The organism is Novosphingobium sp. SG919 (genome assembly GCF_012932495.1).
Classification (GTDB): domain Bacteria; phylum Pseudomonadota; class Alphaproteobacteria; order Sphingomonadales; family Sphingomonadaceae; genus Novosphingobium; species Novosphingobium rhizosphaerae.
On sequence record NZ_JABCNG010000003.1, the window covers coordinates 1 to 115,343 of the forward strand.

The 115,343-nt window shown below is 65.9% G+C and carries 99 protein-coding genes, 1 tRNA gene and 1 pseudogene (1 of these 101 running past the window's edge); 54 read left to right on the forward strand and 47 right to left on the reverse strand.

Translation table 11 applies throughout. The features are described 5' to 3' along the window. Positions 1-1,326: pseudogene (locus tag FHT19_RS13030) on the forward strand (Ti-type conjugative transfer relaxase TraA); the annotation flags it as partial. 154 nt (positions 1,327-1,480) lie between these two features. Beyond that, entirely contained in the window at positions 1,481-2,047 is a 567-nt protein-coding gene (locus FHT19_RS13035; protein ID WP_169475514.1) for a hypothetical protein, read from the forward strand. 121 nt (positions 2,048-2,168) lie between these two features. On the opposite strand, the gene FHT19_RS13040 is transcribed toward FHT19_RS13035, so the two are convergent. Next, entirely contained in the window at positions 2,169-3,890 is a 1,722-nt protein-coding gene (locus FHT19_RS13040; protein ID WP_169475515.1) for a RelA/SpoT domain-containing protein, read from the reverse strand. 201 nt (positions 3,891-4,091) lie between these two features. Here FHT19_RS13040 and FHT19_RS13045 point away from each other — a divergent pair, with 201 nt between their 5' ends. Beyond that, positions 4,092-8,471 (forward strand): hypothetical protein, encoded by a 4,380-nt coding sequence (locus tag FHT19_RS13045; protein ID WP_169475516.1) that lies wholly within the window; start codon positions 4,092-4,094, stop codon positions 8,469-8,471. Positions 8,472-9,511: 1,040 nt separating this feature from the next. Continuing rightward, the gene (locus tag FHT19_RS13050; protein ID WP_169475517.1) at positions 9,512-11,587 is read left to right on the forward strand and encodes a TonB-dependent receptor; all 2,076 of its coding nucleotides are present in this window, start codon (positions 9,512-9,514) and stop codon (positions 11,585-11,587) included. A 204-nt stretch (positions 11,588-11,791) separates the two neighbouring features. Here the strand turns inward: FHT19_RS13050 and rtcA are convergent, their stop codons facing one another. From rtcA to FHT19_RS13065, 3 genes are read right to left on the reverse strand one after another with little or no spacing between them, the layout of a single operon-like run. Further along, positions 11,792-12,808 carry an RNA 3'-terminal phosphate cyclase gene (gene rtcA / locus FHT19_RS13055; protein ID WP_169475518.1) on the reverse strand — a complete coding sequence of 339 codons (1,017 nt, stop codon included), beginning with the start codon at positions 12,806-12,808 and terminating at the stop codon, positions 11,792-11,794. Positions 12,809-12,810: 2 nt separating this feature from the next. Beyond that, on the reverse strand, positions 12,811-13,413 hold the full coding sequence (locus FHT19_RS13060; protein ID WP_169475519.1) for a hypothetical protein: 603 nt from the start codon (positions 13,411-13,413) through the stop codon (positions 12,811-12,813). Then, entirely contained in the window at positions 13,413-14,639 is a 1,227-nt protein-coding gene (locus FHT19_RS13065; protein ID WP_169475520.1) for an RtcB family protein, read from the reverse strand. The genes FHT19_RS13060 and FHT19_RS13065 overlap by 1 nt, the downstream gene beginning before the upstream one ends. Positions 14,640-14,970: 331 nt before the next feature. Here FHT19_RS13065 and rtcR point away from each other — a divergent pair, with 331 nt between their 5' ends. Continuing rightward, complete coding sequence (rtcR, locus tag FHT19_RS13070) at positions 14,971-16,563, forward strand: RNA repair transcriptional activator RtcR (protein WP_169475521.1); 1,593 nt, start codon at positions 14,971-14,973, stop codon at positions 16,561-16,563. 5 nt (positions 16,564-16,568) lie between these two features. On the opposite strand, the gene FHT19_RS13075 is transcribed toward rtcR, so the two are convergent. The 4 genes from FHT19_RS13075 to FHT19_RS13090 all read right to left on the reverse strand — a co-directional run bounded on the left by FHT19_RS13075 (position 16,569) and on the right by FHT19_RS13090 (position 19,560). Beyond that, the gene (locus tag FHT19_RS13075) at positions 16,569-17,246 is read right to left on the reverse strand and encodes a phytanoyl-CoA dioxygenase family protein (RefSeq protein WP_169475522.1); all 678 of its coding nucleotides are present in this window, start codon (positions 17,244-17,246) and stop codon (positions 16,569-16,571) included. After that, complete coding sequence (locus tag FHT19_RS13080) at positions 17,243-17,761, reverse strand: HD domain-containing protein (protein ID WP_169475523.1); 519 nt, start codon at positions 17,759-17,761, stop codon at positions 17,243-17,245. Before FHT19_RS13080 ends, FHT19_RS13075 begins: the two co-directional genes overlap by 4 nt. Positions 17,762-17,839: 78 nt before the next feature. Continuing rightward, on the reverse strand, positions 17,840-18,463 hold the full coding sequence (gene prfH / locus FHT19_RS13085) for a peptide chain release factor H (RefSeq protein WP_169475524.1): 624 nt from the start codon (positions 18,461-18,463) through the stop codon (positions 17,840-17,842). Continuing rightward, positions 18,460-19,560: an RNA ligase RtcB family protein gene (locus FHT19_RS13090; RefSeq protein WP_169475525.1), complete on the reverse strand. Its 1,101-nt coding sequence runs from the start codon at positions 19,558-19,560 to the stop codon at positions 18,460-18,462. The genes prfH and FHT19_RS13090 overlap by 4 nt, the downstream gene beginning before the upstream one ends. A 315-nt stretch (positions 19,561-19,875) precedes the next feature. Here FHT19_RS13090 and FHT19_RS13095 point away from each other — a divergent pair, with 315 nt between their 5' ends. After that, entirely contained in the window at positions 19,876-20,211 is a 336-nt protein-coding gene (locus tag FHT19_RS13095; protein ID WP_169475526.1) for a low molecular weight protein tyrosine phosphatase family protein, read from the forward strand. A 147-nt stretch (positions 20,212-20,358) separates the two neighbouring features. Here the strand turns inward: FHT19_RS13095 and speD are convergent, their stop codons facing one another. From speD to FHT19_RS13135, 8 genes are read right to left on the reverse strand one after another with little or no spacing between them, the layout of a single operon-like run. After that, positions 20,359-20,715 carry an adenosylmethionine decarboxylase gene (speD, locus tag FHT19_RS13100; RefSeq protein ID WP_169475527.1) on the reverse strand — a complete coding sequence of 119 codons (357 nt, stop codon included), beginning with the start codon at positions 20,713-20,715 and terminating at the stop codon, positions 20,359-20,361. Position 20,716: 1 nt separating this feature from the next. Next, the gene (locus tag FHT19_RS13105; RefSeq protein WP_169475528.1) at positions 20,717-22,327 is read right to left on the reverse strand and encodes an NAD(P)/FAD-dependent oxidoreductase; all 1,611 of its coding nucleotides are present in this window, start codon (positions 22,325-22,327) and stop codon (positions 20,717-20,719) included. Further along, positions 22,320-23,870 (reverse strand): polyamine aminopropyltransferase, encoded by a 1,551-nt coding sequence (locus FHT19_RS13110; protein ID WP_169475529.1) that lies wholly within the window; start codon positions 23,868-23,870, stop codon positions 22,320-22,322. The genes FHT19_RS13105 and FHT19_RS13110 overlap by 8 nt, the downstream gene beginning before the upstream one ends. Next, positions 23,863-24,072 carry a DUF350 domain-containing protein gene (locus FHT19_RS13115; protein ID WP_022676066.1) on the reverse strand — a complete coding sequence of 70 codons (210 nt, stop codon included), beginning with the start codon at positions 24,070-24,072 and terminating at the stop codon, positions 23,863-23,865. Before FHT19_RS13115 ends, FHT19_RS13110 begins: the two co-directional genes overlap by 8 nt. A 29-nt stretch (positions 24,073-24,101) precedes the next feature. Further along, entirely contained in the window at positions 24,102-24,245 is a 144-nt protein-coding gene (locus FHT19_RS13120; RefSeq protein WP_169475530.1) for a hypothetical protein, read from the reverse strand. A gap of 1 nt (position 24,246) precedes the next feature. Next, on the reverse strand, positions 24,247-25,506 hold the full coding sequence (locus FHT19_RS13125; RefSeq protein WP_169475531.1) for a DUF4178 domain-containing protein: 1,260 nt from the start codon (positions 25,504-25,506) through the stop codon (positions 24,247-24,249). Next, a complete protein-coding gene (locus FHT19_RS13130; protein ID WP_169475532.1) occupies positions 25,503-26,171 on the reverse strand; it encodes a DUF4178 domain-containing protein in 669 nt (222 codons plus the stop codon). Before FHT19_RS13130 ends, FHT19_RS13125 begins: the two co-directional genes overlap by 4 nt. 20 nt (positions 26,172-26,191) lie before the next feature. Beyond that, entirely contained in the window at positions 26,192-27,178 is a 987-nt protein-coding gene (locus FHT19_RS13135) for an SPFH domain-containing protein (RefSeq protein WP_168555985.1), read from the reverse strand. Positions 27,179-27,548: 370 nt separating this feature from the next. Between FHT19_RS13135 and FHT19_RS13140 the strand changes: the two genes are divergently transcribed. Next, positions 27,549-27,836, forward strand: a complete 288-nt coding sequence (locus FHT19_RS13140; protein ID WP_169475533.1) for a hypothetical protein — start codon at positions 27,549-27,551, stop codon at positions 27,834-27,836. A 207-nt stretch (positions 27,837-28,043) separates the two neighbouring features. On the opposite strand, the gene FHT19_RS13145 is transcribed toward FHT19_RS13140, so the two are convergent. Together FHT19_RS13145 and FHT19_RS13150 are read right to left on the reverse strand one after the other, a co-directional pair. Beyond that, positions 28,044-28,130, reverse strand: a tRNA-Leu gene (locus FHT19_RS13145). A gap of 127 nt (positions 28,131-28,257) precedes the next feature. Then, positions 28,258-29,088, reverse strand: a complete 831-nt coding sequence (locus FHT19_RS13150) for an MJ0042-type zinc finger domain-containing protein (RefSeq protein ID WP_169475534.1) — start codon at positions 29,086-29,088, stop codon at positions 28,258-28,260. 210 nt (positions 29,089-29,298) lie between these two features. Between FHT19_RS13150 and ftsE the strand changes: the two genes are divergently transcribed. The 6 genes from ftsE to thiD are packed head-to-tail and all read left to right on the forward strand — an operon-like array spanning position 29,299 to position 34,345. Further along, on the forward strand, positions 29,299-30,078 hold the full coding sequence (gene ftsE / locus FHT19_RS13155) for a cell division ATP-binding protein FtsE (RefSeq protein WP_168555983.1): 780 nt from the start codon (positions 29,299-29,301) through the stop codon (positions 30,076-30,078). Then, the gene (locus FHT19_RS13160; protein WP_169475535.1) at positions 30,075-31,004 is read left to right on the forward strand and encodes a cell division protein; all 930 of its coding nucleotides are present in this window, start codon (positions 30,075-30,077) and stop codon (positions 31,002-31,004) included. The genes ftsE and FHT19_RS13160 overlap by 4 nt, the downstream gene beginning before the upstream one ends. Before the next feature lie 46 nt (positions 31,005-31,050). Further along, positions 31,051-31,602 (forward strand): YdcF family protein, encoded by a 552-nt coding sequence (locus tag FHT19_RS13165; RefSeq protein WP_168555981.1) that lies wholly within the window; start codon positions 31,051-31,053, stop codon positions 31,600-31,602. Between the two features lie 7 nt (positions 31,603-31,609). Next, positions 31,610-32,314 carry a lysophospholipid acyltransferase family protein gene (locus FHT19_RS13170; RefSeq protein ID WP_248290457.1) on the forward strand — a complete coding sequence of 235 codons (705 nt, stop codon included), beginning with the start codon at positions 31,610-31,612 and terminating at the stop codon, positions 32,312-32,314. Further along, complete coding sequence (locus FHT19_RS13175) at positions 32,311-33,582, forward strand: divalent metal cation transporter (RefSeq protein ID WP_169475537.1); 1,272 nt, start codon at positions 32,311-32,313, stop codon at positions 33,580-33,582. The genes FHT19_RS13170 and FHT19_RS13175 overlap by 4 nt, the downstream gene beginning before the upstream one ends. Positions 33,583-33,592: 10 nt before the next feature. After that, positions 33,593-34,345 carry a bifunctional hydroxymethylpyrimidine kinase/phosphomethylpyrimidine kinase gene (thiD, locus tag FHT19_RS13180; protein WP_169475538.1) on the forward strand — a complete coding sequence of 251 codons (753 nt, stop codon included), beginning with the start codon at positions 33,593-33,595 and terminating at the stop codon, positions 34,343-34,345. 124 nt (positions 34,346-34,469) lie between these two features. Here thiD and FHT19_RS13185 read toward each other — a convergent pair whose 3' ends face one another. The 8 genes from FHT19_RS13185 to FHT19_RS13220 form a co-directional block, all read right to left on the reverse strand. After that, positions 34,470-35,357 carry an LOG family protein gene (locus tag FHT19_RS13185; protein ID WP_168555977.1) on the reverse strand — a complete coding sequence of 296 codons (888 nt, stop codon included), beginning with the start codon at positions 35,355-35,357 and terminating at the stop codon, positions 34,470-34,472. A gap of 108 nt (positions 35,358-35,465) precedes the next feature. Further along, positions 35,466-36,521: a glycosyl hydrolase family 8 gene (locus FHT19_RS13190; RefSeq protein WP_169475539.1), complete on the reverse strand. Its 1,056-nt coding sequence runs from the start codon at positions 36,519-36,521 to the stop codon at positions 35,466-35,468. Beyond that, positions 36,511-36,978 carry a hypothetical protein gene (locus FHT19_RS13195; protein WP_168555975.1) on the reverse strand — a complete coding sequence of 156 codons (468 nt, stop codon included), beginning with the start codon at positions 36,976-36,978 and terminating at the stop codon, positions 36,511-36,513. The genes FHT19_RS13190 and FHT19_RS13195 overlap by 11 nt, the downstream gene beginning before the upstream one ends. Continuing rightward, positions 36,975-40,601 (reverse strand): cellulose biosynthesis protein BcsC, encoded by a 3,627-nt coding sequence (locus tag FHT19_RS13200; protein ID WP_246866076.1) that lies wholly within the window; start codon positions 40,599-40,601, stop codon positions 36,975-36,977. The genes FHT19_RS13195 and FHT19_RS13200 overlap by 4 nt, the downstream gene beginning before the upstream one ends. 1 nt (position 40,602) lies before the next feature. Further along, the gene (gene bcsA, locus FHT19_RS13205; RefSeq protein ID WP_169475540.1) at positions 40,603-45,066 is read right to left on the reverse strand and encodes a UDP-forming cellulose synthase catalytic subunit; all 4,464 of its coding nucleotides are present in this window, start codon (positions 45,064-45,066) and stop codon (positions 40,603-40,605) included. Next, entirely contained in the window at positions 45,063-45,833 is a 771-nt protein-coding gene (locus FHT19_RS13210) for a cellulose synthase operon protein YhjQ/BcsQ (protein ID WP_168555972.1), read from the reverse strand. Before FHT19_RS13210 ends, bcsA begins: the two co-directional genes overlap by 4 nt. Further along, complete coding sequence (locus tag FHT19_RS13215; RefSeq protein WP_169475541.1) at positions 45,833-46,201, reverse strand: hypothetical protein; 369 nt, start codon at positions 46,199-46,201, stop codon at positions 45,833-45,835. The genes FHT19_RS13210 and FHT19_RS13215 overlap by 1 nt, the downstream gene beginning before the upstream one ends. A gap of 207 nt (positions 46,202-46,408) precedes the next feature. Then, positions 46,409-47,818 (reverse strand): helix-turn-helix transcriptional regulator, encoded by a 1,410-nt coding sequence (locus FHT19_RS13220; protein ID WP_169475542.1) that lies wholly within the window; start codon positions 47,816-47,818, stop codon positions 46,409-46,411. 136 nt (positions 47,819-47,954) lie between these two features. Here FHT19_RS13220 and FHT19_RS13225 point away from each other — a divergent pair, with 136 nt between their 5' ends. The 6 genes from FHT19_RS13225 (at position 47,955) to FHT19_RS13250 (ending at position 55,863) form a co-directional block, all read left to right on the forward strand. Beyond that, a complete protein-coding gene (locus FHT19_RS13225; RefSeq protein ID WP_169475543.1) occupies positions 47,955-49,481 on the forward strand; it encodes an acyl-CoA carboxylase subunit beta in 1,527 nt (508 codons plus the stop codon). A gap of 17 nt (positions 49,482-49,498) precedes the next feature. Further along, a complete protein-coding gene (gene mce / locus FHT19_RS13230) occupies positions 49,499-49,936 on the forward strand; it encodes a methylmalonyl-CoA epimerase (protein ID WP_169475544.1) in 438 nt (145 codons plus the stop codon). After that, the gene (scpA, locus tag FHT19_RS13235) at positions 49,923-52,061 is read left to right on the forward strand and encodes a methylmalonyl-CoA mutase (protein WP_169475545.1); all 2,139 of its coding nucleotides are present in this window, start codon (positions 49,923-49,925) and stop codon (positions 52,059-52,061) included. Before mce ends, scpA begins: the two co-directional genes overlap by 14 nt. A 17-nt stretch (positions 52,062-52,078) precedes the next feature. Continuing rightward, entirely contained in the window at positions 52,079-54,100 is a 2,022-nt protein-coding gene (locus tag FHT19_RS13240) for an acetyl/propionyl/methylcrotonyl-CoA carboxylase subunit alpha (protein WP_169475546.1), read from the forward strand. An 84-nt stretch (positions 54,101-54,184) separates the two neighbouring features. Continuing rightward, positions 54,185-54,931, forward strand: coding sequence for an electron transfer flavoprotein subunit beta/FixA family protein (locus FHT19_RS13245; protein WP_169475794.1), 747 nt, complete (start codon positions 54,185-54,187; stop codon positions 54,929-54,931). Further along, entirely contained in the window at positions 54,931-55,863 is a 933-nt protein-coding gene (locus FHT19_RS13250) for an FAD-binding protein (RefSeq protein WP_169475547.1), read from the forward strand. Before FHT19_RS13245 ends, FHT19_RS13250 begins: the two co-directional genes overlap by 1 nt. A 146-nt stretch (positions 55,864-56,009) precedes the next feature. Here the strand turns inward: FHT19_RS13250 and FHT19_RS13255 are convergent, their stop codons facing one another. Next, a complete protein-coding gene (locus FHT19_RS13255; protein ID WP_211184925.1) occupies positions 56,010-56,474 on the reverse strand; it encodes a GNAT family N-acetyltransferase in 465 nt (154 codons plus the stop codon). A gap of 48 nt (positions 56,475-56,522) precedes the next feature. Here FHT19_RS13255 and FHT19_RS13260 point away from each other — a divergent pair, with 48 nt between their 5' ends. Then, entirely contained in the window at positions 56,523-57,464 is a 942-nt protein-coding gene (locus tag FHT19_RS13260; protein ID WP_168555964.1) for an isoaspartyl peptidase/L-asparaginase, read from the forward strand. On the opposite strand, the gene FHT19_RS13265 is transcribed toward FHT19_RS13260, so the two are convergent. Together FHT19_RS13265 and FHT19_RS24625 are read right to left on the reverse strand one after the other, a co-directional pair. Beyond that, positions 57,461-58,786 carry an Nramp family divalent metal transporter gene (locus tag FHT19_RS13265; RefSeq protein ID WP_169475549.1) on the reverse strand — a complete coding sequence of 442 codons (1,326 nt, stop codon included), beginning with the start codon at positions 58,784-58,786 and terminating at the stop codon, positions 57,461-57,463. The genes FHT19_RS13260 and FHT19_RS13265 overlap by 4 nt on opposite strands. Before the next feature lie 68 nt (positions 58,787-58,854). Further along, positions 58,855-59,814 carry a cytochrome c family protein gene (locus FHT19_RS24625; protein WP_168555962.1) on the reverse strand — a complete coding sequence of 320 codons (960 nt, stop codon included), beginning with the start codon at positions 59,812-59,814 and terminating at the stop codon, positions 58,855-58,857. Positions 59,815-60,028: 214 nt separating this feature from the next. Between FHT19_RS24625 and FHT19_RS13275 the strand changes: the two genes are divergently transcribed. The 7 genes from FHT19_RS13275 to FHT19_RS13305 all read left to right on the forward strand — a co-directional run bounded on the left by FHT19_RS13275 (position 60,029) and on the right by FHT19_RS13305 (position 67,389). Further along, positions 60,029-60,922: a prephenate dehydratase gene (locus FHT19_RS13275; RefSeq protein ID WP_169475550.1), complete on the forward strand. Its 894-nt coding sequence runs from the start codon at positions 60,029-60,031 to the stop codon at positions 60,920-60,922. A 70-nt stretch (positions 60,923-60,992) separates the two neighbouring features. Then, positions 60,993-61,724 (forward strand): hypothetical protein, encoded by a 732-nt coding sequence (locus FHT19_RS13280; protein WP_248290458.1) that lies wholly within the window; start codon positions 60,993-60,995, stop codon positions 61,722-61,724. Beyond that, a complete protein-coding gene (locus tag FHT19_RS13285) occupies positions 61,721-63,070 on the forward strand; it encodes a DUF4350 domain-containing protein (protein ID WP_169475551.1) in 1,350 nt (449 codons plus the stop codon). Before FHT19_RS13280 ends, FHT19_RS13285 begins: the two co-directional genes overlap by 4 nt. Next, positions 63,067-64,053 (forward strand): MoxR family ATPase, encoded by a 987-nt coding sequence (locus tag FHT19_RS13290; RefSeq protein WP_168555959.1) that lies wholly within the window; start codon positions 63,067-63,069, stop codon positions 64,051-64,053. The genes FHT19_RS13285 and FHT19_RS13290 overlap by 4 nt, the downstream gene beginning before the upstream one ends. 20 nt (positions 64,054-64,073) lie before the next feature. Beyond that, positions 64,074-65,429 (forward strand): DUF58 domain-containing protein, encoded by a 1,356-nt coding sequence (locus tag FHT19_RS13295; protein WP_169475552.1) that lies wholly within the window; start codon positions 64,074-64,076, stop codon positions 65,427-65,429. Beyond that, positions 65,426-66,469, forward strand: coding sequence for a stage II sporulation protein M (locus FHT19_RS13300; RefSeq protein ID WP_168555958.1), 1,044 nt, complete (start codon positions 65,426-65,428; stop codon positions 66,467-66,469). The genes FHT19_RS13295 and FHT19_RS13300 overlap by 4 nt, the downstream gene beginning before the upstream one ends. Further along, positions 66,469-67,389: an RDD family protein gene (locus FHT19_RS13305; protein ID WP_169475553.1), complete on the forward strand. Its 921-nt coding sequence runs from the start codon at positions 66,469-66,471 to the stop codon at positions 67,387-67,389. Before FHT19_RS13300 ends, FHT19_RS13305 begins: the two co-directional genes overlap by 1 nt. Before the next feature lie 165 nt (positions 67,390-67,554). On the opposite strand, the gene FHT19_RS13310 is transcribed toward FHT19_RS13305, so the two are convergent. Continuing rightward, positions 67,555-68,754 carry an LL-diaminopimelate aminotransferase gene (locus FHT19_RS13310; protein WP_168556112.1) on the reverse strand — a complete coding sequence of 400 codons (1,200 nt, stop codon included), beginning with the start codon at positions 68,752-68,754 and terminating at the stop codon, positions 67,555-67,557. A gap of 211 nt (positions 68,755-68,965) precedes the next feature. Between FHT19_RS13310 and phaC the strand changes: the two genes are divergently transcribed. The 3 genes from phaC to clpS all read left to right on the forward strand — a co-directional run bounded on the left by phaC (position 68,966) and on the right by clpS (position 72,814). After that, on the forward strand, positions 68,966-70,864 hold the full coding sequence (phaC, locus tag FHT19_RS13315) for a class I poly(R)-hydroxyalkanoic acid synthase (protein ID WP_248290459.1): 1,899 nt from the start codon (positions 68,966-68,968) through the stop codon (positions 70,862-70,864). Positions 70,865-71,081: 217 nt separating this feature from the next. Beyond that, positions 71,082-72,086, forward strand: a complete 1,005-nt coding sequence (gene phaP, locus FHT19_RS13320; protein WP_169475555.1) for a phasin family protein — start codon at positions 71,082-71,084, stop codon at positions 72,084-72,086. Between the two features lie 401 nt (positions 72,087-72,487). After that, a complete protein-coding gene (clpS, locus tag FHT19_RS13325) occupies positions 72,488-72,814 on the forward strand; it encodes an ATP-dependent Clp protease adapter ClpS (protein WP_168555954.1) in 327 nt (108 codons plus the stop codon). Positions 72,815-72,890: 76 nt separating this feature from the next. Here clpS and FHT19_RS13330 read toward each other — a convergent pair whose 3' ends face one another. Then, positions 72,891-73,331 carry a hypothetical protein gene (locus FHT19_RS13330; protein ID WP_168555953.1) on the reverse strand — a complete coding sequence of 147 codons (441 nt, stop codon included), beginning with the start codon at positions 73,329-73,331 and terminating at the stop codon, positions 72,891-72,893. A 455-nt stretch (positions 73,332-73,786) separates the two neighbouring features. On the opposite strand from FHT19_RS13330, the gene lptF reads away from it, so the two are divergent. Together lptF and lptG are read left to right on the forward strand one after the other, a co-directional pair. Continuing rightward, a complete protein-coding gene (gene lptF / locus FHT19_RS13335; protein WP_169475556.1) occupies positions 73,787-75,028 on the forward strand; it encodes an LPS export ABC transporter permease LptF in 1,242 nt (413 codons plus the stop codon). Then, positions 75,018-76,118, forward strand: a complete 1,101-nt coding sequence (gene lptG, locus FHT19_RS13340; protein WP_168555951.1) for an LPS export ABC transporter permease LptG — start codon at positions 75,018-75,020, stop codon at positions 76,116-76,118. The genes lptF and lptG overlap by 11 nt, the downstream gene beginning before the upstream one ends. A gap of 53 nt (positions 76,119-76,171) precedes the next feature. On the opposite strand, the gene FHT19_RS13345 is transcribed toward lptG, so the two are convergent. Next, positions 76,172-77,296, reverse strand: coding sequence for a fatty acid desaturase (locus FHT19_RS13345; protein ID WP_169475557.1), 1,125 nt, complete (start codon positions 77,294-77,296; stop codon positions 76,172-76,174). Between the two features lie 158 nt (positions 77,297-77,454). Here FHT19_RS13345 and FHT19_RS13350 point away from each other — a divergent pair, with 158 nt between their 5' ends. Both FHT19_RS13350 and FHT19_RS13355 read left to right on the forward strand, forming a co-directional pair. Next, on the forward strand, positions 77,455-78,612 hold the full coding sequence (locus FHT19_RS13350) for a GNAT family N-acetyltransferase (RefSeq protein WP_168556111.1): 1,158 nt from the start codon (positions 77,455-77,457) through the stop codon (positions 78,610-78,612). A 179-nt stretch (positions 78,613-78,791) separates the two neighbouring features. Further along, positions 78,792-79,238 carry a response regulator gene (locus FHT19_RS13355; protein ID WP_168555949.1) on the forward strand — a complete coding sequence of 149 codons (447 nt, stop codon included), beginning with the start codon at positions 78,792-78,794 and terminating at the stop codon, positions 79,236-79,238. Between the two features lie 247 nt (positions 79,239-79,485). Here the strand turns inward: FHT19_RS13355 and FHT19_RS13360 are convergent, their stop codons facing one another. Further along, a complete protein-coding gene (locus tag FHT19_RS13360; RefSeq protein WP_168555948.1) occupies positions 79,486-80,286 on the reverse strand; it encodes a Crp/Fnr family transcriptional regulator in 801 nt (266 codons plus the stop codon). Between the two features lie 166 nt (positions 80,287-80,452). Here FHT19_RS13360 and FHT19_RS13365 point away from each other — a divergent pair, with 166 nt between their 5' ends. Both FHT19_RS13365 and FHT19_RS13370 read left to right on the forward strand, forming a co-directional pair. Beyond that, a complete protein-coding gene (locus FHT19_RS13365) occupies positions 80,453-80,803 on the forward strand; it encodes a response regulator (RefSeq protein ID WP_169475558.1) in 351 nt (116 codons plus the stop codon). A 90-nt stretch (positions 80,804-80,893) separates the two neighbouring features. Further along, positions 80,894-81,694: a response regulator gene (locus FHT19_RS13370; RefSeq protein WP_169475559.1), complete on the forward strand. Its 801-nt coding sequence runs from the start codon at positions 80,894-80,896 to the stop codon at positions 81,692-81,694. 113 nt (positions 81,695-81,807) lie between these two features. Here FHT19_RS13370 and FHT19_RS13375 read toward each other — a convergent pair whose 3' ends face one another. Further along, positions 81,808-83,418 (reverse strand): CHASE domain-containing protein, encoded by a 1,611-nt coding sequence (locus FHT19_RS13375; protein ID WP_169475560.1) that lies wholly within the window; start codon positions 83,416-83,418, stop codon positions 81,808-81,810. A 489-nt stretch (positions 83,419-83,907) separates the two neighbouring features. Here FHT19_RS13375 and FHT19_RS13380 point away from each other — a divergent pair, with 489 nt between their 5' ends. From FHT19_RS13380 to FHT19_RS13390, 3 genes are all read left to right on the forward strand, one after another. After that, a complete protein-coding gene (locus FHT19_RS13380) occupies positions 83,908-84,066 on the forward strand; it encodes a NepR family anti-sigma factor (RefSeq protein ID WP_246866074.1) in 159 nt (52 codons plus the stop codon). Continuing rightward, positions 84,059-84,700: a sigma-70 family RNA polymerase sigma factor gene (locus FHT19_RS13385; protein ID WP_246866073.1), complete on the forward strand. Its 642-nt coding sequence runs from the start codon at positions 84,059-84,061 to the stop codon at positions 84,698-84,700. Before FHT19_RS13380 ends, FHT19_RS13385 begins: the two co-directional genes overlap by 8 nt. Positions 84,701-84,864: 164 nt before the next feature. Further along, a complete protein-coding gene (locus FHT19_RS13390; protein ID WP_348981796.1) occupies positions 84,865-86,112 on the forward strand; it encodes an AI-2E family transporter in 1,248 nt (415 codons plus the stop codon). A 63-nt stretch (positions 86,113-86,175) separates the two neighbouring features. Here FHT19_RS13390 and FHT19_RS13395 read toward each other — a convergent pair whose 3' ends face one another. Then, complete coding sequence (locus FHT19_RS13395; RefSeq protein WP_168555944.1) at positions 86,176-86,790, reverse strand: superoxide dismutase; 615 nt, start codon at positions 86,788-86,790, stop codon at positions 86,176-86,178. A gap of 135 nt (positions 86,791-86,925) precedes the next feature. Next, on the reverse strand, positions 86,926-88,215 hold the full coding sequence (locus FHT19_RS13400) for a cation:dicarboxylase symporter family transporter (RefSeq protein ID WP_169475561.1): 1,290 nt from the start codon (positions 88,213-88,215) through the stop codon (positions 86,926-86,928). Between the two features lie 79 nt (positions 88,216-88,294). Here FHT19_RS13400 and glmM point away from each other — a divergent pair, with 79 nt between their 5' ends. Together glmM and FHT19_RS13410 are read left to right on the forward strand one after the other, a co-directional pair. After that, entirely contained in the window at positions 88,295-89,635 is a 1,341-nt protein-coding gene (glmM, locus tag FHT19_RS13405; RefSeq protein ID WP_169475562.1) for a phosphoglucosamine mutase, read from the forward strand. Positions 89,636-89,649: 14 nt separating this feature from the next. After that, a complete protein-coding gene (locus tag FHT19_RS13410) occupies positions 89,650-89,874 on the forward strand; it encodes a DUF1272 domain-containing protein (RefSeq protein WP_168555941.1) in 225 nt (74 codons plus the stop codon). A 47-nt stretch (positions 89,875-89,921) separates the two neighbouring features. On the opposite strand, the gene FHT19_RS13415 is transcribed toward FHT19_RS13410, so the two are convergent. Then, a complete protein-coding gene (locus tag FHT19_RS13415; protein ID WP_169475563.1) occupies positions 89,922-92,405 on the reverse strand; it encodes a transferrin-binding protein-like solute binding protein in 2,484 nt (827 codons plus the stop codon). Positions 92,406-92,622: 217 nt separating this feature from the next. Between FHT19_RS13415 and FHT19_RS13420 the strand changes: the two genes are divergently transcribed. Further along, on the forward strand, positions 92,623-93,870 hold the full coding sequence (locus FHT19_RS13420) for a DUF3422 domain-containing protein (protein WP_169475564.1): 1,248 nt from the start codon (positions 92,623-92,625) through the stop codon (positions 93,868-93,870). Between the two features lie 12 nt (positions 93,871-93,882). On the opposite strand, the gene FHT19_RS13425 is transcribed toward FHT19_RS13420, so the two are convergent. Both FHT19_RS13425 and FHT19_RS13430 read right to left on the reverse strand, forming a co-directional pair. After that, a complete protein-coding gene (locus tag FHT19_RS13425) occupies positions 93,883-94,377 on the reverse strand; it encodes a GNAT family N-acetyltransferase (protein ID WP_169475565.1) in 495 nt (164 codons plus the stop codon). Beyond that, positions 94,374-95,534, reverse strand: a complete 1,161-nt coding sequence (locus FHT19_RS13430) for an aminotransferase class I/II-fold pyridoxal phosphate-dependent enzyme (RefSeq protein ID WP_169475566.1) — start codon at positions 95,532-95,534, stop codon at positions 94,374-94,376. The genes FHT19_RS13425 and FHT19_RS13430 overlap by 4 nt, the downstream gene beginning before the upstream one ends. Positions 95,535-95,749: 215 nt before the next feature. Between FHT19_RS13430 and FHT19_RS13435 the strand changes: the two genes are divergently transcribed. The 4 genes from FHT19_RS13435 to FHT19_RS13450 all read left to right on the forward strand — a co-directional run bounded on the left by FHT19_RS13435 (position 95,750) and on the right by FHT19_RS13450 (position 101,410). Then, positions 95,750-96,187, forward strand: coding sequence for a hypothetical protein (locus FHT19_RS13435; RefSeq protein ID WP_169475567.1), 438 nt, complete (start codon positions 95,750-95,752; stop codon positions 96,185-96,187). A 149-nt stretch (positions 96,188-96,336) separates the two neighbouring features. After that, positions 96,337-97,503 (forward strand): LuxR family transcriptional regulator, encoded by a 1,167-nt coding sequence (locus FHT19_RS13440; RefSeq protein ID WP_169475568.1) that lies wholly within the window; start codon positions 96,337-96,339, stop codon positions 97,501-97,503. 128 nt (positions 97,504-97,631) lie between these two features. Continuing rightward, positions 97,632-99,998, forward strand: a complete 2,367-nt coding sequence (locus tag FHT19_RS13445) for a TonB-dependent receptor (protein WP_169475569.1) — start codon at positions 97,632-97,634, stop codon at positions 99,996-99,998. A gap of 119 nt (positions 99,999-100,117) precedes the next feature. Beyond that, positions 100,118-101,410: a serine hydrolase gene (locus FHT19_RS13450; RefSeq protein WP_169475570.1), complete on the forward strand. Its 1,293-nt coding sequence runs from the start codon at positions 100,118-100,120 to the stop codon at positions 101,408-101,410. A 64-nt stretch (positions 101,411-101,474) separates the two neighbouring features. Here FHT19_RS13450 and FHT19_RS13455 read toward each other — a convergent pair whose 3' ends face one another. Further along, entirely contained in the window at positions 101,475-102,794 is a 1,320-nt protein-coding gene (locus FHT19_RS13455) for a CHASE3 domain-containing protein (protein ID WP_168555932.1), read from the reverse strand. A gap of 181 nt (positions 102,795-102,975) precedes the next feature. Between FHT19_RS13455 and rpmH the strand changes: the two genes are divergently transcribed. From rpmH to dapE, 7 genes are all read left to right on the forward strand, one after another. After that, a complete protein-coding gene (rpmH, locus tag FHT19_RS13460) occupies positions 102,976-103,110 on the forward strand; it encodes a 50S ribosomal protein L34 (protein ID WP_109797087.1) in 135 nt (44 codons plus the stop codon). A gap of 98 nt (positions 103,111-103,208) precedes the next feature. Further along, a complete protein-coding gene (gene rnpA, locus FHT19_RS13465; RefSeq protein ID WP_168556107.1) occupies positions 103,209-103,625 on the forward strand; it encodes a ribonuclease P protein component in 417 nt (138 codons plus the stop codon). Positions 103,626-103,630: 5 nt separating this feature from the next. Continuing rightward, positions 103,631-103,840 carry a membrane protein insertion efficiency factor YidD gene (yidD, locus tag FHT19_RS13470; protein WP_168555931.1) on the forward strand — a complete coding sequence of 70 codons (210 nt, stop codon included), beginning with the start codon at positions 103,631-103,633 and terminating at the stop codon, positions 103,838-103,840. A 45-nt stretch (positions 103,841-103,885) separates the two neighbouring features. Then, a complete protein-coding gene (gene yidC, locus FHT19_RS13475) occupies positions 103,886-105,691 on the forward strand; it encodes a membrane protein insertase YidC (protein WP_168555930.1) in 1,806 nt (601 codons plus the stop codon). Positions 105,692-105,726: 35 nt separating this feature from the next. Then, the gene (yihA, locus tag FHT19_RS13480; RefSeq protein ID WP_179506661.1) at positions 105,727-106,353 is read left to right on the forward strand and encodes a ribosome biogenesis GTP-binding protein YihA/YsxC; all 627 of its coding nucleotides are present in this window, start codon (positions 105,727-105,729) and stop codon (positions 106,351-106,353) included. A 188-nt stretch (positions 106,354-106,541) separates the two neighbouring features. After that, positions 106,542-107,210, forward strand: coding sequence for a glutathione S-transferase family protein (locus FHT19_RS13485; protein WP_169475571.1), 669 nt, complete (start codon positions 106,542-106,544; stop codon positions 107,208-107,210). Further along, positions 107,207-108,334, forward strand: coding sequence for a succinyl-diaminopimelate desuccinylase (gene dapE / locus FHT19_RS13490; protein WP_169475572.1), 1,128 nt, complete (start codon positions 107,207-107,209; stop codon positions 108,332-108,334). The genes FHT19_RS13485 and dapE overlap by 4 nt, the downstream gene beginning before the upstream one ends. Positions 108,335-108,338: 4 nt before the next feature. On the opposite strand, the gene FHT19_RS13495 is transcribed toward dapE, so the two are convergent. The 6 genes from FHT19_RS13495 to FHT19_RS13520 form a co-directional block, all read right to left on the reverse strand. After that, positions 108,339-108,764 (reverse strand): GNAT family acetyltransferase, encoded by a 426-nt coding sequence (locus FHT19_RS13495; RefSeq protein WP_168555926.1) that lies wholly within the window; start codon positions 108,762-108,764, stop codon positions 108,339-108,341. Positions 108,765-108,770: 6 nt separating this feature from the next. Beyond that, positions 108,771-109,574 (reverse strand): siderophore-interacting protein, encoded by an 804-nt coding sequence (locus FHT19_RS13500; protein ID WP_169475573.1) that lies wholly within the window; start codon positions 109,572-109,574, stop codon positions 108,771-108,773. A 176-nt stretch (positions 109,575-109,750) separates the two neighbouring features. Beyond that, positions 109,751-111,154 (reverse strand): trehalose-6-phosphate synthase, encoded by a 1,404-nt coding sequence (locus FHT19_RS13505; protein ID WP_169475574.1) that lies wholly within the window; start codon positions 111,152-111,154, stop codon positions 109,751-109,753. After that, complete coding sequence (locus FHT19_RS13510; RefSeq protein ID WP_169475575.1) at positions 111,151-112,962, reverse strand: glycoside hydrolase family 15 protein; 1,812 nt, start codon at positions 112,960-112,962, stop codon at positions 111,151-111,153. Before FHT19_RS13510 ends, FHT19_RS13505 begins: the two co-directional genes overlap by 4 nt. Continuing rightward, the gene (gene otsB / locus FHT19_RS13515) at positions 112,959-113,675 is read right to left on the reverse strand and encodes a trehalose-phosphatase (protein ID WP_169475576.1); all 717 of its coding nucleotides are present in this window, start codon (positions 113,673-113,675) and stop codon (positions 112,959-112,961) included. Before otsB ends, FHT19_RS13510 begins: the two co-directional genes overlap by 4 nt. Positions 113,676-113,845: 170 nt before the next feature. After that, positions 113,846-114,268 (reverse strand): MerR family DNA-binding protein, encoded by a 423-nt coding sequence (locus tag FHT19_RS13520; RefSeq protein WP_246866072.1) that lies wholly within the window; start codon positions 114,266-114,268, stop codon positions 113,846-113,848. An 82-nt stretch (positions 114,269-114,350) separates the two neighbouring features. On the opposite strand from FHT19_RS13520, the gene FHT19_RS13525 reads away from it, so the two are divergent. Beyond that, positions 114,351-115,097, forward strand: a complete 747-nt coding sequence (locus FHT19_RS13525; protein ID WP_169475577.1) for a glutaredoxin — start codon at positions 114,351-114,353, stop codon at positions 115,095-115,097. A 54-nt stretch (positions 115,098-115,151) separates the two neighbouring features. Here the strand turns inward: FHT19_RS13525 and guaA are convergent, their stop codons facing one another. After that, positions 115,152-115,343 carry the 3' end of a glutamine-hydrolyzing GMP synthase gene (gene guaA, locus FHT19_RS13530; RefSeq protein ID WP_169475578.1) on the reverse strand. The gene runs 1,380 nt beyond the window's last position, so 192 of the gene's 1,572 nt are visible here — the last part of the coding sequence; its start codon lies off the right edge, out of view — the gene reads right to left on this strand; its stop codon occupies positions 115,152-115,154.

The window sequence follows — 115,343 nt, forward strand, 5'->3', positions numbered from 1 at the left end:
GAAGACCTGATCGATCGCTGGAATCGGAATCGGATGGCCGATCCCGATGCCAGCCGGATCATCCTCACCCACACCAATGTCGAAGTGCGCGAACTGAACGAAGCGGCACGCACGCGCATGCGCGCAGCACAGATGCTCGGCGAGGATGTCGGCCTGGAGGTCGAACGTGGGCAACGGTCCTTCGCGTCCGGCGACCGCGTGATGTTCCTCAAGAACGAGCGCAGCCTGGAGGTGAAGAACGGCACGCTCGGCACGGTGGAACAGGTGAACCAGATCGCCATGCGCGTGCGCACGGACGATGGGCGATCGATTGCCTTCGATCTCAAGGACTATGCCCATATCGATCACGGCTATGCCGCCACCATCCACAAGGCGCAGGGCATGACCGTGGACAGCGTCCATGTGCTGGCAACGCCAGGGCTCGACCGCCATGCCGCCTATGTCGCGCTCTCGCGGCATAGGGACCAGGTCGATCTGCATTACGGCAAGGATGACTTCGCCGATCGGGACCGGCTTGTCCGCGCGCTCAGCCGCGAGCGCGGCAAGGACATGGCATCGGACTATGCCCGCGTGCCCGAGCCTGCGCCGGAAGTGCAGCCCAGGCGCGGCATCTTCGATGGGCTCAAGCTCAAGGTGCCCAACTTCTCTGCTCTGCCCGAACGGGTGAACTTTGATGGCCACCGCTTCAAGGTCTCCAAAGACCTGCTCCAGCCCGTCGCCCCGTCACGTGAAGCCGCTTCAATCCCGACCAACGCTGAAACCCGCGAGGTGCAACTGCGGCGCGAGCGCATGGAGGCGCTGACACGCCATGCCAAAGCGATCGACGGGATCTACGACACGCGGGCCCACGGCCGCCAGGAAGGCCCCGAACAGCTTGCCGAGCTCAAGTCCGCGCGCAAGGCGTTCGAGGAGCTGCGCCCGCATGGGCCGCGCGATGCCGAGGCGGCCTATGCCCGGGACCCCAGCCTGGCGAGCGAAGCGGCACGCGGCAATGCCAATCGCGCCATCCGGGCGCTGCAGCTCGAAACCGAGCTGCGCACCAATCCCGAGCTTCGCGCCGACCGCTTCGTCAGCCGTTGGAACGAGCTGTCCAACCAGGCCGATCGCCACTATGCGGCCGGCGACATCGACGCCCACAAGAGCGCGCGCACCGCCATGGCAAACATGGCCAGGAGCCTGGAGCGCGATCCGCAGCTTGAATCCCTGCTGACCAGCCGCAAGGCCCAGCTTGGCATCACCATGATGGACAGCGAGCGTAAGCTTGGCGCCCAGCTCGCGTTCGAGCACGGCCTCGATCTTGGCCGGGGGCGGGGGCTCGGGCTGTAGGACGGGCCAAGGCCCGAGTCGTAACGCCTTCACCGCTTGGCGCAATCTCAAGCCGCCTCAGCAGTATCCGCGCCGACAGGCTCACCAATCTCACCCCTTCCAGCGAGGTTTCAGCCTCTGGTATTCTGAATCTAGCACGGTTTAGCCTGCGCCTATGACCGAAACCACCGACACCGAAGTGACCACCGCCCAGGCTTTTGAGGCCGTGCGGCACGAGCTCAGCCTCCTGCACAATGCCGTCGCCAATCTGACGGCGGCACGCGAGCGGATCCCCGACCACACCGCCGCGCTCGATGGCATCGACCGCAGTCTGAGCAATCTCCGCGCCCGGCTTGCCGCCATCGAACAGACACCGGCGGTCTCGCTTACCCCGGCCGAAATGGCAAAGCAGATCAACCTCGCCGCCCAGACAGTGCGCGCCGAGGATAGGCGCATGCTCGACACTGCCCGCGCTGCGCTCGACAGGTCGGCCGGGCAAATCGACGGCATCGTGAAGCGTGGGCAAGCTGCCGATCAGCAGATCGAACGTCAGATATGGGGCGCGGTGGCGGGAATGCTTGCCGGTATCCTCGCATGCGCCGTACTCCCCGGAGCCATCGCTCGATCCCTGCCGGCCAGTTGGCATGTGCCCGAGTGGATGGCTGCGCGAACCATGAACATGGATCAGAGGGCAGCCGGAGAGCGGATGATCGCTACGGCGCGCAAGCCAGAGCGGCCGTGATCGCGGACGTTGGTGGCTGACCGGAATCAATATCGAAATCACAAGAGTCTGACATTCGTTCAGGTAATCGAACTCAACCTGTTCTGTTGGACGCATAAGTCTGAGTAGATTTACTTCTCGCTCAACGAACGCCTTTTCCATGTCGCGCCGATTTTTCCCGCGCCAGCGCCAGTAACTCACTTATCTCTGCAAGCCGACTTTCGTCTGGCTCTTGATCGAAGAAGCGTTTCAACCAGGAAGCCTCGTCGTGCATGAAGCTTACCCGGGCAACAAGGATTGCAGCGATCAGATCCTTCTGAGCGGCGACGAGCTCGGGCTTTTGCGCCAGGTCCGGCCGCAGGACGTGGAAGCGATAGTGGGTATGCAATGCATCAACCTCGCGGCCGCGACGCAGCTCCAGGCCCCATTGCGGCGCGCGAGCCAGGATGATCTTGGCTACGCGGGCACCGTCTTCGAGCAGCATCAGAAACAGAGCTTTGTCGCCGCCGCCCTGCATCGGCATGGAATCCGCGTTTCCCAAAGCGCAAAGGATCGCCAGGCGCTCGGCATCGTCGACAGCCTCATCCAGCCATCGCTCCAGCCAATCGATGGCGCGGCCGCGCAGTTGCCGCATCTCTTCCGAAATGCCGACAACACCCTGATGGATCACGGCGCTTTCCAATGTCCATATCGTTCCACCGAGTTCGGCCAACAGTACGTGCGCGAGCATGCTGGTCAGGAGAGATCTCGCACCGCGGACGGCGTCCGCGTCCAAACGCTCGATCTCGTCGACCACGACGCGTTGCGCTGCCGGTCCGTGCTGCTTCCAGACCGCGAGGGTGTGCTTTGCCAACTTCTCGCCGGCTTCAATCCAGAGCGCCCGCTCCGCATCCACGCGAACTCCGAGGTATAGCCGAACGAGCACGCGGAAGATGCGCTCCGGCTCCACATAGCGATACGAGACGATGAGCTGCGAGACGCGCCGGGCGACGTCCAAACTCGTCTTGCCCGGAAAATCTCCGATCGCCGTGACGATCGGCATTACGGCATAATCGCGAGAGCGTTCCACCACGTCGACCAGCGTATCGAGCTGCTTGGAAAACTCCTGCGACGGGTCGTCGAAATGCGGAAGAACTAGGTCTTCGAAGGCCGCCAGCGCATCCTCGAGGACATTGATGGTGTTGGCCCGCGCGATCGAGTCCAGAGTCTCCTCGGCTGCGCCGTCGGCCTTGAGCAGTCGGTGGAAATCCCGGGCAATCTTATCGAAGTCATGGCCTGCGGGAACAAGATGGTCCTGCATGACACGGTTCATCCGATCGCCGATGGCCGCCATGCGAGCAACACCGAGGTGCGTGAGTTTGGGTTCCTTGTAGATCGTGTCATGGTCCATTTCGGCCCAAGCATGATTCAGTAGGGTCTGGATCTGAATCTCGACCTGCAGCCCGTCGAACTTACGATATTCGGCGAGGGCTAAGCGATCCGGCTTCAAGCCCACCAAGTAGTTGGTACTGTCGAAAAGCCGCGTCTCAGTATCCGTCCCAGGAACAGGGTGGTGGACGTTGACGCTGATCACCTCGAAATTCTCGTGCAATGCCCCGGTAGAGTTGAAGCCATCGACTTGCGAGTTGGTCAGAAACACGATCCGACAGCCCGCGAGATCTTTGATATCATCCATCGATTGATCGAATGAAATTCCACGATCAGCGAGCTTTTTGCGCAAGGATGCTAATTCTTTTGCCCTTCCGGTGATCGCATGCGCAACGAGACCATATTGATCGAGAGCTTGGTCAAGAATATTCTGCACAGCGACCACAAAGGCGACGTAGAGAGGCCGGCCAATCTGCTGATACTCTTCGAATGTCATTTTAAAGTCCCGCCGCAGCAACTGACCCTCGCGAGCCTATGTTAGGAATGTATTTGATAGAAATGGTAAGTGGTAATTTCACGTCCAAATCGAACTCGGGAAATCGCGATTGCAGTCTCAAATTGAACCGACCAACTCTTTACGTCAATGACCAAGGACCCTTATGCTAGGGACCATTGCCGGATGCGAGGATGTCGTCTCTTGAAAAAGCCCAAGAAATCTCTCACGCATGGCGGCAGCGCGGCATTGTTGGGCTTCCTTTATCAATTGCAGGCGACAGCGACGCGATTGCTGGAAGTGCATCTGGAAGGGAGCGGCGCGAACGCTGCCACAGATGGCGTTCTTGTGATCCTGGAGCCAGATGGTGGTGGCGATGCGATCATCCAAGCAGGCGCGCGCCACTGCATTCAGCTCAAAATGCGCTCCCAGGTTATCGATGCCGGCACACTGGCCACTTCCGTGCTGCCCGATCTTTTCGGCGCGCATTGCGAAACCGCCTGCGATCGGTACGAATTTCAAAGCAATCAGCGGCTTTCAAAACCAGCTGCGGACTTGTTTTCGCTTCTGGACGGGACCCGAACGACCACGGCCCCGGTTCAATCGGACTACCAGCGGGCGAGAAAGTCCTGCCGGACTGTCTACCTCAAGCGGAGGGGTGGAGCCGCCGGGTTCGCCGTGGAATTTCGCAAGTTTTGTAGCCGTCTGCATTTGGCAAACCCGGTCAGCGTCACCGCATTGCGTGCGCGGTTGGCGCAGCACCTTCTCCCTCACCTACCCTATGCAGATCAGATCGGCGCGAAGCTCGACCAATTGGCTGGCGATCTGATGACCCGGGCCATTGAAAGTGGCACCGTTCTGACCGGACCCATGATGGCTGAAGCCTTGGGGTTGGCCATCGTTACCGACGCGCAGCTACGCCTCGATACCGCGCTGAAGACCGCGCTTGATGCGCGTCGCTACGACGTGGCCTACGATGTCCGCCCGCCGCTTTCGGTGACCGTATCCGCACCGCTGACACTTGTTGCTGGCCCATCGGGAAACGGCAAGAGCTGGGCGCTTTGCCGTCTGGCGCAGGATGCAATCGAAGCGCGTCGTCCCGCACTGCTCATTCGCGCGGCGGACCGCGCCGAACTGGAACGCGAGATGAAGCGCGTGATCGCCATCGATACGCTGAACCACGACAGCCCGATCGATTCCTCCGCCCTCGGAAAGTTGTGGCGACGGCAGACTGGCAACGATGACGCGGACATCCTCGTCTTGTGGGAGGGATGCGGAAATGCCGAAGAGCTGAAGAAGGTTTTCTACCAGAATGGCCTAGGTGATGGCCTCATGCTGATGGCGGAGCTGCCGCCCGATGCAGACGCCAGTGCGTTCCGCGAGATCGGCGTCCTGCCGCACGAAGTCGGCGAATTCGGAGAGGCCCAACTCTTCGACGCGCTCAATCGGCGAGGCGTGCAGGCGGGCGCGGTTCCGGCAGATATTCGGCGTATGTTGCGACACCCGGTCCTTTGCGGAATCTACGCGACCCTGGCGATCGAGAGTGGCGGGTGGAACCCAGCAAATGAGTACATCGTGCTTGGCAAGTTCTGGCATCGCGCACGCGAGCGCGCAGGCCAGACGACAGGTGCCCGTCTGAAAGCATTGGCGCAGAAGATGGTCGAGAAGTCGGCCACCGAGGCAACGGATTCCGAGGTCGTCGCGCTGGGCTTCACCGATGATCAACTCGGACAACTCGTGGCCTCGGGCTGGCTCGCGGAGGTGTCGGGCAAATGGCGCTTCGCCCATGACCGTCTCCTCACGTGGGCGATCGCCGAATGGCTAGCCGAGCGGCTGTCCCAAGCCTCCGTCGGCGCGGAAGAGGTTGCATCGTGCATCGAGTGCCTCGGCAACGACTCCCCGCAAGATCGCAGCCGCCTCCACGGCCTGGGCTTCCTCATGATGGACGTTGTCTGGCTTGCATCTTCCGGGACCGCGCCCTCGACAAAAGTCGCCGAGCTTCTGTCTCTGCTCGAGGACGATCGGCAACATAGGTCCTCGCAAAACTTCTACCGAGACCTGTGCCCGACCATCGGGTCTGCGATCCTAGAAGGACTTCTCGCTCGGGCCGCGCTTATCACCGACAGGGATCGCGATATTGGCTTAGCCGGCAACATTGTAGCGGCAATTCTCGCTCTGAATTTACCGCCAGCCGAGCGTGACAGAGTCTCGCGGCAATTGGCTCAAGGTGACGATAGGGCTTGGAAGTTGCTGCTGCTCCTGGGATCGGAGTGGCCGCTGACCACGGAGCGCGAGCGCTTGTGGGAGGGCTTGGTCGAGGCTTACCGGAAAGTCGGAACCGAGCAGCGCAATTTTGCGCGGTTCGAACGGTATCGTGAAGCCGCGCTGTGCCTGTCCCGCACCGATCCAAACTGGCTCGAGGCCAAGATCCTCTCCACGACCGATGCGAAAGCACTGGGCATCGCTACGATCCTGCTACGCGAAATAGCCCCAGCCCCAAGGCAGGATCAGTGGGCTCGGATTTCGCATCATCTTTTCGAACATATGGACGAGGATAACCACTCCCGGCTCGTCGGTTTCATTCAGCGCACCAATGACCGGTCGAGGCTGCCGTTCCTCGTTCATCAAATCGAACGGGCGACACACTGTGCTCCCGATGCATTCGCGGCCCTCGCACGCATGGATCCAATCAAGGCGACAGAAATGATCGTCGCCAAACCTGCGGTGCGGTATCCGCCACAAACCGGCATTTGGCTCAGTCGGATGCTGGATCAGCACCCTTTGCAAGTGCGCCACCTAATTGACAACTGGCTGATGCATGTCGACCCCACCGGATGCATGTTAGCAACGTTCTGGGCCGGCGCGAAATGCGAGGTGGGACTCGAAACCCTCGCCATCTTGTTGCAACGTCTTGACGCTGAGCTTGCACAGGCGGGCGGCGGCGACGAGCGCCAAGCCCGCATTTTGCTCGGAGTCCTGGGAAGCGGCAGCCTCAATCCCGCCAATGACAGGGCATTCCATGCGATGCGCGGCAGCCGTCTCGCCCACAACCTGCGAATTCGTCTCGAGGGTCATGCCCGAGGCGCTCAAAATGCGCTTGCCGGCAATATTTGGACGCTCCTGCTGCGGATCGGCGGTTCCGACCTCGACGCCTATGTGATCGCTTTGCTGGACGGGCCATTCGGCGATCGCGGGCCGGGCGTGAACGCTGCGATTTTCACGGCCACGCCGGGGGTGGTGCGCCGGCTCGAGGCTATGGCAGTCGATTGGTCGACGCCCTATACCGAGCCCGTCCGCCCAGCGGTCTGGCGGTTGCTCGTGGGACTGAAGCCTGACGTCTGGTATCCGCGCATGCTGAACCTGCTCACTGGGGGTTCCGATCTCGAGCGTTCGCTCGGCCTCGAATTGTTCGACGACCTCGGCTTTGCCGAAGATGCTGGCGTGCTCGTGGATTGTGTCCGATTGACTCAGCCGGGTAGCGCAACGGAAGCGAGAGCGATTAATCTCGCCATCTATTACGGCGCAAACGATCCCTTGCTGCTGGAGCGGGCGCTTCCGCGCTTCCGCAAGGACAAGGATGCAGAAGGGCATCTGGCGGCCTGCAACGTCTTGCTGCAGGAACGCGGATCGCCAGCCCGAGCGAAGTTAGACGCATTTCTGATGACACTTTCTAGCCAGACGAGTTGGACTTCGACCGACCTAGACGTGCTCGCAGTCCGCCTTCACCAAGACGACGTCTCCGATGAACTGCTTGCAGCCGCAGAACCGTTCATGCGGCGCCGGTCGCTCTTCGGTGAGCAGCTCATCGATCCCTATCTGCAGCGAGGCCATCGAGGCGTCCAAGATATGGTATTGGAACGGGCCTTCGCTCCGCCCAACATCATGACGAACGAACTGCCCGACATGATCAACGCATTGGCGCGCATCGACGTTGCCCAAGCCGAGCAGGCATTCGAACAAGCCTGGCAAGAAAATCCGGAGCGGCAACGCTACCTGGCTCCCTGCTCTGCCGGACTTGGAGCAAGGGCGCTTCAGGCGATGCTAAAGTCCCTCCCTTCGAAGGATGGCGGGCGAGATGCCAAGATCGCGTTCCGGGCCATGTGCATCGAGCTAAGGGGTCGGCATCACGAAGCGCTGCCTCTCATTCACGCAAGGTATGCTACAGCCGCAAAGCCCGATCGCGAGCTGTTGGTCAAAGTCATCTCGTGGATGCCCGAAGCGGAAGCCGAGTTGCAGAAAATCTTTGCAGAAGAGCGAGACCCAGACATCGGCGACTTGGCTGAAGAGCTACTGATACTTCATCGCTGTCGGGTATCGGCCGTAGAGGCTTATCGCGCCGAACCGGCTTCGATTCCAAGGCTCCTATATGCGATAGAAATCGTCGACCCCGAGCTCCTCTACCGCGTGAAAGACCGGTGGAGCATTTCGGAATTGATCCATGCCGATGGCCAGCAGACTATCATCGCCGAGGACGCCTTCGTCCGCAGGTTCAACAAGGTCGAGAACACTCGATATAAGAGGGTTCGGATCAGAAAGCGGATGCGCGCGCCAGCCGCGAGCTTGGATGAGACATCGTTCGAATGACTTGTATAATCAGGGCATTTGCCTTCCGCCCTATTACTAGCGATTCTGACGAGAGGCCGAGAATAGCCCATTGGGACCCGTGCGGAACCGGAGCACAGACGTCCGGTCTCTGATCGCGCGAGGCGCCCTTCCCGAAGCCCGTAGATGCACAACGGAGATGCGGCTCTTGCTTCAGCACACTAGGATGGCACCCGCTTTGAGATGGGGTTTGCTGAGTGGGGGCACGTACGCAGCGGGTAATCTATAGCTGGGTAGCGGATGCCAGCGATGCATGGCGAGGAAAGCCTAGTAGAATAAGGCTCTCGGTACCGACCGCAGTTGCTAGGTGGTCTTTTGCTCTATGATCGAGCGGCAGCTATCGGGGATCCATCGAGAGCTGGCAAATGGCCGTTATGTCGGCGATCTGGGTCACAACTCCGGTGCCTAAAATCCGAGGTGCAAGTGACCCACGACTCGGCCGAATCGGACATTGGATTCTGCTCCTGCGAACCGAACCCATTCACTTTTCACTTGACAGGGGCACCCATGATGGACCGATTTGCGAATCATCGATAAAGCTGTAGTTTTATCAATTTGATAGATCGCCAATTCGATTCCCTTCACCCTCCAATTCCCGGTCTCAGGGCATCCCCGACAGCTTTACAAGCCGCTGAAATCTGCGGCATTTTTCAGGGCGTCCGGCTGGCGAATCCTCGCCTCATGCCATGCTGGGCCGGACCTATGTTATTGACGATATGGCATGCCCGGCGTCAGCTCCCAACCAATGCGAGACGTTCAGGTACGGCCGTAGGCATATCGGCTTGCGCTGGAACCGGTCACTTGTGAGTATGAGAACTGCCGGCCGGCTACGCGCCTTGCCGGGCGTTCCAGTGCTCCGCACCAAACCCAGAAACCGGCCCTTGCCACTTCCATGCGCGAATGACCTTTGACAATGCAGCCTCATGCTCAATAGGATCTGGTGAGTAATTGGCATTAAATATCTGGTCAGCCGCGCTTTTTCTGTTTTTCCGCCAGCGCGCTAGCCTTATAGAACAGACGCCATGAACGCCACCGAACTGCCGCTGACGGCGCAAGCCGTGCTGGTTACTACCACGGCGGATGCGGACGTGATCGAAGTAATCGCCACCAGGTCCACCGGCACGCAGGCCATCGACCGACGCACCTATCAGGTGCAGCAGAGTCCACAATCGGAGCAGAAAAGCGCGACGCAACTGCTGCGCGGCCTGCCTGCTGTGACGGTCACGCCCGAAGGCGAAGTGCTGCTACTCGGCTCGGGCAACGCGGCAATCTATGTCGACGGGCGTCCCTATGTGGGCGACGCCCGGCAATACCTGCGCACCCTTCATGGTAGCGACATCGAGCGGATCGAGGTGCTGACCAACCCGTCCGCCCAGTTTTCTGCCGAAGGCACCGGCGGGGTGATCAACCTGGTGTTGCGCAAGAACAGGCGAATGGGCTGGTCGGGCAACGCCAGCCTGGAAAGCTCAACTTACGGCTATGGCTTGGTCGACACGACGCTGCACTACAAGCGCGAGGCCTGGTCCTATGAAGTAAAGGCCGGCAGCAATATCGGCACAATGGGGCGCTGGAACAGTTCCGCGCTGCGTAGCATTGAACCGGCCACCGGCGGCGCAGCCACGAGCAACAGCCAAGATAGTCGCTCCGCCTATCGCGGCACCGTCGGCCGACTGAGCGGCAAGGCGACCTATGCGGCCGATGCCAGGAACAGCGTGACCCTGGCCCTGGGCGGTGGCGGCGGGCACGACATCAACATGACGCGCACCGATTATCGCGGCATTACCACCGATTTCGCCTCGTTCTCGGAAGATCGCCGGCTTGACAGCCGGGCCAGCTTTTTGACCGGCGAACTCGCTCTGGATCATCGCGGCACGCGGGAGCGGGAAGCGCTGACTGCCTCCGCGCAAGTCTATACGAACCCCATGCTCGACGATGTGACAAATGCACGCTTCACCAATGGCGGCGCCTTCACGACACGCCTGCGTCATCCCAGCACCACGATCGACACGCAGGCAGGCTGGAAGCACCCCATGGCGCGCGGGCAGTTGCTGGCGCTGGGTGCGACCTGGCACCGCGATACGACCAGGCAGGATTACAGCCTGGTGACCACGGCCGCTGATGGCACACGCAGCAACGGCGCGACCGACCATTTTGACGGCAGCAGCGAGACCTGGGCGGCCTATGCCACGTTCCAGCAGATGCTGGGCGCGGTTACTCTTGAGCCTGGGCTACGCGCCGAGCGCAACGTGCGACAGGTGGCCGGCGCCAGCGTGAGCGACGAGCTGACCAGCGCGCGTCTTGCGCGCACGACACTGTTTCCCTCGCTGCACTTGCAATACCTCGCCAGCCGGCGGCTGACGTTCACGGTCAGCTACAGCCAACGCATAGAGCGTGCCCCGCTTGACTACCTGCGCTCCTATGCCGTGGTGGACGACGCGCTGACCGTGTTCCGGGGCAACCCCGCCCTGCGCGACCAAACTACGCAGGCCTATGAAGGCAGCCTGCAATATCGGCCCGGCAAGATCGAAACCAATCTCACCGCGTTCTGGCGCACGACCGGCAACGTATGGAGCACCACCTACGCCGTCAACGCGGCGGGGGCGAGTGTCTATGGCTATGTCAACGCCGGCCGCCGCCGAACCGCCGGCGCCCAGTTCGACCTGAGCGCTCCGCTGCTACGCCAGGTAAAAATCACGCTCAGCGCCAACCTGTTCGACCAGCGCAACCCGGTGGAAACCCAAGCCGGCATGACGCCCGAAAGCGCCCCGATCGCCCACAGCCTGCGCGCCACCACCAGCGGCACGCTGGAATGGACCAACCAGACGCGCGACTCCCGCGCCTGCCCGGTGCCGGGAGATGTGGTGCAGCTACAATGGTCGTACAACAACCCGCAACATCAGTACCAGATCCGCAACGCGCCTTGGGCCGAAGTGAGCCTGGCCTGGACGCACAGCTTCGCCAAAACCCTGTCCCTCTCCACCACTCTTCTTGCCCCCGGTCGCACCCGCCAGGACCTCCTTGCACCGCTGGTGCAACAGCAATCCTGGCGCCAGCGCCGGCCGCAATTGCAGGTGAAGCTGGTTAAGACGTTAGGATGATGCAGTGTGCGGGCTGTCTCTGATAGGTCGTGCTCTGGGCGATGGGCGTCGTTGGCTGCACAGCAAAACGCAGGGTACTCACCATGGGGACTGGAACGGGAACTGAATTTTCGATCTTCAAAAATAATCTTTTAAAATAAATGCCATACAACCATATTCGAGCTTCTCGACCGCGCCAGTACCTCTAAGGCATGGCGACGGCAGTTACCTGACCCAAACGCGATGGCCGCCCTCGCTTTGCTGCTCCAGCCTGACGGCTCTGCCGGTGAAGCGCTGCGCAATGTCGATTGCAGTGATCAGATGCTGGCTGGGCTTGACCGTGGTGAAAGCACCGCCACCTGCCAATACAAAGGGCAGCACCAACTGATCGGCCAGATAGGGCCCGGCGAAGGCGTCGCTTTCCAGATAGCCGCGCATCCGCGCCGCCGCGGTCTTGCCCAAGCGCTCCGCCGTCACGCCCATCTGGCCGAAGCCACTGACGATTTCCGTCGCCCCTTCATAGCGCGCCTCCAGCATCAGGATCACGCCAGGGCCCTGATCTTCGGGCAATTGGCGCATGGCAAAGTCAGCGGCCTCCCAATTCGGCAAATCCTTGCGGGCACGGTCGAGCATGCGCTGCGGAATTTCGCCGGGAAGGCCGCAATAGGCCGCCTGCGCACCCACGCCCAGCAAGGCCCCGCGCCCGGTGCAGTCCACAGGTGCCAGCGGCGCGGGCGCGATCTCCACCTCGATTCGCCCGCCGCCGCGCGGGTAGAAGCCATGCCGCACCAGGCGTGCTGACACACGTGGTCCCATACGGTTGATGATGGGCAGAAAACAGCGCTCGATAAAGTCGAAGGGCGGGGCCAGCATGTTGTGCGTGCCGCCTTCCAGCACCAGGCGCGAGGGGCCATCGGCCAAAAGCAGCGGCATCAACACCGTTTGCAGCACCAGCCCGGTGCTTCCTGCTGTGCCGATCGCAAAGTGATAGTCCCCCGCCCGCGCCGTGCCGGGGTGAAAGGTGAGATCGCACGAGCCCACCGTGAGCCCGCTGCACGTGCTGCCGGAAATGGCCGCCGCAGCCTCCACCGCAGTCACATGCTGGCGCATCAGGCCGGGCTTGGAGCGCTTGGCGCGGATGTTGGTGATGCGGAAAGGCTGGCCGGTGACCAGCGACAGCGCGCATGAATTGCGCACCATCTGGCCACCGCCCTCGCCTTCCGATCCGTCGATAATCATCATTTCTAATCTGTGTCCGTAACCATGAGGACAGTCGCGATGCCCCTGCGAGTGTCAAACCACAGGAATGTTCCATCCCAAGCCACGTCCAAGAACCAATCCGTCCATGGCATCCAATTTACCCAAGTGTTCGTTTCGGAGAATCGCTTCTCGCATACTGATTCCATGAGGCCGGTCGCCAACTTCAAAGCGGCTTCGTCCGACCCATTAAATTTGCGATAGGCACCGCCTTCGCGAATCCAGTCGGCCAATCGACCAAATGCGGTTAATGTGCCCTCCATTTGGAAAGCGCAGATTGTTGGTTTAATCCGTTCCACTGGGGGTAAAATCTCTTTGACCAAAGTGTGCCTGAAAAATCGCCCCAACAAATCGAATTCATTCCAGCGATTGCGCGAAAGCGCCCATCGTACTGCGGGCGCGGCATCGATTTCAAACTGAGCGATTTTCGCACCGCCATTAACGTGCGTACTTACCAACGCACGAACGACCGACCTTATTTTCTCGTCCGTTTGCCGAATTGGAGTGATGACTGTCCGGTCCCAATCGCTTGCAACCGCGATCGGATCCGGACAGTCGGACTGCCAATCAATGTCGCGAAAATCCATCATCACCCCTTCACGCAGACCACTTGTTTCAACGTGTGGACGATCTCGACCAGATCGGCTTGCGCCGCCATGACGGCCTCGATCGGCTTGTACGCACGGGGCGTTTCATCGATCACGCCCACGTCCTTGCGGCACTCCACGCCTGCCGTATCGGCGATATGGTCGGCCAGACTGACCAGGCGCTTGGCCGCGGTGCGGCTCATCACGCGGCCTGCGCCATGCGAGCAGCTGTCAAAGCTCTCTGCATTGCCACGGCCGCGCACGATGAAGCTTTTGGCCCCCATCGAGCCGGGGATGATCCCCAGTACGCCCTTGGCCGCACGCACCGCACCCTTGCGGGTGACCAGCACGTTCTCGCCGAAATGGTTTTCGCGCGTCACGTAGTTGTGGTGGCAGTTCACCGCTTCCAGTTCCGCCTCGAACGGCTTGGCAATCTGGCCCCGCAACGCGGCGATCACACTGGCCATCATCATCCGCCGGTTGAGCGCGGCAAAATCCTGCGCCCAGCCCACCGCCTCGACATAATCGTCGAAATGGTCGGTCCCTTCGGGGAAGTAGGCGAGGTCCGCGTCGGGCAGGTTGATGTGCCATTTGCGCATGTCCTGCTTGGCGAGCTCGATGAAGAACGAGCCGATCGCGTTGCCCACCCCGCGCGAGCCGGAATGCAGCATCACCCACACCCGCGCGTCCTGGTCGAGGCATAGTTCGATGAAATGATTGCCCGTGCCCAGCGTGCCCAGGTGCGTGAGGTTGTTGGTGTTCTTCAGGCGGGGATGCTTGTCGCAGATCCGCGCGAAGCGCACCGCCAGGCTGGCCCATGCCTCGACAATCGCGGCCGGCGGGTTGCCCCACGAACCACGATCGCGCTTGCCACGCCCCACGCTGCGCCCATGCGGCACGGCCTGTTCGATGGCACTGCGGATGCCTTCCAGATTGTCGGGCAAGTCATGCGCCATCAGCGAGGTGCGCGCGGCCATCATGCCACAGCCGATGTCCACCCCCACCGCCGCCGGGATTACCGCGCCGCGCGTGGGGATGACCGAGCCGACCGTGGCGCCAATGCCGACATGCACGTCGGGCATGGCGGCGACATGCTTGAAGATGAACGGCATCCTGGCCGCGCGCACCAGTTGGTCGCGGGCCTGGTCTTCGACAGCCACGCCGCGCGTCCACATCTTGATCGGCACGCCGCCAGCGACATCGTGAAATTCATAAGTGGTCTCAGCCATCTCGGCCTCCCGCATGGTGATCATGGTGCCGGCGACGCGGCATTGGCAAGTCGCTGGCCGCCCATGGCAAAATTCGTTGTGAGGGGCGGTCTGGGGGCGGCCGGCCCATTCCGGCCGCCCCGCTTGCCGCTTACCTGTCGGGCTGTTCGACTGACCCGACGCAATACCATTTGCAGATGGCGTGCCAGTTTTGGGAATGATGCTTTGGAAATTTTGGAAAGCATTGATAATTAAAGAATTTAAAATCTGTTTGCCGATTCAAGGCAGCAAAGCCCACCGCAAAAATTCGGAAATTTGTATCTGGAAATATAAGCTGATATAAATTCCGCGCATGAAGCCAACCACCGTCATCAGCTTTCTCGGCTCCACGCTCGACGCCGCCAAATTCGGCCCTTCGCGCTGGATGAAGTGGCGGCCGTCGGTGGGGCTGTGCATGCATGAGGATTTGCGGGTGGATCGCTTCGTCATGATCCATGGCAATCTGCACAGCCGCCTCGCTGACTATGTCGCGCAGGACATTGCCTCGGTCTCGCCCGAAACGCGAGTGGAACGGCATGTCCTCGACTTCAAGGACGCCTGGGATTTTGAAGAAGTCTACGGCAAGCTGCTCGACTTTGCGCGGGGGCTGGCGCTGGACCCTGATGCCGAGGATGTGCTGGTGCATATCACCACCGGCACCCATGTCGCGCAGATCTGCCTGTTCCTGCTGACAGAGGCGCATTATCTGCCCGGGCGCCTGCTGCAGACCCAGCCCCGGCGCGGCGCCCCCGATGCGGCAGGCACGTGGAGCGTGATCGACCTTGATCTCTCGCGCTATGACAGCATTGCCACGCGCTTTGCCAGCGAGAGCGCGGAGAGTTCCTCGTTCCTGAAATCGGGGATCGAAACGCTTAACCCCGCCTTCAACACGATGATCGACGAGATCGAGCAGGTGGCCAGCCGCACACGCGCGCCCATACTGCTGATGGGGCCAACCGGCGCTGGCAAGAGCCAGCTTGCCCGCCGCATCTTCGAACTGAAGAAACTCAAGCGCCAGATGACCGGCAGCTTTGTCGAGGTGAACTGCGCCACTTTGCGCGGGGACAGCGCGATGTCGGCACTCTTCGGCCACAAGAAGGGCGCTTTCACCGGCGCGGCGGCGGATCGCGCCGGGCTTTTGCGCAGCGCCGATGGCGGGATGCTGTTCCTCGACGAAATTGGTGAACTGGGCCTCGACGAGCAGGCGATGATCCTGCGCGCCATTGAGGACAAGCGCTTCCTGCCCGTCGGTGCCGACAAGGAAGCGCAGAGCGAATTCCAGCTGATCGCCGGGACCAACCGCGATCTGGCGTCTTGCGTGGCCGCAGGCACTTTCCGCGAGGATCTCTACGCTCGCCTCAACCTCTGGACCTTCGCGCTCCCCGGCCTGGCCGAGCGGCGCGAGGATATCGCCCCGAACCTCGATTACGAACTCGATCGCCATGCCGAGCGCGAAGGCGAAAGGGTGACGTTCAACAAGGAAGCACGGGCCGATTACCTCGCCTTCGCGCTGTCTCCCGCCGCGCGCTGGTCAGGCAATTTCCGCGATCTGGCCGCCAGTGTCACGCGCATGGCAACCTTCTCGCCCAAGGGACGGATCGATGTTCCGGCCGTGGCCAAGGAGATCGAACGGCTCAAGCGCCTCTGGGCCGATGGCCCGGTCGATGGCGATAGGCTGGAACGCTGGCTGTCCGCCGATGCGCTGGCTGATCTTGACCCGTTTGACCGCGTGCAACTGGCCTTTGTTGTGCAAACCTGCGCTTCTGCCCGTTCCCTGTCCGAAGCAGGCCGCACACTCTTCGCCGCATCGCGCGTAAAACGTGCCAGTACCAATGACGCCGACCGGCTGCGCAAATATCTGGCGCGGTTCGGGCTGGGGTGGGATGATTTCAGGGGTGGCGGGTAAGCCCGCTAAACGCCCAACCATTCCAAGCCACCCGGCAAGTCGTCGGCGCTGAAATCCACTTGAAGAACGCGTCGATGCCCGGGCCGGCTGGCAGCATCGGAGGCATGAAGGATGGGCGTGGAATAGGCCCAGATGTCTCCCGCCTCGGCAAGGCAGGCAACAACGCCACATTCCGCCACCACCTGAGCTACCGAAGATTCCGGCACGCGGCCGCGGCAGTGCGACCCGGGAGCGATCAGCAGGGGAGCATTGATGGTAGGCACATCATCGAAATGAACCCGCAGCGTTACCATGCGCGACAGCAATTCTGCAGGAGGGGCAACGTGGAGCAGGCCCGCCTTGACTGACCATGGCCCAAAACCGGGCACCGCGATCCTATCACGCACGCAGATGGTACGATCCTGGTGCCAGCCCAACGACCAGTTGGTCGCCGCGCTCTTGTCGAACAGGATGGCGCGGACAGGCTTGGCTGCGGCGCCAAGGACGTTGCTGGCGATGGCACCGATCGAGCCGGACGGCGCCAGACAGGGGCGCAGCAGGCCCACTCCATGAATGCGGACACCCGCCTGATCGGGAGGCAGTCCTGCCGTTGCTGTCTGCAACTCCTGCAGGTCCGCCAAGGCTGCCCCGCGGAAGAGCTGCGCCCCATGTTCCGCGAGGCGCAGCGCATCAAGCGCGGTCATGCCAGCCACTTGGCCGCGCCTTGCTCCACTTCTGCCTTCGCCCGTCGCAGCAGTTCGGGGTGCCCTTCGGTCAGCACCTCCAGCAGGGCGGCAATCTCGTGCAGATAGACCCGGGCGAAGCCATCGCCGTGATCGACAATCGAGCGGGTGTTGGAAATCACATCGGCCAGCTTGACGGTCTTCATCTCGGCAGGGGCCTGCGCCAGATGCGCGCGGTCCATTGCCTTGCGGACCGTGCGGTTGCCATCCTCGGGGCGGCTGACATCGGTGAGCCAAGCGACGCCTTGCGCAATGTCCTCGCCAAACTGGGCACGAACATCCTCAATGCTGGCCTCGGTATCCTCGACCACATCATGAAGCAGTGCCGCCGCAATCATCGTGGGCGTTCCACCGACGTCCGCCGCCGTTCGCGCCACCTCCAGACAATGCAGCACATAGGGCTCGCCGGTATATTTGCGCTGCTGGTTGCCGTGCATGCGCGTGGCAAAGGCGCAGGCATCCAGGACAATCTGCATCGCGGCAAGGTTTTGGGCAAACAACACGGTATCTCCAGGAGATCGGTGGGCGGGCGCAAAACCACCCACCGACGGCGTTCAAGCCGATCTTAGCTGAAACCGCTCTCCGGCATAGATCCTGACCGCGTTGCCACGTTCAAGCTCCTGATGGACCTGCCATTGCGATCTGCGCGCATCGTCTTGGGCTTGCCCGCGCCACTCTTCCAGCATGATCGCCAGTTTCAGCCGCGCCAGCTTGCGGTTGGCGTGCTGGGACCGCTGCTCTTGCGCGGTGGCGACAAGGCCTGTCGGCCGGTGCGTTGCCCGCACCGCGCTGTCGGTCTTGTTGACATGCTGCCCACCCGGCCCGCTGGCGCGCATGGCCTGATAATCGATATCCTCCTCTCTCAGATCGATCATCTCGTCGGGCTTGGGCGCCAATGACACACCGACGAACCAGTTGCGCCGCTTGTGCGTTGGGCGAAAGGGGCTGTTGCCGATCCACTGGTTGGTGCCGATGCGCTTGGCGGCAAAGGCCGACGCTGCCTCCCCCGCGAGGCGCAGCAAGATGGAGGCTGGCCGTTCCTCCGCCCCATCGAGCACTTCGCATTCCAGCCCCACGGCCTTGGCCTCCCGCGCAAAGGCACGTGCCAGGCCGGCCACCACCCAGCGGCACTCCTGCGGCCCCTTGCCCGCTGTGACATGCAGGATCACCTCGCTCATGCTGCCCTCGTCTTGTAGCTGAGGAGAGGGCGCAGCTGGGCGATGACGCGGATCAGCCCTGCCAGCTCCAGATCGGCGATGACCATGCCAATGTCCTTGTACGCTTCGGGCGCCTCCTCGAAGATCAGGCGGCGGTCTTCGCAGATCACCTGGCTGCCCAGCGCAGTGCGCTGCAGATCCGCTACTTTGAAGCGGCGCGACAGGCGCGCGTGCGCATCCTTGCGGCTCCACTTGCGGCCCGCGCCATGGGCCAGCGAATGGAGCGCATGATCGGCGCCTTCCGCGACGGGTTCGACCAGATAGCTGAAATCGCCGCGCGAGCCTGGAATGGTCACCAACCCGCGATCGGCGGGCGCCGCCCCCTTGCGGTGCAGCCAGCCGCCTTGATGCGGCGTGACGCTGTTGTGGCAGATGTCCAGCACGCGGCGCCCACCAAACCCAAGGCTCTCGCAAAAGCGCCGGGCAATGACCTGGCGGTTGAGGATAGCCCATCCCAACGCGGCGTCGTGGTCGGCCAGATAGGCTTCCGCTTCGGGACGACCGGCGGGGATGCCCTGGTGCGCATCAGCCTGGCGATGCGCCTGCAGGATGGCTTGGCCCAGCCCGCGCGATCCACTGTGGACCATCATCCACACGCGGTCCTGCCGCAGGCCCAATGCAGCAAAGCGGGCCTCGTCCACCACCGCTTCGACGCGCTGGAATTCGACGAAGTGATTGCCACCACCAATCGTGCCCAGCGCCGGACTGGCCAGATGCGGCGGGAGCCCGGCCTCGGCCAGAGCGGCCGCATGATCGCCGGCCCAAGGCGCGTCCAGCCCGTGCAACTTGCGCTCGACGGAACCAAGGCGAAACTTGCGCAAGGGGCAGTCCGTTTCCCACAGGGCCATGCCACAGCCGATGTCGCTGCCCACCAGATGCGGCCAGACGTGGCTTGGCGACCAAAAGGCGGCGCCCACGGCAATGCCATTGCCGGCGTGCAGATCGGGCAGACCGACGATGCGCGCCATGCCGTCATAGCGCGCGCAAGCTGCCAGTTGATCAAGCGCCAAGGGATCGAAACGCGATGGATCGCGGGCGATCAGGGCTATCGGGCTCATTGCGCACCACCCTGGCCATGATTCTGGCCGGCAGGCAGAGCGCCAAGGATGGAGATGTCTGAAAAATCAGCGGCGTGATAGCCGCGAAAAGCAATCAGGCGAAACGTGTCGCCCGGGATAGAATTGCCCATGCAATCTGTTCCTGAACACAGGGAAGTAAGAAGTGGTTTGTGTTGCGGGCGGATGCTGCACGCATGGTCTTCTCCTTTCCTTGTTCAAAAACAGGCCGGTCTTGGCTGGGTGGGGCAATAGTTCAGATTGACCTTGTGGGCAAGCCGTCCAAAAAGTGTCGGCGATTTTGGTCCGAGGCGTTGTTTGAAAACCATTCTGTTCATTTGCAGCCAGAACCGCCTGCGCAGCCCGACGGCCGAACAGGTGTTCGCCGAGTATCCAGGGTTGGAAGTGTCGTCGGCCGGCACCAACCAGGGCGCGGAAAACCCGCTGACCGCTGAACTGGTCTCATGGGCCGACATCATCGTGGTGATGGAAAAACAGCATCGCGCCAAGCTGCAACGGCGGTTCCGCGCGGCCTTGCGCGGGCAGCGAGTAATCTGCCTGGATATTCCGGACGATTATGCCTTCATGCAGCCGGAATTGGTGGAGCTGCTCAAGGCCCGTATGGCGCGGCATCTGCCGCCGGCATGGTCGTGAATCGATGGCGGCTTCGGACGCACGTGATTGGACTTGGCAAGGCCGGCTTTTGCGGCGGCCGTTGACCGCTTGTGCATGCCATTTACGATTTGTCTAACCCGTCACCCGCCTGGGTCGGCGCCTTCCATCCACCAATTTGGGACGGCCTTATGTCCTGGATAGCCGTTCAATTCTATGTCGGCGCAAGATTTCTGCAGAAAAATTCTCTACAATTACATCGAGTCCGGCTGCTGCATCCACGTCGTTTCCGCAAACAAACAGGTCAACTGCCGCTTCACCGGTTTCTGGCCAAGTGTGGATTGAAATGTGGGATTCCGCCAGCAGGGCGACTCCGGTTACGCCCATGCCCTCTCCAAAGGCGTGGACATGGACACTCAATACCTTGGCGCCTGCCGCCAAAGCCGCTTGGCGCAGCGTAGCCTCGACCAGTTCGAAGTCGCTCAGTCGCTTCCCTTGGCACAAGTCTGCGAGCAGATGGACACTGGTGCCGGGCAAATGCGCCATGTCAGGCAAGACTTTCGAAAGGGTGAGCAAGGTGGGCCAGCGCAGCCTCCGCTGCGACGACGCCGCGGTAGTGCGCCTCCTCGAACAACGAAAGACCGGACAGATCCGAGTGGGCGAAGAGAACGGGCGGTTTTGCGTCGATCGCAGCCCTGCGGGCCGGGTCGGACAAAAAGCCCGGTGTAGGGCTGATCATGGCATGGCCCCAGCGCCAGACGTCGATCCTGTCGATTGCGCCCATCAGATCGGGATTCATCGTCAGGAGATCATCCGCGATCAGCCGTTGCCACGCTTGCAGCGTGCGCGTCATCATCAGCTTCCGCGCTTCGCTTGGAGCGGTCCTGGACAAGGGCAAATACCAAGTCAGCACGGTGGGGCCATTACCGCCACTTGCCGACTGGTGCGTCGCGACGACATAACCGAGGCTGTCGCTGCCGGTCGAGACATTGTCCCACGCAAGGCTGACGCCTCGCCCCTTCGGATGCCGATTGACGGTCACATTGGCCACGACCCAGGGCGCATAGCGAAAACGCCCTTCGCTGGCGTGTCCTGGGGCCACACGCGCGGCAACAAAATGCGGCATGGCGACGATCGCGCAAGCCGCATTCCACCGGGTGGTGGACCCGGCATTGTGGTCAAAGGCATCGACCACGGCGTGGTCGCCGTGCTGCGCGATCGCACATACACTGTGGGCCGCGCGGACATGATCGGAGACGCCGTCACGCAGCAGCGAGACGAGACGCCCGTTCCCTTCGGGCCAAGTGAGCTCACGATCGCCGTCGTTGCCCGCAGCCCACCCGCGGCGCGCCGCGAAATAGTGCACGCCCGCCCATGCCGATACCTCTTCCGGTTCGGTCCCATAATCATCCCGGCAGCAGTAACGCAGGTAGGCCCGTAGCACGGGAGAGCTGTAGCCGCGCTGATCGAGCCACTGCGCAAACGAGAGTCGATCAAGCCCGGTGTAGGCGGGATCGACGCTCGAATAGGCGCGGGGGATGGCGAACGCAGGGCGCCCATCCGTGCCCACGGCATTGCGAAGCTGCGCCATTTCCTGCGCAAAACGATCGCGTTGGGCGGCATCTTCTCTCGTCAGTCCGCTGGACGGATACAACCCTTCTTGCCAGCTTCCCCGCCACAGCAGGCGCTCTTCAAGATCGGCGCAGAGTTGATAAGGATCGTAGAGCGGCGCGCCGCCTTCCTCGCCCACGATCATGCCGAACTCTTTCAGCATGCGCCGCAGGGCCACAGCTTCCTGATTCGGCACCGGTAGATAGTGGGCGCCAAGTGGATAGGCGCTCACCGGGTTGCGGCCAGATCGCGCATTGCCGCCGACCTTGTCCTCAAGCTCCAGCAGCACGAAATCGTCGAAACCGGCGGCCTTGAGCCGCCAGGCAGCGGAGAGCCCAGCCACGCCCCCGCCGGCGATCAGGATCGCCGCCTGCTGTTCCGCCCCGTTTGCAGGTGGAAACTTGCCGTCGCGGACGAGGTGGCCGCGCCGCCAATCCGATCCGTCCAATGTGCCAGCCATGGGCGGCGTGGCGCAACTGCCCAGAGAAAGGGCGCCTGCTCCGGCGGCGCCAGCCCGAAGGACATCGCGCCGGGTGGCATCAGCCATCGTAATGCCCCCATTCCTCGGCAAAGCTGCGCACCAGCGCCTGGTTGTCGAGGCGGTTCACAGGCGTAGGGCGGCGCGCCATATCCGGCGGGAAATCGAACATGGCCCGTTCGCTGGCCTGCGTCAGGAACCGAAGCCCAGCAGGAAGGGCCACAGCATCCCCCGGCCGGCTGTGTGCAGCCATGGTGAAGCCCCATTCGCCGAAGCTGGGAACATAGGCGTGGTAGCCGCGTGCCGATAGCCCAGCGGCTTCAAGCGTGCTTGCCACGGTCCAGTAAGAGCGTGGCGCCACGAGAGGCGACGTGCTCTGCACCGTGAGCACGCCGGCGGGGGCCAGCAGGCGTGCGACCTCGCGATAGAAACTCTCGGTATAGAGCTTGCCGAGCGAGAACTCGGTGGGATCGGGAAAGTCAATCAGGATTGCGTCATAGGGCCCGGCCGCCTTTCTGACCCAACGGAACGCATCGCCATTGATCACCTGCATCTTCGGAGAGGACAGCGAATGCCGGTTGAGTTGTGCAAGCTGGGGTACATCCCGGAACAGGTGCGTCATTTCCGGGTCGAGATCGACCAGCGTCACCTTCGATACGCGCGGATCGCGCAGGACTTCACGTGCGGCGAGACCGTCGCCGCCGCCCAGGATCAGCACCTGCCGCGGATGGGCAACGCGGCCGAGCACGGGCCAGACCAGCGCCTCGTGATATCGGTATTCGTCGCGCGTCGAGAACTGCAGGTTGCCGTTGAGGTAGAGGCGCAGGTCCTCGCCCCGCCGCGTGATGGCGATGCGCTGGTACGGCGTCGAGCGGGCATAGATGACAGGCTCGCCATAGAACGCGACTTCCGACCAGCGCTGGATATGGTCGGCTGCAAACAGGCCGGCGACAAGCGATGCGAGCACGATGAGGGCCGCAACGAGATCGCGACCAATACTCTGTCGTGCGCGCAGGGCGATAAGCGAGGCGACCGCCACGCCGACATTGGCCAGACCGAACACAAAGCCGGTGCGGATCATGCCGAGCCAGGGCACCAGGACCAGCGGGAACAGCAACGAGGCAATGAGCGCCCCGATGTAGTCATAGGTCAGGACGTTCGACACGAGATCGCGAAAAGCGAAGCGATGGCGCAAGATGCGAATCAGCAACGGGATTTCCAAGCCGACAAGGATGCCGATCGCCAGCACCAGCGCATAGAGCGCGACCCGGAAATCCTCGACGATGGGGAAGAGCAGGAACAGCCCGGCGCCCGACCATCCTCCCAGCGCGGCGATCAGTATCTCGACGCGGACGAACACTCCGATCTCGTTGTGCCGCACATGGCGCGACAGGTAACTGCCGATGCCCATGGCGAACAGATAGCTGCCGATCACGGTCGAGAACTGCGTGACGCTGTCGCCAAGCAGGTAGCTGGCGAGTGTCCCGGCGAGCAACTCGTAGATCAGGCCACAGGTAGCGACGACCAGGACCGATACCAGCAGGATGATCGCGAGGGATCCAGGAGCGTCCGGTTGGGCTCCGCCGTCATCCCCCGTAACAGGATCAACCATGCACGGCAGCAGCGATAATGTTGGAAATCCCGATGGCCACAGCCCCGGCAAGCAGCGCCACGGCCATGTTCTTGCGCTCGATGATCTCGCGCCACAGCTCGCCGGGCGTCAACTTGTCGACCAGCACGAAGCTCACGATGAATATGACGATGCCGAGCGCTGCATAAAGCACGGTTGCGAGGAAAACGTCGAGGGTCAGCATAGGCACAACTCCATCGTGCGAAAGGTGAACTACTTGTGGGTGGGGCCCCGATAGCCGGTAGAGACAGGTCGTTCGTCGTCGGAGAAAGGCGACCAGGCGAACCACGTCGCGATGCCCGCCAGAATGATCAGGAAGGCGCACCAGGCGGAGAAGAAGATCAGGCGCTTGCTCATCTCAATCCCGGTGCCTCCGCCACAGGATCAGGCAAGGCGCGCCGAACAGCAGGATCGCAAAAATCCAGAACATGCCCCACGAATGCCCGCCGGTGCAGGCGTTAAACCACATGGATATGGAATCCGGCGCACTCCATGGGTGGTCGGGATCCGTCGCATTTGCCGGCGGGTCGGTTGGCCAGCCATGTGATCCGGTATCAACGTAAACATCGTAGCTACCGCGCGGAACGCCGGCAAACTGGGTCTCGCCATGATGGCTGCCCTCGGTCCACGGACCGTCGCTGTCGGACCCGGTATAGTATTCCACGATGCCATAGGCATCGATCGACTGCTGTGTGCGGCGGTTGACCAGGCTGTAGTCGAGATCCACCCAGCGGTTGCTGAAGTCATTGCTGTCCGCCTGGATGGTGACGAACTGCCAGGGGCGCGTCACCTCGATCGTACCGATCTTGTGAGTCGCGGTAGCGGCGCCGACAACGACATCGAAGCGATTGTTGGCGCACAGGTGCGGCCGGCTCATCAGGTCCTGGACGATCCCGATCATGAGCAGCGCGCCCAGCGCCATCAGAAACATCATTGGCAGGTCGTTTTCGCCCGTGCCTGGGGCCTTGAAGAAGCCGTCCGGTATGGCCTTGAGGCCTGCCCTCGGCTTGTAGCGCTGCCGGACGGCGAATGCCTCCTCCACCTGGCGCCGGTCGACCGGGACGAGGTGTGTCCACGTAACCTCATCCGTGGCGGCTTCACGCGACAGGAAGCTGCTGCCGCGTGCGAAAGTCGCGCATTGCACGCGATCCCCTCGCGACACGCGCCAGTAGAATTCGCCCAGGACTGTCGTGGTTTCGACCGTCGCATCGTCATCGAGCTGGTAGGTCTTTCCCCGCCATTCGATCGAAGCCCCTGCGCCATCGGGCCGATGGAGCAGCATCGTGCCGAATTGCCATTCGCCATCGGCAACGACCAACCAGCGGTATCCGGCGTAGGGATTGAAGAGAAGGTATTCCTGCCAGATCGCTCCCGGGCTCCGCCGGCGCAGTGCCCCGATCGCTTCCCACTCCACATCGAATAAGGTGCCACGCGTGCCAAGTTCGATGGCAAAATTGGCGTTGGCGCGCTTGTAGGCGGTGATCAGCCGGACATCTTCGTGGGCGACGTCGAGAACCGATCCGCAATAGCGACATGCGAGGGTGACGGTGTAGCCGGCAGCCCGCACCTCGATCGAACCGCCACATGACGGACAAGTGACGGCTCGGGCCAGGGTCATGCCAGCGTTCCAGGCATGGTCCAGCCTTCGATCCGGCGTAGGTTCTTCGGCTGCAACCCTGCCAGATCACTCCAGCGGCCGAGCCATGCCGTCGTGCCATCATCGTCGCGCTGAACCGAAAGCGCATCGCCGTTGGCGTTACGGAAATCGACGTTGGTCATGGTCCGGCCCGGAAGCGTCGCGAAAGGCAGATCGCCTTCGCTGCCAAGACAGGATGCTTCCTTCACGTCTGTTGCCTCGAGCCACTTGCCGCCAGCCTTTACGGTAGCCCCCAGGGCAAAGGGATTGCCGTCGGCGAAGTTTTTGATGGCAGGCACCGCCAGGACGGCGGGGTATTCGCTGGTCAGCATATACATGCCCATTGCCTCGCCCAGCCAGTAATGCCGGCCATCGTCGGCGCGCAGGAACCATTCGTTCCAGGAACCATCCTGCCAGCCCCAGCGCACACGGCCAACCGCCACCGCGCTGTTTCCATCAAGGGCGAACGTCGTCCCGATCTGTATCGGAGAAACGTCCAGGGGTAGGCTGGCAACCGTTCCCACAACCTCGGCAGCGCCGTCCCGCCGCCTGACGAGGCTTTGGCAGTAATTGCAGGTCGAATACGGCAAACCCGGATCGCGCAGCGGAAGCAAAGCCTCACATGAGGGACAGTTCACGCTTTCCATTCATCCGGCCCCGATTACGCTCAGCGTATCCGGCTGAGCAGCTCGGCCTTCTTGGCGTCGAACTCTTCCTGGCTCAGGGCTCCGATGGTGACCAGGCGGTGCAGCTTCTCGATTGTCGCCAGGGGATCTTCGGTCACGGCGGCCGGCTGCCCCATCGGCGTGGCGCCCAGTCCCTGGGCCATCGCACCGCCAAGGGCGGTCGCCGCTGCCATGCCTGCGCCGATACCAGCCATCCCGGCGTCGTTGCCCGCAGCCTGCTCGATCGCCTCGGCGGCCTGGAAGCGGGTGTAAGCGGCAAGATCGCCCAGCACCCGCATGGAGCTGCCCTTGTCGAGATGGGCCTGCACTTCGTCCGGTAGCGAGACACTCTCGACGTAGAACGAAAGGCAGGTAAGGCCCCACTGGGCGAATGCTTTGTCGACTTCGACCTTGATCTTGTCCGACAGTGCTTGCTGGTTGGCTGCAAGATCGAGAAAGGCAATGCCGCTGCCGCCCAGCGCTGTTGCAATCGCGGTCTGGATCGCGGCCCGCAGCTGCGGTTCGAGCGATGCGACGGTCACCCCGGACATGGTGCCCAGCACCCGCGATACGAAAGGCGCAGCTTCGCTCAGGCGGAACGAGTAGGAGCCGAACGCGCGCAGCCGCAGCGCGCCGAACTCGGTATCGCGGACCGTGATGGGCTGCGCCGTGCCCCACTTCAATCCTTGCTGTTCCTTGAGCGAAAGAAACACGACGTCCGACTTGAAGGGCGAACGGAAGCCCTTGTCCCAGTTCATCAGGTCCGAGAGCAACGGCAGGTTGGCGGTTTCCAAGGTGTGCAGGCCGGGCCCGAAGTAGTCGGCCATCCGGCCTTCGTTGACGAACGCGGCGATTTGCCCCTCACGCACCGTCAACTGCGCGCCATGCTGGATCTCTTGATCCGCAAAAGGCACACGCCAGGCCAACTGGCCGGGCTCTTCCAGCCACTCGATGATATCGACGAATTGCTTCTTCAGGAAATCGAACATGGTCACCTGCCGGTCGGCTACTCGCGTATCCTACAACATACTACCGCACCGGCAATGCTTTGCCGGTGCGGTGCGAAGCAGGGCGGGCTTAAGCGGGTGTCTGGCCCTGGCAGGCAACCTGTCGCTGAACATGTCGCGCGGGAACAGCGCGGCGTGCGCCTGTTCCGAGACATGTGCCGGTCGTTGGACGAGGCACAGCCTTTGCCAGTGATCGTAGGCGCTCTCGCGTCGCCCCTCCCCTCCTTGCTAGGCACGCATGTGATCGTGCCCGCCTTTATCTTGCCAAGGACAATATCGATCTCGTGGTGCAGATCGGCGAATTGCCGGAAATTCCGAGGATTATCGCCCGCCGCCTTGGCGCCGTGGTCTCATGACGATCCAGCTAGAACCGAAAATGGTGCTCGACGGCAGTCTTCTGACGCCTTCGACGATCCGCGCCGGGCAGGGATTGGGGCTGGTCCCATATTGGCTTGCCCGCGGTGCGATTGCCGATGGCAGTCTCGTCTCGGTCCTGGAAGAACTTGTGGCCGGTCACCTGCCGATCCACGCGCTGTTGGATCGCGTCACCCACCCTGGTTCCGCGCCTGCGCATGACGACCGACGCCATCGTCGAAGCTGTGCGAGAGGCCGCGGTTGCTGGACTGATCGGCTGAATTGATACCAGGTTCTTGGCCGGCCCTCGCGGCGCGCAGCAATGCGCTGCTGCACAAATCCTTTCCTCAGCGGGGAGAAGCGGGGCGGTTTCAGTCCCCCGTCTGCCCCCCGTTTTGCGGGCGCTGGGAGGATACATGATGGGTTGCGGTGAGGCAAGAAATGGCTGTTTTCAGCCATTTGGAGATTTCATGAGCAGCCCTGGGATGGGTGCTGGTGCGGTCGAGAAGACTCGAACTTCCACGGGCTTTCGCCCACAACGACCTCAACGTTGCGCGTCTACCAATTCCGCCACGACCGCATATCGCATCCGGGGCATGGCCTGGGGCCAGATCCCGTCGGGGTAGGAGCGCGCCCCTAGCAGGGGATTTGGGGGCCTGCAACAGGGGCGAACACTTTTTTATCCCCAGGGCGCGCTTGGTTCGGGCTTATTCGGGCTTCCAGCCGATTTCGGCCGACTTGGCGCTCTTGGGCACGTCGGTCACCGCTTCGTTGATGGTCACGCTTTCGCCCGGGCGCAGCTTGTCCTTGGGCGGAGCGACATCCCAGGTATAGACCACGCGGTTTTGCGCATCGCGCAGCACGATCAGGATCGGCGGCACTTCGCGCAGGTCCTTGCCCACGTTGGTCACCGTGCCGCTGGCACCGAAATAGGCCGTGCCGTTGGGCAGCGTGCGCCGGTCCTGCCGCGCGGGCGGGAACGACAGCACCAGGTCGGGACTGCCATTGCCGAACGTGGGGCGGTTGACCGGCAGCCAATCGGGCAGGCCCAGCCAGGACACCAGGCCGATCATCGCCGCCACAGCCAGGGCAAAGGTGACGCCGGCCGCCGTCCACAGCCGCGCCGGATTGCGGCGCGGGCGGAACGGAGGCTCGTGCTCGAAGCTGGACACCGGCGATACGAATTCGCTGGCCGGTGGCGCGGGCTGGCGCGGCGGTTCGGCACGGGGCGCGGGGGCCGGCGGTGTTTCGGCAGCGGGCGGTGGCGCGGCTGCCGGTGCCGGCGCTGGCGCCACAGGCTCTGTCCGGGGCGCCGGGGCGGGCCGTTCGGCCGGCGCGGCTGCGGGCGACCCCGCCCCGGATGATGCAGGCCCGGATGATGCAGGGGGGGCATCGGGCGACGGGCGCGCGGGCAGTTCTGGGCCGGCCTGGAACCAGCTGTGCCGGCACTTGGCACAGCGCACGGTGCGGCCGTCCACACCGATCGCACTGTCGGGAACGACATAGCGCGTCGCACAGGCGGGACAGGCGATTATCATGGGAACGGTCTAAGCATGGCGAGAGGGGCTGAAACAATAGGGAGCAAGGGGGCAAAACGCCCATGCGCCCTTTTTTCCACATGCATTGACGCGTATAGGCCCTATTGCCAATCGCGCAGCTGCGGCACATTGCCAATCGGCGAGTGCGCCGGCATGGTCTGCGCCGCTGGCGATCGACCAAACACGCGAACGGGGCTTGACCTTACTTCCATGAACCAACCCGCCGCCGAGATTGTCCAGTTCGACAATGTCGGGCTGCGGTATGGTGCCGGCCGCGAAGTGCTGGCCGACGTTTCGTTCACGCTTTACCCAGGCTGCTTCTATTTCCTCACCGGCGCCAGCGGCGCGGGCAAGACCAGCCTGCTCAAGCTGCTCTACCTGGCCGGGCGCCCCTCGCGCGGGCTGATCCGCATGTTCGGCACCGATGCCATCACGCTGCCGCGCGAACGCCTGCCCGGCTTTCGCCGCCGCATCGGCGTGGTGTTCCAGGACTTCCGCCTGGTGCCGCATCTTTCGGCATGGGACAACGTCGCCCTGCCGCTGCGCGTGGCCGGGCAAAGCGAAAAGGACATCGCCAAGCCGGTGTCCGACATGCTGGAATGGGTGGGATTGGGCGACCGTTTCCAGGCGCGCCCCGCCACGCTTTCGGGCGGGGAACAGCAGCGCGTGGCCATCGCCCGCGCCGTGATCGCCCGCCCCGACATCCTGGTGGCCGACGAGCCGACCGGCAACGTGGACCCGGACATGGCAATCAAGTTGCTGCGCCTGTTCGAAAGCCTCAATCGCCTGGGCACGACCGTGGTGGTGGCCACCCACGATCTGCACCTGATCCGCAAAGTGCCTGATTCGCTGATCATGCGGCTGGACAAGGGCAAGCTGGCCGACCCCACCGGCGCGCTGCGCTATCCCCCGCGCCGCCCGATCGAGGGAGGAAGCGCGCCCGACAGCCTGATCGGCCCCGGTCCCGCGGGCGGGAACCTCCTGCCATGAAGCGCCTGGCTGCGTCCCTGCCCCGCACGCTGCGCGCCTGGGGCGGCGAGGGCGAATCCCCGCTGCTGCCCGAAGCGCGCCTGTCCGGGCCGATGCCTTGGGTGATTGCCATCATGATCGCGCTGACCGTGGTGGCCGCTGCCAGCGCGCTGGCCCTGCGCCATGCCGCACAGGCGGCCAGCGCCGACCTGGAAGGCGGGGTCACGGTCCAGATCGTCTCGGCCGCCCCGGCCGAGCGGCAACGCCAAGCCGAAGCGGCCCTCGCCGTGCTGTCCCGTGCGCCCGGCGTGCTCAGCGCCGCGGCTGTGCCGCAAGACCAGCTCAATGCGCTGGTCGAACCGTGGCTGGGCACGCGCACCGGCGATGACCTCGACGACCTGCCGATCCCCGCGCTGATCGACGTGCGCCTGGCGGGCGCTGCCACCCCGCCCCGGCTCACCGCGTTGCGCACGGCGGTGGTGGCCAAGGCGCCCGCCGCGCGGGTCGATGCCCAATCCAGTTGGCTGGCCCCGGTGTTCCGCGCGATCGGCGCGCTGCAATGGGCAGCGGGCGGCCTGATCGCGCTGTTTGCCTTTGCCACGGTATCGGCGGTGCTGCTGGCCGCGCGCAATGCGCTGGGCACCCATCGCGAAACGATCGAGATCGTGCACATGCTGGGCGCCACCGATGTGCAGATCGCCCGCGTGTTCCAGCGCTCGATGGCCACGGACGCGGCGATGGGCGGCGTGGTGGGCCTGCTTGCGGGGGTGATCACGGTACTGGGCCTGGGCCGGCAGTTTGCCGCGCTGGGATCGGGCATGGTCGCCCAAGGCTCGCTCGCCTGGACCGATTGGGTGGTGCTGGCCGGCATTCCCATCGCCGGCGTGCTGCTGGTGATGGTTACCGCGCGGCTTACCGTGCTCTCTGCCCTGCGGCGCATGGTATAACGCCCATGGCCATGCGATACCCCACCCCCATGAGAACAGTTGCGTCATGAGAAAGCCACGGGGCCTTTTCCGCCGGATCGGTTCGGCGCTGCTGCTGGTGTGGGTGCTGGGCTTCCTGTGGTTTGCCTGGTTCCTGCCCCAGCCGGCCAGCGACAGCGTGCGCACCGACGGCATCGTCGTGTTGACCGGCGGCGGCGGGCGCATCCCCCGCGCGCTGGCCATGCTGCACGCCGGCAAGGCACAGACCATGCTGGTCAGCGGCGTGGACCGCCAGGTGCGGCCCGGCGAATTCGCCGCCGAATACAAGGTCGATCCCGCGCAGCTTGCCTGCTGCATCACGCTGGGCTTCGATTCGGTGGATACCCGATCCAACGCGCGCGAGGCAGCCGACTGGATCGCGAAGGCCAAGATCCGCTCGGTGCGGCTGGTCACCACCGATTGGCACATGCGCCGCGCCACGTTCGATCTGTGGGTGGTGGCGCCCAAGGGGCTGGTGATCGTGCGCGATGCCGTGCCATCGCGCCCCAGCCTCAAGATCCTGTTCCTGGAATACAACAAGCTGCTGGCCCGCATGGTGGCGTGGCTGGCGGGATGGTGACGAACGCGTGGACGAAAATCCCCCGACTTTGGCCGAAATCGCGCGCAGCGTGATCTTCTACATTCTGTTCTATGGCTTCACCGTGGCGCTGCTGCTGGTGATGATCGTGGTGCTGTGGCTGGCGCCGCGCGGCGTGCCGGCGATGGTTCAGGCCTGGACCATGGTGCATCGCGCGTTGGTGCGCGATGTGCTGGGCATCAAGGTGGAAGTGGTGGGCACGCCGCCCCAGGAAGGGGTGTTCTATGCCCTGCGCCATGAAAGCTTTTTCGAGGCGATCGATTTGCCCCAGGTGCTGCACCGCCCCTGCATCTTTGCCAAGATCGAGTTGATGCGCATTCCCGTGTGGGGGCGCGCCGGCTGGGCCTATGGCCTGATCGGGGTGGAGCGCGAGGCTGGCGCCAAGACGCTGCGCACCATGCTCAGCCACGCTCGCGCGCGCCTGGCCGAAGGGCGCCCGCTGGTGATCTTTCCCGAAGGCACCCGCGTGCCGGTGGGCCAGCGCGTGCCGCTGCAATCGGGCTTTGCCGGACTGTACAAGCTCCTGTCATTGCCGGTGGTGCCCGTCGCGGTCCACAGCGGGGCGCTTTACCACCGGGTGTGGAAGCGGCCCGGCACGATCCGCTATGTCATTGGCGAGACGATCCCCGCCGGCCTGCCGCGTGACGAGATCGAGGCCCGCGTGCTCGACGCGATCACCGCCCCCACGCCATGACCGAACCGCCCGCCCAGGAAACGCGGAAAGGCGGCTCGATCTTTTCCGCGCTGGGACCGGGCCTTGTCACCGGGGCGGCCGACGACGATCCCAGCGGCATCGGCACTTACAGCCAGGTCGGCGCGCAGTTCGGCTTTTCGCTGTCGTGGGCTATGGTCTTTGCCTTTCCGCTGCTCGCCGCGATCCAGGCGATCTGTGCCCGCATCGGCGCCACCACCGGGCGGGGCATCGCCACCAACCTGCGCCGCCACTATTCGCCGTGGCTGCTGCGCGGCATGGTCGCCTTGCTGCTGGTGGCCAACGTGATCAACCTGGGGGCAGACCTGGGCGCGATGGCGGCGGCCGTGCACCTGCTGCTGCCCGGCCCGCTCTTGCTCTATACCCTGGGCTTTGCCGTGGTCAGCGTCGCGCTCGAAGTGCTTGTGCCCTATGCGCGCTATGCCGGCGTGCTCAAGTGGACCACGCTTTCGCTGTTTGCCTATATAGCCGTACTCTGCGCCACGCCGGTGGATTGGCCCGCCGTGTTGCGCGGCATGGCCGTGCCCGCCTTTGCGCTGGACCACGATCACGCCATGGGCCTGGTGGCGCTGCTGGGCACCACGATCAGCCCCTACCTGTTCTTCTGGCAGGCCGGGCAGGAAGTGGAAGAGCAGCGCCGCCGCCACGTCCGCCCGCTTTATCTCGCGCCGCGCCAGGCCGGGCCGGAACTGCGCCGCATCCGCACCGATACGCTGGTGGGCATGGGCTTTTCCAACCTGACCGCGCAGGCCATCGTCATCGCCACCGCTGTCACGCTGCACGCGCATGGCATTCTCGACATCACGTCGGCCGATCAAGCGGCCATGGCGCTACGCCCCTTTGCCGGCGATCTGGCCTTTGCCCTGTTCGCACTGGGCATCGTCGGCACGGGGCTGCTGGCGGTGCCGGTGCTGGCCGGCTCGGCCGCCTACGCGCTGAGCGAGGCGCTGCGCTGGAACGAAGGGCTGGACCGGGCGCCGCGCGATGCGCGCGCATTCTATGTGGCCATCGCGCTGGCGACGTTTGCCGGCCTGGGCATGAATTTCCTTGGCATCAACCCGATGCGCGCGCTCTATTGGACCGCGGTGATCAACGGGTTGCTGGCCCCGCCGCTGATGGTCGTCACCATGCTGATCGCGCGCAATCCGCGCGCCATGGGCCACCTGGTCATCTCCCCTGCCCTGGCCGCGCTGGGCTGGTTGGCGACGGCGGCGATGACGGCGGTGGCCCTGCTGTTCCTGTGGGCCTGAAAGACGGACGATGACCACGCCACCACGCATCCTCTCCATCGCCGGTTCGGATTCGGGTGGCGGTGCCGGCATCCAGGCCGATATCAAGACCATCACCATGCTGGGCGGCTTTGCCATGACGGCGATCTGCGCGCTGACCGCGCAGAACACCCTGGGGGTCAGCGCGGTGGTGGCGGTGGCGCCCGAAATGGTCGCAGCGCAGATCGATGCCTGCGTGGCCGATATCGGCGTCGATGCCGTCAAGATCGGCATGCTCGGCTCGCCCGCCATTGCCGCCGTGGTGGCCGATCGCCTGGAAGCCTTGCGCGTGCCGATCGTGTTCGATCCGGTGATGATCGCCACCAGCGGCGCTGCGCTGGCTGACGCGGCCACCATCGCCGGGTTCGAACGGCTGATGGCGCTGGCCACGCTGACCACGCCCAACGTGCCCGAGCTTGCCGCCCTGGGCGGAGACGCCGCGATGGCCGCGCGCGGCATTGCCTATCTGGCCAAGGGCGGCGATGCCACCGGGCCGGTGGTGGAAGACCGGCTGGTGGTGCCGGGCGCCTCGCCCCGCCTGTGGCACGCCCCGCGCATCGCCACGCGCCACAGCCATGGCACCGGCTGCACGCTATCGAGCGCGATTGCCACCGAACTGGGGCGCGGTGCATCGCTGGAACAGGCGGTGGAGCGCGCCCGCGCCTTCGTGCGCGCCGCCCTGCTGGCTGCGCCCGGCCTGGGCGGCGGGCATGGGCCGATGGGGCATTACGCGGTGCGTCTGTAAAGGCGGCCCCTCCACCAGCCTGCCGGCGGCCGCCTCCCCGCCAGGCGAGGAAGACCTTCCCGATCCTCCCCATGCAATGGGGAGGGAGGCCGCCGGCGCACCGGGTGGTGGAGGGGCTCAGGCCTTACTCCCCGCCGCAATCCAGTTCATAGAACTTGACGATCTCGGCCCAGGCTTCCTCGGCGGTTTCCACCGGCTTGAACAGGTCGAGATCCTCGAAATTGATTACCCCTTCCTCGGCAATGGCGCGGAAGTTGATCACCTTGTTCCAATAGTCCGCCCCGAACAGCAGCACCGGAATGGGCTTCATCTTGCCGGTCTGGATCAGGGTGAGCAGTTCGAAGAATTCGTCGAAGGTGCCGAACCCGCCGGGGAACACCGCCACGGCCCGCGCACGCATCAGGAAGTGCATCTTGCGCAGCGCGAAATAGTGGAACTGGAACGAGAGGTGCGGGGTCACATAGGGGTTGGGCGCCTGTTCGTGCGGCAGCACGATGTTGAGGCCGATCGAATCCGCCCCCACGTCCACCGCGCCGCGATTGGCCGCTTCCATGATCGAGGGGCCACCGCCCGAGCAGACCACGAACTGGCGCTTGCCTTCCTCCACCACACCGCAGGTGGAGGCATAGCGCGCGAGCTTGCGCGCCTCTTCGTAATACTTCGACTTGGCCACCAGCCGCTCGATCACGGCCTTGCGTTCGGGCGTGGTGGCCGTGGCGAGCGCGGCTTCGGCCGCTTCGGGCGCCGGGATGCGGGCCGAACCGTACATCACCAGGGTCGAGCCGATGTCGGCCTCTTCCAGCAGCATTTCGGCCTTGAGCAGTTCCAGCTGGAACCGCACCGGGCGCAGCTCCTCGCGCAGGAGGAAATCGGTATCGCCAAAGGCCAGGCGATAGGCCGGATCTTGCTGCTGTGGGGTGATCTTGGGGTGGCTTTGCGCGAACCCGGCTTCCTGCTCGGCCTTGTAAAACTTACGATTGACGAGCTGGCGATTGATTTCTTCTTCGGTCATTTGCCGCAAGGTGGGCTTGCCCGCGCCGCTTGGCAAGCCCATCCGCAATAGTTTCAGATGTTGTTATCTTTGCTGAAACCGGGGCCACGGTTGCCCACCGGGCCACGATCAGACCAAGGCGCCGACCAGCATCTGCAAGGCAGCGCCGTAATACTCCTGCGCCAGGCCCAGCGGCGGCTGGGTGCCGATCAGCTTGGCGGCAATCGCCGCACCGCCGTTGGAAATGGCATAGGGCGCGCGCTCTCCGGTGTTGAGATCGATCCAGGCGGGAATGGGCTGACCCTGGGCCAGGCATTGCCGCCAGAAATCGGCCACCGGCTTGGCCAGGCTGGCGCGGTTGCCGGCCAGGGCATAGAGCGGCACGCGAATGGCATCGAAGCCGAAGCGCGGATCGTGGCCGGGTGCCAGCGCGAACTGGCCGGGACCGGCCACTTCCACCCAATCGGCGGGCAGGCCATATTGGCCAAAGCGCGCGCCTGCCACGATCGTGGTGGCATCGTCTGACAATTGCTGCCACACGCCGGGCCCATCCCACTGCGCAAAGCTGCGGAACGCGGGCCAGATGAAATACGACGGGTTCACGATCACCCGGCCGTTTTCCTGAAAGCCTTCCAGCCCCGGCAGCAACAGCTTCATGCCAAAGCGATCGACCACCAGGCGCTGGCGGATCGCCGCGCGGATTGCGGTCGAGCGCGCGCGCCATTCGGCCACGCCCCAATGCTGCGCGGCGCGCTGCAGGGCCCAGGCGATCAGGATGTCGCCATCGGCGGCATTGTTGCGATCGGGCACGCGATCGGGGCTGTTGGGATCGTATTTCCACGCATGCAGCGCCACGTCGCTGCGCAGCAAATTGTCGTTCGTCCAATCCGCGATCAGCTCGAATGCGGCGCGATCGCCTGCCTCCAGCGCGAGCACCAAGCCATAGCTCTGCCCCTCGCTGTGGCTGATGCCGCCGTTCTGCGGATCGACGATCCGGCCCGAGGGATCGAGAAAGCGGGCCTTGAACGTATCCCAGTCGCTGTTGCTGCCCATGGCCTTGCTTTGCCGTCCCGGCGCACAAGCTGCCGTCAGCGCCACCAACAATCCGAAACCGAACCCGCGCCGATTGATCTCACCACCAGTCTTGGCATCACTGGCGCCCGCACCAACAGACTTAACGACCATGCCGGATTTCAAGCGTCTGCCCTTTCCATTCCGCCGTGGTCGCCAGCGCATGGCTGCTGCCCATCATGCGGAACCACGTGTCATAGGTGCCTTCCATCAAGGGCGGCAGCAGCGCCTTCCATGGGTCGGCGATCTCGGCTTCGGTTTCGGGATAGAGCCCTTCCTGGCGCACCACGAGCGCGCTGTCCTCGACCGTCACCACCGCGCTGCCCCAGCCAAGCGTTGCCCACAGCGCGTTGATGCGCGTGGTCATCGTGCCCAGGTCTTCCACGTCATCAAGCGGTACGACCGCCGCGATGCGCTTGCCCACGGCCACGTAAAAGCCGTGGCTCTGCTCTTCGGTGGCAGCGCTGGAAAGTTCGCGGGCGATCATGGCCACCAGGAAACTGGCGCCGGCGGGCGGTGTGGCGCGAAACGCGCTCGACACGCGCGGTGTCTTTGGGTCCTCAAACATCATTTGGTTGCTCCCAAACTCTGGCGGATGCCGATGGTCGAGCGAAGCTCGTCATAGCTGCCAAAGGTGTTGTAACTGGCCTCTCCCCCGATCCGGGTGGAGGGGCTGATCTGGTAATAGAGCGAGCCCTCGGCCGAGAGGGCAAAGCCGGTCTTGCTCAGGCTGTCATAGCGGGCACGCACGTCGCTATCCTGCGACTTGAGCACGTTGAGCTGGCCCTGGCGGGTATCGTCGGTGGGATAGAGCGCAGCGTCCTTCTGGCTGTAGCTCTGATAGCCCGGGGTCACCGCCGCCCGCAGGCTCAACTGGTCCTTGTCCAGGCTGTAGCGCACCGGGAAGCTGACAGAGAGGAAGCTCTGCGGGCTGAAATAGCCGCCATGGCCATAGGTGAAGTAGTTCTGCGGGTTGTCATAGGACTGGTAGTTGACGTTGATCCCGCTGGTCAGCGCCGAATGTTCGGTGCGATAGACCCGCAGATAGCCGCCGACATTGGCTTCGACGCCGTGGTTCTTGCGCACGTTGGTGCCGCGGTAGCGGTTGTAGGCCACGGTGCCATAGGCACCGCTGCCATTGCGATCGACCGAAAGCCCGGCGCCGCCACCCAGCCGCATGACCTGGCCCCAAGTCTCCCCGGAAACCGGATCGCGGGTGCCGGCATAGGAAATCACGCTGTCCGTCACCGGGCGGCGTTCCACCCAGGCCTGCGCCTGCGTGCCGTTGCCCAGGCTGGGCGTGACCCCGGCGTGGAACGACACTTGCGTCTTGCCCATGCCGATCGGCGTGGTGCCGACATCGGCATGCACAACGCTGCTGTCATAGCCGGCGCTCAAGGCCAGGCCCGACTGGTGCTGGGTCTCGGCCTGGACCAGGGCCGAAGCCTTCTGGTCGACGATCGCCTGCGCCTCGATCGTGGCATTGGTGCCAAAGCGCGCCAGGCCCGATCCGGTCGGCCGGCCAGAATCGATCACCACCGCTTCGGCGCGGGCGCGCACGCGGCCACCGGCAAGGCCGGTGGAAATCTCGGCCGATCCGCGCAGGTCGCTCAATTGCGATAGCCCGGTCTCGCCCTTGCGCTCGCGGTACGACGTGCCCAGGTCGATGCGCGGGCCGCTTTCGCGGGTGAGTTGGGCAATGTCGCCCGAAATCTTGGCCATGACCGGATCGACCGGGCCACCGCCAGCGAGCGGCGCTGCCGCATCACCGAACGGCGAAGCGGCCGGCGCCGGGGCCGTGCCGAACGCCGGGGCGCCAAAGGCCGGCGCCGGCAGTGCACTTTGACCAGCATAGGCAGACGGCGCGGCATAGCCGCCAGACGCCGCATAGCCGCCGCCGCTGTTGCCGCCATCCATCACCGATCGCGCGTTGCCACCCTGCCCTGCGCCACCGGCATAGCCCGGCGCCGCATAGGCGGTTGCCGTGCCCAGGCCCGGCGCGGCGCCATAGGCGGGCGCGCCGAAGCTGGCCGGTGCGGCATAGGCCGGAGCGCCGCCAAAGCCGCCCGTCATCGGCACGACTTGCGCCGTGGGCAGGCGGGTGCCGCCCCCCAGGGCAAAGGGATTGATCTGCGGCTGGGGCTGCGCGGCCGGCTGGTCGCGGAACGGGTTCCCGCTCGCCACGCCCATGGGATCGGCGGCAAAGGGATTGCCGCCAAAGGCATCGATGCCGTTGCTGCCGGTTTGCCGGGCATAAAGCGCGCGGGCCTCTTTCAACAGGCGCACCGCCGTGCTGCGATCGCCGCGCGCCTGGGCCACCTGGGCCAGTGTCAGCCGCACCTGGTAGTCCTGGGGAAAGGCCTGGAGCGCGCGGGTTGCCGCGCTTTGCGAAAGATCCTTGTCGCCGGCGGCCTGCGCGGTCTGCGCCAGCCCAAGCAGCGCGTCGCGGTTGCGCCCGTCGCGCGTCAGCACGATCTGGAACGTCTGCGCGGCGCGCGCGGACATGCCGCCCGATTGATAGAGCCGCGCCAGGGCCGAGAGGATTTCCAGGCTATCGGGCGCAGAGCCCCAGGCCCCGCGCAGCACGTCGAACGCCTGGGCATATTGGCCGTTGAGGCGCAGGCGATCGGCCTGCCCCACCGCCAGGCCCGCCGACATGCGCGCCAGCGTGCGTTGTCCTTCGGGCGAGGTATTGCCCAGCGTCGCGGCCTTTTGCAGCGCGGCGCGGGCCAGGTCGTCGCGCCCGGTCTTGGCCAGCACGCGCACCACCGCGTCATAACCATCCAGGTCGCCGATATCGCCGCTCATCGCCTGCTGGGCAAACTGCCCGGCGCCCACACCATCGCCCAGGTCGAACAGCGCGCTGGCAATCGCGGCGCGGCGCGCGGCGGGCAGAGTCTTGATTGCGCCAAGCTGGCGCAACGCGGCAATCGCCTGGTCGCGCTGGCCGTTCGCGGCCATCGCCTTGGCCCGTTCGATCGCGCTATCGGTCTTGATGCCCAGGGCAAAGTTGCGCATCGCCGGGGTGCGCTGGGTTTCGGGCACGCGATCGATCAGGGCTTCGGCCGCGGCATTGCGGCCCAGATCGGCATCGATCAGCGCGGCGGCGTAAAGCGCATCGGGATCGCTCGCCTGGGTCAGCGTGCCGATCAGCGATTCCGCCTCGATGCTGCGGCCATGGCGGATCAGGAAGCGCGCGAATTCATAGCGGATCCACGGATCGGTTTGATCCAGCATCAGCCCGCCCTGGAATTCCTGCTCGGCGGTCAGATCATCGCCCCGCGCCACGGCGGCCAGCGCGCGGCCACGCGCGGCGCGGCTTTGCAGGCGCTGGTCGGTCTGCGCGCCGGCGGTTTCGGCGGCCTGGCGATAGAAATCGGCCGCGTCGGCAAAACGGCCCTGGCGTTCATAGATATCGGCCAGCAGTTCCAGCGCCGGCCCGGTCTGGGCAAAGCCCGAGCGCACCAGCGCTTCGGCCGTAGCCTGGGCCTGGTCGGTCTGCCCGCGCGCCAGCAGGGTGCGCGCTTCGTCCATCCCGGCATAGAACCGCGCGGCCGCCAGCGCTTCGGCCCAGCGGCCCGGATTGGGCTGGCGCGAAGCCTGTTCGAGCAGATCGCGCGCTTCGGCAAAACGGCTTTGCCGCAGGCGCACGATGCCAAGGCCACCCAGCGCATCGCCGTCGTTGCGGTTTACGCCCAATGCCTTTTGGAAGCGGCTGGCGGCGGCATCCAGGTTGTTGTCGTCCAGCGCGTCGAACCCGGCCATGCGCTGCTTGCCCGCAGCGTCGGCGGCGCGCTGGCGCGGGGCAGGCGCGGCCTGGGCCACGGGCGCCGGGCGGGGGGCAGGCTGTGGCGCGGCGCGGGCCACGGCCGGGCGAGGCGCCGGGCGCGGGGCCGGCTTGGCCGGCGCGGCCTTGGGCGCTGCGGCCACTTTCGCCGGCGCGGCTGCCGGTGCCGGCGCGCCGCCTGCCAGCGCGCGGCGTGCCTCGGCATTGCCGGGATCGAGCGCCAGCGCCCGGCGCAAGGCCTGCTCGGCCAGATCCTGCCGCCCCTTGGCTTTCCAATAGAGCCCCTGCGCGATCAGGGCCTTGACCCCGGGCACTTCGGCAAAGGCCACCTGGGGCACCGCGAGCGGAGCGACAGAGGCCAGCATGACGGCAACAGCGGCACGGGGGAAAGCGTTGGCGGCGGACATCTCATTCATCCTTTGCACCCAGGCGCAGGCGGGCCTGGCGGCGGAAGTAGGCATAGGCAGGGCCGGTCAGCCCCAGCGCCAGAATGAGCGTGCCGAACGCCATGAGCAAGGGGCGTTGGCTGAACCAGAACGCCACTTTCATCCAGATCGGCAGGCTGCCCACCCAATAAGTGGACCCGATGGCAAAGCTCGCCATGCCATCGCCAGTGGTCACCGACAGGTCTCCCTGGATCTGCGCGTTGATCTTGGCGTCGGCCATGCCATCGACCAGCGGCGGCAGATCGGCGGCGTCATCGGCCACCAGCGCCACCACCGTGCGGTCGGAAGCATAGGGCGATTGGAAGCTGACGATGCCGGCAAAGCCGCGTGCGGCGTGGATCATCGGCTCGACATCGGCCTCGTTGGTCAGGCCGCGATCGGAAAACAGCGAGCTGACATATTGCAGCGGGCTCTTTTCCGACACTTTCAGCCCGCGCCCGTCCCAATGCAGCGGTGCATTGGCAAAGACCTGGCCGGCGCCGGCAATGGCCGAACTGCCGATCACCAGGATGTCCTGCCCGGCCAGGCGATCGGGATCGATGCCTTCGGCCACGGTCACCCCGGTGGGGGCGACGCCGGTGCTGTCGCCAAAGCGGCCCATGAGATTGAGGAACGCCTGCACCGATGCCGGGGTGGGATTGCGGCTCATCAGCACGGTCGTCTCGCCCAGGTCGGGGCGGATGGTGAAGGGATAGCCGGCCCCGGCAAAAGTGGCGAGGTCGGGCATTTCCAGCGCGTGATAGGCGTGGCTCAGGTCGATGGTGGACGTGGGATCGATCGCCACGCGCACGTTGTCGGGCAGCGTGCCGGTGCACTTCTGCTTGTCGGCCAGGATCAGGTTGTAATCGAAGACCAGATCGTTCTGCCCGAACAGGTTGTAGCGCGGCAGGGTCAGGCTGGCCGAGCCATCATAGCTCTTGGCGCCCTTCGCTCCGAACCAGTCGCTCCACCAGCTGCCCGCCAGCGGCAGGGTCTTGAGGAACTGGCTGTTGATCGAAATGTCGAGGCGCGAGGCCTTGCGGTCCATCCACTTGGCCAGCGGATAGCGATAGGTCAGGTTGAGCGTGCCCCCCTGGCGCGGCCAGAAGAACAAGTCGGGCGCCACGCGGAAGCGCGCGGTCAGCGGGCCAGGCGGCAGGCCCATGCCCTGCAGGGCATAAGGCTCCATGATCTCGCCCAGCTTGACCGCGTGATCGGTGGTGATCCAGCGCGGCGCGCCATAGCGCGGATAGGTGGGCACGCGCGCGCCGTCGAAATTCATCTTGGCGCCGCCGAACACACCGCGTCCCGAGGAAACGGCCGCCGCCGCCACGCGCAGTTCGCCATCGTCGCGGCCCATGATCACCAGCACGGTGCCAAAGGCGTCGCGCGGGTTGCGCACCACCACCGCCGAAGCGCCGGTGACCGGGATGTTCAAGCCCGGCAGGCTCTGCCCGGCCTTGAGGAAGGCAATGACATTGCCGGTCGGCATCTGGCCATAAAGCGGCTGGAACGAAAAGCCGCGATAGCTGGCCATGGAGCCCAGCCAGCCGGCCATGGCCGCAGCCGCTTCCAGTTCGCCCTTGTGCGGCTGGCCGGCGAACACGAACGGCATTTTCAGCGTGGTGTTGGTGGCGCGATCGAAAAACGGCCCAGGCAGGCGCGACAAGTCGGGCACGTTGGGCAGCGCCTGGGTGGTAATGTCCAGCCACGAGCGCGTGTTGCTGACATTGGCCCAAAGCACCGAATTGAACGGGTCTTCGCAATCGCGGGCATAGTGGCCGATCAGGCGCAGGTTGAGCTGGTTGTCGCCGGGCAGGAACAGTGCCGGGTTGATCGGCAGGGTCAGCACCTGGCCGCCCGAATCCTGCGGGCGCAGCGGCACGGTCTGCACCACTTCGCCGTTCACCAGCACGACCAGCTGCGACAGATCGCCCAGCATCGCCGGGGACCAGGCCAGTTGCAGGGTGATCGACGCATCGGTCACCACCTGGTTCTTGCGCACGCCAAAGGGGATGGAGATTTCGCCGCGCGTGCCCTGGAGGCGCACGGCGTTCTTGATGCGCAGGTCCTTGAACGTGAGCCTTTCACGCGCCACGCCGCCGCCACCGTTCGCAGCCGGCGCTGCCGCCGCCGGCGCGGCAACCGGGGCCGCCTGCGCCTGCTGCGGCGCCAGCAGCCCGCTGCCCAGCGGCAGGGCCAGCAGCATCGCGGCAGCCGCCGCCAGGGCGGAACGCTTCTTGCGCTTTTCCTTGCCGGCCGCGGCCGCAGCGTCGGCCTGCGCCTGCTCCTGCGCCAGCCGCGCGGCGGCCTTGGCCGCTTCTGCCGCCCTGCGCTGGTCTTCCTTGGCAGCCTTGCGTTCGGCACGGTTGAGCATGAGCATGCGCTTGATCGTCAAGACATCGACCAACAGAATATCCCTCAGCGAACGCAGGCCGGGTACGATTTCCGGCGGCGCGGCGCGCTGCCAGGCGTCCGCCCGTCCCATAACGGCACGAACAAGCCTGCGCTGCCCCAGCGTGTCAAGCGGCTGATAGCGAACATAGGCCCGTCCGCGCGTGCGGCGCACGGTTTCCACCGGCACGGCCAGGCGATCGTCACCCATGGCCAGCACGATATCCGTGACCGTGGCATCGCCCACCGGCAGTTCGGCCGGGAGTTCGATGGCCGCACCACCCATCGAGATGTCGATCGTGGTGCCATCCACCACATGGCCCGAGGAAAAGTGAACCGCCACGGGCAGTTCCGCGCTGACGCGAATGGTCTGGCGGGCCTGGCGGGTTTCGCGCGCCACCGAGACAGCAGCGGTCAGGATGATCAGGCTGAACAGCGCCCAGGCCACGTTGAGCGCCAGGGTATCGAGCTGCACGTTGAACAGGTGCTGGAAGAACACCCGCTTGATGACCGCCAGCGCGATGCCGAACACGATCGTGCCCATGCAGATCAGGTGCGGCTTGACGATCGCCCAGTCAAAGAACGTGCGATCGAGCAGGTCGCCCTTGTCGGTCACGTTGAACTTGCCCTTGCGCGGGTTGAACCAGGTCATCACCGTGGGCGCCACCAGGTGGAACGCCAGGATCGTTTCATAGACCTCGCCCCAGAACGGGCGGCGTTCGCCGGCCTGCGAGCGTTCGCTGGTCACCTGCGAACAGAACAGGTGCGGCGCGGCATAGGCAAAGATCAGCGATGCGGACGCCGCGATGATGTTTTGGCCAAAGATCAGATAGGCCAGCGGGCTGGTGAGGAAGCAGATGCGCGGCAGCGGAAACTGGAAGTGCAGCATGGCATTGAGATAGCAAAGCCGCTGCTGCCACTTGAGGCCGGGGCCCATCAGCGGGTTTTCGATGCGCAGGATCTGCGTCATCCCGCGCGCCCAGCGGATGCGCTGGCCGATGTGCAGCACCAGGCGTTCGGTGGCTAGGCCCGCCGAAAGGCGTGCGCCGATATAGGCCGTGGACCAGCCGGTACGCTGCAGCTTCAGGGCCGTGTGCGCGTCTTCGGTCACCGTCTCGCCGGCAAAGCCGTTGGTTTCCATCAGCGCTTCGCGGCGGATCACCGCGCAGCTGCCGCAGAAGAACGTGGCGTTCCACAGGTCGTTGCCGCCCTGCACCGGGCCATAGAACAGGTCGCCTTCGCCCGGCATGTTCTTGGCCGTGGCCAGGTTGCGCTGCACCGGATCGGGCGAATAGAAGAAGTGCGGCGTCTGCATCAGCGCCAGCTTCCGCTCCTTCTGGAAATAGGCGACGGTCAGCTGCAGGAAGGCGCGCGTGGGCACGTGGTCGCAATCGAAGATCGCGATCAGTTCGCCTTCGGTCTTCTTCATCGCGGCGTTGAGATTGCCGGCCTTGGCGTGCAGGTTGTTGTCGCGCGTGATGTAGCCGCAGCCTGCCTCGCGGGCGAAAGCGCGGAATTCCGGGCGGCGGCCATCGTCCAGGATGTAGACGTTGAAGCGGTCGTGCGGATAATCCATGTCCATCGCGGCGAACACGGTGTTGCGCACGATTTCCAGGCTCTCGTTATAGGTGGGGACATAGACGTCCACCGTCGGCCAGGTGTCGGGCTCGCCTTCGATTTCCACCACCGGACGGTTGAGCGGCCAGGTGGTCTGCAGGAAGCCCAGGATTAGCAGCACCCAGGCATAAAGCTCGGCCAGGTACAGCCCGGTGCCGAACAGGAATTCCAGCGGCGTGCCGAACGACAGCGTCTGCGTGGTGCGCCAGAAGATGTAGCGGGTGGAGGTGATGATCGCGAGGATGCCGATCGCCAGCGAGCCCTTGCGCGATTTCCAGCGCGACAGGGCCATCATGCCCACGATCGTGCCACCGGCCAGCATCCACTGCTGCTTGAGATCGAGCGGCACGCCGATCACCACCAGCGCGGTCAGCGCCAGCAGGATGAACGTGCCCAGGCGCACGAGATGTGCGGGGTTGCGAAGCAAGGCGATCATGCGGCGCGGTTCTTTCCAGGCTGGCCTGCCGGGGCAGCGCCGGCGGTGTCATCGGGCAGCGGTGCGCCGCCATCGGCATCGAGAATGTCGACCAGCAGGTCGGCCACGCTTTCGCCCAACGCAATGGTGTCGGCCAAGGCGGCGCTGTGCGGGGCATAGCGGCCGAGCGGCTGGAGCATGGCGCATGCCTCGATCACCGATTCGTCACGCCGCACCTGGCCCAGCAGGCGGTCGCCCAGCAGTTCGCGCAGGAAGCCCACCGAATGGCGCGCAAAGCGGCGGGTGTCTTCGACCATGCTCATCACGAAGCGGGTCTTGGCCAGGCCCGCATCGTTGACCGCCGGCAGCATCATCAGGCATTCGGCCGTGGCCGTCAGCGGGCAGATTTCCAGATCGGCATAGGGCAGCAGCAAATCGCGCAAGTGCTGGTCACCGCTGGAGATATCGGCCACGAACAGCTGCTCGCCATCAAAACCGATTTCGCCCGCAGCCAGGCCTTGCGCAAAATCGTCCTGCCGGGCCAGTGCCGCCGCGCTGCGCAGGGCCACGCCCTGGACCGAAGCGCTGGCCGCTTCCTCGGCCGGGGCATCGAGCGCGGGCAGCGCCTCGCCGGGGCCAATGCCGAAATGCAGTTGCAGCGTGCCACTCTGCGCGAAATCGAGCGCGGTCACGTCGTGCCCGGCGCGCGAGAGAGCAATCGCCGTGGTCGCCGCCAGGAACGAATTGCCGGTGCCGCCACGCGGACTGTGGAACAGGATCAGGGCCATCAGGCGTCTCCCCCCTCGACCGCATCGGACAGGCGTTGCAGCAGCGAGCGGATGTTCTGGGCGCGTTCGGGGCGGCCATAGCGGCCAAACAGGCTGGCAGCGGCTTCGGCTTCGCGCGGCTTGGCCGCGGCCGGCGCCGGGGCCACCACCGCACGGGCCTGGGCCCGTGGAGCGGGCATCCGCGCGCTGTCGCCTGGCTCGGCCGCTTCGATGGCCGAAACCTCTTCCTGCGGCATGATGCGCGGATCTTTCAGCAGGGCTTCGAAAATCGGCCAGCTTTCCAGGTCGGCAAAGCGATCGACGAATTCGCGATAGCGAAAGTCGCTCTTGCCCAGCCGCTCCAACAAGACCTTTGCATCTGCCCGCATAGCCCAAACCCCTGAGTAATCTACGCAGAGGTGTTGCAGACAATGGTTAACAAATGCCTTCCCGGCGGTCATCAAGCCCAGCAAAGCCCCCGGTTTTGCAGGGTTTTGCCGAACAATGCGAATTTAACCGAAGCCAAAATCCCAACACAGGATGCCTAGCGGCACGTTAACCCATCGCGCCCAAGCCACCGATTCGGTCTTATCGCGCTACCCGGTCACGATGCGATAGGGCACGTGATCGCGCTGCGCCGGATCGACCGCGATGGCCCGGTCGCTGGGCGGAAAGGCGCGCTGGTCGCACGTGTCGCGCGGGCAGGTGCGGCACGAGGCGCCGATGCGCGTCACCGCTTCCTCGCTGGCCAGATTCAGGCCATCGGCATAGACGAACTCGCTGGCCAGCGCCGCCTCGCAACCGAGCGCCACGGCATAGCGGCGCGATGGGCGGTAGTACGATCCCGATGGCTTAACCAGGCCCTTGGCGATCGAGACATAACGCACGCCATCGGGCATTTCGGCGAGCTGCACATGGATACGGTCGGGAATGGCCACCGCCTCGTGCACGATCCACAAGGGGCAGGCCCCGCCATAGCGGCCGAATTGCAGGCGCGTGGCCGAATGGCGCTTGGTCACGTTGCCGGCCATGTCCACTCGGCAGAAGAACACCGGAATGCCCCGCGCCTGCGGGCGTTGCAGCGTGGAAAGGCGGTGGCAGGCCTGCTCGAAACTGGTGTGGAACGGCTGGCGCAGCCGGTCCACATCGTGGCGCAGCGCGCGCGCCGCCTGGGCAAAGGCAGTATATGGCATGGTCAGCGCGCCGGCGGCATAGTTGCCCAGGCCCACTGCCAGCAAGTGCCGCGCCGCTTCGCTGCGCAAGGGGGCCTCGGCCACGATCTGGGCAATGGCATCGGCCAGCGCCATCGCGCAGACCTGATAGGCCAGCTGGAACCGGCTGGATTCGAGCGGCTGGGTGGAATCGAGCGTCAGGACCCGCGCGCGCCTGTCATAACGCCGCACCGGCCCACCGCCGCGCCACACCACGGCCACCCCTTCACCCGCCAGCCAGGCCTGCATCTGGGCGATGTCGGGCGAAGGTTCCCCTTGCCCGATCCGCGCTGCTAGCTCCTCTGCCGCGCGATCGAGCACATCGACATAGTTGTTGGCGTGGTGGAACCAGTCGCGCACTTCCTCCCATGGCAGGCGGCCGCCGGCGGCCAGGCTGGCGCCGATGGTCTCGTCCATCATGTCCAGCCGCTGGCGAGTCTGGGTGTAAAGCCCGTGCAGTTGCACCACCTGGCGCGCCAGGTCGGGAAACTGGCGCGCCAGGCGCTCCACCTGCTCGCCCGGCGGGCTGGCCGAAAGATGCGGATCTGCCAGCGCACCACGCAGCGCCTCGGCCAGGTCGTCGGCCGCTGGCGGGGCCAGGTCGGCCCAGTCCACCGGGAACGTGGCCATCAGCGTGTCGGTCAGTGCCGGGGTCAGCGGCCGCTCGTCGTTTTCCAGTTGCGAGAGATAGCTCGCGCTGATGCCCAGCAGCGTGGCCATGTCGGCCTGGCGCAAGGCACGGCGCTGGCGCAGCGCGCGCAAGGGAGTGCCGGCAAAGAGGGGGCGGCGTGCCATGGTGGCCATCGGCTATCACGCAGCCCCGTGTTTGCAAAGTAGGGCTTTGCAACTTTGCAGATTAACATTGGACAGCGCCCCCGCCCTGCGGCATCGCGGGATCAATTCTGCAAACTTGCAAAGCGAGAGGTGCCCCTTGTCAGCCAACATTGCCGAGATGGAACGCCGCCGCGCCGCCGCGCGCCTGGGTGGGGGCCAGCGCCGGATCGATGCGCAGCATGCCAAGGGCAAGCTGACCGCGCGCGAGCGGCTCGACGTGCTGCTGGACGAGGACAGCTTCGAAGAGATCGACGCCTATGTCGAACACAACTGCGTCGATTTCGGCATGGCCGAAAACCGCATTCCCGGCGATGGCGTGATCACCGGATCGGGCACCATCAATGGCCGCCTGGTCTTCGTGTTTTCCCAGGATTTCACCGTGTTCGGCGGCGCTGTGTCCGAACGCCACGCGATGAAGATCTGCAAGATCATGGATATGGCGCTCAAAGTGGGCGCCCCGGTGATCGGCCTGAATGATTCAGGCGGCGCGCGCATCCAGGAGGGCGTCGCTTCGCTGGGCGGCTATGCCGAGATTTTCCAGCGCAACGTGCTGGCCTCGGGCGTGGTGCCGCAACTGTCGCTGATCATGGGGCCTTGCGCAGGCGGCGCGGTCTATTCCCCGGCCATGACCGACTTCATCTTCATGGTGAAGGATTCCAGCTACATGTTCGTCACCGGCCCCGATGTGGTCAAGACGGTGACCAACGAGATCGTCACCCAGGAAGAGCTGGGCGGCGCGGTGACGCACTCGACCAAGACGTCCGTGGCCGACCTTGCGCTGGAAAACGATATCGAGGCACTGCTGACCGCGCGCGAGTTCTTCGACTACCTGCCCTTGACCAACCGCACCGGCGTGCCCGAGCGGCCCACGTCCGACCCGTGGGACCGCCTGGACGAAAGCCTCGACACGCTGATCCCGGCCTCGGCCGCACAGCCCTATGACATGCACGAAGTCATCGCCAAAGTGGTGGACGAAGGCGAGTTCTTCGAAATCCAGCCTGGCCACGCCGCCAACATCCTCTGCGGCTTCGGCCGGATCGAAGGCCGCACCGTGGGCGTGGTGGCCAACCAGCCGCTGGTGCTGGCCGGCGTGCTCGACATCAATTCGTCCAAGAAGGCCGCGCGCTTCGTGCGGTTCTGCGACGCGTTCGACATTCCGATCATCACCTTCGTCGATGTGCCCGGCTTCCTGCCCGGCACCGCGCAAGAGCATAACGGCATCATCAAGCACGGTGCCAAGCTGCTCTTCGCCTATGGCGAGGCGACCGTGCCCAAGATCACCGTGATCACGCGCAAGGCCTATGGCGGCGCGTATGACGTTATGGCCTCCAAGCATTTGCGCGGTGACTTCAACTATGCCTGGCCCACTGCCGAAATCGCGGTGATGGGCGCCAAGGGCGCGGTCGAAATCATCTTCCGCGGCCTGGGCACAGAGGAAATCGCCGCCAAGACCAAGGAATACGAAGACCGCTTTGCCAACCCCTTCGTGGCGGCGGCCAAGGGCTTTGTCGACGAGGTGATCCACCCCCACTCCACGCGGCGGCGCATCGCGCTGGGCCTGCGCAAGCTGCGCGGCAAGGCCCTCGAGAACCCGTGGAAGAAGCACGACAACATCCCGCTCTAACGAAGGCAGGCAAACCCATGAAACTGGGTCGTTTGAACCATGTCGGCGTGGCCGCGCCCTCGATGCAGGACGCCATCGCTTATTACCGCGACGTGATGGGCGCGCGGGTGATCACCGATCCGTTCGACATGCCCGAACAGGGCGTGAAGGTCGCGTTCGTCAACACGCCGGGCGAAGCCGGCACGGCAGGCACGCAGATCGAACTGATCGAGCCCTTGGGCGAGACCAGCCCGATCGCCGGCTTTATCGCCAAGAACCCGGCCGGCGGCCAGCACCACGTGTGCTACGAGGTGGAAGACATCGAGGCCGCGCGCGACTGGTTCACCGCCCAGGGCAAACGCATCCTTGGCCCCACCCGCATCGGCGCGCACGGCACGCCAATCTTCTTCCTGCACCCCAAGGACATGCTGGGCCAGCTCACCGAAATCATGGAGACACCCCGTGGGGACCATTAAGGACTGGGAAGCCCTCGCCGCCAAGGAAGTGAAGGGCAAGGACCTCACCTGGCACACGCCCGAAGGCATCGCGGTCAAACCGCTCTACACCGCGCAGGACGTGACGACCGATCCGGGCCTGCCCGGCTTTGCCCCGTTCACGCGCGGCGTGCGCGCCAGCATGTATGCCGGCCGCCCCTGGACGATCCGGCAATATGCCGGCTTCTCCACCGCCGAGGAATCCAACGCCTTCTATCGCCGCAACCTGGCCGCCGGGCAAAAAGGCCTGTCGGTGGCCTTCGACCTCGCCACCCATCGCGGCTATGACAGCGATCACCCGCGCGTGGTGGGCGACGTGGGCAAGGCGGGCGTCGCCATCGACAGCGTCGAGGACATGAAGATCCTGTTCGACGGCATCCCGCTCGACCAGATGTCGGTCTCGATGACGATGAACGGCGCGGTGATCCCGATCCTGGCGTTCTTCATCGTCGCGGGCGAGGAACAGGGCGTTGCCACCCATCTGCTGGACGGAACCATTCAGAACGACATTCTGAAGGAGTTCATGGTCCGCAACACCTATATCTATCCGCCCGAGCCCTCGATGCGGATCATCTCCGACATCTTCGCCTTCACCTCGGCGCGGATGCCCAAGTTCAATTCGATCTCGATTTCCGGCTATCACATGCAGGAAGCCGGGGCCACGCAAGTGCAGGAACTGGCCTTCACCATTGCCGATGGCATGGAATATGTGAAGTACGGCGTCGCCTCTGGCCTCGACATCGACAAGTTCGCCGGGCGCCTGTCGTTCTTCTTCGCCATCGGCATGAACTTTTTCATGGAAGTGGCCAAGCTGCGCGCCGCGCGCGTGCTGTGGCACCGCGCCATGACGCAGCTGGGCGCCCGGGACGAACGCAGCAAGATGCTGCGCACCCACTGCCAGACTTCGGGCGTCTCGCTGCAAGAGCAGGACCCCTACAACAACGTCATCCGCACCACTATCGAGGCAATGGCCGCGATGCTGGGCGGCACCCAGTCGCTCCACACCAATGCCCTGGATGAAGCGATCGCCCTGCCGACCGACTTTTCCGCGCGCATTGCCCGCAACACCCAGATCGTGATCCAGGAAGAGACGGGCATGTGCAACGTGGTCGATCCGCTCGGCGGGTCGTACTACATCGAGGCACTCACCCAGCAGCTGGTCGACCAGGCCTGGACCATCATCGAACGCGTCGAAGCCGAAGGCGGCATGGCCAAGGCCGTGGCCGCCGGCTGGCCCAAGGCGATGATCGAGGAAGCCGCCGCCGCGCGCCAGGCTCGTGTCGACAAGGGCGAAGACGTGATCGTGGGCGTCAACAAGTATCGCTTGGCTAGCGAAGACCGCATCGAAACGCTGGAAGTGGACAACCACGCCGTGCGCGCGGGCCAGATCGCCCGCCTCGCCAAAGTCCGCGCAACGCGCGACGAAGCCGCCTGCCAGGCCGCGCTCAAGACGCTGACCGAAGCGGCAAGCGCGGGCAGCAAGCCCGATCTGTCCACCAACCTCCTCGCCCTGGCGGTCGAAGCCGCACGCCACCGCGCCACGCTGGGCGAGATTTCCGATGCGATGGAGGCCGTGTTCGGCCGCCACGGCACCACGCCCACCCCGGTCAAGGGCATCTATGGCGCGGCCTATGCGGCCGACGCGCGCTATGCCCAGGTGATCGAGGGCGTCGAGGCCGTCACCCGGCGCCTCGGCCGCAAGCCCCGGCTGCTGGTGGCCAAGATGGGCCAGGATGGCCACGATCGCGGCGCCAATGTCATCGCCTCGGCCTTCAGCGACATGGGTTTCGACGTGACCAGCGGCCCCTTGTTCCAGACGCCGCAAGAAACCTGCGTGCTGGCGCTGGCCAGCGATGTCGACGCGATCGGCGCATCTTCGCTCGCCGCCGGGCACAAGACGCTGATCCCCGAACTGATCCAGCGCCTGCGCGAGGCCGGACGGGGCGATATCAAGGTGGTGGCCGGCGGGGTGATCCCGCCGCAAGACTATGACTTCCTGCGCGAGGCGGGAGTCCAGGGCATCTATGGGCCCGGCTCCAACGTGGTGGAATGCGCGGCCGACATGCTGCGCCTGCTGGGCCACAACATGCCGCCGCTGGGCGAATGACGGGACGGGAGAGCACGATGTTCAAGAAAATCCTCATCGCCAACCGTGGCGAGATTGCCTGCCGTGTCATCAAGACGGCGCGCCGCATGGGCATTGCCACCGTGGCGGTCTATTCCGATGCCGATGCCCGCGCGCCCTTCGTGCAGATGGCCGACGAAGCCGTGCACATCGGCCCGGCCCCGGCCGCGCAATCCTACCTGATCCCGGAAAAGATCATTGCCGCGTGCAAGGCGACCGGCGCCGATGCCGTCCATCCCGGCTATGGCTTCCTCTCGGAACGCACCAGCTTTGCCGAGGCGCTGGCTGCCGAAAACATCGCGTTCATCGGGCCGCCCGTGGGCGCGATTGCCGCCATGGGCGACAAGATCGAATCCAAGAAGCTGGCCAAGGCCGCCGGGGTCAACGTCGTGCCGGGCTATGTCGGTGAGATCGACGATACCGACCATGCGGTGCGCATCGCGGCCGAAATCGGCTATCCGGTGATGATGAAGGCCTCGGCCGGCGGCGGCGGCAAGGGCATGCGCCTGGCGTTTTCCGAACAGGACGTGCGCGAAGGCTTTGAAAGCGTGAAGCGCGAGGGGCTCAATTCCTTCGGTGACGACCGCGTGTTCATCGAAAAGTTCATCGAGAACCCGCGCCACATCGAAATCCAGATCCTGGGCGACCAGCACGGCAACATCCTCTACCTGAACGAGCGCGAATGCTCGATCCAGCGCCGCCATCAAAAGGTGGTGGAAGAGGCGCCTTCACCTTTCGTTACGCCCGAAATGCGCAAGGCCATGGGCGAACAGTGCGTCGCCCTGGCGCGCGCGGTGGGCTATTATTCGGCCGGCACGGTGGAACTGATCGTCTCGGGCGCGGACAAGAGCGGCCAGTCGTTCTACTTCCTGGAAATGAACACCCGGCTTCAGGTGGAACATCCCGTCACCGAAGCGATCACCGGCATCGACCTGGTCGAGCAGATGATCCGCGTGGCCGCCGGCGAGAAGCTGGCGATGACCCAGGACGATATCGGCATCCACGGCTGGGCGATTGAAAACCGCGTCTATGCCGAAGATCCCTATCGCGGCTTCCTGCCCTCCACCGGGCGCCTGGTGCGCTATCGCCCGCCGCTGGCCGGCTGGACCGACGATGGCCAGGGCAATGCCCGGCGCGGCGTGGACGGCGTGCGCGTGGACGACGGCGTCTATGAAGGCGGCGAAGTCTCGATGTTCTACGATCCGATGATCGCCAAGCTGGTGACCTGGGGCGAAACGCGCGACGAAGCCGCCGACCGCCAGGTCGCCGCGCTCGATGCGTTCGAGATCGAGGGCCTGGGCCACAACATCGATTTCCTCAGCGCGATCATGCAGCACCCGCGCTTCCGCTCGGGCGAGCTGACCACCGGCTTCATTGCCGAGGAATATCCGCAAGGCTTCCACGGCGCCCCCGCCGACGCCGATCTGCAACGCGCGCTGGCCGGCATTGCCGCGTTCCTGGCGACCGCGCGCGCCGACCGTGCGCGCCGGGTGGATGGCCAGTTGGGCAAGCGCCTGCGCCCGCCCTCGGAATGGTCGGTCACCCTGGCAGGGCAGACGTTCGCCGTGGCGCTTTCCGGCGACGAAGTGACCGTCGACGGCACCCCACTCGACTTGGCGATGGAATATACCCCCGGCGATGTGCTGGTGGAGGCCGAAGTCGACGGCGACGTAGTGGGCGTGAAGGTCAAGCCCACGCGCAGTGGCTTCCAACTGACCACGCGCGGTGCGATCCACAAGGTGCAAGTGCTGCCAGCGCGCCTGGCGCCCTATACCACGCACATGATCGAAAAAGTGCCGCCCGATCTCTCGCGCTTCCTGATCTGCCCGATGCCCGGCCTGCTGGTGGCGCTGCACGTGGCAGAGGGTGACAAAGTGGAAGCCGGCCAGCCGCTCGCCGTGGTCGAAGCGATGAAGATGGAGAACATCCTCCGCGCGGAAAAGAGTGGCACGGTCAAGGCAGTGCGCGCCAAGGCGGGTGAAAGCCTTGCGGTGGATGCCATCATTCTCGAGATGGCGTGAAGCGGCCTCGCAGGAACGCTAGTTGACGTTTACGTAAGCGTGAATTAACACGGCCGCCAAATCGATGGGAAAGGCATGAGTGCGATGAAAGCCCTGGTCTGCGTGAAGCGGGTGATCGACTACAACGTGAAGCCGCGGGTGAAGGCGGATGGCACGGGTGTCGAGCTTGCGAACGTGAAGATGAGCATGAACCCGTTTGACGAGATCGCGGTGGAGGAAGCGATTCGCCTGAAGGAAAAGGGCGTGGTTTCGGAAGTGGTTGCGGTGTCGGTGGGCCCGGCGAAGGCGGCCGACACGCTGCGCACGGCGCTGGCGATGGGCGCGGACCGGGCGATCCTGGTGCAGTCCGACGAAGACGTGGAGCCGCTGGGCGTGGCCAAGATCGTGGCGGCGATTGCGGGCGAGGAGCAGCCCGGTCTGATCATCACCGGCAAGCAGGCGATCGACGACGATTCGAACCAGGTGGGCCAGATGGTCGCCGCGCTGCTCGGCCGGCCGCAGGGCACCTTTGCCAATGAAGTCAGCGTCGAAGGCGATCAGTTGACCGTGAAGCGCGAGATCGACGGCGGGCTGGAAACGGTCAAGCTGGCGCTGCCCGCGGTGGTGACCACCGACTTGCGTTTGAACGAGCCGCGCTATGCCTCGTTGCCCAACATCATGAAGGCCAAGTCCAAGCCGCTCGCCACCAAGACCGCCGCCGACCTGGGCGTTGACGTGAGCCCGCGCCTCAAGACGCTGAAAGTGGCCGAGCCGCCGGTGCGCGCGGCGGGGGTGAAAGTGGCCGATGTCGATGCGCTGGTGGCCAAGCTCAAGGAACTGGGAGTCGCGTGATGGGTAAGGTTCTTCTCTGGGTCGAGCACGATGGCGCCGCGATCAAGGACGCGACGCTGAGCGCGGTGACCGCCGCAGCCCAGCTTGGCGACGTGGTCGCGCTGGTGGCGGGCGAAGGCGTCGATGGCGTGGCCGCTGCGGCGGCGCAGATCGCCGGTGTTTCCGCCGTGCTCAAGGCCGATGACGCGGCCTATGCCCATGCGCTGGCCGAGAACGTCGCGCCGCTCGTGGCCGCCCTGATGGCCGATTACGACGCCTTCGTGGCCCCGGCCACCACCACCGGCAAGAACGTCGCGCCGCGCGTGGCCGCGCTGCTCGATGTGGCGCAGGTCTCCGACATTCTCTCGGTGGAAGGCCCCAAGACCTTCACCCGGCCGATCTATGCCGGCAATGCCATCGCCACGGTCGAATCGGGCGATGCCAAGCTGGTGGTGACGGTGCGCGCCACGGCCTTTGCCAAGGCGGACGCGACCGGCGGCAGCGCGAGCGTGGACGCGGTGAGCGGCGCGGGTGATGCGGGCCTGTCCAGCTTCGTCGGTTCGGAAATCGCCAAGAGCGAGCGCCCGGAACTGACCAGCGCCAAGGTCATCGTCTCGGGTGGCCGCGCGCTCAAGGACGCGGAAACCTTTGCCGCGACGATCACGCCGCTGGCCGACAAGCTGGGCGCCGCGATCGGCGCGAGCCGCGCGGCGGTGGACGCGGGATACGTGCCCAACGATTACCAGGTGGGCCAGACCGGCAAGATCGTGGCGCCGCAAGTCTATGTCGCGGTGGGCATTTCCGGCGCGATCCAGCACCTGGCAGGGATGAAGGACTCCAAGACCATCATCGCCATCAACAAGGACGAAGACGCCCCGATCTTCCAGGTGGCCGACGTGGGCCTGGTCGCCGACTTGTTCACCGCCGTGCCGGAATTGGTGGGGAAGTTGTGATTTGACGGGAACATGCCCTCCCCCAGCCCCTCCCGCCTGCGGGAGGGGAGCTCAAGGGGCGCCCTCCCGCAAGCGGGAGGGGAGCTTAAGGCAAAATCCCCCTCCCGCGTGCGGGAGGGGTTAGGGGAGGGGGTGTTTCGCGCGGTTCACAAAGCCAGCGTGAAACACTGGCTGAAATCATCCACCACGTAATCGGCAAACGCCGCGCATCGCTCGAAACCATGCGCGCGATAAAGCGCCAGGGCCGGTTCGAACGCCGGCCCGCGCCCGGTTTCCAGGCTCACCCGTGCCATGCCGCGCGCCCGCGCCTCGGCCAGCAGGTGCCGCAGCATCGCCTTGCCCACGCCCCGGCCCAGCCATTCGGGCGCCACCCGCATCGATTTCAACTCGCCATGATCGGGCGCCAGCACTTTGAGCGCGCCCATCCCCGCCAGATCGCCACCCACCCAGGCCGAATAGAACGTCACGCCCGGCGCGCGCAGCTTGTCGAGCGGTAGGGCGTGGACCTTGTCGGCCGGCGAATGGGCATGCATCCCGCCCAGATGCAGCGCCACCAGCGCCTGGATCGCCGCGCCGCTCAAGTCATCCTCGCGTATCGTCACATCAAGCATCACGCACTCCATCTGGCCAAACCGGTTGCATCTGCTATCGCCGCCAGCATGACCCAGTCCACCCCTTCTTCGCCCCGCTGGAGCCTGGCCATTCATGGTGGCGCCGGCGCCATGTCTCCCGAATTCATGGATGCCGCCATGGCCGCCGAATACGAAGCTGCGCTGGCCCAGGCGCTGGAAGCGGGCGCCGCGGTGCTGCGCGAGGGTGGCAGCGCGCTCGATGCGGTGAGCGCGGCGGTCTGCGCGCTGGAAGACGATCCCCATTTCAACGCCGGGCGCGGCGCGGTGTTCACTTATCACGAAACCAACGAACTGGACGCGGCGATCATGGATGGGCGCACCCGCGCCGCCGGTTCGGTCTGCGCCGTCACCCGCACGCGCAACCCGGTGCGCCTGGCGCGCACGGTGATGGAGCAAGGCCCGCACGTGTTCCTGGCCGGCAGCGGGGCCGAGGAATTCGCCCGCGACCACGGCATGGAGGAAGTGGACCCAAGCTGGTTCGCCACCGAGGAACGCCGGAGCCAGCTGCACGAATTCAAGGCGCGCAAGGACGGCTGGTTCGACGCAGACCTCAAATTCGGCACGGTGGGCGCGGTGGCATGCGATGCGCAGGGTAATCTTGCCGCCGCCACCTCCACCGGCGGCCTCACCGGCAAGCGCTGGAACCGCATCGGCGATTCGCCGGTCATCGGCGCAGGCACTTATGCCGACAACCGCGCCTGCGCGGTTTCGTGCACCGGTACGGGCGAAGTGTTCATCCGCGTGGGCGTGGCCCACGAAATCGCCGCGCGCGTGCGCCTGGCCGGGGAAAGCGTGGCAGCAGCCACCCGCGCCGTGCTGGGCGAAGTGGGCGAACTGGGTGGCGTGGGCGGCATCATCGCCGTCGATGCCCAGGGCAACCTGACCCACGCGTTCAACACCAACGGGCTCTATCGCGGCTTTGCCGACCACACCGGCCGCGCCGACGTGGCCATTTTCAAGGACGCCTAAACCCCTGCGATCAAAGCCAGATTCGCCACCAGGATCAGCACAAACAACAGCCAGCCCACCGCCAGCATGGTCAGCGGCGCGACGAACGGCCCCATCACCGTGCGGTTGCCGGCAAAGCGCAGCAGCGGCCAGATGGCAAAGGGCAATTGCAGCGACAGCACCACTTGCGTCGCCACCAGCAATTGCCCCACCGCCCCCTGGCCCAGCCACAGCACCCCGGCCAGCGCCGGCACGATGGCCAGCGCGCGGGTCAGCACGCGGCGCTGCCAGCACGGGATCTTGAGGTTCAGGAACCCTTCCAGCACCACCTGGCCCGCCACGGTGCCGGTGAACGTGGCGCTTTGCCCCGCCGCCAGGAGCGCCAGGCCGAACAGCAGCGGCGCCAGGCCCGCCCCGGTGATCGGCGCCAGCAGCCGCCAGGCGTCCTCGATACTGGCCACGTCGCGATGCCCGTGGCCGTGAAAGGCCTCTGCCGCCAGGACCAGGATCGCCACGTTGACCAATGTGGCCAGCAGCAGCGACACCACCGTGTCTGCGCTGCCCAGGCGCAGCGCGCGGCGCGTGCCGGCAGGGCTGCGGTCGCCCAGGCGCGTGAGCACCACGCTGGAATGCAGGTAGAGATTGTGCGGCATCACCGTGGCGCCCAGGATGCCGATCGCCAGCACCAGCGCGCCGGGCTGGGCCAGCCGGGCCAGATCGGGCACCGCACCGGCCGCCACGGCTGCGCCATCCACCCCAACGATCATCAGTTGCACGCCAAAGCACAGCGTGATCGTGGCGATCAGGCCCAGCACGATCGCTTCCAACTGGCGGAAACCATGCCCTTTGAGACCCAGGACGATCAGCGTGTCGAGCCCGGTGAGCAGCACCCCGGTCCACAGCGGCACATGCAGCAGCAAGTGCAGCGCCAGCGCCGCGCCCAGCACTTCGGCAATGTCGGTGGCGACGATCGCCAGTTCGGCCAGGAGCCACAGCACGCGGCACGCAGCGGGCGAATAGTGCGCCCGTGCCAGCTGGGCCAGATCCTGCCCACTGGCCAGCCCGACCCGCATGGCCAGGCTCTGCAACACGATTGCCGCCAGCCCGCAGGCCAGCACCACGAACAACAAGCCGTGGCCGAATTGCGAACCGGCGGCAATGTCGGTGGCCCAGTTGCCCGGGTCCATATAGCCCACGGCCACCAGCAGGCCCGGACCGGCGGCCTGCCACGCCACCTTCCACCACGGCCCGTTGGCAGCAACGGCAACGGTGCCACGCACTTCGGACGGGCAAAACGGCGCGGTGGCAGTGGTGGGCAGCGAAAAACGGGCAGCAAGCGACATGGCCACAAGGCTTACTCGCTATGGCCAAAGAATAAACCCCGCCCGATGGGGGCGGGGTTATCCTGTTGTTACTTCGCCGCGGCCGGGGCCGCAGCGGGTGCCGCGCCCAGGCTCAGCTTGCCGCCCTGGCTGTTGAGATAGGCGATCACGTCGGCGCGGTCCTGCGCGCTGGACAGCCCGGCAAAGGTCATCTTGGTGCCCTGGGCAAACTTGGCCGGGGCCGTCAGCCACTGGTCCAGCGTGGCCTGGTCCCACGTGCCCTTGTGCGCTTTCAGCGCATCGGAGAAGGCAAAGCCGCCGCGCCCTTCGGCAATGGCATCGCCGGCCACGCCATAGAGGTTGGGGCCGATGCCGTTGGGGCCGCCCTGCGCCACGGTGTGGCAGGCCTGGCACTTGGCAAAGACCTTTTCGCCCTTGGCGGCATCGCCCACCAGGGCCACGGGCGTTGCTGCGCCATCGGCCGGGGCCGCGCCGGCCGCCGGCACCGCTTCGGGCGCGGGCAGCGGCAGGTTGGAACCCTTGGAATTGAGATAGAGAATCACGTTGGCGCGATCCATCGGATCGGCGAGGCCGGCAAACGACATCTTGGTGCCGTCGGCAAACTTCTTGGGATTGGTGAGCCATTCATCGAGGCTCGCGAAATCCCACTTGCCCGCCTTGGACTTGAGCGAATCGGAAAAGGCAAAGCCACCGCGCCCTTCGGCCCGGGCATCGCCCACCACGCCCCACAAATTGGGGCCAATGCCATTGGCCGCGCCCTGGTCGATGGTGTGGCAGGCCTTGCACTTGGCAAAGATCGCCTCGCCCTTGGCGGCATCGGCCTTGGCCAGGCGATTGGCGATCGGCTCTACCGCAGCGGCACCGCCAGCGCCGCCTTCAGGTTCCACCCCGGCGATAGCATATCCCATCTTTTCAGGACGTTCATGCTTGTCGGCAAGGAAGTAATGGGCGGACAACGTTGAAAGGCCCAGAGCCACGATACCGCCAAACAAGGTCCATCCCGCGATCGTATTGAAACGGTCGTCCATTCCCAGCCCCATTTATCGCACGCATTTTCCGGCCCGCTGCCGGTACGCACCTTTTGCAGGGGGGATAATCAGCCCCCCGGCCCGGCGCAAGTGCGATTAGAGCCGCACGTGAAACCCCGTCTCTGATCCAGAACAAATTTTGCCCATGGGAAAGCGGTATTCTGCCCTGATTCGCCTTGCCCAGCAGGCAAATTTGCGCCTAACGGCAGCCCCCATGCAGAGTTTTCCCGAACCCGCCCGCCTGCTTGTCGATCGCATGAGTGCCGCCGCTGCGGCCGATCCGGCACGCGCGGTGGCGTTTCAGGGCGCGCCGGGGGCCAATTCGCACCGCGCCGCGATCGAAGCGATGCCCGATGGCCTGCCGCTGCCGTGCTTTTCGTTCGAAGACGCGCTGGATGCAGTGAAGGATGGCCGCGCCGGCCAGGCGATCATCCCGATCGAGAATTCGCAGCATGGCCGCGTGGCCGACATTCATTTCCTGCTGCCCGAAAGCGGCTTGTCCATCGTGGGCGAGCATTTCCTCGACATCCACCACTGCCTGATGGCGCGTGCCGATGCCGGCACGATCCGCGCCGCCTACAGCCACCCGCAGGCCCTGGGCCAATCGCGCTTCTACTTGCGCGAGCGCGGCATCGTGCCGATGGCCTATGCCGATACCGCCGGCGCCGCCGCGCTGGTGGCGGAAAGCCAAGAGGCCGGGATTGCCGCCATCGCCCCGCGCATCGCGGCCGAGCTTTACGGGCTGGATCTTCTGGCCGAGAACATCGAGGACGCGCACGACAACACCACGCGCTTCGTGCTGCTGTCGAAAACCGCGCGCGATCCCGCCACGCTAACCGGTGCTGCGATGACCACCTTCGTGTTCGAGGTGCGCAACATCCCGGCCGCGCTGTACAAGGCGCTGGGCGGCTTTGCCACCAACGGCGTCAACATGACCAAGCTGGAAAGCTACCAGAAGGGCGCCAGCTTTGCCGCAACGATGTTCTTTGCCGATATCGTCGGGGCGCCAGGCGATCCGGCGGTGGATCGTGCGCTGGAAGAACTGGCCTATTTTGCCAAGGACTTGCGCATTCTGGGCTCCTATCCGCTGGAACGCGCCCGGGGGTAAGGCCCGCCCGATACCGTAACGGCGCAATCAGCGCTTGCGGCGCACAGGCGGGCGTGCAACCAACCGTTGCGTGAGCAATGTTGCAGCGGCCGCCCGGGCCGTGTCCGCCACCGCCCAAGCCCCCGCCGCATCGGCGCAGGCTGATGCTGCCCGTGCCGAGCACGCCTGGCAGACAGTGCGCGGCATGGGCGATATCCAGTTCACCCCGGTACCGCCACCCCCGCCGGAAGTGCCCTATGTGCCGCCCCACTGGCTGCAGGTGGCTATCGATGCCTTGGCCAAGGTGCTCCTCTGGATCAACGAGCACGTTTTCATGCCGCTGGGCTTGGGCCTGGCCAAAAGCGGGCAAGTGATCCTGGTGCTGATCCTGATCGTGGGCGCTGTGGCGCTGGCCTGGCTGGCCTGGGGTGTGCTGGCCCCATGGCGGCAGGCACGTGGCAGGCGCGCAGGCACCGTGACACCGGAATGGGCACCCGCGCCGCAGGCCGCGCTCGCCCTGCTCGAAGATGCCGATGCCCTGGCCGCGCAGGGGCGCTTTGCCGAAGCCGTGCACCTGCTCCTGCAGCGCAGCGTGGCCGATATTGCCGCCGCCCGGCCCGATTGGCTGGCGCCATCGAGCACGGCGCGCGAAATCGCGGCGATCGATGCCCTGCCCTCTGCCGCGGCCCACGCCTTTGCCACGATGGCCGACGAAGTGGAGCGCGCGCGCTATGCCCTGCGCATGCCGGGCGAGGGCGAATGGCTGCGTGCGCGCGGCGCCTATGCCGCCTTTGCGCTCCAGCCGCTTGGGGCCGCGGCATGAGCGCCGCCACCTCGCCCTCTTCTCTCGCCAGCGGACAACCCTTTGCACGCGGCGCGGTGCTGGCGCTGCTGGTCGTGGGCGCCGGGCTGTTCATCGGCCTGCTGTGGTTCCTCGGCCATGTCGGCCCGCCGGCGAACAACGGTGGCGGCCATGGCGCCGGACGCGGGCTCAACGGCTATGCCGCGCTGGCGGCCATGGCGGAAGCCGATGGTTTCACCGTGGCGCGTACCCGCACCCAGGCCGCGATCGAGCAGCCTGGCGTGCTGGTGCTCACCCCCCTGCCCGACACCGATGGCAAGACCATCGCCAGCATCGTGGACAAGCGGCGCCACATTGGCCCCACCGTGGTCATCGCACCCAAGTGGCAGGCCGGCCCCTTGGAGAAGAAGTTGGATAAGCCGCGCGGATGGACGCGGCTGACCGGCTTTGCGCTGCCGAATTGGCCCGGTTTCGCCGACGATGTGCGAGTCACGCTCAACCAGGGCAAAGGCTATCGCGCCCATGGCTGGCGCACGGCCGACGGGCGACACGGTCCGCTGCCCGACGATGAAAAGGTGGTTTCGGGCACCGGCCAGGCGCTGGTGCCACTGGTCACCACCGGCGATGGGCAAGTGCTTGCCGCCTATCGTGACGACAACGGCCGTTACCCCGCGCTCGATGCCTTGGCCGACGTGGAAACACCGACCGTCCTGGCTGCGGGCGATGACGACGATAGCGAGGCGCTGGCCGATGGACCGGACATGGAGCGCCAGCCGCTGGTCCTGGTGTTCGAGCCCGACCTGTTCGACAATTACGGCCTCGCCAACCGCCAGACTGCAATGCTTGCGCTCGACGTGCTGCGCGCCGCATCGGCCAATGCAGGCAGCAAGCAGATCACGTTCGACTTGTCGCTTGCCGGGCTGGGCGGCCGGCCCAACCTGCTCACCCTGGCGTTCGAGCCGCCGTTCCTGGCTGCCACGGTGGGCCTGATCCTGGCGCTGCTGGCGGTGGGCTGGCGCGCGTTCTGCCGGTTCGGCCCGCCGCGCGTGGGCCTGGCGGCGATTCCGCCGGGCAAGACCACGCTGGTGGTCAACAGTGCCGGCCTGATTCGCCGCGCCGGGCGGCTGCACCTGGTCAGCGGGCCCTATGCCGATGCCCTGCGCGAGCGGCTGGCGGCGCGGCTGGGCCTGCGGCGCGGCGCCCCGGCCGAGCAGACCGACGCGCTGATCGATGCCCATCTGGCGCGCGTGAACCCCGATTCGATGCCGTTTTCCCATGCCATTGCGCAACTGACCGCCGCACGCCGCCCGCACGATGCAGTGCGTGCGGCTGCTGCCCTGCATGCCCTAGAAAAGGATCTTGCGTGACCGACACCGCCTCCCCATCCGGTGCTCTCAGTCTTGATGAAGTGCGCGCGCTGGCCGATGCGATTCGCGCCCAGGTGGCCAAGGCCGTGGTCGGCCAGGACAGCGTGGTCGATCACCTGCTGGTGGCGCTGCTGGCCGGCGGGCATGTCCTGCTCGAAGGGCCGCCGGGCACGGCCAAGACGCTGGTGGCGCAAAGTTTCGCCACGGCCGTCGGCCTCGATTTCGGGCGCATCCAGTTTACCCCCGATCTGATGCCGGGCGATATCCTGGGCTCGAACTTGTTCAATTTCCAGACCAGCCAGTTCACGCTCACGCGCGGGCCGATCTTTCACGACATCATCCTGGCCGACGAGATCAACCGCACCCCGCCCAAGACGCAGGCCGCCCTGCTCGAAGCGATGCAGGAACGCCGCGTGACGCTCGACGGCGCGGTTCACGCGCTGCCACCCCATTTCATGGTGGTGGCCACGCAGAACCCGATCGAAAGCCAGGGCGTCTATCCCCTGCCCGAGGCGCAACTCGATCGCTTCCTGTTCAAGCTGCTGGTGGACTACCCCTCGCCAGAGGAGGAAGCGCGAATCGTGCGGCGCTATGGCGAAGGCAAGGCCGGGCAACACCCCACGCAGATGGGTGTGGCCGCCGTGGCCGACGCGCGCGAAGTGGCCGCCGCCCAGGCCGGCCTGCGGGCCGTGACGCTGGCAGAGCCGCTGGTGGATTATATCGTCGCGCTGGTGCGCGCCACGCGCGACAACGGCGATCTGATCGCCGGCGCCAGCCCCCGCGCGGCGGTGCTGCTGGCCGGCGCCGCGCGGGCGCAGGCCGCCCTGGCCGGGCGCGACTATGTCATTCCCGACGATATCAAGGGGCTGGCCACGGCGGTGCTGCGCCACCGCATGGTCCTCAGTCCTGCGGCCGAGATCGAGGGCCGCCAGGCCGAAGCCATCGTCGCCGATCTGGTGCAGCGCACCCCCGCGCCGCGCTGATCGGCCGCGACCCCGCCCTGATGCCCCGCCTGCGCGTTCCCTGGCCTGTCTCCTGGCCCACGCTCGCCGTCTATCCAACGGCGCGCGCAGTGCTGCTGTTGGCGCTGACCGCGCCGGCCGGGCTGTTGCTGGCCAGCCTGGCACCGCAAGCCTGGATCGTCGCCCCGGCCGCAGGCGCCGCGCTGCTCGCGCTGGTCCTGCTCGACGCGCTGATAGCCGGCCCCTTGCGCGATCTGCATCTGGCCATGGCCGAAGATGCCGAAGTGGGCCAACCGGTGCGCCTTACGCTCACGGCGGCGCTGTCGGGCGCCCGCGCCACGCCGATGGCGGCGCTGGCCTGCGATCCGCGCCTGGCCGATGGCGGGCGCGCCACGCTCCCGCTGGCGCTTGACGATCAGGGCCGCTGGCACGGCGATAAGGCCTTGCTGCCCACGCGGCGGGGCACGGTGCGGCTCGAAACCCTCTGGCTGCGCTGGACCGGGCCGCTTGGCCTGGGCCATCGCCAGGTGCGCCGCCCGCTTGCCCATACCTTGCGCGTCTGGCCCGATATCACCCCGGTGCGCAGCCCGGCGTTGCAGATCTTCCTGCGCGATGCGGCGTTCGGCCTGGTCGCGCGGCGCATTCGCGGCGAAGGGACCGAGTTCGAGGCGCTGGCCGATTACGAACCGGGCATGGACCGCCGTCGCATCGACTGGAAAAGCTCGGCCCGCCACGGCCGCCTCTATGCTAAGGAATACGAGACCGAGCGCAACAACCAGATCGTCTTCGCGTTCGATTGCGGGCAGGCCATGGCCGAGCCGTTGGCCGGCTTGCCCCGGCTGGACCGCGCGATCACCGCTGCGCTCACCACTGCCTGGGTGGCGCTGAAAGCGCAGGATCGCGTTGCGGTCTACGGCTTTGCCGCAAGGCCCCTGGGCCTTTCGCCCTTCGTGACCGCCCCGCGCGATTTTGCTCGCCTGCAACGCAGCGCCGCCGGGTTCGACTATCATGGCGAGGAACCCAATTTCACGTTCGCCATGGCCACGCTGGCCACGCGGCTGCAGCGTCGCTCGCTGGTGGTGGTCTTTTCCGATTTCACCGATCCCACCAGCGCCGAACTGATGATCGAAAGCCTGGGCCGCCTGATGGAACGGCACCGCGTGCTGTTCGTGGTCATGGCCGATGCGGAATTGACCGCGCTGGCCACGGGAGCCCCGGACGATCTCGATGCCATGGCCCGCGCCGTCACGGCCACGGCCCTGCAACGCCAGCGCATGCTGGTGCTGCAACGCCTGCGCCAGATGGGCGTGCGCGTGGTGGAGGCAGCCTACGACCAGATCGGCACGCGGCTGATCGATGCCTATCTGGGCGTGAAACGCGAAGGGAGCCTGGGATGATCGCGCGCTGGTTTGGCAAGAACGCCAGTCAGGACGCGGCGGTAGAGGCCGCCGCGCTGCGCTCCGACCGGTTTCGCCAGGCGCGCGAGGGCGATTGGCAGCGGCTGGAAACCATCGTGACGCGGATCGAGGGTGGGCGGCTGCGCAAGCTTTCGGATGAAGACTTGCTGGCCTTGCCCGCGCTTTATCGTACGGCCATATCCAGCCTGGCGATCGCGCGCGAAACCTCGCTCGACGCCGCGCTGATCGCCTATCTCGAAGGGCTGGCACGGCGCGCGTGGTTTGCCGTCTATGGCCCGCGCGAAGGCCTGGGTGCCTGGCTGAAACGCTTTTTCCTGGGCGGGTGGAGCGCGGCGGTGCGTGGTCTGGGGGTGGACCTGCTCATCGCGCTGGCCATGATGGTCCTGGGCACAGTGGTCGGCTGGCTGCTGGTTTCAGGCAATCCCGACTGGTATTACAGTCTGATGGGCAGCGACGACGTGCGCGTGCCCGGTGCCAGCCGCGAAGCGCTGCTGCACACCCTGTTCGGCCAGCAAGACCAGACCGGCCTGTCGATGTTTGCCGCGTTCCTGTTCAGCAACAATGCCCAGGTCTCGCTGTTCGCCTTTGCCCTGGGCTTTGCCTTCGGCCTGCCTTCGATCCTGCTGCTGATCCACAATACGGCGGGGCTTGGTGCGCTGCTGTGGCTCTATCACGGCCAGGGGCTGACGCTGGAGCTGGTCGGCTGGCTGTCGATCCACGGCACGACCGAACTGTTCGCGATCCTGCTGGCGGGCGGGGCCGGCATCCACATCGGCCGCGCCATGGCCTTTCCCGGCGATGCCCCGGTGCTGGTTGCCGCGGCCGCTGCCGGCCGGCGCGCGGCGCAAGTGATGGTGGGCGTTGTGCTGATGCTGATCTGCGCCGCCGTGCTCGAAGGGTTTGGCCGGCAGCTGGTGGATTCCACCACCGTGCGCCTGGCCATCGGCGGCACCATGCTGGCGCTGTGGCTGGCCTATTTCTTTGCCTGGCGCCCGGCGCGCGGGCAGGCGGCGGCCTGATGGCGCTGCTTCGCCGCCGCCGCGTGCGGCTCCGCCCCGGGCCAGACCGGCGCCAGCGCCAGGTGATCACGCCCGAAGGCGTGCCGTTGCCTTTCACCATCGGTGCGCGCGGTGCCCGTGCCGCGGCGCTGATTATCGATTACGTGCTGATCGTGGCGGCGATGGCGGGGCTGACCTATCTGGTCGCGTCCCTGGCCAATGCCGTCCATATCAAGGCCGATGAAAGAAACCCGGTTGGCCAGGCGCTGGTGGTCATCTGGATCGTCATCATGTTCCTGTTCCGCCACATCTGGTTCCTCTATTTCGAGCTGGGCCCACGCGGCGCCACGCCAGGCAAGCGCATCGTGGGCTTGCGCGTGGCCGCGCGCGATGGTGGCCGGTTGACGACCGAAGCGGTGGTGGCGCGCAATTTCCTGCGCGACATCGAATTGACCCTGCCGATGATCTTCATCAGCACGACTCTGGCCATGGGCGAAGACGCCAGCTTTGCCGGCTGGGCGGGAACGGCCTGGTTCCTGATTTTCGTGCTGTTCCCGTTCTGCAACCGCGACGCCTTGCGCGCGGGCGATGTGGTGGCCGGCACCTGGGTGGTGGAAGCCGGGCGTGACCGGCTCAAGGCCGCGCTCTCCACCGGCGCGGGCGCGCAAGGGCACAGCACCCTGACGCAGACCCGCTATGAATTCGGCGAGGCGGAACTGTCGGTCTACGGCGAATACGAGTTGCAAGTGCTCGAACGCGTGCTGCGCGACGACAATGCCGAGGCCATGGCCGATGTGGCCCAGGCGATCTGCACCAAGATCGGCTGGACCAACGGCCGGGGCGACGAGCGCGCGTTCCTGGAAGCCTATTACACCCAGCTGCGTGCCCGGCTGGAACGCGGCATGCGCTTTGGCCGGCGCAAGGCCGACAAGCATTCTTAAAAGATGGCATTCGCGAGGGGGCTGCACAGCGCCCCTCTCCATGGCCACGTCACCCCGGACTTGATCCGGGGTCCTGCTTGTTCTGGACGTCACGCGCTACTTTCAAAAGAACAGCGGGACCCCGGGTCAAGCCCGGGGTGACGCCATTCTCTAGCATTGTGTGATTCACGCCGCCGAAGCGTTGACACCCATGCTGGTAAGGTAGCGCTTGATGTTGCGCGCGGCCTGGCGCAGGCGCTGCTCGTTTTCGACCATGGCGATACGGACAAAGCCTTCGCCGTCCTCGCCATAGCCCACGCCCGGCGCCACGGCGACTTCGGCCTGGGTCAGCAATTGCTTGGAAAATTCCAGGCTGCCCATGTGCTTGAGCGCGGGCGGCAGCGGCGCCCAGGCAAACATCGAGGCCTTGGGGCTGGGAATGTCCCACCCGGCGCGGCCAAAGGCTTCGACCATCACGTCGCGGCGCTTCTGGTAGAGCTTGCGGTTCTGTTCGACGATGTCCTGCGGGCCGTTGAGCGCAGCGCAGGCCGCCGCCTGGATCGGCGTGAACGCGCCATAATCCAGGTAGGATTTCACGCGGGTGAGCGCGGCGATCAGGCGCTTGTTGCCCACGGCAAAGCCCACGCGCCAGCCGGCCATGGAAAAGGTCTTGGACATCGAGGTGAATTCCACCGCCACGTCCTTGGCACCGGGCACTTCCAGGATGGAGCGGGTGGGCTGGCCGTCGAAGTACAGCTCGGAATAGGCGAGGTCCGACAGGATCCAGACCTTGTTTTCCTTGGCCCAGGCCACCAGCCGCTCGTAGAACGCCAGGTCGACGGTTTCGGCCGTGGGGTTCGACGGATAGTTGACGATCAGGATCGACGGGCGCGGCACGGTAAAGGCCATCGCGCGGTCGAGCGATTCCCAATAGCGTTCGTCGGGCGTGGTCGGCACCGAGCGGATCGTGGCCCCGGCGATGATGAAGCCGAAGGTGTGGATCGGATATGACGGATTGGGCGCCAGCACCACGTCACCGGGCGCGGTGATCGCGGTGGCCAGGCTCGCCAGGCCTTCCTTCGAACCCATGGTCATGACCACTTCGGTTTCCGGGTCCAGCTCCACGTTGAAGCGGGTTGCATAGTAATTGGCCTGGGCCTTGCGGATGCCGGGGATGCCCTTCGACGCGGAATAGCCATGGGCCGACGGCTTCTGCGCCACTTCGCACAGCTTTTCGATCACGTGGGCGGGCGGGGGCAGATCGGGATTGCCCATGCCCAGGTCGATGATGTCCCGGCCGCTGGCGCGGGCTGCGGCCCGCATCGCATTCACTTCGGCGATGACGTAGGGCGGCAGGCGCTTGATGCGGTAGAACTCTTCTTCCACGGTCGTGACTCGAATGCTTGCCGGCTGGATTGCCGGGATCGCCCCCTTACGCCAATCGATCCGCTTCGCCAATCGTGGGCTGCATCTGGCCCGCACCCGGCGTGCATCACGCGCATTCGGACGCGAAGCGGCTTGCCCCTGGCACGGCCGCGCGCGATAGACGATGTGGGTTGGCTCGGGCGTGCCGGGCATTGTGGGGATTATGTCGTCGATGCGCGAACCGGATAATGCCAAGACGCCTGCTGCCACCGACAGCGCGGTGTTCGAAGACCTTTTCCGCCTGCAAACCGAAGCGATGCAGGCCATGGCCGCACCGTTCCTGCCCACCGCCCATGCCAAGGCCCCCGATCCCGGCGATCTTCAGCACTGGGCCATGTCGGGCGCCAAGCTGCAGAAGATGTGGCTGGATTTCATGGCCGAACAGACTGCCGTGGCCGAGCCGGCATGGACGCGAATCTATGATGGCGGCCGCTGGCAACAGCTGTTCGACGATTGGTGCGCGGCCATGCCGATCGCCCAGGCCGAAACCCAGGCGCGGCTGTGGGACGAAAGCCTGCAGCTGTGGAACCGGGTGATCGAGCTTTACGCCCCCGCCAGCCCCCCGACGCCGGGCAAGCTCCCGGCCGATGTGGCGCCCGAGGCGCTGCCGCGCCGCGACCGCCGCTTTGCCGATCCGCGCTGGCGCGAGCAGCCCTGGTTTGCCCTGCTGCACCAGACCTATCTCTTGCTGGCCGAGCGACTGGAAGACATGGCGCAGGAGATTTCCGGGCTGGAGCCAGAGCGCCACGGGCAGTTGCGCTTCATGACGCGCCTGATCACCGAAGCGCTCTCGCCCGCCAATTTCCCGATGACCAACCCGCTGGTGATCGAACGCACGCTCGCCACGCGCGGCGAGAACCTGGTCAAGGGCGTGGAGCACTTGCTGGCCGATCTCAAGCGCGGGCAGTTGAGCCACACCGATGGCGAAGCGTTCGAAGTGGGCCGCAACATCGCCACCACGCCGGGCAAGGTGGTGCACGAAACCCCACTGTTCCAGCTGATCCACTATGCCCCGACCACGGATGAGGTGGCGGCGGCGCCCCTGGTGATCTTCCCGCCGTGGATCAACCGCTTCTACATCCTTGATCTCAACCCGAAGAAAAGCTTCGTGCGCTGGGCGGTGGACCAGGGATTGAGCGTCTTCATGGTCTCGTGGAAATCCGCCGATGCCAGCCTGGCCGACGTGACCATGGACGATTACGTGCGCGCCCAGATCGAGGCGATCGACGTGGTACGCAAGCGCCTCTCGGTGCCTGCGGTCCACACCATCGGCTATTGCGTGGCCGGCACCACGCTGGCCGCCACGCTCGCCGTGCTGGCCAGGCGCGGCGAAGCGGACAAGGTGGCTTCGGCCACGTTCTTCACAGCCCAGGTCGATTTCAGCGAGGCGGGCGAATTGTGCCACTTCGTGGACGATGCCCAGCTTCGCTGGCTCGAAAGCCTCGAAACCGAGGGCTATCTCGACGGGCGCTATCTGGCTGCCACGTTCAACCTTTTGCGCGGCCCGGACCTGATCTGGAACTACGTGATCAACAACTACCTCTTGGGCGAGGAATATCCGGCCTTCGACCTGCTCTATTGGAACGGCGACACGACCAACCTGCCCGCGCGCTGGCATCGTGCCTATCTCAGCGATCTCTATCGCGACAACCAGCTGGTCGTGCCCGACGCGCTCAGCGCCGACGGCACCCCGATCGACCTGCACCGTATCACCACGCCCTGCTATATCCAGGCCGGATGCGAGGATCACATTGCGCCGGCCGGCAGCGTATGGAAGCTCACGCGGCACCTGGCCGGCCCGTGGAAGTTCGTGCTGGCCGGATCGGGTCACGTCTCAGGCGTGGTCAATCCGCCCGATGCGGGCAAGTACCAGTACTGGACCAACCCCAGCGACGTTGCCAGCCTCGAAGCCTTCTTTGCCGGCGCGCAGGAAACCAAGGGCAGCTGGTGGCCCGATTGGCGGGCCTGGCTGGCCGATGTGGATGCCAAGACGGTCCCGGCCAAAGGTGCCCGCGTGCCCGGCCGCAATGCCATAGAAGACGCCCCTGGCCGTTATGTGCGCATGCGATGACGGCACGGCCGCGATCTGCGGTTACGACCCAGCAACTTAGTGCAATTAGCGCCAAGATGGATATTGTGCACTGCACAAAATCCTTGACTTTGGCCCGCGCATTCCTATTTTTTGCATTGCAGCACGGGCCAGGTCCGGCCGTGACTGAGTCGCCGCCATTGCGCGGCACTTGGTTTTCCGGATCCTTGCCTGGCCGCAATGCAGGAGCCGTATTGCCATGGCCGAAGATACCACGGACGAAGGGACGCTTTCCAGCACGCCATCCAGCCCCGCCCCCCAGGCGGAAGGCCCGGTGCCCGCTGTTGCCGCTGACCTCACCCCGGCGGTAGAGCCGGTCGGAAGCGCGGCACAGGCGACGGAGCAGGCGCAAGCCAAGAAGGCCGCCCGTCGTTCACGCAAGCTCGTGACCCCTGCAGAGGCCGAAGCGACGCCGTCTGTCGCCCCGGAACCCGCCCCTCTGGCCGAGCCCGTCGTGGCCGCGCCCGTGGTGGAGGAGCCCGTGGCCGCAGCACCGGTGGTACCGCCCGTAGCCAAGCCTGCCCCCGCCAAGGCGAGCAAGCCGCTCGCCCGCAACGTGGGCAAGCCCGGCACCGCGCGGCCCGCCGTGGCCAAGCCTCTGCCGGCCGGGAAGGCCCCCGCCAAGGCGGTTCCGGCCAAGCCCCCGGTTGCCAAACCTCTGGTCACGACAAGACCCGGAACCGGTATCCCCCACGCGAAGGTGCCGGCCCCGCTCACGACCCGCGTGACTCACGCCGCCGCCGCGGCTTCCAGGAAGGAACACTCCATCATGACCACCGCCACCGATTTTTCCGAAAAGTTCCAGTCCGCTTTCAAGGACGCCTCTGAAAAGGCCAAGGCCGCTTTCGAAAAGAGCCAGGCCGCGTTCGGCGATGCCGGCGAATTCGCCAAGGGCAACGTCGAAGCCGTCGTGGAATCGAGCAAGATCCTCGCTTCGGGCCTGCAGGAACTGACCAAGGACTATGCCGCCGAAGGCAAGTCGGCGATCGAAACCCTGACCGCCGAAATCAAGGAACTGGCCAGCGCCAAGTCGCCCACCGAGTTCTTCGAAAAGCACACCGCCCTCGTGCGCAAGCAGTTCGATGCGGCCGTCGCTGCCAGCAGCAAGCACAGCGAAGCCGTGCTGAAGCTGGCCAACGAAGCGTTCCAGCCGATTTCCAACCGCGTCAGCCTCGCGGTTGAAAAGATCAAGGTCGCCGCCTGATCGGCACCTGATTCGCGCTTCCTCTGCCCGCTCGCCATAGCGCGCGGGCCGGGGCAAGCGGCGATCCTGGACACGCAACCCGTGGCAAGAGGCAGCCAGCGCCCCCAAGGCGCGGCTGCCTTTTTGCCGTTTCCGGCTTTCGCGGCCGATGCAATGCCTGATCAAACACATGATATTCGGGCGGTGATCGCCCGCTGCGTATCGCAAACGGGGCGCAATTTGCCGTTTCGGTAACGATTTTCGGGCAGGGCTGCCCCAACGCCCCCTTGTCGTGGGGCGGCTGCGATGCGATATTCAGGCCTCCGATGCACAGACCAGCACTTCTTTCGGCGCCAGACGCCCCCCTGCCGCGCGCAATCCACGTGGCCGATCCCGCTTGCGTCGTTGCGTCGGGTGTAACCATGGCGGGCGACAACCGCGATGCCGACGACGGCGACATGATCGGCCTGGCCACGCGCACCCGCGCCCGGCCCAAGAAGCCCAGCATGTTCAAGGTGCTGATGCTCAACGACGATTACACTCCGATGGAATTCGTGGTGATGGTGCTCAAGCGCTTTTTCCACATGGACCTGGAGCAGGCCACGCGCGTCATGCTCCACGTCCACCAGCGCGGCGTGGGCGTCTGCGGCATTTTCCCCTACGAGATCGCCGAAACCAAAGTGAACCAGGTGATGGACTTTGCCCGGCAGAACCAGCACCCGCTGCAATGCACGCTGGAAAAGGCCTGATCCGGCATTGATCCGCTGACCGGCTTGCCATCGCGTTCGGGCTGAGCCTGTCGAAGCCCCAGCCGTTTACCGCCCTTCAATGCAGCGGGCGTTCCTCGATCATTTCCCGTGCCAGGGCCCGCAGCAGGGCGGCGAGCCATGCCATGGCCAGCGACTTGGCCTCGCGCGAGTGGGCGCCAGCGCCGCTCGGCAGCACGACCTGCGCCACGAACCGGCCATCGACCAGGCGCCCGCCGCTATAGACCGCCGTCGGGGGGATCAGCGCCAGGGCGGCGCTTTCATAGGCGCCCGAATCGGCCAGTAGGCTCACCCACAGGCTGTCGCCATCGGCGGGCATGCCCTCGGGCGCGAGGGTCACTTCGCCCAGGGTGCGCAGGATGCGCTCGAAGCCCAGGCGTTGTTCGTCGGCAGACAATGTTTCGCAGCGATCGGCCAGCGCGGTCAATTCCTCGGGACGCGCACTGCACCGCGCCAGCCGGCCTTGCCACCAACTCGATCCAGACGTCACGAAATTCACTGCCTGTTCCCTTGTCCGTGGCGCCAGCCCGGCAGGCAGCAAGCAGCATGATGGTGCTGCTCATCACGCCTTCCTGTTCGCCCGGTCCAGCGCGGAAGCGTTCATTCCAAGTCATTCATGCGTACCCGGCCACGCGCCCCATGCCGCGCACCGATGTCTTGCGCGGAACCCATGGTCGCCACGAACGTTCCCGTTGGCCAGCGGCCAGTCCTGCCTTCGGGATGCACGTGCTTTGGCCAGGATCCTATTTTGCCAGCACTATTACCAAACAAGGGGACAGGCAATAACTTTAGTTATTAACTCTATCCTCGCAAAACGGCAGGTCTGCGTGCGCGGCCCTGCGGCATTTTCACCTTTCGCATCGCCGCGAAGCGGGCTAACCGACACGGACGCTTGCACGGCGCCGACGGGCGACGTGGCGTGCCCCCTGCCACCAACACGGTGATCGTCCGAACGTGAGATCCTTGAGCGCCATCGACAGGTACATCGCCCGCCTGGTGATCGTGCCCATGCTGGCCGTGTTCGTCCTGGCCGCGTCCCTGTTGGTGCTGGACAAGATGCTCCGGCTGTTCGACTTCGTCGCCACCGAGGGCGGACCGGTGACGGTCGTCTTCAAGATGCTGCTCAACCTGTTCCCGGAATATGCAAGCCTTGCCATTCCGCTGGGGCTGATGCTGGGCATCCTCTTTGCCTTCCGCAAGCTGGCGACCAGTTCCGAACTCGACGTGATGCGGGCAGTGGGCCTGTCCTACACCCGCCTCCTGCGCGTGCCTTATCTGTTCACCCTGGCGCTCGCCGCGCTCAACCTGCTGATCGTGGGCTATATCCAGCCGCTGAGCCGCTATTACTACGAAGAGCTGCAGTACGAGCTCGGCTCTGGCGCGCTGGGTGCGTCGATCAAGGTGGGCGAGTTCAACGCGCTGCAGGACCGCACCGCCCTGCGCGTGGATTCCAGCCGTGACGAAGGTCGCGACCTGCAAGGCATCTTTGCCCGCCTGGTAACGCCCAAGGGCGAAACCATGACGATCTCCGCGCGCGAGGGGCAGTTCTTTGCCAACCGCGAAAACCGCGACACGGTGATCCTGCGGCTGACCGATGGACAGATCGTGCAGGATGGGCCGAGCCTGGCCTCCCCCCGCGTGCTGACGTTTGCCACGCACGACCTGCCCATCGACTTGCCCAAGATCGCCCAGTTCCGCCAGCGTGGGGACAAGGACCGGGAATACATCCTGCCCGAACTGCTCAAGATCGGCTGGAACAAGGCCTATTCCCAGGACATGCGCAACAAGAGCAAGGCCAGCCTCAACTACCGCCTGGTGGAAGTGGTCATGATGTTCCTGCTGCCACTCCTGGCGGTGGCGCTGGCCGTTCCGCCCAAGCGATCGACCTCGGCGCTCGGCGTGTTCCTGTCGATCGTGATGGTCGTCGCCTATCACAAGGTCAATGAATACGGCCAGGACGTGGCCAGCCTGGGCCGGCTCGACCCTGCGATCGCGCTGTGGGGACCGTTCGCATTGTTCTCCGCGTTGATCATCTGGATGTACTGGCGCCTGGCCTACGTGCCCGGCGGGCAGCCGATCGGCGCCTTGGAAACCGTGTTCGCCAAGATCGCGTCGCGCGTGCGCAAGCTGTTCGCGCGGCGCGGCCGTGCCAACCCAGCCGAACCGGCAGCACAGGACAATACCCTTGCAGCTTGAATTCTTCCCATCGCGCACGATGACGCTGTACATCGCCAAGATGTTTGCCGTGCGCGTGGTGGCCGTGCTGCTGATGCTGGTCATGGTGCTGCAGATGCTCGACCTGCTGGGCGAAAGCGGCGAGATTCTTGCCCACGCCGGCAATGGCCAGGCGCAGTTGCTCACGTACGTGGGCCTGCGCGCGCCGCAACTGGTGGCGCGGTTCCTGCCTTATTCGGTGCTGCTGGCCACGATCATCACGCTGATCACGCTCAACCAGAACAGCGAAGTGGTCGCGATGAAGGCCGCCGGCCTTTCCGCACACCAAATCCTGGCCCCGCTGTTCCTGGTGGCCGGGGTGATCGCGGTGGCCAACTTCGGCTTCAACGAACGCATCGTCACCCGTTCCACCGCCACGCTCAAGGCCTGGCAGGCCGCGCATTACGGCCCTCTGCCCACCGACACGCAGGTGCGCAGCAACGTCTGGCTGCAGGATGGGCCCAATATCCTCTATGCCCGCACGGTGACCGGCGAAGGCAATGCCATGCGCATGACCGACGTGACGTGGCACCGCCGCGATCCCACCGGCATGGTCACCGAGATCGTGCGTGCGCCCAACGCCAGCTTCGCCAATCCCGGCTGGCGCTTCGACCAGCCGACCGCGTTCGACGTGCAAAGCGCGCGCCGCACCGCGGCCACGGGCAGCGCGGTGTTTGCCACCGGCGTCACCCCCACGCAGATCCTGATTCGCAAGGCCGACGCCGACGCTGAATCGTTGCCGCACCTTTCGGGCTCGATCGATGCCATCCGCGCCGCAGGGCACAGCACCAGCGAGCTGGAAAGCCGGTGGTGGCACAAGATTTCCGGCCCGCTTTCGGCCATGCTGATGCCGCTGCTGGGCGCAGTGGCGGCGTTCGGCCTGGCGCGTTCGGGCCAGTTGTTCATGCGCGCGGTGATCGGCATGGCGCTGGGCTTTGCCTATTTCGTGGTGGACAATGCCGCGCTCGCCATGGGCAGCTTTGGCGGATACCCGCCGCTGATTGCCGCCTGGGCCCCCTTCGTGCTGTTCCTGCTGATCGGCGAGGCCGTGCTGATCCGCACCGAGGAATGAAAAAAGCCCCGCGCCGGATCACCGGGCGGGGCTTTTTCATGAATGCGAAGAATTCAGGCTTTGGGCCGCGCGCCCATCGTCGAGCGCACCAGCCGCGCCAGCAGCGGGAACAGGCCGGGATAGTTGGCCCGTTCATAGGTCGATTGCAGGCCCAGATGCGCGCGCAGGCGGCGGTGGCATTCGCCCAAGGAATGATAGGGCATCGAGGGCAGAAGGTGGTGCAGCGCGTGATAGCGCAGGCCCACCGGGGCCCACAGCGCGCCCCACACGCCCGGCGGCGGCACGTTGACCGAATCGAGATACTGCCCGGTCACGCTCATCTGCTCGCCTTCGTTCTCCCACAAGTGGGCCACCAGCGTGCGCACCTGGTTGAGCAGCGCGGCCAGCGAAATCACGCACAGCGCGATTGCCAGGGGCAGCCAGCCATGCGTGGCCGACCAGGCCAGCACCGTCCAGGCCCAGACACTGGCGCCCAGCTCCTGCCAGAACACCATGCGCGCAAAGGCGCTCTCGGGCTTGCGCCGCACGAAGGCCGGGTTGATCGACAGCGACGAGGCGCGTTCCCACACCAGCTTGCGCAAGGGCGGCACGATCACGCCCAGCGGCACCAGCACCGCCGACCGCACCAGCAGGCCGATCGGCAGCAGCAGCGCCGTGAGCGTGAAGACCGGCAGCGACCACGGCTTCATCAGCGCCAGCGGCAGGTATTCCGGGTCTTCGGCCGTGCCATAGCGGATGCGCGAGTGGTGCAGCGCATGCACGCCTTCGTACATGAACGATGGCATCAGCACGGGAATGCCCACCACCAGGTTCCACACGAAGCGGAAGCCGGGCAGCGCATCGCGGTGCATATGGGTCAATTCGTGGATGAACAGCAGCGCGCGATAGAGCGCGAGCGCCGAGAACACGCCCAGGGCAACGACCACGCCCCAGTTGCCGCCGCGCAGGGCAGTGGCAATCGCCAGGCCCAGCGCGGCATAGCCGAGACCGGCCGACACGAGCATGTCGGGCCAGTAGATTTCCGGCCGGGCGCGCGCGATGTCGCGGGTAAGATCGGCGGCGGCGCGCAGCATGGCCTTGTCTTCGGGCGTACCGGCTAGCCCAGCGGCGCGCGGCGCCAAAGTGGCGCCGGCGGGCGCGGGGGCATCGCTCTGTTCGAAATAGTCGGTGGCAAGCATGGCAAAAACGGTTCCCAAGAGACCCTTGTAGGATCAGGCATGAATGGTGCCTGACGGGGCGATCGCCGGTGCGCCTGGGTTCGTCCGGCTTGACAAGTCACCGGATAGAGCCGCAGGCATCCGGGACAGCGCGCGTGTTAACTCAAAACAAAGGCGATATCGTGGCAGGCGAAGTAGTCATCACCCCCGTTGCAAACAAGGCCGAACGTGCTGCCTTTGTGGACCTGGCCTATCGCATCAACGCAGCCGATCCCAACTGGGTGCCGCCGCTGCGCATGGAAGCGATGGAACTGGTCACGCCCGGCAAGAACCCGTTCTTCGAACATGCCGACGTGCAGCTGTTCCTGGCGCGCCGCGACGGGCGTGTTGTGGGGCGCATTTCCGCCCATATCGATCATCTTGCCGTGGCGATGGACCCGATCCAGGGCATGGGGCCGGGCACGGGCAACTGGGGCCTGCTCGAAGCCGAAGATGAAACGATCGCCCACGCCCTGATCGCGCGGGCCGAGGAATGGCTGCGCGCCAAGGGCATGACCCGCGTGCTCGCGCCGCTGTCGATGTCGATCTGGGAAGAACCGGGCCAGCTGACTCTGGGCTTTGACCATCCGCCCACGGTGATGATGGGCCACCAGAGCGAGCGCTATCAGCACTATATCGAAGCGCTGCCCTATCAGCCTGCCAAGCAGCTGCTGACTTATGAGCTGGACATCACCAGGGAATTCCCGCCACTGATCCAGCGCATCGTGCAATCGGGCGAGAAGAACGCCAAGATCCGCATCCGCAACGTGGACAAGAGCAAGTTCGACAGCGAAGCGGCGATCATCCTCGACATCCTCAACGACGCCTGGTCCGACAACTGGGGCTTCGTGCCCTTTACCCAGACCGAAATCGCCTACGCCGGCAAGAAGTTCAAGCCGATCGTGCGCGAAGACCTGATCATGGTGGCCGAGTACGAGGGCGAGCCGGTGGCGTTCATGATGACGTTGCCCGACCTCAACGAAGTGATGAAACCGATGGGCGGCAAGCTGTTCCCGTTCAACTGGATCAAGTTGCTGCGCTGGCTGGGCAAGCCGCGCTGCCGCACCATGCGCGTGCCGCTGATGGGCGTGCGCAAGAAGCTGCAATCCTCGCGCATGGCCAGCCAGCTGGCTTTCATGATGATCGAATACATCCGCCGCAATTCGGTGGAGCGCTATGGTGCCTCGCGCGGTGAGATCGGTTGGATCCTTGACGACAACCAGGGCATGATCGCGATTGCCGACGCCATCGATAGCCACGTCAACAAGCGCTATACCATCTACGAACGCGCGCTGTGATCGCCCGGGGGCTTGCCCCCGGCCGGCACAAGGCGCGTGTCGCAGGAACGTGGCGTCCGATGGGGCGTTATGCCGATCGGGGCACCCTTGTTCGCAAGGCCCTGCCCCACGCTGGCGCTGGCCGGCAAGCCCGGCAGACATGGCCGGGTGAACGGGCCGGCGGGAAGGGAATGCAGGCCATGAAACACGTCGCGCCGCCCAGCGCCCCGTCTGTGCCAACAGGCGGGCTGGGCAATGCCCTGGTGGTGGAAGACGAGGCCATCGTGGCCATGGCGATGGCCGATACCCTGGCGCAGGCCGGCGCCGATGAAGTGGCGATCTGCCACACCACCGCCCATGCCCTGATCGAAATGCAACGCCTGCGGCCGGCCATCCTGGTGCTGGACGTGCACCTGGCCGATCGCGACGATGGCTGGGCGCTGGCCGAACTCGCCGTGGCGATCAGCCCGGCGCGGCCGCTGATCGTGTTTTCCACCGGCACGCCCGAAAGCATCCCGCCGCACATTGCCGAAATGGGCCATGTGCTGGCCAAGCCGTTTCCGTGGGAAGCCCTGGCCAACCTGGTGCAGCGCCATGCGCGGCACCCCGGCCTGCTCGGCCGCCTGCGCAACGCCCTCTCGCTGTAGAACGCGCGCCGTTTCCTCGGCCACGAGGGCAACGCATCGCCCTTTCCCGCCACAACGAAAAAGGCCTCCGCCGGGGATTGGCGGAGGCCTTCGGGATCGTATCACCAGCCGCTTGGACGGGAGGGGGGGTCTCGGCGGTGACATGCCTTTAACGGGCCACCCAGAAATCAGTTCCCAACCGCTCCGAAAAATTTTGCATCTTTTTACAGTTCGGCCGGAACCCGCTGTGCCCCTGTACCCAAGCAATTTAGATGTAAGGTCTTTTCGGCAAACCGTGAGGATCGAAACCAACCAGCGCGCGCACGCTGGCAAGATCGGGCACGCGAATACCCGCACCACTCCAATCGACCTGGCCCGCCTTGCGCAGGGCCTGCATCGTGCGGTTGGTGTGCACCAGTGACAGGCCGAGCATGTCGGCCACCTGGCCTTGGGTGATCGTCACGGGCAACATCGCGGCCCCATCCACTTCGGGCACCAAGCCGGTTTGCAGGCCGCGTTCCACCAGCCACAGCGCCAGGTAGGCCACCCGCTCGCGCGCAGGGCGTTGGCCCAGCGCCACCAGATGCTGCTCCAGCGCATCTTCCTCGCGCGCGCACAGCCAGATCACGTCATAGGCAAAACGCGGATGCGCCGTGACCAGGTCCATGAACCGATCCCGCGGAAACACGCATAGCCGCACGTCGGTCAAGGCCGTGACGCCGTGGCTGATCTCGCCATCGAATGCGGCCTGCAGCCCGACCAGATCACCGGGAAACATTACGTTGACGACCTGGCGGCGGCCATCTTCGAGCAGACGATACCGCATCAGCACGCCATCGAGCACAGTGAACATGCGATCGCCCGGCGCGCCCTGGCGCAACACCTCTTCGCCGCGCGCAATCGCGCGCTCGCCGGCGCGCTGCCGCTCGATCCATTCGCGCTGCGTGGCATCGGGCGCAACCAGGCCCGGTCGATCGCGCAGCGGGCAAGTGCGGCAAGGTTGGTTGGATGGACGCTGATCGGCCCCGCTCTGGCCCCCGCTGCCGGCGCTGCTGCCACTTCTGAACACGCTGTCTTGCTCCTGCGCTGGCCACGATCCCCCGGCCGCTGCGCCTGATCATCGGGCAGTGGCGGAGGTTCGGCTATGTCAAATGACACAAACGGGTTCCCGGTTCCCGGCTAGGCGGCGCGGCTGCTTGGCCGATCGTGCCAAGGTGCGATGGAGCACGATCCCGATGACTGCCGATTATGTGCTGGTACTCGAAGACAACGTATTGGTCGCCATGGAAATAGAAGACGAGTTGGCCGCCCGGGGCCATAGCGTGGCAAGCGCGGTGGATCTGGCCGAAGCCGAAGCATTGGTTGCGCAAGGGCTACCACGGATCGCGCTGCTTGACCTGCGCCTGCCCGATGGCGATTCCACCACGCTCGCTTTGCGCCTGGCCGAGCAGGGCTGCGCCGTCGCGCTCATCTCGGGCGCGGATTCGGGGATCATCCCGGCCAGCCTGGCCAAGATGCCGCGTTTCCCCAAACCGACCGGCGTGTGGCAGTTGGCCGACTGGGCCGACGGCATCGCCGCGGGATGAGGCAGGCCACGAAAAAGCCGCGACTGGCCCGGGAACCGAAACTGCGCTAGGGCATTTAGGGGTGCATCGCGTATCCAGGAAGGGGTTTAAATGTCGCTGGGCGCCAAAGTAGCTACCAATCTTCCCTATCTGCGCCGCTATGCCCGGGCACTGACCGGCAGCCAGCAGACCGGCGACGCTTTTGTGCGGGCCACGCTGGAAGCGGCCCTTGCCGACGCCGGCCTGCGCAACGCCATCGGCGAAGGCCGCGTGGCGCTCTATCGTGCATTCAACAAGGTCTGGTCGAGCGCTTTCGTCGACACTGTCGATCATTCGGGCAGTGGCGGGCTGGGCCTTCACGAAACCGCCGCGCAAGAGCGGCTGGCGCATATCACGCCGGCCAATCGCCAGGCGCTGCTGCTGATCACGCTGGAAGATTTCTCCGTGCCCGAAGTGGCCGAGATTCTCGACCGCACCCCGTCCGACGTGGAAGCGCTGGTCCAGGAAGCGATCGAGGAAATCGACCGCGAATCGGCCACCAGCGTGCTCATCATCGAAGACGAGCCGCTGATCTCGATGCAGTTGGAAGATCTCGTCCGCTCGCTTGGCCACGACGTGTGCGGCATGGCCGCCACCCGCACCCAGGCGCGCGAGATCGCCACGCGCGAAACGCCGGGCCTGGTGCTGGCCGATATCCAGCTCGCCGATGGCTCCTCCGGCCTTGATGCGGTGGATGACATTCTCAAGCTGGTCGATGTGCCGGTGATCTTCATCACCGCCTATCCCGAGCGCCTGCTGACGGGCGACCGGCCCGAGCCGACCTATCTCATCACCAAGCCGTTTCAGGAAGCGACCGTGCGTGCCGCGATCAGCCAGGCGCTGTTCTTCGGATCGAGCCGCCCGCTGGCCTGAAGCCAACCAACCATTCCCTCGTGAAAGGCCGGGCCCCGCTGGGTCCGGCCTTTTTCGTTGCCTGGCGTTCTCGCTGGATCGCACCGGCGTAACGCGGCGCGGTTGGCAGCCCGTCAGCCCTGCCGCCCTTCGCGGATGGCAAAAGAACCACGCTGGCGCACCGGGATGACCAGGGTGCAGCGCACGCCATCGGCTTCAAAGCGCAAGTCCACCGGGTTGCGCAGTTCATGGGCCACGATCTTCTCGATCAGGTCGGTGCCGAAGCCGCGCTTGCGCGGCGTCTTCGGCTCGATCGGCGGCCCGCCATGCTCGGCCCAGAAGATGCGCGCGGTGCTTTCGCTGGCCAGTTCCCAGCGCACGTCCACGCGCCCGCCAGCCACGCTGAGCGCGCCATACTTGGCAGCGTTGGTGGCCAGTTCGTGCACGGCAAGGCCCAGTGAAAGCGCGTCGTTGGGCGCGAGCTGCACATCGGGCCCGGCAATATCGACATGGCGATCGGCCCCTTGCGCATAAGGGGCCAGTTCGGTGCGGATCACCAGGTCGACCGGCGTGGCGCCCCAGTCCGACTGGGTCAGCAGGTCGTGCGTGGCCGACAGCGCGCGGATGCGGCCTTCCAGGCTTTCCACGAAACTGTCGAGATCGCGGGCGCGGCGGCGGGTCAGCGCGATGATCGACAGCACATTGGCCAGCGTGTTCTTGACCCGGTGGTTAAGCTCGCGCGTCAAGGAATCGCGGATCGAGGATTGCTGTTCGAACCAGGCGAGCGACAGGCGATCCTCTGCCACCTGCTGGCTGACCAGCCGCGCCAGGACCAACAGCAACGTGGCCACGAGCAGGCCGAACAGCAAGGTCATCACCGACAGCATGCTGAGCATCATCGCCGGGGGCGCTTCCACCACCAACAGCCAGCGCCGCCCGGCAACATCCACCCAGCGCCGCACCATGCGGCCGGAATGAATCTCGGGCTGCTGCTCGGCCAGGAGCCGCGCCGGATTCTCCGCGCCATCGTAAAGACGCACGCCCAGCGGGGCGTCGGGATCGGCCGGCATCGAGGCATGCAGGAAATCGCTGGCCGCAAACGGCGTGAACACGAACCCGCGCAAGGTGCGGCTGCCATCGTCGCGGCTGGCGCCGAACACCGGCATGTACATGACGAACCCGGCCGGGCCGCCGGCGTGGCCAGCCAGCACCAATTGCAGCTTGCCCGAAACGATCGGCCGCTCCACCAGTTCGGCGCGATCCATCGCTGCACGGCGCACCGGGTCGCTGGCCATGTCGAACCCGATCGAATGGCGGTTGCGCGGTGTTTCGGGGACCAGGTACATCACCGGCACGGCATAGCCGCGCGCGGCATATCCGGCCGGCTGCACCACGAAGGGCAAGGCCTTTTCGCCCGTACCGTCGCGATGGGTGCTGCCATCGCGCATCACCCGCTCAACCATCGGCACATCCTCGCGCGCCACCCGCATGCCCCAGCCGATGCCGTTGACGCCGCTATCCGCGCCTTCCATCTGCAGCCGCCCGACGAACGAGCGGAACAACGATGCATCCACCGAGCGGCGCGTGGTAAACAGCGCGGCGGCCGAGCGAAGATAAGCAGCATTGCCGTTGGCGCGTCGCTCCAGGCCGGAGGACACTTCCTGGGCGATCTTGTCGAGCTGGGCGATCTCGCGCTGGCGGTCGGCGCGTTCGATGGCGAACACGCTCAACACGGTGACAGCCATCGTCAAGGTGAAGATGCCCACGGGCAAAGCCCGCGGGAACCGCTCATACCATCTTGGCGCCAGGTTCTTTTGGGAGAACAGTTTCTCCACGTGCGCTTGCGATCCCTTTATCTTGCCATTCCAACGCAACCCGGCCCTACCGATGCCGCGCGATCATGCCTGATGCAACGCACGGCGCAAGCACCTGTGCCCGCGTCGCCGGGGCATTCCGTCGCTTTGCGCACGGTTTGTATCCCATCATCACGCCGCCACGGCATTGGCGGCCAGGCGATGTGGCCAAATGAGACACGGGAACGGCGATTTCGCGGGAACCGATTGTGCACGGTTTCGTTCCACTTGCGCAATTACCCAAGACACCGGGCACCTGTGATTCTGGCGGCCCCATGGTGTATGCATAGCTGTGCCACCGGCAATGGTGTCAGTGGTTCAATTCTTGCGACGACCCATGGGGGGAGGCGAAGCCGAAAGCGAATGTCGAAAGATAAACCTATGAAAACCCTGGGGACCCGGCGGCGCAACAGCGCGCGGGCCAAATCGCCCGAATGGGCCGACGGTTTGCGCCGCCTCTACGATTCCGTCGTGGAGGAACCTTTGCCCGACAGCTTCGCGCAGTTGCTCGACAAGCTGGACGGCGACGCAAATGGCTGAGGCCCCGCGCCCCCCGGCAGATTCCAAGGGCGATACCGCTGCCGCCACCCCAAACACCGCCGCGCACAACGCCGTGGCCTTCAAGCGCGAACTGACCGGGGTGATCCCGCATCTGCGCGCGTTTGCCCGCGGCCTTTGCGGCCGCCCCGATCTGGCCGACGATCTCGTGCAGGAAACCCTGCTCAAGGCATGGGCCGCGCAGGAACGGTTCGAGCCGGGCACTTCGATGCGCGCCTGGACGTTCGTCATTCTGCGCAACGCCTATCTGACTGACATGCGCCGCAACCGGTTTCGCGCGGAATACGATGAAACCGTGGCGGAACGCGTGCTGGTTGCGCCGGCCGGCCAGGAAAGCCCGCTGCACTTGTCCGACATGCACCGCGCCCTGCTCACCCTTCCGCCAGAGCGGCGCGAAGCGCTGTTGCTGGTCGGGGCGGGCGGCTTTTCCTACGAGGAAGCGGCCCAGATCTGCCAATGCGCCGTGGGCACGATCAAAAGCCGCGTCGGCCGCGCCCGCGCCGCACTCGCCCAGATGATCGACACGGGGCAACTGCCGCGCCGCAGCACGGATGACGCGGTCGCGCATGATGCGATCATGCACGAGCTGGATACGACCGTGCAATCGGGCGGGTAAGCCCCGCCTTGGCCCGCTGACCCTGTCGCCTGGATCGCGCCCGTGCACGGGTGCACCAGTCGTGCCGCAAAGCGTGCCCGCACGGCCGCCTGCCCCTTGATTGCGCCAGGGGGCAAGCCCAAGACCGGACCAGGCGAATCACCGCCATCCCCCAGGCCGTGCCCGTGTCGCGAAACGATTCCGAACTGACCTCTCCCCCGCGAACCGATGCCGAACGCATCGAAACGCAGGAGGCTGCCTCTGGCGTGCAAACGCAGCAGGCGCGCCTGCAATCGGCCATCCTGCTGCTCTTGGGCCTGGGCCTGTTCTTTGCCCTGCCGTTCGTGCTGTCGATCGGATCGGTGGTGTTCCTGCCGCCGGTCACGGCGGTGGTGCTCACCATCGTGCTGGCGCCGGCGGCAGACCGGCTGGTGCGGCTTGGCCTGCCCAACATGCTCGCCTCGTTCCTCGCGCTGATCCTGCTCATTGCGGTGGTGGTGGCGGCGCTCTCGCTCATCCTGCAGCCGGCCTATGACATGGTGGACCAGGTGCCGGCGATGGCGCGCCGGGTCAGCCTGCGCTTTGCCGAATTGCGCAGCAACCTGGCGTGGCTCAACGATATCAACCGCCAGATCGGCCGCCTGACCGGCAACGCCACCACGCGCGAAGTGGTGGTGGCTTCGCCTTCGGTGATCGAGCAGGTAGCGTTCGCCACGCCCAGCGTGCTGATCGAGGTGCTGCTGACCTTCCTGCTGACGTTCTTCATGATCGAATCGCGCATCCGCACCAAGCGGCGCCTGCTGTTCGACCGCCACAGCTTTGGCGCGTCGGTGCGGATCGCCCGGGTGATCCGCGCGGTGCAGGATCGCGTCGCTTCGTACATTCTCACCGTTGCCCAGATCAACCTGGGCGTGGGCGCGATCGTGGCCGGTGGCGCCTGGGCCTTTGGCTTTGCCGCCCCGATCATGTGGGGTGGCCTCGCCTTCGTGCTCAATTTCCTGCCTTATGTCGGGCCGCTGGCGATGACCGCGCTGCTGGTCCTGGTGGGCGTGGGCACGGCCAGCACGGTGGCCCTTGGGCTCCTGCCGGCGCTGGCTTTCCTCGGCCTCCATGCGGTTGAGGCCAATTTCGTGACGCCTTCGATCCTGGGTGCGCGGCTTACGCTCAACCCCGTGTCGATCCTGGTGTCGATCAGCTATTTCTCGTGGATCTGGGGGGCCCTCGGCGCACTGCTTTCAGTGCCGATCCTGCTGACGCTCACGGCCCTGGTCGATCACCTGGGTCGGCCCAACCTGGTCGGCTTCCTGTTTGGCGAGCCGCTGTTCCAGCCTGGGCTGATCGCGCAGGACGAATTGCACGATCCCGAGGAACCCGGCCTGTTGCCCGATGAAGACGGCATGCCGGCCCGTCCGCGCACCGCGCACGCGGTGTGACACAAAAAAGGGCAGGCCCTGTGGGCCTGCCCTTTTTTGTTAGGCTGCGCTCGCGCGCGGCGATCAGGCCGGGTAGGCCCAGACCGTGCCACGGCCGAGGTTTTCGGCAGCAAAGCCCCAGTTGAGGTGCTTTTCAATCACGCCCTTGAGATAGTCGGGACGCAGGTTCTTGTAATCGACGTAGTAGGCGTGTTCCCACAGGTCGATCACCAGCAGCGGATTGCCCGACAGGTCGGAATACGTTGCCGCGTCGTGGGTCTGTTCCACCGCCAGCTTGCCGTCCTTGGCCACCAGCCACACCCAGCCCGAGGCAAAGTGCGCGGCGCCTTGCGCAGCCAGTTCGGCCTTGAGCGCGTCGAGCGAGCCGAACGAGGCTTCGATCGCGGCGGCCAGGTCACCGGTCGGTTCGCTGGTTTCGGGCGTCAGGCTGTGCCAGTAGAAGCCGTGGTTCCAGGTCTGGGCCGAGTTGTTGAACAGGCCCTTGTCGCCCTTGGCTTGCGCCGCGGCAACGATGTCTTCCAGGCTCTTGTCGGCCAGGTCGGTGCCGTCGATCGCGGCATTGGTCTTGTCGACATAGGCCTTGTGGTGCTTGCCGTGGTGCGTCTGCAGGGTCACCGCCGAGATCGTGGGATCCAGCGCGCTGTCAGCATAGGGCAGCGGAAGAAGGGAAATCGCCATGGTCGCTCCGTTTCGTCAGGGAATTGGGCAATGCCAAACCAACGCCTCAGGTCGGCATCGGTTGCCATCGCGGCCTATGGCATTTGACAGCGATTTCCAGTGAATTTTTCTGATCGTGGTCCAAGCGCAAACTGATCAATCGTCATGGGCAGCCACCGCCGCCGTCACGGCCACGTCCATCGTCACGTTGCCCAGCGTGCGCATCAGGTCGGGCAGCATTTCCACCGCCACCAGCAAGGCCAGCGGCTCTACCGGAACGCCCATGGCCAGCGCGATCGGCCCGATCGAGGTAACGAAGCTGATCGTGCCAGGCAGGCTCACCGCGCCAAAGCTCATCACGCTGGCCACGGCAAAGCCGGCCAGCATGTGCCAGCTATCGACCGGCACCCCGAACCAGTGCGCCACATAGATCGCCACGGCGAAGTTCATCGCCGGGCCGGTGCCGCGAAACAGCGCAACCGCGAGCGGCAGCACCAGTTCGCTGGTGGCATCGCGCAGGCCCAGGCTGCGGCAGGCGTTGAGCATGGCGGGCAGCGAGGCGAGCGAGGACTGGGTGGACAGCGCCAGCGCCTGCGACGGCAGCATGGCGCGGGCAAAGGCGCCCAGCGGCTGGCGCCCGGCCAGCACTGCCAGCGGATAGGCCGCCAGGAACACCACGGTGCCGGTCAGCCCCACGATCATCACGTAATGGGCCAGGGCCCCGATCGCGGCGGTGCCGCTCTTGGCCGCCACCGCCAGGCTCAAGGCGAACACCCCCACCGGCCCGCACCACAGCACCCAGCCGATCACCACCAGCATGGCGCCGGCAATGGCCTCGAAAAAGACCAGCAGGCTTTGCCGCTGCGCCGCCACCAGCCGGGTGGCCGCCATGGCGAACACGCCGGTGAACAGGATCACCGGCAAGACCGCATCGCCGGCGGCCGAGGTGAACACGTTGACCGGCACCATCGATGTCACGAAATCGGCAAGCGAAGGCATCGTCGTGGCCGTGTCGGCCGCCGCCGCGCCGACGTTGGCGCGCAGCGCCGCGCCCGCCCCTTGCGGGATCGGGACCAGCGCCAGCAGCAGCGGGGTAAACAGCCCGGCCATGGCCGAACCACCCACCAGCACCACCATGAACCAGGCCAGCGCCCGCCGCGCCATCGCCCCGGCGCGGGCGGCCGCCACGGTCTGCACCACGCCGGTGAACAGCAGCGCCACCACCAGCGGCATGATCGTGGCGCGCAAGGCCCGCAGCCACAGATCGCCCACCGGCCCGGCCACGGCCAGGACTGGCGGCAGGGCGCCCGGCGCGGCAAAGGCCAGGGCCAGCCCCAGCGCCAGTCCACCGACCAGGCCCAGGAAAATCCACAGCGCCGGTACGCGCGTGATCGGGGGAAGGCCGCCTTCGGGGGCGGATGACGGATCGGTAATCGCTTGGTTCATGCCATGGTGAGAATAATGGTGTAGGGAGCCAGTGCAATGGGGCCTTGGGGGCGCCAAGCAAAGGGACAAGATCTTCGCGATGGGACGCAAATTCTTCGGCACCGATGGCATCCGGGGCCGGACCAATGCCGGGGTGATGACCGCGGCAACCGCCATGAAAGTGGGCCAGGCGGCCGGCACCTATTTCCAGCGCGGCGATCACCGCCACCGCGTGGTGATCGGCAAGGACACGCGCCTTTCGGGCTATATGCTGGAAAACGCGATGACCGCCGGGTTCACCAGCGTGGGCATGGACGTGGTTCTGCTCGGCCCCCTGCCCACCCCCGCCGTCGCCATGCTCACGCGCGAGATGCGTGCCGACGTGGGCGTGATGATCTCGGCCAGCCACAACCCATTCGAAGACAACGGCATCAAGCTGTTCGGCCCCGATGGCTTCAAGCTGTCGGATGAAGACGAACTGGCGATCGAGGCGCTGCTGGAGGAAGACCTCGGCCTGGCCCCGGCCACCGACGTGGGCCGCGCCCGCCGCATCGAGGATGCGCGCGGCCGCTATATCCACGCGGTCAAGGCCTCGCTGCCGCACAACCTGCGCCTCGATGGGCTGCGCATCGTGGTCGATTGCGCCAATGGCGCGGCCTATACCGTGGCCCCTTCGGCGCTGTGGGAACTGGGCGCGGAAGTGATCGCCATCGGCGTCGAACCCAACGGCAAGAACATCAACCTCAATGTCGGCTCCACCCATCTCGACGCAATCAAGGCCAAGGTCCGCGAAGTGCGCGCCGACATCGGCATTGCACTCGATGGCGATGCCGACCGCCTGATCGTGGTGGATGAAAAGGGCCAGACCGTGGATGGCGACCAGATCATGGCGCTGATCGGCAGCCAGATGGCCAAGCGCGGCGCGCTGACCGGCGGCGGCGTGGTCGCCACGGTCATGTCCAACCTCGGCCTCGAACGCTTTCTCAAGGCCCAGGGGCTGGACCTGGTGCGCACCGCCGTGGGCGATCGCCACGTGCTGGAAAAGATGCGCGAGGGCGGCTTCAACGTGGGCGGCGAGCAATCGGGCCACATGATCCTGACCGACCACGCCACCACCGGCGACGGCACGATCGCCGCGCTGCAGGTGCTGGCCGCGCTGGTTTCCAGCGGCAAGCCCGCCAGCCAGACGCTGCATCTGTTCGATCCGGTGCCACAACTGCTCAAGAACGTGCGTTTCGCCGGGGGCAAGCCGCTGGAGGCCGATAGCGTCAAGGACGCCATCGCCCAGGCCGAAGCACGCCTTGCCGGGCGCGGCCGCCTGGTCATCCGCCCATCGGGCACCGAACCGGTGATCCGCGTGATGGCCGAAGCCGACGACGCCGACGAAGTGGCCGAAGTGGTCGAAACCATCTGCGACGCCGTGCGTAAAGCCGCTGCCTGAAGGAACCCTGCACTATGCTGGCCATGCACCCCGATTGCGAACGCTGCGGCACCGAACTCCCGGCCGAAGCGCCCGGCGCGTTCATCTGCTCGTTCGAATGCACGTTCTGCGCCGAATGCGCCGAAGACCTGGATGACCGCTGCCCCAATTGCCAGGGCGAACTGATGGACCGGCCCACCCGGGCCAAGGCGCTGCACGCCAAGCATCCACCGGCCAAAGAACGCCGCTACAAGCCCTGAACGTGCCATCCGGGCGCCAGCGTGGCTGGCGCCCGGATGGGCAGGGATCAATTCTTGCGCGCGGTGGCGATCCCGTTGATCGCGAGCGCGTCACCATTCTGGTAAGACCAGCGCGCGCCCACTTCCTCGGCACCCGGCCCGAAGAATTGCCCCATCATCGTCTGCACGCTGCGGCTGTCGTTCAGCGTGAACGCCCCGTTGCTGCCCATCGTGCCGCTTTGCGAGAACGTGCCCACGGTGCGGGCCGTGTCCTCGGTGGTCGATAGCGCCACTTTCGCGGTCAGCGCGCCGGTATCGAAGTTGGCCGAAAAGCTGCTGGTGCCCTTCAGCCTGCCGGTATAGTCAAGCGCCCCGACATGCCCCTGCCCCATGGCCTCGCCCTTGTAGGTGGCGCTGCCGCTGGTGGGGCGGGCCTGGGTGGGATAGCCGAAGTAGCTCAACATGCGTTGCGGATGGGTGGGATCGGCCGCGATCGTTGCCGTGATATCGGCAAATCCGAGGTAGGTGTAGGTCGTGCCCGAACCGTCATGCTTGGCGATCAAGCCCTCAATGCTGCCACTGTTGTCGGTCAAGGCATAGTAATCGGCCAGCTTCGTGCCCTTGCCCGCCACGATGTTCGATTTGTCGAGCGCGACAACGGAAAGGCCGAAGACCTGCGAGGACGGGCGGAATTCATACTTTCCCGAAGAGGGCGTCCACTGCACCATGGCATAGCCGTATTCGAGCTCCGCCTGCGATATCGGCGCATAGTCGAAGGCCTTGGTCAGCACCTGATCGGCAAAGCCGCCGAACCGCGACGAGTCGATGCCCTGGAACGTGCCAAACGCGGTGCCGCTGGCACTGCCCCCGCTCGCCTGCCAGGTGCCGGCCACTTCGTTGGCCTTGGGACCGAAGAAATTGCCCGCCATCGTGCCGCTGTAGCGGTCAAACGTCAGCGAGGTTGAAAAGTTGTTGGCGCTGGCCGCGAGCGTGCCGCTGCCGCTCAGGGCACCGACCCGGTCTGGCGTGCGGAAGCGGGTGGCCAGGTAATAGCTTTCGCCCAGCGTCATCGTGCCCGACAGCCCGATGGCGCCCGTGGTGAAATTCACATCGAGCGCGCCGGTGGCCGAGGCAAGCAGGATGTTCTTGCTGCCGTTTTCCACTGCATAGCCGCGCAGCGACAGGCCATAATGGCCCGTCCCCGCAAGCGGCATCGAGGCCGTGGGCGTGACCGCGCCGAACACGGCATTGTCGAACCGGTTGGTCTGCACCCCGCCGCTGGTGGTGGCGGTATAGGTCGTCAGCGTGGCGCTATAGCTGGCGGTCGCCACGTTGAGCGCTGGCGTGCGGGAATAGCCATAATCGTAATAGGTACGCGTGCCGGCCGGCGTGGTGAGCGTATAATGGCTGCCATCCCACGCGATCGTCATCGCCACGTCGCCCTGGGTCACGCTGCCGAACGTCTGCGCGGCATCGTTGTCGTCGATCGGCGCAGTAGAAGTGAACGTGGCTTCCTTGGCCGTCGTGGTCAGGATAACCGGCGTTGCCGGATGGCCATCGGCAAAGGCCAGGGCGCCCGTGCCGCTCTTGCGCCCGGTCATCGTGCCGACGGCGACCGAATCGTAGCTGTTGCTGGGGTTGCTGGACTTGGCGGCAAAGCTCAGGCCGATTTCGCCGGCATCCGGCCCAAAGAACTGGCCTTTGAAATCGCCCGTTTCCACCTGGAAATCGCTGAACGTGACTTTCCCCGAAAAGCCGTTGCCGGCCGAGGCAAGCGTCCCGCTGCCCCGGAAATTGTCGGTGAACGGCTGGCCGAGAGTCTGGATCGTGGTGCCGGTCAACACGAGCTGCCCCGAAGCGAACTCGACCGCCGCCGTGCCACTGCCCACCAGCGGCTCGGTGCCCGCGCCGGTGGTGCGCACGCCCAGCACATCGAGGGCATAGATGGCACTGCCCGTGCGCGGCACCGCCGCGTCGGCGGTCGGCGCGCCATAGACCAGCGCATCCACGGTGCCGCTGCCCGAATTGGTGCCAACCACCGAATGCTCCCAGAACGCGCTGCCGACATAGCGATAGGTCAGCGTGCCCGAGGTGCCGGGCTTGGTCACGGTGAGGAAGTCGGTCGTGCTGCCGTTGCGCTTGGCATAGACGGTGGCCGTGGCGCTGGACTGGCTGGCATCGATCTCGCTCTTGGCGAAGGTGATCGATCCGCTCGGGCTGCTCAGTGAATAAGTCTGCGCCGCAGCGTCATAGCGGAACGTGGCGGTGGTCGATGCAGCCGTGACCTTGGGCCGCAGGCTGGAATCGAAACTGCCCGTGGCGCGCACGGCCAGGTTGGCAAAGCTTTCCGTCTTGAGCGGCCCGAGCAGATCGGCATTGACCGGCCCGGTGGGCGTTGGCGTGGGCGTGGGGCTGGGCGTCGGATCGGGCGTGCTCGCCACTTCGCCGCCCCCGCCGCAGGCCGAAAGCACCAGCGCCAGCGGCCAGGCGGCCCACCCACGCGCCGCACCGTGCCGGGCACCCTGCCCGGCACGCATCCCTTGCAATGCCATTCCCTGTTCCCCTGTTGCCCGCCTTCGTCGCCGGCAATCCAGCGCCATTACGTGGTGCCCGATTGCGTCCGTCGGCGTGGTACCATTCCGGCTGCGCCCTGCAACGCCTTTTGCAACCTTAATAAACCTATTGTTTCGGATTATCGCGAACCCCGCCCAAGGACGAATTGCCTTGCCCCCGCTTCGGGCGCATTCTGCGCGCGGGGGGAGAAAAGCCATGCACGAACACGAATGGCGCCGGCAGATCGTGAGCGAGATGCATTTGCGCCGCTGGCCGGTGCTGCGCGCACCGATGCAGGTGGTGCAGATGGTGCGGCTGGTCGGCGATGCAGAGCGCGATGCCGAATGGGCGGCGTGGGGCGCCATGCCAGATGGCGGCGAAGTGCGCCGCGCCTATCGCCGCCACGTTTCTGGCACGCTTGCCGGCGGCCTGGCTTTCACCTGGGAACGCCATAGCGAAGCGAGCACGCAGACGCTTTTCGCCCCGGCCGATGCGGGCGACGCGCTGGACCAGGCGATCGGCTGGATGGAAAGCCTGCCAGGCGCCACCGTGCGCGCCACGCGGCTGCTGATCGTGGCCGACGAAGCCGCCGCCGAAGCGGCCTTGCCCGCGATGGGCTTTGCCGGGGAGGACCTGGTTTCGTGCCACGTGGCGGGCGCCATGCGCATCTGGTCGGATTTCCGCATCGCGCCCGATGGCTATGGCCGCATGCTGGTGGCCGCTGGCGGGCTGGAAGGGGGCGACCTGACCCGCGCCGTGCAGCGGCTGCAGGAACTGGGCAACTACCGCAACCTTGCCCTGCTCGGCCTGCCGGTGGCGCGCGCGGCCTGGCCCCGGCTGGACGACGCGGAAGCCGATCTGCGCCAGTTGGGCGAAGCACTCACCCGCAGCGACGTGCGCGACGATGATCTCATGGCCCGGCTGTCCACGCTCTCGCTGGCCATTGCCGCCGTCGCCAGCAGCACCGACTATCGCATGAGCGCTACGGCCGCCTATGCCCTGCTGGTGGACGAGCGCCTGGCCGACCTTGCGCCACACCCCATTCCCGGCTTCCTTTCGCTGGCCGAATTCACCCAGCGGCGCTTTCTGCCCGCCGTGCGCACCTGCGCGGCTTTTTCCCGGCGCGAAGCGCAAGTGGCGGCGCGCGCCGGACAGTTCACCGCCCTGCTGCGCGCACGCATCGAAACCCGCATCGAAAACCAGAACGGGGCACTGCTCGCCTCGCTGGAACGCAGCGCAGCGCGCCAGTTGCGCTTGCAACACCTGGTCGAAGGGCTGTCGGTCGTGGGCATCAGCTATTATGCCACGGCGCTGATCGGGCACATGCTGGAAGGCGGGGAAAGCCTGGTGCATTTCGATGCCCGCCTCGCCGTCGGCGTGCTCACCCCGCTGGTCGTTCTCGCCACCTGGCTGACACTGCGCCGGGCGCGCCAACAGGTGTGGCACGGCAACGCCAGCGAATAATCATGATAATGGTTATAGCACGCGAAACATGACCAAGGCATCGACCATGCCATGGCGCGGGTGGTCAAACGCGCCGGGCAGGCGGCCGACCACGGCAAAGCCCATCGCCTGCCACAAGTGTACCGCCGGCGCATTGGTGCTGACCACGCAATTGAACTGCATCGCGCGAAATCCTGCGGCCCGCGCGGCATCGAGCGAATGGGCGCACATCGCGCGCGCCACGCCGCGGCCGGCGGCGGCGGGCGCGGTCATGTAGCCGCAATTGGCCACGTGGCTGCCGCGCCCCTGCTGGTTGGCCCGCAAGGTATACGTGCCGAGCACCGCACCTTGGGCATCCTGCGCCACGAAGGCCTGGCGGCCAGCGCCACACCAATAATCTAACGCCGCGTCGCGCGGCATGTCCTGCGGCAAGGCATAAGTTTCCCCGGCACGGATCACCGGCTCCACAATGGCCCAGATCGCGGCGGCATCGGCAGGCTCGGCCGGCCGGATGGCAAGGCCGGTCACACCGCCATTTCCGCCATGCGGGCGGCGAACCACGGCTTCATCCGCGCCAGCGCATCTTCCACTTCGGCAGTGGAAACGGCAAAGCTGATGCGGAAGAAGCGGCGCCCTTCGACCGGATCGAAATCGATCCCCGGCGCGGTCGCCACGCCCGTGTCTTCCAGCAGTTTCAGGCAGAACGCCATCGAATCGTCGGTGAGATGGCCAATATCGGCCCACACGTAAAACGCGCCATCGGGCGGGGCGATGCGCGCCAGGCCCAGGTCTGGCAGCGCATCGAGCACCAGTTGCCGATTGCGTGCGTATGCCGCGAGATGGCCTTGCAGTTCGGACTCGCAATCGAACGCCACCAAGCCGGCATTCTGGCTGAGCACCGGAGGCGTCAGGAACAGGTTGCCCATCCGCGCGCGCGCCTGGTCCACCAGGGCAGGCGGCACCACCAGCCAGCCGAGCCGCCAGCCAGGCATGGAGAAGTACTTGGAGAAGCTGTTGACGATCACCGCCTCGGGATCGACCGTCAGCAGGGTCTGCGCCTGCGCGCCGTCATAAGTGAGGCCGTGGTAGATCTCGTCGCTGATCACCGCGATGCCGCGTTCGCGGCACACTTTGGCAATGGCGGCGAGTTCGTCGGGCGCGATCACCGTGCCGGTGGGATTGGCGGGACTTGCCAGAATCAGCCCGTCGGGCGCGGGCTCCATCGCCGCCAGCGCGGCAGCGGTAACGTTGAAGCGCTCAGCCGGCCCGCAGACCAGTTCCACCGGCACCATGTGCAGCGTACGCAAGGTGTTGCGATAGGCAACATAACCGGGCCGGGCGATCGCCACCCGCGCGCCGGGCGCAAAGCGCAAGGTCAGCGCCATGACCAGCGCGGGGGATGCGCCGCAGGTCAGCACGACCTGCGCGGGATCGACGATGACCCCGGCGGTTTCACGGTAATGGCGGGCGATCCGCGCCTTGAGTGCCTGGCTTTCCCAATAGCCTTGCGCGTCGGTATCCAGCACCGCGTGCGCCCGCGCGATCGCGGCGGCTGGCGCGCTGGTGGAAGGCTGGCCGAATTCCATGTGGATCACCGGGCGCCCGGCAGCGGCGGCATCGGCCGCCATGCGGTGTGCCAGGGTGGAAACGGCAATGGCGTGAAAGGGTTCGATCTGCGCAGTCATGGCCATGGCGCCTAACACGATTTGCCCTTCCAGCCTATCCGCCCGCCCACTTGAGCGCGGGCCGGACCCGGCGCCCGGTCGCCAAGCTTTCTGCCAGATGAACCAGCCGTAATCTGCCCGTCATCACGCGGGCGGGATGCATCAGGCACCGGCAAGGCGCGGGGGACAGCGCACAGACGGGCCACACAGCGATGCCGAACCGACCGGAACACCACGTGTTCCTTCATTCTGCTGCGCCGGATCCCGGCCTGCCCGCCGGGCCGCCCACGCCCGTCAACGAAGCCCAGACCACCGATCTTGCCGGCAATTCGCTGGTCGCCCTGCCCGGCAGCGGCCCTTGCGCCACGGTGGAAGCCCGTGCCAACCAAGCGCAATGCCGCAATGCCGATACCGCCGGCTTTCCGGCGGCGGCGCTGGCCTGCATCGCGCTGGCCTGCGCGGCGCTTGCCGCTGGGCTGTGGATCATGGCGGGCAGGGAACTGCGCGCCTGGATCGACGGGCAAGGCTGGCACTGGCAATCGGCCTCTCGCGCGGCGGCCGCGCGCAGCCCGGCTGCCCACGCCTTGCGCCGCCGCCGCTATATCGGCCTGGGCATCGTCGTGCTCGCGCTTGCTCTGGCGATCGTCAGCCTGTTCGCCGGCCAGCCGGGATAGGCTGACGCCTGTTTCGCCCGCTGCCCGTGTTGGCGGCGTGCCGTCTTTCGGGCAGGCGCCGGGGCCATGCCGGACGCCCCATTGCCATGGCCGGGCGCTCCGTTACACTGCGTGTCATCTGTCGCCCTCTTGCCAGGCATGGCCCGCCCGTGACGCATCTCGACGATACCCTGCTGCTCAACCTCTATGGCTCGATCGAGCAGGAGGGTCGCTGGCTGGCCGTGCTTGATCTGCTGCGCGAGCGGCTGGGCGTGCACAGCGCGGTGGCGCAAGTGCTGTCTTCGGCGCGCCCCTGCCTGCAACAAGTGTGGACGGCGCGCGATTCGCTGTCGCTCGAACATGCCAAGATGCACGATTCCTGGGCCAATTCCGGCGCCAATCCGCGCTTTCACCGCCGCCCACCGCGCCGCAGCGACAGCGGCATCGGCAGCGATTTCCGCAGCCTGGACCTGAGCGACCGCGAACACGCCAGCATGCGCGAAGGCCTGGCGCGGTGCGGCGTCGGGCCGGGCTTCTGGGTGGGCTTCGGATTGACCGAAACCTCGCACTTCTCGTTGGTGTTCCATCGCGCGCCGGGCGACGATCGCGATGTCGATGCGTGCGAGGAAGCGGTGCTGCAATCCCTGCTGCCGCATTTGCGCCAGTCGGTGCGGCTGTGGCTCAACACCGCCGAAACCGCGCGCCGCGTCCGCGCGCTGGAACAGGCGGTGCGCGCCACCGATCTGGCCATGGTGGCGTGCGACCGCGCCATGCGCGTGGCCTGGCACAATCCCATGGCCGAGGCCCTGCTGGCGGGCAATCCGCACCTGACGATGCGCGGCGGCGTGCTGACCGCGCCCGCCGTGCCGGACAACGCCGCCCTGCGCGCGCTGGTGGCCGATGCCGCCACGGGCCAGGCCGACGTGCTGGCACTCGGCACCTCGGGCGATGATCCCTTGCACGTGCGCGCCGTGGCCGGCGCCAACCAGGCCGGTATCGGGGCCAGCATCGGGGCCGGCCTTTCCGGTTCGGCCCGCGATGAAGTGCTGCTGCTGATCGCCGCGCCCGAGCGCCGCACGCAAGCGGCCCCTGCCGATCTGGCCCGTCTGTTCCGCCTGACCGGGGCCGAAGCCCAGTTGGCAGCCGCGCTCGCGGCCGGCACCACGCTCAGCGACTATGCCGCCCGCCGTGGGATCACGGTTGGCACCGCGCGCATCCAGCTCAAGCAGCTGTTTGGCAAGACCGGCACGGGGCGGCAGGCCGATCTCGTGCGCCTGGTGCTGCATTCCCTGTCCAGCCAAGGCCATCGCGTGGCCATTTCTCCACAACCAAACTGAGATCGCAGTCTATATCCCAAATGGGAGGTGCAGGCCGGCCTGCAACCCCTTCATCATCGCAGCGACAAAGGCGGAACGGGCTGGGCGGAACGAACCAGACGCAACCGCCGCACGATGAGGGATAGACGATGCAGCGCAAACACTTCCATCGATCGCAGACCGCCGTTGCCCGGGGCACCCCGCTGGCCCTGGCGATCGTTTTGGCGTGGAGCGGCACGCCGGCCCTGGCGCAGGACGCAGCCCCCAACCCGGTTGCAGCCACCGCCCCGGCCGAAACCGCCCCCGGCGAAATCGTGGTGACCGCCACCCGCCGCGCCGAAACGCTCAGCAAGGTGCCCCAGTCGGTCACCGCGCTCAGCCAGGCCTCGCTCGATGCGCGCGGGATCAAGGACATTTCCGGGGTCGTGCGGCAGACGCCGGGCATCCAGTTCGATCCCAATGGCTTTGGCAACCAGACCAACATCGCCATTCGCGGGGTCAGCTCCACGGTGGGCGCCGCCACCACCGGCGTCTATATCGACGATACGCCGATCCAGAGCCGGGTGGTGGGCTATTCCACCACCAACGCCTTTCCCGCCGTGTTCGACCTGGCGCGGGTGGAAGTGCTGCGCGGGCCGCAGGGCACCCTGTTCGGCGCCGGATCGGAAGGCGGCACGGTGCGCTTCATCACCACCCAGCCCAGCCTGACCGATACCCGCATCTATGGCCGGGCCGAAGCGGCGGCCACGCAGGGCGGCGCGGCATCGGGCGAACTGGGCGTGTCGGTCACCGCGCCGCTGATCAAGGACAAGCTGGGGATCGCCGCCAGCGTCTGGTATCGCCACGATGGCGGCTGGATCGACCGGCAGAACGCCAACCCGGTGGTGACCAACGCCCCCTATCTGAAGAACGTCAATTCCAGCTGGACCCAGGTGGCCCGTGTCGCGCTGAAATGGGCGCCGGTCGATGGCGTGGAAGTGACCCCCTCGCTCTATTACCAAAAGCGCGTCAACGCCGACACCAGCCCGTGGTGGGAAAGCCAGTCCGACGCATCCAAGGGCAAGTACGTCAGCGGCGCGCCCAACGGCTCGCCCGATCGCGACCGCTTCTACATGCCCGCGCTCAACATCAGCGCCAACCTGGGCGGGGTGCAGCTGATCAGCAACACGTCCTACTATGTGCGCGACCAGAGCGGCGAGATCGACTATTCCACGATATGGCCCGCCGTGTTCGTCGGCAGCCCCTGGGTGGGCACCGACCACAAGGCCCTGGCCTACATGCGCAACGACCAGCGCACCTTTACCCAGGAAGTGCGCCTGCAATCGGCCGACAGCAACGCCGCGCTCACCTGGGTGCTGGGCGGCTTCTATGCCAAGTCGGTCCAGCATTTCGGCGAGCAGGTCTATGACCCCAACTTTGCCGATATCTTTGGCGGCGTGCCGCCCGAAGTGGTGCTGGGCACGCCGCTGGTCGATGGCAAGTATTCGCTGGCCGGTGACGGACGCGGCGCCGACGCGCAGATCGCCGGCTTTGCCGAAGGCTCGCTCAAGCTGACCGATACGCTCAAGGTCACCGCCGGGGTGCGCGTGGCGCACACCAGGTTCGAAGGCAACTCGCTGTTCCAGGGGCCGGTTTCGGGCTACCAGTTGCAGAACAACCAGTCGGTCAGCGAAAACCCGGTCACGCCCAAGTTCGCGCTCAACTGGCAGGCCACGCCCACCACGCTGCTCTATGCCACGGCGGCCAAGGGCTATCGCATCGGCGGCACCAACGCCCCGGTGCCGCTCAGCCAGTGCGGCGCCGATCTCACCGGCTTCGGCTTTGCCGATGTGCCCGCCACCTACAAGTCCGACAGCCTGTGGAGCTATGAAGCCGGGGCCAAGACGCGCGTGGGCGGGGTGAGCCTGGCGGCGAGCGCCTATCACGTGGATTGGAGCAACATCCAGCAGAACGTCTATCTCCAGCATTGCGGCGCGCAGTTCACCGCCAACCTGGGCAAGGCGCGCAGCCAGGGCTTCGATCTTCAGGCCACGGCCCGCGTGGCGCCCGGTTTCACGCTGGACGGCACGGTGGCCTATACCAATGCCCGCCTCACCCAGAACGTGAGCGGCCTGGCCAACCCGGCGCCCGGCTATCTGATCGCGGCGGTGGGCGATCACCTGGAAACCCACCCGTGGACCGCCACGCTGGGCGCCAGCTATGAAACCAGCCTGGGCGCGGCCACCGGCTATCTGCGCGCCGATTACCAGTACAAGAGCAAGGCCAAGATGGCCGCGCTCACCGATCCGCGCGCCAGCGGCTATGATCCGGGCGCCTATCCCCTGCCCCAGGTGCACTATGCCAGCCTGCGCGCCGGGGTGCGCCATGGCGTCTACGATCTGTCGGTCTTCGTCGACAACCTGACCAACGAGACGACGATCCTCTCCCGCTCGATCGAAGTGGCGGGCGTGGGCACCTATCGCAACCTGTCGCAGCGGCCGCGCACCTTCGGCCTCACGCTGGTGATGCGCCAGTAATGCCGGCCTGAAGTTTTACTGGGCGCCCCGGCCGGGGCGCCGCCTGCCTGGGCCGGAAGCAACCCTGACGCTTCCGGCCCCCTTTCCCCCTTGTCGATCATCCAGAAGGTATCCCTGCCATGGCTTTCCGCCCCAAGGCCGCCCTCACGTTTGCCTGTGCCGCCCTTGCCCTGTGCGCCAGCGCCGCTGCCGGCGCGCAGACCGCGCCGCCCCATGTGCTGCCCAGTGGCGCCGTGCCGCCCAACCTTGCCGCCGCGCGCACCCACATGCTCGAAGCGCCCGAAAACATGCTGGCCTTCCACAACATGGACCAGCTGTTCCAGACCCGCCCGGTGCCCCGCTCCGGTCCCATCGCCGCCCTGCCGCGCGCGGACCAGGCCCTGCCCGACGCCGTGCTGGGCACCACGCGGATGAGCGAGGACGCCTGGGAAGACCGCACCTTCACCAATGCCATGCTGGTGATGCGCGATGGCAAGATCGTGCACGAAAGCTATCGCAACAACACCGACGCGGCCACGCACTACATCTCGTTTTCGATGGCCAAGTCGATCACCTCGCTGCTGGTCGGCATCGCGGTGAACCAGGGGGCGATCAAGTCGATCGACCAGCCGGTCACCGACTATGTCCCCGAACTCAAGGGCTCGGGCTATGACGGGGTCACGATCCGCCAGGTGCTGCAGATGCGCTCGGGCGTGGATTACGAGGAACGCTACGATTTCGGCGCCACGCCCAGCACGGCGGCCAAGATCTTCCTCAACGCCATTGTCGCCAACACCGAACGCTTTGCCGATACCGCGCCGCGCCTGGGCCGCAAGTGGAAGCCGGGCAGCCATTTCAACTATTCCACGCTCGATACCAGCGTGCTGGGCTGGATCCTGGAACGCGCGACCAGGCAGCCGCTCGCCAGTTTCATGGCACAGAACCTGTGGCAGCCGATGGGCATGGAATCCTATGGCTACTGGCTGGCCGATGGCGCGCCCGGGGTGGGCCGCGAACTGAACGGCATGGGCTATAACGCCACGCTGCGCGATTTTGCCCGGCTGGGGCAGATGATGCTGGACCAGGGCACGTTCAACGGCCGCCAGATCGTGCCGGCCGAGTGGGTGCGCCAGTCCACCGCGATGATCCCCAATGCCGATCCCGGCACGCCGCCCCCGCCGCCGGAAGTGACCGATCCCTTCGCCCGCTCGGGCTATGGCTTCCAGTGGTGGAAGCTGGATGATACCGGCGCCTACACCGCGCTCGGCCTGCAGGGGCAGTTCATCTATGTCCACCCCGCCACGCGCACGGTGATCGTCAAGCTCAGCTTCTTCCCGCCCGAAGGATCGGACCTGGGCAATCGCGCGCTGGAAGAAACCCTGGCCTATTTCAAGACGCTGACCACTTGGGCCGGCACCACCCCCCGGCCCTGACACCTGCCACGCCCGCGATGGCGTGGGCGCCGGCAAGCCACCGCGCCTGCCGGCGTCCTTGCGCTCAGCGGTGGGGGAAGGTGATCTCCACCATGATGCCCTCGGGCGAGAAGCGCCGCACGATCCGCCCGCCCAGTTGCCGTTCGGAACTGCGAATCAGCGCCGAGCCAAAGCCTTCGCGCGCCGGCACGCCGTCTTCGGGCAGCGACAATGGCGCGGCGGCGCGTTCCTGCCAGACAAGTCGCACGGTCTTGTCCGCGTCGACGCCCCAGCGCACTTCCAGCAGGCCGCCCGGCGCGGCCCAGGCGCCGTACTTGACCGCATTGGTCACCAGTTCGTGCAGCACCAGGCCCAGCGGCACGGCATGGCGGCCCGACACCACCAGGGCGCCCCCAGCCAGGTTGCAACGCTCGCTGTCCGAACGATAGGGCGCGATCGCCTTGGCCACCAGGTCGGCCAGGTCCACTTCGCCCTCGCCATCCAGCCGCCCCTGCGTCACGTCGTGCGCGGTCACCAGCGCGTGGATGCGCTTGGCGATGCGGTCCACCGCCGGCGCCGCGGCGGTGTCACCCCGGGCCGACATCTTCACGATCGCCAGGATCACCGCGAACAGGTTCTTGACGCGGTGGTTCAATTCGCGCGCCAGCAAGTCGGCGCGATCGCGCGCTTCGGCGATCAGCGCGGCATTGGCTGCGGCGGCCTGTGCCTGCGCGGTGCGGATCACCTGCCACAGCCCCAGCACCAATGCGATGGCGATGATCACCGCCAGCAGGCCCAGCGAGGGCACCACGCGCGCCTCGGCCACGGCGGCGCTGTCGGTTGCCGCGTCCAGCCTTGCCCGCTCGGTGCGCTCCAGCCGGCCCACCGCCTGGCGCAGGCCCTCCATCGCCAGCTGCCCTTCGTCAGACAGCGTGCGCACCCGCGCCTCGACCAGTTCGCCGCGCCGCACCAGTTCCACGGTGCCGGCCATTTCGGCCCACTTGGCATCGCCCAGCCGCTCGATCTCGTCGACCAGGGCGGCCTGCTGCGGATCGATCTCGCGCCCCAGCCGGCGGCGCAGCGCGCGTATTTCGGCAAGATAGGCCGCGTGGCCCTGGTCATAGGGTTCCAGGTAGCGACGATCGTAGGTGATATAATAGCCGCGCTGCCCGGTCTCGCCATTGAGCGTGGCGGCCACGATGCCATCAAGCGCGGCGAGCACAGCACTGGTCCGCGCGGCCTGCTCGCGCTGCACCCGCTCGGCATCCACGGTGGCAAAGATCAGCGCAAAGGTGCCCAGCAACGCCAGCACCAGCACGGCAAACAAGGCCAAAGTCAGCCACGCCGGCCTGCGGCGCCATATATGGCCCGACGCGTGGGCCTGCCCGGTTTCGTCGGCAACCATGCCCCCACCTAGACAATTGCCCGCGATGCGGCAAGCGCGGTCGGGTGCGGTACGGGGGCGCGGCAAATGCTTGACGGATGCCCCCGCCTCGCTTATCGGCCCACCCCTGATTTCGGCTCGGCGTCGGTTGCGGCGGCGTGCCTGTTGTTCCGATTCGCCAGACAAGAAGAAGAGCTGAACCATGAAGCGCACTTTCCAGCCCAGCCGCCTCGTGCGTGCCCGTCGCCACGGCTTCCGCGCCCGCATGGCCACCGTCGGTGGTCGCAAGGTGCTGCGTGCCCGTCGCGCTCGCGGCCGCAAGAACCTGTCGGCCTGATCGCGTCCCTTCCGGGCACCATGTCGGATGAGGCAGGGGCGGATTTCGCCCCCTCTCCTCGGCCCCGATCTCCTCGGTGCAGTGCCCGGTTGGTCACGATTGCCAGGCGTGCGGATTTTCTCGCCGCCAATCGCGGAATCCGGGTCGCAAGGCCCGGATTCGTTCTTTTGGTGAACCCCCTTGCGCGCGCCGATGGCTCGCTGCGCTTTGGGGTGACGGTCACCAAGAAGATCGGCAATGCCGTGGTCCGCAACCGCATGAAGCGGCGCTTTCGCGCGCTGCTGCGCGATCTGCTGCCCAGCCTTGGCATTGCCGGGGCCGATCACGTGCTGATCGGCCGCGAGAACGGGGTGGAACGCGATTTCGCCCTGCTGCGCAGCGAACTGGTGCAGGCCCTGGCCCGCGCCGCCGCCGGCAAGGGCGATCCGCCGCGCAAGCCGGGAAACCGGCCCGGCGGCAAATCGGGCGGCAAGAACGCTCCGCGCACCGAACCCAAGCCGGCTTACGGCCGATAAAGCCCATGAAGCGCCTGCTCATCCTCATCGCCCGGGGCTGGCAGCTTGGCCCCTCCCGCATCCTGCCCCCCTCGTGCCGCTACGCGCCCTCGTGCTCGCAATACGCGATCGAGGCGTGGCAGAAGCATGGTGCGATTAAGGGTAGCTGGCTTGCCGGCTTGCGGCTATTGCGCTGCCATCCCTGGGGTGGCTGCGGCTACGATCCCGTGCCCTAGGGCGCCCCTTTCCAACCAGCTAAATTCAACAAAACGCGAGGCACAGTGGAGAAACAGCGCAACCTGATCCTGGCGGTGGTCCTGATGGGCCTGCTGCTGATCGGCTGGGATTACGGCATCGCCTATTTCTATCCGCAGCCCAAGGGCAAGCCTGTGGCCAGTGCCCCGGCCGCAAACCCGGCTGCCCCCACCACCGACGGCCCGCCGGCCAAGCCCACCCGCGAAGGCGGCCTGCAGGCCCCGGCCGACGTGGCGCTGGAACAGAAGGACCTGAGCCAGGCCCTGTCTGCCGGCAATCGCGTGGCGATCGATGCGCCCGGCCTCAAGGGCTCAATCAACCTGGTCGGCGGCGTGGTCGACGACCTCACCCTGGTGCGCCACCGCGAAACGATCGACAAGGCAAGCCCCCCGGTCCGCCTGTTCTCGCCCGCCGGCACTCCGGCGCAGCATTTCGCGCAAGTGGGCTGGCTGGGCCAGAACGGCATTGCCGCGCCCAACGGGCAGACCGTGTTCACCGCGCAAGGCACCAAGCTGACGCCCGCCACGCCGGTGACGCTGACCTGGTCGAACGCCACGGGGCAGACGTATGCCCTGCGCTATGCGATCGATGAAAACTACATGCTGACCGTGACGCAGAGCGTGACCAACGCCGCGCCCACGGCCGCCTCGGTCGCGCCTTTCGCGCGCATCAACCGCACCGACAAGACGATGAGCCAGGATACCTGGCAGGTCCATTCCGGCCCGATCGGCGCATTCGATGGCTCGGTCAATTTCTCCAACAACTATACCGATGTGGCCAAGGCCGGATCGGTTGCCCCGGCGGGCGCTGCCAACTGGATCGGGTTTACCGACATCTACTGGCTGTCGGCGCTGATCCCGGCCGATGGCGGCGCCAAGCCCACCGCCGATTTCCGCTCGCTCGGCAACAGCCTGTTCGCCGCCGACCTGATCTGGCCGGCCGCAAGCGTGGCCCCGGGCCAGACGCAAAGCCAGACCCTGCGCCTCTTCGCCGGCGCCAAGGAAAACAACGTCCTCGAGGCTTACGAAAAGCAGGGCGTGACGCACCTGTCGCTGTCGATCGACTGGGGCTGGTTCCGCTGGTTCGAAAAGCCGATCTTCTGGCTGCTCGATTCGCTGTTCCATGGCGTGAAGAACTTCGGCCTGGCGATCATCCTGCTCACCCTGCTGGTGCGCGGCATGATGTTCCCGGTGGCCCAGCGCCAGTTCGCCTCGATGGCGGCCATGCGCGCGCTCCAGCCCAAGATGAAGGCGATCCAGGAACGCTACAAGGACGACAAGGCCCAGGCCCAGCAGGAAATCATGAAGCTCTACAAGGAAGAGCGCGTGAACCCGCTGGCCGGCTGCCTGCCGATCTTCCTGCAGATCCCGGTGTTCTTCGCGCTGTACAAGGTGCTGGTGCTGACCATCGAAATGCGCCACCAGCCCTTCGTGCTGTGGATCAAGGACCTCTCGGCCCCCGATCCGCTCCACGTGCTCAACCTGTTCGGCCTCCTGCCCTTCACCCCGCCCAGCTTCCTGGCCATCGGCGTGCTGGCGATCATCCTGGGCGTGACGATGTGGTTGCAGTTCAAGCTGCAGCCCGCCGCGATGGACCCGGCGCAGCAGCAGATCATGGGCCTGATGCCGTGGATGATGATGTTCGTGATGGCGCCCTTCGCCTCGGGCCTGCTGCTCTACTGGATCACCTCGAACCTGCTCACGATTGCCCAGCAGCGCTATCTCTATAGCCGCCACCCGCAATTGAAGGCGCAGGCGGCCAAGGACCAGCAGAACCTGGATCGTAGCGCGGCGCGCAACACCCCCTCCAATGCAAAGCCCAAGAACAAGTGAGTGTAACCGGACCTGACGCGGAAGGCCTGCGCCTGATGGCCCTGGAAGAGCGCGCCCGCGCGCTCTTTTCCGGCCGCGTGGAATTCCTGAAATCCGCCCCGCAACTGAAATTCCTGCCCGATCCGGATTTCCCCGAAATCGCCTTCTGCGGCCGCTCCAACGTGGGCAAGTCCTCGCTGCTCAACGCGCTGACCGGCCGCAAGTCGCTCGCGCGCACCTCGGTCACGCCGGGGCGCACGCAGGAACTCAATTACTTCGAAGTGGGCCAGCCCACGCTGTTCCGCCTGGTCGACATGCCCGGCTACGGCTTTGCCAAGGCCCCGCCCAAAGTGGTGGAACAGTGGCGCCGCCTGGTGCGCGATTTCCTGCGCGGGCGCGTGGTGCTCAAGCGCGCACTGCTGCTGATCGACAGCCGCCACGGCATCAAGCCGGTGGACACCGAAATGATGCAGATGCTCGATGAAGCGGCCGTCAGCTATCGCGTGGTGCTGACCAAGGCCGACAAGATCAAGGCGAGCGAACTGGAGCAAGTGGTGGCGCAAACGCAGGCCGCCGCGCGCAAGCACATTGCCGCGCATCCCGATGTGAGCGTGACGTCTTCGGAAAAAGGCCTTGGCATCGCCGCCCTGCGCGGCGCCGTGCTGGACGACGCGGCAGTCTAAGTCCCCTCCACCACCGCTTCGCGGCGGTCCCCCTCCCCGCCTTCGTCAGGGAGGATCAGGTCCTCACCATCACCGATGGGGAGGTGGCAGCCCACAGGGCTGACGGAGGGGCGGGCGGGCCCGCACACCCTCGACAGCCCGCGCCCCAGGCTCTAGGCGGAAAGGCGATCCCTCGAAAGGCCCCCCGCATGAAGCTGGTCATCGGCAACAAGAACTATTCCAGCTGGTCCTTGCGTGGCTGGTTGGCGTGCAAGCAATCGGGCCTGGCTTTCGAGGAAATCACCGTTCCGCTCTATGGCGACGATTGGGACGAGGCCAAGCGCCGCGATGCCAACCTGGCGCCTTCATCGGGCAAAGTGCCGATCCTGTGGGATGGCGAGGCGGTGGTGTGGGACAGCCTGGCGATCATCGATTACCTGGCCGACAAGGTTGGCCGCGACCGCTTTTGGCCCAAGGACGATGCGGCACGGGCCATGGCGCGTTCGCTGGTGGCGGAAATGCATTCGGGCTATTTCGCGCTGCGCGGGCACATGCCGATGAACATCCGCCGCCGCCAGGCCGTGGCCGAAGTGCGCAATGACGTGCGCGCCGATATCGTGCGCATCCTGCAATTGTGGGCCGAGGCGCGCGCCCGGTTCGGCCAGGGCGGGCCGTTCCTGTTCGGCACGTTCAGCGCGGCCGATATCATCTATGCCCCGGTGGTCTCGCGCTTCGTCACGTATGGCGTGGGCGTGCCCGGCTTTGCCCTCGCCTATATGCAGGCCCTGTGGGAGCATCCGTGGATGCAGGCGTGGATCGACGCGGCCGAGGAAGAGGAGTGGACCATCGAACAGTTCGAGGAAACGAGCCAAGCATGAGTGCCGATCCCGTCGTCCTGACCGAGCGCCTGATCGATTGCCCCAGTGTCACCCCGGCCACCGGCAGCGTATTCGACATGCTCCAAGCCATGGTCGTGCCGCTGGGCTTTGCCGTGCATCGTTTTGTCGAGGGCGAGGCTCCCGATGGGCCGGTGGAAAACCTGCTGGCGATCCGCCAGGGCCCTGTCGGCAGCCGCCATTTCGCCTTTGCCGGGCACCTCGATGTGGTGCCCCCTGGCCAGGGCTGGACCAGCGCGCCGTTCACGGCAGAACGGCGCGGCGAGCTGCTCTATGGCCGCGGCGCGGTGGACATGAAGGGGGCGATCGCCGCTTTCGTGGCGGCGCTGGCCGATATACCGGCTGAAGCCGGCACGATCAGCCTGATCATCACCGGAGACGAGGAAGGCCCCGCGCGCTATGGCACGGCGGCCCTGATCGAGCGGATGCGTGAATTGGGCGCCCTGCCCGACCTGTGCCTGGTGGGCGAACCCACCAGCGTCAACCGCCTGGGCGACATGATGAAGATCGGCCGGCGCGGCTCGGTCAATATCTGGCTCACGGTGGATGGCGCGCAAGGCCACGTTGCCTATCCGCACCTGGCCGACAACCCGATCCCGCGCCTCGTCGCCATGCTCGCCGAACTCGATGCCTTGGTGCTGGATGAAGGCAGCGACTGGTTCCAGGCCTCGAACCTGGAAGTGACCGACATCGAGGTGGGCAACCCGGCCACCAACGTGATCCCCGCCCAGGCCCGCGCGCGCCTGTCGATCCGTTTCAACGACCTGCACACCGGCCAAGGCCTGGTCGACCGGGTGACCGCCATCGCCACGCGCCATGGCGGCACGGCACGCGCGGTCATCTCGGGCGAAAGCTTCATCACCTTGCCCGGCGCCTTTTCCAGCCTGATCGCCCAGGCGGTGGAGGCTGAAACCGGCGTGGCGCCGGAACTTTCCACCACCGGCGGCACATCGGATGCGCGCTTCCTGCGCGCACTGTGCCCGGTGGTGGAATTCGGCCTATGCAACGCGACGATGCACAAGAAGGACGAGGCCGTGGCGATGGAAGACTTGCGCGTGCTGACCCGCATCTATCGCCGCATCGCGCTGGCTGCGCTGACACAGTAGCCGATCAACGCCCATCCAGGCGCCGGCCCAGGGTTTCCACTGCCTGCGGTTCATAGCCCAGCGCGGCATAGAACGCCTTGGTCGCCAGGTTGTCGCTGCGCACCATCAGCATGATCTTGGGGCAATCGCGCGCTGTCAGCCATTCCTCGGCCGCGCGCATCAGGGTGCGACCCAGGCCCTGGCGCTGGAACGCCGGGGCCACGCCCAGGTAATAGACCCAGCCACGGTGCCCGTCATAGCCCACCATGATCGTGGCGGCCGGTTCTCCCGCCACTTCGGCCAGCAAGACCGCCGAAGCAGGATTTTCCATCGACAGATGATAATCGGTGGCGGGATCGTTCCACGGCCGCGTCAGGCCCGCCGCCTGCCACAGGCCGATCACGGCCTGGGCATCGGCGGGTGCGGCTTCCCGAACGGCAGCAGCGGCCATGGGCGCTCAATCCTCGCCCAGGTTCTTGGCCGAGCTATCCGCCTGGCCCGCCACCCAATAGCCGGCCGCCTTGATCCAGCGCTTGTCCAGACCGCGTTCGCCCACCAGGTATTCGCGCGCAGCGCGGGCCACGGCCGCTTCGGCAGCGATCCACACGAACGTGTTCGGCGCCAGATCGACTTGCGCCAGCGCGGCCAGCAGCGGCGCAGGATCGGTGGCAGCGGCTGCATCGCGATGCAGCCAGCGCGTTTCGACGGTGGCGGCACTGGCAAAGGCCTGCTCGTCGGCCGGGCCCGGCACTGCGCCGATCACGGTGGCGGAAACGCCCGCGGGCAGTTCCTCCACGCGGCGGCCGATCGCCGGCAGCGCGGTTTCATCGCCCACCAGCAGCCAGTGCGCGATCGGCCCCTCGATCACTTGCGAGCCGCGCGGGCCGCCGATGCTGATCGGATCGCCCACCTTGGCCGCCCGCGCCCAGTCTGACACGGGGCCGCCTTCGTGGTCGAAGAAGTCGATGGTCAAGGTGCCGGCGGCGGCATCGTAGTGGCGGGGAGTATAGTCCCGCATCACGCGCTCGCCATCGGCGCCCTCCACGAAGATCTTGACGTGATCGTCGGGCGCGCCGCTGACGAAGCCGGCCAGTTCGGGCCCTTCGGCAACAATACGGATCATGTTGGGCGTGAGCCGCACGACCTGCGCGATGCGCAAAGTGCGCCGCACGGTATCGTGGCGCATGCGGCGGATCACGGGCGCATCGGCTGTGGTGGTGGTGGTGCCGATGGCGGCGGAAGTGGTGGTGTGGTCGGTCATCGGGGCAGAGCCTGTCTTTGGCAGTGGGCGCGTTGATTGACGTTAACGCTTACGCTTCCCCTGGTGGGAGAGGCCCACCGGGAATGCGAGATTCCCTGCGAACGATTATTAAGATATATCTTTGATCGCTCTTTGGCAAGCCCTGCCACACCGTTTTCACGCCGCCGCCGCGAAAATCATTCCTCCGTCAGCGCCAATTCCCCCGCTTCCGACGGATCGAGCGCCGCCATGAAACGCGCAAGCCACCACATCACGTCTTCCTTGAGCACGGTATCCATCAATGCCCGCCAGCGCTCCTGGCGCTCGGCCAGCGGCATGGTCAGGGCAAGCGCCAGGGCATCGGCGATTTCCTCGGGGCTGTAGGGGTTGATCAGCACCGCCTGCGTCAATTGCACTGCCGCTCCGGCAAAGTTCGACAGCACCAGAACGCCCGGATCCTCGGGGTCTTGCGCCGCCACGAATTCCTTGGCCACCAGGTTCATCCCGTCGCGCAAGGGGGTGACCAGGCCGACTTTGGCGGCGCGATAGACGCCTGCCAGCACGTCGCGCGGATAGCCCTTGTTGACATAGCGCAGCGGCACCCATTCGACGCTGGAAAACTCGCCATTGATGCGGCCCGAAAGCGAATCGAGGCTGGCGCGGATTTCCTGGTAGGTCTGCACGCCTTCGCGGCTGGGCGGCGCAATCTGCAGCAGGAACACCTGCTCGTGCAGGTCGGCCCGCTGCGACAGCAGCCGCTCGTAGCCGATGAAGCGTTCCTGCAGGCCCTTGGAATAGTCCAGCCGGTCCACACCCACGATCATCGCGCGGCCACCGGCGCTTTCTTCCATGCGCCGGCGCATCGCCTCGGCCACCGGGCCGTTGGCGGTATCGGCAAATTCGCGCGCATCGATGCCGATCGGGCAGGCCACCACGCGCAAGGTGCGCCCGTTCCAGGTCACGGTGTTGTCTTCGCCCACGGTCGCGTCCATCTGCGCGCGGACATAGTCGAGGAAGCTTTCCAGCCAGTCTTCGGTGTGAAAGCCCACCACGTCATAGGCGAACAGCGATTCGACCAGTTCCTGGTGATTGGGCAGCGAAACCATCAGCCGCATAGGCGGCCAGGGGATGTGCAGGAAAAAGCCGATGCGGTTTTCCACGCCGCGCTCGCGCAGGCGCTGGCCCAGGGGAATCAGGTGATAATCGTGCACCCACACCAGATCGTCCTTGGCGATCAGCGGCAGCAGGGTATCGGCAAAGCGGGTGTTGACGCGTTCATAGCCATCGACGAACCCGCGCTCGAATTCGGCCAGGCTGACGCGATAGTGGAACAACGGCCACAACGTGCGGTTGGCAAAGCCGTCGTAGTATTCGTGGATGTCCTGCGGCTCCAGGTCCACCGTGGCGGTGGTGACGCCGGCCGATTTCTGGAAATTGATATGGCCGGTGAAACTCTCGGTTTCCCCGCCAGACCAGCCGAACCAGATGCCGTCGCTTTCGCGCAGCACGGTCGACAAGGCAACGGTCAGCCCGCCCTGGTTGCCCGGCTCGTCCTCACTGGGCGGCTGGACACGGTTCGAGACGACGATCAGGCGCTTCACCTTATGGCACTCCATGGCTTGCTCAGCAGGCCGGCACAATTGATCAGGCCGACCAGCGAGTAGGTCTGCGGGTAATTGCCCCACAGTTCCCCGGAAACGGGGTCGATATCTTCCGACAGCAGCCCGGCGGCGGTGCGGCGGGCCAGCATTTCCTCGAACAGGTCGCGCCCTTCGGCGGCGCGGCCGGTGGCGTGCAACGCCTCGATCAGCCAGAACGTGCAGACGTTGAACGCGGTTTCGGGCAGGCCGAAATCGTCCTCGCTGGCATAGCGCAGCATGTGGCTGCCCCGCCGCAGGCCTTCTTCCACCGCGCGCAGCGTGCCCTGGAACCGCGGATCGTCGGGCGGCAGGAACCGCATGTCAAGCAGCTGGATCAGGCTCGCGTCCAGATCATCGCCACCAAACGTGGCGGAAAAGCGCTGCGTGTCCGGGCGCCAGGCACGCGATTCGATCGTGGCGCGGATCGTGTCGGCCCGGTTCTGCCAGAAATCGGCGCGCTCGGGCAGGGTGAGTTCGGCCGCGATATTGGCCAGCCGGTCGCACGCGGCCCAGCACATCGCCGCCGAATACGTGTGGACATGCGCGCGCGTGCGCAGCTCCCACAGGCCGGCATCGGGCTGGTCGTGCACCTGGAACGCGCGTTCGCCCACCGCTTCCAGCGCTTCGAAATCGGCCATGCCGGCCATGCGATAGAGCCGCCGGTCGATGAACGCCTGGGTGTTGCACAACACGATCTGGCCATAGGCATCGTGCTGGATCTGTTCATAGGCCTGGTTGCCCACCCGCACCGGGCCCATGCCGCGATAACCGGACAGGTTTTCGGCCACACGCTCGGTGAGCTTGTCTTCGCCGCCCAGGCCATAGAGCGGCTGGATATGCCCGCCCCGTGCGCCTTCCACCACGTTGCGCAGATATTCGAGATAGCCTTCTAGCACATCGAGCGCACCCAGGCGGTTGAGCGCCTGGATCGTGTAATAGGCATCGCGAATCCAGCAGAAGCGATAGTCCCAGTTGCGGCCCGAATCGGCATGCTCGGGGATCGAGGTGGTCAGCGCCGCCACGATCGCGCCGGTTTCCTCGAACTGGCACAGCTTGAGGGTGATTGCCGCGCGGATCACCGCGTCCTGCCATTCCAGCGGCGTGGCCAGGCCGCGCGTCCACTGTCGCCATTCGGCAATCGTGCGCGCCAGCATCTCTTCCATGCCATGGCCCAGGTCGTTGGCAAAACTTTCGTCCGGGCCGAGGAAGAAATGCAGCGAGCGTTCCACCCGGAACGGGCGCTCGTCCGCCACCCAGCCCACGGGCGCATCGGTGGTCAGGCGCAGCGTCAGGTCATGCAGCAGATAGCGGACATGATGCGATCCGCTGGTGCGCGCAGGCACGCTCGCGCCCCATTCGCTGGCCGGGCGCAAGGCCACGCGAATGCGCGGGCTGCCGGCCAGGCGGCGCACGATCCGGGCAAAGGCCACTGGGCGGTACATCCGCCCGTGGTTCTTATAGCGCGGGCAGAAATCGACCACTTCGATCGCCCCGCCCTGGGCATCGGTGTGGGTCGTCACCAGGACCGGGGTGTTGCGGATATAATGCTGCGTGGTAGCGACAGCATCTTCCAGCGTGATCGACCAGAAGCCAAGCGCCGCCGGGTCGCTGGCGGGCTTGTCATCCAGCAGGGCACAGAACGTGGGGTCGCCATCCAGGCGCGGCACGCAGCCCCACACCAGGCTGCCGGTCCGGTCGATCATCCCGGCCACCTGGCAATTGCCGATCGGCCAGAGATCGACGCTCGCGACGCGCGTTGCCTCGCTCATGCCAGCTGCGATCCATCGGCAAAGTCGCGCAGGAACGCACGCACCGCCGCGGGCGAAGGCAGCGACAGGGTGGCTGCCGTGCTGCTGCCATCCAGCGCGCGCGGCCCCACCAGCACGCCATGGCCGCCCAGCGCACGGGCAGCGGCAAAGCCGGCTTCGTCGGTCAGGTCATCGCCAAAGAACACCGGCTGGGTGCCCGCCATGCCGGGCCGCGCCATCATCCGGCGCACCGCCTGGCCCTTGTCGCCGCCGGGCATGCGCAGTTCGACCAGATCCTTGCCGTGCTGGATCTTGAGCGCGTGCGCCTGCGCCAGATGCACGGCCAGCGCTTGTGCCGGCTGCTGCGCTTCTGGCGCCAGGCGCCAATGAAAGGCCACGCCGAATGATTTCTCTTCCACCAGGCAACCGTGCCAGGTGCGCGCAAGCGTGTTGAAATCGCGCGCCACGTCTTCCAACACGGGAAGCCGCTCGGGCCGCGCCCACACGCCGTTCCACCGGTATTCCAGGCCATGGCTGCCGGTGACCGGCAGGGCCTGGGCGATCGGCCCAAGGATGCGATCGATCTGTTCCAGCGAACGCCCGCTCACCATCGACAAGCGCCCATCCAGCCGTCGCGCCAGATCGCCCAGGAGCGCGCGCGTCGCACCATCGGCGCGCACTGCGTCGGGGTCGTCGGCCAGTTCGAGCAATGTGCCATCGATGTCGAGGAACACGGTGGCTCGGGAGAGCAGGCCGGGTCGCGGCGCGGGAAGCAGGGCGGGCGTGGTGGCGATCAGGGGAATGGGGGCACTCCTTGGCTATGGCGGCTGACGCGCCAAAACAATGACTTGCGCTCCTTTTGGTTCCCGCCGCCCCACGGCCCCGCCGCGCAAGTGCTTGTTTCCTAACGCTCGAACGCGGTCAGGATGGGGCATGGCCCGGCCTCGCCATGGCCACAGGCCTGCGCCAGGCGGTGCAGCGCGGCCCGCGCCTGCTCCAGGTCTGCGATCCGGGAATCGAGGGCGGCAATCTGCTCGGCGGCCAAGGCGCGCACGCGCGCGCGATCGTGCGTCGCGTCCAGCGCCAGCAGGTCGCCGATCCGCTCAAGCGTGAACCCGGCCGCCTGCGCCGCACGGATGAACCGCAGGCGGCGCACGTGGCTTTCGCCATAGTGGCGGATCGCGCCACGCTGCCCGGCACCGCCGCCGCGCTCGGGCGTTTCGATCAAGCCGCGCCGCTGGTAATAGCGCACGGTTTCCACGCCGACATTGCCGGCGCGCGCCAGACCGGCGATGGTCAATGCGCTTTTGGCGCGTTCTGATGGCATGTTCGGCACCCCTTGACTGCGTACCATGGTACGGACCCTATATGGGATGCAGCCCGCTCCAATCCAGCCAAAGGCCGCTGCCATGACCGCTTCCGCCCAGCCCCGCACCGCCGTTCTCTATCGCATGGTCACCGACAAGCACGTCTGCCCCTTCGGGCTCAAGGCGCGGCACCTCTTGCGTCGCAAGGGCTTCACGGTGGACGATCACTGGCTGCGCACGCGCGCGGAAACAGACGCGTTCAAGGCGCAGCATGGCGTAGAGACCACGCCGCAGGTCTTCATCGACGGCCAGCGGATCGGCGGCTATGACGATCTGCGTCGCCATTTCGGCCTGGCCGTGCCCGATCCCAAGGCAACCAGCTATGCCCCCGTGGCCGTGTTGTTAGCGATCACCGCCTTGATGGCGCTGGCCACCAGCCAGGCGGCGTTCGGCACCCCGTTCACCCTGCGCGCGGCGGAATGGTTTGTCGGCATGAGCATGGCGGTGCTCGCCCTGCTCAAGTTGCAGGACATCGGCCGCTTTGCCACGATGTTCCTGGGTTATGACCTGTTGGCGCGCCGCTGGGTGCCTTACGCCACACTCTATCCCTTTGCCGAGGCGCTGGCCGGGCTGCTGATGATCGCCGGGGTGTGGACTTGGCTTTCAGCGCCGGTGGCGCTGTTCATCGGCACGGTGGGCGCCGTGTCGGTGTTCAAGGCGGTCTACATCGATCGCCGCGAATTGAAATGCGCCTGCGTGGGCGGATCGAGCAACGTGCCGCTCGGCTTCGTCTCGCTCACCGAAAACATCGGCATGGTCGCCATGGCGCTGTGGATGCTGGTGCACTGACGCCAAAAGGGCGCCGGAACCCAAAAGTTCGCGGCACCCTTGTCGCGGTTCAGGTCATTCCCACTCGATCGTGCCCGGCGGCTTTGACGTATAGTCATAGACCACGCGGTTGATGCCCTTCACTTCGTTGACGATGCGCGTCGCCACGCGGCTGAGGAAGCCGGCGTCGAAGGGATAGATGTCTGCGGTCATCCCATCGGTCGAGGTCACGGCGCGCAGGGCGCAGACCGAATCGTAGGTGCGGAA

Excerpts from the sequence above, each read along its gene's own strand:
- FHT19_RS13035 (WP_169475514.1), top strand. The coding sequence starts at position 1,481 with ATGACCGAAACCACCGACACCGAAGTGACCACCGCCCAGGCTTTTGAG.
- FHT19_RS13040 (WP_169475515.1), bottom strand. The coding sequence starts at position 3,890 with ATGACATTCGAAGAGTATCAGCAGATTGGCCGGCCTCTCTACGTCGCC.
- FHT19_RS13050 (WP_169475517.1), top strand. The coding sequence starts at position 9,512 with ATGAACGCCACCGAACTGCCGCTGACGGCGCAAGCCGTGCTGGTTACT.
- rtcA (WP_169475518.1), bottom strand. The coding sequence starts at position 12,808 with ATGATGATTATCGACGGATCGGAAGGCGAGGGCGGTGGCCAGATGGTG.
- FHT19_RS13060 (WP_169475519.1), bottom strand. The coding sequence starts at position 13,413 with ATGATGGATTTTCGCGACATTGATTGGCAGTCCGACTGTCCGGATCCG.
- FHT19_RS13065 (WP_169475520.1), bottom strand. The coding sequence starts at position 14,639 with ATGGCTGAGACCACTTATGAATTTCACGATGTCGCTGGCGGCGTGCCG.
- rtcR (WP_169475521.1), top strand. The coding sequence starts at position 14,971 with ATGAAGCCAACCACCGTCATCAGCTTTCTCGGCTCCACGCTCGACGCC.
- FHT19_RS13075 (WP_169475522.1), bottom strand. The coding sequence starts at position 17,246 with ATGACCGCGCTTGATGCGCTGCGCCTCGCGGAACATGGGGCGCAGCTC.
- FHT19_RS13080 (WP_169475523.1), bottom strand. The coding sequence starts at position 17,761 with ATGCAGATTGTCCTGGATGCCTGCGCCTTTGCCACGCGCATGCACGGC.
- prfH (WP_169475524.1), bottom strand. The coding sequence starts at position 18,463 with ATGAGCGAGGTGATCCTGCATGTCACAGCGGGCAAGGGGCCGCAGGAG.
- FHT19_RS13090 (WP_169475525.1), bottom strand. The coding sequence starts at position 19,560 with ATGAGCCCGATAGCCCTGATCGCCCGCGATCCATCGCGTTTCGATCCC.
- speD (WP_169475527.1), bottom strand. The coding sequence starts at position 20,715 with ATGGCGCATTTGCCCGGCACCAGTGTCCATCTGCTCGCAGACTTGTGC.
- FHT19_RS13105 (WP_169475528.1), bottom strand. The coding sequence starts at position 22,327 with ATGGCTGATGCCACCCGGCGCGATGTCCTTCGGGCTGGCGCCGCCGGA.
- FHT19_RS13110 (WP_169475529.1), bottom strand. The coding sequence starts at position 23,870 with ATGGTTGATCCTGTTACGGGGGATGACGGCGGAGCCCAACCGGACGCT.
- FHT19_RS13115 (WP_022676066.1), bottom strand. The coding sequence starts at position 24,072 with ATGCTGACCCTCGACGTTTTCCTCGCAACCGTGCTTTATGCAGCGCTC.
- FHT19_RS13120 (WP_169475530.1), bottom strand. The coding sequence starts at position 24,245 with ATGAGCAAGCGCCTGATCTTCTTCTCCGCCTGGTGCGCCTTCCTGATC.
- FHT19_RS13125 (WP_169475531.1), bottom strand. The coding sequence starts at position 25,506 with ATGACCCTGGCCCGAGCCGTCACTTGTCCGTCATGTGGCGGTTCGATC.
- FHT19_RS13130 (WP_169475532.1), bottom strand. The coding sequence starts at position 26,171 with ATGGAAAGCGTGAACTGTCCCTCATGTGAGGCTTTGCTTCCGCTGCGC.
- FHT19_RS13135 (WP_168555985.1), bottom strand. The coding sequence starts at position 27,178 with ATGTTCGATTTCCTGAAGAAGCAATTCGTCGATATCATCGAGTGGCTG.
- FHT19_RS13140 (WP_169475533.1), top strand. The coding sequence starts at position 27,549 with ATGACGATCCAGCTAGAACCGAAAATGGTGCTCGACGGCAGTCTTCTG.
- FHT19_RS13150 (WP_169475534.1), bottom strand. The coding sequence starts at position 29,088 with ATGATAATCGCCTGTCCCGCCTGTGCGACGCGCTATGTCGTTCCCGAC.
- ftsE (WP_168555983.1), top strand. The coding sequence starts at position 29,299 with ATGAACCAACCCGCCGCCGAGATTGTCCAGTTCGACAATGTCGGGCTG.
- FHT19_RS13160 (WP_169475535.1), top strand. The coding sequence starts at position 30,075 with ATGAAGCGCCTGGCTGCGTCCCTGCCCCGCACGCTGCGCGCCTGGGGC.
- FHT19_RS13165 (WP_168555981.1), top strand. The coding sequence starts at position 31,051 with ATGAGAAAGCCACGGGGCCTTTTCCGCCGGATCGGTTCGGCGCTGCTG.
- FHT19_RS13175 (WP_169475537.1), top strand. The coding sequence starts at position 32,311 with ATGACCGAACCGCCCGCCCAGGAAACGCGGAAAGGCGGCTCGATCTTT.
- thiD (WP_169475538.1), top strand. The coding sequence starts at position 33,593 with ATGACCACGCCACCACGCATCCTCTCCATCGCCGGTTCGGATTCGGGT.
- FHT19_RS13185 (WP_168555977.1), bottom strand. The coding sequence starts at position 35,357 with ATGACCGAAGAAGAAATCAATCGCCAGCTCGTCAATCGTAAGTTTTAC.
- FHT19_RS13190 (WP_169475539.1), bottom strand. The coding sequence starts at position 36,521 with ATGGTCGTTAAGTCTGTTGGTGCGGGCGCCAGTGATGCCAAGACTGGT.
- FHT19_RS13195 (WP_168555975.1), bottom strand. The coding sequence starts at position 36,978 with ATGATGTTTGAGGACCCAAAGACACCGCGCGTGTCGAGCGCGTTTCGC.
- FHT19_RS13200 (WP_246866076.1), bottom strand. The coding sequence starts at position 40,601 with ATGTCCGCCGCCAACGCTTTCCCCCGTGCCGCTGTTGCCGTCATGCTG.
- bcsA (WP_169475540.1), bottom strand. The coding sequence starts at position 45,066 with ATGATCGCCTTGCTTCGCAACCCCGCACATCTCGTGCGCCTGGGCACG.
- FHT19_RS13210 (WP_168555972.1), bottom strand. The coding sequence starts at position 45,833 with ATGGCCCTGATCCTGTTCCACAGTCCGCGTGGCGGCACCGGCAATTCG.
- FHT19_RS13215 (WP_169475541.1), bottom strand. The coding sequence starts at position 46,201 with ATGCGGGCAGATGCAAAGGTCTTGTTGGAGCGGCTGGGCAAGAGCGAC.
- FHT19_RS13220 (WP_169475542.1), bottom strand. The coding sequence starts at position 47,818 with ATGGCACGCCGCCCCCTCTTTGCCGGCACTCCCTTGCGCGCGCTGCGC.
- mce (WP_169475544.1), top strand. The coding sequence starts at position 49,499 with ATGAAACTGGGTCGTTTGAACCATGTCGGCGTGGCCGCGCCCTCGATG.
- FHT19_RS13240 (WP_169475546.1), top strand. The coding sequence starts at position 52,079 with ATGTTCAAGAAAATCCTCATCGCCAACCGTGGCGAGATTGCCTGCCGT.
- FHT19_RS13245 (WP_169475794.1), top strand. The coding sequence starts at position 54,185 with ATGAAAGCCCTGGTCTGCGTGAAGCGGGTGATCGACTACAACGTGAAG.
- FHT19_RS13250 (WP_169475547.1), top strand. The coding sequence starts at position 54,931 with ATGGGTAAGGTTCTTCTCTGGGTCGAGCACGATGGCGCCGCGATCAAG.
- FHT19_RS13255 (WP_211184925.1), bottom strand. The coding sequence starts at position 56,474 with ATGCTTGATGTGACGATACGCGAGGATGACTTGAGCGGCGCGGCGATC.
- FHT19_RS13260 (WP_168555964.1), top strand. The coding sequence starts at position 56,523 with ATGACCCAGTCCACCCCTTCTTCGCCCCGCTGGAGCCTGGCCATTCAT.
- FHT19_RS13265 (WP_169475549.1), bottom strand. The coding sequence starts at position 58,786 with ATGTCGCTTGCTGCCCGTTTTTCGCTGCCCACCACTGCCACCGCGCCG.
- FHT19_RS24625 (WP_168555962.1), bottom strand. The coding sequence starts at position 59,814 with ATGGACGACCGTTTCAATACGATCGCGGGATGGACCTTGTTTGGCGGT.
- FHT19_RS13275 (WP_169475550.1), top strand. The coding sequence starts at position 60,029 with ATGCAGAGTTTTCCCGAACCCGCCCGCCTGCTTGTCGATCGCATGAGT.
- FHT19_RS13285 (WP_169475551.1), top strand. The coding sequence starts at position 61,721 with ATGAGCGCCGCCACCTCGCCCTCTTCTCTCGCCAGCGGACAACCCTTT.
- FHT19_RS13295 (WP_169475552.1), top strand. The coding sequence starts at position 64,074 with ATGCCCCGCCTGCGCGTTCCCTGGCCTGTCTCCTGGCCCACGCTCGCC.
- FHT19_RS13300 (WP_168555958.1), top strand. The coding sequence starts at position 65,426 with ATGATCGCGCGCTGGTTTGGCAAGAACGCCAGTCAGGACGCGGCGGTA.
- FHT19_RS13305 (WP_169475553.1), top strand. The coding sequence starts at position 66,469 with ATGGCGCTGCTTCGCCGCCGCCGCGTGCGGCTCCGCCCCGGGCCAGAC.
- phaC (WP_248290459.1), top strand. The coding sequence starts at position 68,966 with ATGCGCGAACCGGATAATGCCAAGACGCCTGCTGCCACCGACAGCGCG.
- phaP (WP_169475555.1), top strand. The coding sequence starts at position 71,082 with ATGGCCGAAGATACCACGGACGAAGGGACGCTTTCCAGCACGCCATCC.
- clpS (WP_168555954.1), top strand. The coding sequence starts at position 72,488 with ATGGCGGGCGACAACCGCGATGCCGACGACGGCGACATGATCGGCCTG.
- FHT19_RS13345 (WP_169475557.1), bottom strand. The coding sequence starts at position 77,296 with ATGCTTGCCACCGACTATTTCGAACAGAGCGATGCCCCCGCGCCCGCC.
- FHT19_RS13355 (WP_168555949.1), top strand. The coding sequence starts at position 78,792 with ATGAAACACGTCGCGCCGCCCAGCGCCCCGTCTGTGCCAACAGGCGGG.
- FHT19_RS13365 (WP_169475558.1), top strand. The coding sequence starts at position 80,453 with ATGACTGCCGATTATGTGCTGGTACTCGAAGACAACGTATTGGTCGCC.
- FHT19_RS13370 (WP_169475559.1), top strand. The coding sequence starts at position 80,894 with ATGTCGCTGGGCGCCAAAGTAGCTACCAATCTTCCCTATCTGCGCCGC.
- FHT19_RS13375 (WP_169475560.1), bottom strand. The coding sequence starts at position 83,418 with ATGGCTGTCACCGTGTTGAGCGTGTTCGCCATCGAACGCGCCGACCGC.
- FHT19_RS13380 (WP_246866074.1), top strand. The coding sequence starts at position 83,908 with ATGAAAACCCTGGGGACCCGGCGGCGCAACAGCGCGCGGGCCAAATCG.
- FHT19_RS13385 (WP_246866073.1), top strand. The coding sequence starts at position 84,059 with ATGGCTGAGGCCCCGCGCCCCCCGGCAGATTCCAAGGGCGATACCGCT.
- FHT19_RS13395 (WP_168555944.1), bottom strand. The coding sequence starts at position 86,790 with ATGGCGATTTCCCTTCTTCCGCTGCCCTATGCTGACAGCGCGCTGGAT.
- FHT19_RS13400 (WP_169475561.1), bottom strand. The coding sequence starts at position 88,215 with ATGAACCAAGCGATTACCGATCCGTCATCCGCCCCCGAAGGCGGCCTT.
- glmM (WP_169475562.1), top strand. The coding sequence starts at position 88,295 with ATGGGACGCAAATTCTTCGGCACCGATGGCATCCGGGGCCGGACCAAT.
- FHT19_RS13410 (WP_168555941.1), top strand. The coding sequence starts at position 89,650 with ATGCTGGCCATGCACCCCGATTGCGAACGCTGCGGCACCGAACTCCCG.
- FHT19_RS13415 (WP_169475563.1), bottom strand. The coding sequence starts at position 92,405 with ATGGCATTGCAAGGGATGCGTGCCGGGCAGGGTGCCCGGCACGGTGCG.
- FHT19_RS13420 (WP_169475564.1), top strand. The coding sequence starts at position 92,623 with ATGCACGAACACGAATGGCGCCGGCAGATCGTGAGCGAGATGCATTTG.
- FHT19_RS13430 (WP_169475566.1), bottom strand. The coding sequence starts at position 95,534 with ATGACTGCGCAGATCGAACCCTTTCACGCCATTGCCGTTTCCACCCTG.
- FHT19_RS13445 (WP_169475569.1), top strand. The coding sequence starts at position 97,632 with ATGCAGCGCAAACACTTCCATCGATCGCAGACCGCCGTTGCCCGGGGC.
- FHT19_RS13450 (WP_169475570.1), top strand. The coding sequence starts at position 100,118 with ATGGCTTTCCGCCCCAAGGCCGCCCTCACGTTTGCCTGTGCCGCCCTT.
- FHT19_RS13455 (WP_168555932.1), bottom strand. The coding sequence starts at position 102,794 with ATGGTTGCCGACGAAACCGGGCAGGCCCACGCGTCGGGCCATATATGG.
- rpmH (WP_109797087.1), top strand. The coding sequence starts at position 102,976 with ATGAAGCGCACTTTCCAGCCCAGCCGCCTCGTGCGTGCCCGTCGCCAC.
- yidD (WP_168555931.1), top strand. The coding sequence starts at position 103,631 with ATGAAGCGCCTGCTCATCCTCATCGCCCGGGGCTGGCAGCTTGGCCCC.
- yihA (WP_179506661.1), top strand. The coding sequence starts at position 105,727 with ATGGCCCTGGAAGAGCGCGCCCGCGCGCTCTTTTCCGGCCGCGTGGAA.
- FHT19_RS13485 (WP_169475571.1), top strand. The coding sequence starts at position 106,542 with ATGAAGCTGGTCATCGGCAACAAGAACTATTCCAGCTGGTCCTTGCGT.
- dapE (WP_169475572.1), top strand. The coding sequence starts at position 107,207 with ATGAGTGCCGATCCCGTCGTCCTGACCGAGCGCCTGATCGATTGCCCC.
- FHT19_RS13495 (WP_168555926.1), bottom strand. The coding sequence starts at position 108,764 with ATGGCCGCTGCTGCCGTTCGGGAAGCCGCACCCGCCGATGCCCAGGCC.
- FHT19_RS13500 (WP_169475573.1), bottom strand. The coding sequence starts at position 109,574 with ATGACCGACCACACCACCACTTCCGCCGCCATCGGCACCACCACCACC.
- FHT19_RS13510 (WP_169475575.1), bottom strand. The coding sequence starts at position 112,962 with ATGAGCGAGGCAACGCGCGTCGCGAGCGTCGATCTCTGGCCGATCGGC.
- FHT19_RS13520 (WP_246866072.1), bottom strand. The coding sequence starts at position 114,268 with ATGCCATCAGAACGCGCCAAAAGCGCATTGACCATCGCCGGTCTGGCG.
- FHT19_RS13525 (WP_169475577.1), top strand. The coding sequence starts at position 114,351 with ATGACCGCTTCCGCCCAGCCCCGCACCGCCGTTCTCTATCGCATGGTC.